Raw genomic sequence first — 115,343 nt, 5'->3', positions numbered from 1 at the left:
GCACAACTTCCAGTAAGCTCATTGCACAGCTGCTCTAGTTCTGAAATAGGGAATTGCGCAAACAAGTCGACAAAATTGAAGTCTCCATCTATGAGTGTTTCTTCTGCATAGGGGAAACCAATAATTTCGTCCATTGTCGGCTTACTATCCAACATGGGCTTATGAGCTTGGTACCAACTAAATCGCTTGCGAGCTTTGTCTGCATCACTTCCCCCATAGCGCATTTTAATTGTTTTGCAGTGATCAAGCATTTCTGTCGCTTCTTGTTGCTCAAGCCCGTGTCTTCGTTTTTCTTTTTCTATAAACCCCTCGATAATATCTAAACATTTTCCCCAAGATTTATCTTCAGAACACTCATTATTTATCCATAGCTTAAAAATGTCATCGACTACATTTTCCCTTTTTTCCTGTCTACGCCTGTGAGAGGCTACAATAACTTCAATGTTTTCCTCTCCATGCTCTGAAAACAGTTCTTCGCCCAAACTTTTTAGCTGTTCTACATTCAACCCACACAACCAATCGTATAAGCTACCGCTGGCCTCTCCTCTTGCTCCCTTAAGACACATTATGGTCAGTGCTTTTTCCAATTCTCCAACATAAAACACCTTTGGAGGAGACATTTTCGCAGTAACAACAATAGGTGAGAGTTTGGACTTAGGGCTAACAACACCACTTTTTTCTGCTTTGATTACAGCGCAATACCCCAACATCTTGACAGCTTTGTTTTCCCCAAATGTATGCCGCTCTTTGTGTATGAAGCTTTCAACAATATCTAAAAAACGCCCCCATGATTTATCTTCCGATATATCATCTTTTATCCAAGATAAAAAAAGTTCCTTAAAAATATCTTTACCGTCACCTCTATCTTTTTGGCATTGAATTAATGCCTCTTGAACCATCAAGTCTCCATTTTCTGGAAATAACTCTTCTCCGAAACTGAACAATTGCTCATCACTTAATATTGTTAACTGAACATACAATCGGTAAGTTGTCGAACTTCTCTCTCTCATTAAACTTAACAAATTGATCTTTTCCGCCAATTTTCCTTGATAACACGAAGCGGGCTTAGCGGCATCAACCTGAGTTCTAACTTCAGCCATGGGCTGTGAACATAGTGCTAAATACTGTTTGACTTGGTTTGCCAGTACGGTATTACGCCCTCTTTCAACGGCTAAAATGAAGTGCGACCAATTTCTTATTGAGATAAATTCATCGTGGGTCAACCATCTTTGAATGTATTTCTCAACTAAATCCTCGACACCAATGTGCCAATGATGTGATCTCATTTTTTTAACTACTTCACCACCTTCATCATCAAATAGTGTCGTCGCAAACGCCTCAATATCCCCTGCTGCAATTTGTTTGAAAACGGGATCATCCATTGGAAGCTGCTCATGCAAAAACTTGATTGTAGATAATGACAATTCCGGCTCTTCGCAATGAGATACCACCTTGGTAGGAGGGCATTGACTCACTCTTTTGAGGAGCCAATCGGTTCGAACGGGTTGAGCTTTTGAAGCCACAGGCTTCGCCTCACGGCAAGAAAAGCTGGGCGTTTTATGGGGCTCATGAAAATGTGATGCACTTGCTGCTGAGTCCTCACACTGAGCAGAGTTGGCATTGGCTTTATATTGAGTATGATTAAACTCACCAAGGCTTCCGTCCCCTTCCGCATCCGTTGATGGAGACTGAGAGTGTGGCGAACGCGCAGCAAAAGAGAATCTCCCACTTTGAAGGTTTTTAAAGAGGTTTTGAATATGCGTTAATGGTTTCGATGCGGCACTCATAAACATATACAGAATGATATTCTAATAATATCTTTATCTCACAAGTTTCCTGAATATAAGCTGAATATGAACTTGATATCGACGCCTTTAGGGATTTAATGATTTAGTGATTGCTCACAATGACGATCGCCAACTATGCCTTTGCGTTTGCCTCTATTCTCTTAACAGCTCCTGAATAAAACTCGCTTTCGAAAACACCATCAATCACTTGGTATTAAACTATGCTTTAGAATTCAACATACTTTAGATCTTTGTGAGGGCAAAATGAAAAAGTGGTTTGTCATCATGTTAATCCTTACCGCCGTCATTTTTGGCAGCGTCATTGGCTTTAATGTTTTCGTACAAGGAAAAATAAAGCAGACCTTAGCTAATATGCCTGAACCAGCAATGCCGATCACCGTTGCCACTGCTAAACCAACAAGCTGGCAGCCAATAATCAAAGCCATCGGCTTTATTGAACCACTGCAAGGGGTAACGGTTTCGAATCAACTTTCAGGCTTGATCACTCACATTAAATTTAACAATGGTAGCCGAGTCAAAAAAGGCCAAGTCCTCATCACCTTAGAAAACAAAATTGAACGGGCAAATTTAAAAAGTAAGCTTGCTCAACTTCCGGCCGCTAAAGCAGACTTTGATAGACAAAATAAATTATACCGAAACAGTTCAGTTTCGAAGCAAGATTTAGATAAAGCGAAAGCGACTTTTCTGGCCATGAAAGCTGATATTCAAGCGTTAAGAGCGACCATTGCTCAAAAAATTATACGTGCACCCTTTGACGGTCTAGTGGGTATCACAGATGTTCATATCGGTCAGTTTATTCAACCTGGTACTGATATTGTAAGGCTTGAAGGCGTGAAAACCATGAAAATCCGTTTCAATATTACCCAGAACCAATTACCTAAGATTGCTGTTGGACAGCAGTTGAATATTAAAGTTGATGCTTTCCCAAAAAGAATTTTTAAAGGACATATTTCGGCTATTGAGCCTGCGGTTTTTTACCAAAGTGGTTTAGTGCAGGTACAAGCTGAAATTCCCAACCATGACGAACAGCTGCGAAGTGGTATGTTCTCCAATGTCGAAATCATTTTACCGCCACTGACCAATCAATGGGTTGTCCCACAAACGGCCATTAACTTCTCTTTATACGGTAATTCCATCTACATAGTGAAAAATCTTAAAGAGCATGGGAAGGAAATTAAGCGTGTGTTCCCTATTACTGTTAACGTCATTGAGCGTCACGGCAATTTGGCCTTGATTGAAGGTGATTTAACCACTGGTACCGATTATGTAACTTCAGGTCAAGTTCGACTCAGTAAAGGCAGCAAAGTCAAAGTGACCCCAGATGTGGCTTTAGACTTACCTAACAAAATGCCTCAACTGTAACGGGAGTTTGCTATGAAATTTACCGATATTTTCATTCGCAGACCCGTATTTTCAGTATGTATCAGCCTGATGTTATTACTGCTAGGTTTCAATGCCTTGAAAGGCATGCAAGTGCGTCAGTACCCTGAAATGACCAATACCGTCATCACAGTCACAACCAGTTATTACGGTGCAGATGCTAACTTGATCCAAGGGTTTATCACTCAACCACTAGAACAAGCAATTGCTCAAGCCGATAATATTGATTATATGAAGTCCTCAAGTACATTAGGAACTTCCACCATCACTGTACAAATGAAACTCAACACCTCTCCTAATGGTGCTTTAGCGGATATTCTCGCCAAAGTGAACTCGGTGCGTTCACAATTACCAAAAGAAGCGGAAGATCCCACTGTCGATATGTCGACGGGCTCCCCAACCTCGGTGATGTACATTGCTTTCTCCAGTGACATTCTCAACTCAAGCCAGATAACCGATTACCTTGAGCGAGTCATAAAACCACAATTGTTTACCATTACAGGTATCTCTAAAGTTAACCTTTATGGCGGTATACCTTATGCCATGAGAATATGGCTTGATCCTGCTCGCATGGCAGCCTTTAAACTGAGTGCCAGTGATATCCGCCAAGTATTACAAGCCAATAATTTCCAATCCGCTGTAGGGCAAACTAACAGCTACTTCACCCTAATGAACGGCTCTGCCGATACTCAAACGGCTTCGATATCTGAATTGAAACAATTGGTGATCCGCAGCGAAAAAGGCAAAGTGATTCGTCTTGGAGACATCGCTAATGTGAGCTTAGATAAAAGCCATGATACTTTCCGTGCTTTGGTGAATGGTAAAGAAGCCGTTGTCATTGGTATTGACGTCACTCCTAAAGCCAACCCAATTGTTGTTGCCAAAGATGTCAGGGCGTTAATGCCAGAAATACAAACTAACTTACCTTCAACCATTAAAATGAAGGTTCAATATGATTCTTCTCAAGCCATCAATGAATCAATACATGAAGTGATCCAAACCATTGCCGAAGCGGCCTTCATTGTCATCATCGTGATCAGCTTATTCTTGGGCTCGCTTAGAGCCGTTGTTATACCTGTTGTCACGATTCCTCTGTCCCTGATTGGCGTGATCCTGCTAATGAGTATGTTTGGCTTCACCATCAACTTGATGACCCTGCTTGCTATGGTATTGGCCATTGGTCTGGTGGTGGATGATGCGATTGTGGTCGTGGAAAATATCGATCGCCATATCAAAATGGGAAAACCACCGTTTAAAGCCGCAATTATAGGTACTCGTGAAATTGCGATGCCAGTGATTACCATGACCATCACCCTTGCAGCGGTTTATTCACCTATTGCCCTCATGGGTGGGATCACAGGCTCTTTATTTAAAGAGTTCGCGCTGACATTAGCAGGGGCAGTATTTATTTCAGGCATCGTAGCGCTAACCTTGTCACCCATGATGTGCAGTAAAATGCTTAAAGCACACATAACGCCTAACCGTTTTGAAAAGGGAGTTGAAAACTTTTTAACTGGGCTCAGCAACAAATATGATTCCGCCCTCAGTGCAGTAATGAAAAAACGCACAGTGATCCTTGTATTTGCAGCACTTGTGATGGCATCACTGCCTTTGATGTTTAAACAAATTCCCACGGAATTGGCTCCCAAAGAAGACAACGGTGTTGTAATGATGATGGCTACAGCCCCATCAAATGCAAACCTTGATTACATACAAGCGAATATGGCGTTGGTTGAGAAAATCATAGGTGCTCAAGACGATACTGAAGAGTCGTTAACTATGGTTGGTGTCCCAAGTTCAAATCAAGCCTTTGGTATTTCTCCTCTCGTCCCATGGAGCCAACGCAATAAGAGCCAAAAGCAAGTGAACCAGCTTTTAACCAAGCAAGTTCAACAAATTCCTGGCGTTGCAGTCACCACTTTCCAAATGCCAGAACTACCCGGTGCAGGAGAAGGCCTCCCCATTCAACTCATTATTACCTCAGCCAACAGTTTCCAAAACCTCTTTTCCATTGGAACATCGATTCTTGAGAAAGTACAAAAAAGCCCACTGTTTGTTTATTCAGATATGAATTTAAAATATGACTCCGCTACGGTGAAAATACACATCAAGCGAGACTTAGCAGGCGCTTATGGCGTTACTATGCAAGACATTGGTTCAACATTGGCTACCTTTATGAGTGATGGCTATATTAACCGAGTCAACCTTACAGGCCGCTCTTACGAAGTCATTCCCCAAGTAAAACGAAAGTTGCGGGATAACCCAGAATCTCTGGCCAATTACTATGTAAAAGCGGCAGACGGACGATCGATACCACTTTCCAGTTTGATCGACGTAAAAGTCGTAACGGCTCCGAAGTCTTTACCGCATTTTAACCAAATGAATTCTATCTCTATCAGCGCGGTTAATGCTCCCGGCATTGCCATTGGCGATGCCGTTAATTACATTGAAAACATTGCCAATACCGATTTACCTAAAGGGTATACACATAGTTATTTGGGCGAAGCTAGGCAGTACATTAACGAAGGCAGTGCGTTATACATGACCTTCTTACTAGCAATCGCTGTCATCTTCTTAGTGCTTGCCAGTCAATTTGAAAGTATTCGCGATCCATTGGTGATCTTGATTTCAGTGCCTCTTGCTATTAGCGGTGCATTGATGGCGTTAGACTGGACGCACATATCAGGTTTAGCTTCCCTTAATATCTACTCTCAAGTCGGAATGATCACTCTAGTCGGTTTGATCACCAAACATGGGATCTTGATGTGCGAAGTGGCGAAGGAAGAGCAAATCGACAGAGGCTTATCACGCATAGATGCCATAAAACATGCCGCCTCGGTTCGTTTACGCCCCATTTTAATGACCACTGCCGCGATGATCGCGGGTTTGATCCCACTACTTAATGCCATCGGTGCTGGCGCAGCGGCTCGCTTTAACATTGGTTTAGTGATTGTTGCTGGGCTTGCCATCGGAACGCTATTTACTTTATTTGTGTTACCCGTGATTTACTCTTATATCGCGCAGCAACATAAGCCACTACCAGATGTTGATGATTAAGGAAAAAACGAATGTTTTGTTAAATATCAACGTTCACCCCAATCTTTTTGATAGAATCAACGCATTCGTTTTTGAGAGAACAAACAGCATGCTAAATCCTAAAAAAATTGAAGATATCGCAAAACAACTGACTGAAACTATGCCTGAGCCCATCAAGCAATTTGCAGGCGAATTTGAGCAAAAAAGCAAGCAGGTATTACAGAATCAATTGATGAAATTGGATTTTGTGTCACGTGAAGAGTTCGAAGTTCAGCAGCATGTATTATTAAAAACCCGTGAAAAATTAGAGCAATTACAAGTTCAAGTTTCTGAACTAGAAAAATTACTGCATGGCACTAAGCAAGATTAATTAATGCGATAAGCAGTCCTGGCTCTCTTTGGTTCAAAGGGCAAGGTGTCAACCCAATTTACAGTATAAGAACTCACTCCACTTGCCCTTTGAGTATTGGCAATAGGTCTCGACTCAGGAGGTACTGGAGTTCTATTTGCAATGGTTACTGGTGTACAAGTTCTGGAGAGTGTAGGGTCCTTAGGTTGTTGTTTCTTTGCGTTTGCCTTTTGATTTTTGGGTCTAGATTCAGGCTTGGGCTGAGTTGAGATTACTTGTCTTGATTTAGTTTTGAAAATAGGCTTACTTTCATCATTCTCACCTGCACATTCACCTATAAGTCCACACACTATCGCAGGGATCACAATCGGCCATGCTACGATTGTGTATAACACACACCCTGTGCATTGGAGACAACCGTCACTGCAATATTCGTCTTCTGGTTGATCGTGAAAGCGCTCAAAAGCTGGGATGTTTGGCTTCTTTGCATAAACAAAATCATTATCAAACACGATAGAAGCGGGTGGCCCATCTCCAATCTGCGGAGAATCAACAGAAAGGTCATTTAGCGATTTTATTGCTGAAGTTAGGATAGGTACTTGATTAGAAGCCATAAAAGTAAAAAGCCTGAAAAATTAGAAATAGTATTCTCTTTATTTCAGGCTTCAACAAGTTAATAAACGTTCATCACTTATGATTTTCGTCTTTATCATCTAAACGATGATCTGGCTTTACCTTATCAGTTTTACGTTCAAAGTCGCCTTCAAAGACATCACCATCTTGTTTAAAGTCACTTTGACCAAACCCTTGTTGATAATGAAAGCCACTTTGTCGATTCACCATTTGTACTTTCATTTTAGATAACATGAAACGAGCAATTGGCTTTCGAGTAAATGGCGTTAAAAATAAAATGCCCACAAAATCGGTAATAAAACCGGGGAGAAATAACATTACTCCAGCAATCGCCAGCATCATACTTTGAATGATTTCTGAACCGGGTAACTCACCATGGTCAAGTTTACTGCGAACGCGCTTTAGGTTCTCAATACCTTGACTGCGTACCAAGGAACCACCAAGTATTGTAGTTAGAATGATCAAAGCCACAGTATTCCACGTACCTAACACAGCACCGACATGGATCATCAAGGCAATTTCTAAAATGGGCAGTAAGATAAAGATCCCAAGTAAAGCAAAAATCATTCGATCTCCAAAAAATAAAATTCATTGAATAATTTATGGGGGTTATTCGGTCTTATTTCAAGTTCAATAACAAAACATAGTGTAACCTATTCGACAATCATCATAACCCTTAGTTCTCTTTATGATACCAACAGATAAACAATTACACTTACTGATCACTAGCGTAGCTGATCTCGATCAAGCCAAAACATTGGCAAAGCTATTGGTTAACAGTAAATTAGCAGCATGTGTGCAATGTTACCCTCAAATTAGCTCAATTTATCTGTGGATGGGAGAAGTTTGTGAAGATCAAGAAGTTATACTGCACATTAAATGTTTGCAAAAACATATACCTAAGCTTGAAAAATTGATAGAAAATCATCACCCTTATGACACACCTGAATTGATCGCTCTACCGATCGATCAAAGTTCAGAACCTTACTTGGACTGGATAAAGACGTCGACTCAGCCATGAAAAAACTCATCAACACATTTTTTGCTCTTTTAATCAGTATCCCATTGGGATATAGCCTTACGGCTCAAGCGGGTATTTTTGATACTCAACCTGAGCTATTGCCTGTCGAAAAAGCCTTTGATTTAGAAGCGAATCAAACAGGCGATCAACTCAAGCTAAACTGGGTCATAGATTCAGATGGCTACTACATGTACAAAGATAAGCTCAAGTTTTCCATCAAAGGCGCCAAGATGGGAGCTGTGCTATTGCCAAAAGGCAAAATGCACCATGATGAGTACTTTGGCAACCAAGAAGTCTATACCGACTTTTTAGAACTGTCCGTGCCACTAAAAAATGTAACACAAGGTGCCACGTTTTCTGTAACCTTTATGGGGTGCGCAGAAGGTCGCTTATGTTACCCGCCCACAACGCGAACGATTGATTTAAAACCCATAACAGCAGTGGCAAGTTCGGAACCTTCGGCAACATCGACAGAGCCAGCAGCAAAAACTGAATCAAAACCAATCGTGAGTGAGCAAGACAGCCTGAGCCAATTACTGTCTAACAATAACCTGTGGCTGACCTTATTGATATTCTTTGGTTTAGGCGTTGGTTTAGCGTTAACGCCATGTGTATTCCCTATGTACCCTATCCTTTCTGGGATCATCGTCGGTCAGGGTAAAAGCTTGTCGTATTCCAAAGGTTTTGCGCTATCCATGGTTTATGTACAAGGCATGGCCATCACCTACTCCATCTTAGGGCTTATTGTTGCATCGGCAGGCTTAAAGTACCAAGCTGCATTACAACAACCCGCGGTATTGATTGGGATCGCACTCCTTTTTGTTGTACTGAGCTTATCCATGTTTGGCTTGTATGACCTGAAACTGCCATCAAAATGGCAAGAAAAGATGAATGCGGCTTCTAACAATCAAAAGGGTGGAAACTTCCTTGGTGTATTCGTCATGGGGGCAATTTCAGGTCTCGTTGCTTCACCATGTACCTCTGCACCCTTGTCTGGAGTGTTAATTTATATTGCTCAAACCGGTGATTTAGTGCTGGGCTTTTTTGCTCTGTACATTCTTAGTATGGGCATGGGACTGCCGCTTCTCATTATGGGAACCTCTGGCGGTAAACTACTACCTCGTGCAGGAGGGTGGATGAACATCATCAAAACCGTATTTGGTTTCTTGCTTATTTCCGTTGCAATCATGATGCTAAGCCGCATTTGGTCTGGTGTAGTGATTGATGTAATTTGGGCTCTATGGGGCGTCGCCCTAGCGGGTTACCTGTTACATGAAAACAAAAAAACCACGCACGACTGGAAGCACAGCACTCGTGCCGTTTTACTGGCCATGTGTTTTATGGGCAGCTTCTCCTACGGTTTCCAATCGGTGATGTTTAAGCTTGGCTTTAGTGTTCCTGTTGCTGAGCAAACCACAAAAGTGGAATCAAAAGGTTTTGTTAAAGTAAAAACCTTAACTGAGTTGCAGCAAGAACTCGCTAAAGCTAAAGCGGAAAATAAAGCCGTGATGGTGGACTTTTACGCCGACTGGTGTGTGGCTTGTAAAGAGTTTGAACACATCACATTTGCCAACACTAAGGTGAAAGAAAGAATGGATAATATGGTACTTATCCAAGCTGACGTAACCCAAAATGACGATGACGATATTGAGCTTTTAGAAAATTATGATGTGTATGGTTTACCAACACTCATCTTCTTCGATACCACAGGTAAAATCCGCGATGAATATCGTGTTACTGGGTTTATGAAGCCAGAGCCTTTTGCTGATCATTTGGATTTATTGTTAAAGTAAATTTGATTGCCTAGCTGTAGTTATTAATGCCGAATGGTTTTCCATTCGGCACCCTTTCTTTAAGTCAATCCATTTGTAGCTCTCGAAAATCTACCAATTTTTATATGGTTTAATAGATATTATCCATGCAACTTTACTCGAGTAGAGTACCCCCCCCAAACCATATCAAACTGAAGAGGATTTTGGTTAGGTGAGAATGCAGAAATCATCGCTTGTCTTGCACTCGTATTATCTTTCGCTGCATTGGCTAATAATGGCACCTTTAACTTAACATATAGATTTTGATATTGTAGTTGCATTCCATCGTTCATTAATGCCATTTTTAACTCACTTTGTACCACTTGCAATTCTGAGTGTGTTAATGCCACAGCACGACCCTCTGAAGGTGCAGGCGTGGTATCTTTTTCTAGCATTTTTGTTTTAAGTTCAGAGAATGCTCGATTGAAAGATTGGTGCATGCTTTCTTGATCTGGCCAGCAACGCCTCAATAGCTGACATCTAACCGCTGGGATACACCGTTCTATAAACCTTTTACAACTTGTAGGGATCAAAGTTCGGTGATGGCAAAGTTCATATAAATCTTGCACAATCAACATAAAATCATCTATGTCTGATGCACCATAAAGCTCTTCAGGTAATGTACAATCTGTTGCTCTATAAGCACGTGCTATTATATCCATCTTCTTTCTCTGAAATTTATCCTCCAGTTGTTCTTTTTTTCCAAGTAGCATGTCATACACAATGAAGCCATTATTAAGCAACATCACTTGCTGCTTTTTAGTCAATGAAGCCCAGTATTTTGTTTCTTTTAACCACAAAAACATCCTGTATCGATGACTAACATCTGGTGCATCTATTTTCATCGGATTAGCTACTTCCTGATCGACCAGAGCCGAAACAAACGCATCACATAACTGGCTATTGCCCACTTCACTCTGTTCCATTGTGACTAATTGCTCTTTTAAAAGCCTGCGAATAGGCTCTAAATACTGACGCCGCCCAGCGTAATCTTGGATTTCACTCCCTGAAGCTGGTTTAAAATACTGGATTAACTGATAAATACAAGTATCAATGACTTTTTCCGATCTGGCTTCTAGATTACCTTTCGCAAAGTCTTCAAGAACTCTCATACCACGCCTAAACGATGCGATCACTTCATTAGGTAGTTGAGTGATACCAGAATCCCCCCTAGCTTCTTCCCTTTGGAGCTCAGGGATAACAGACAGCTCTGCTAACCAGTTTTTAATGCACTGATCTTTTTTTTCTAAGCGTGCAATCCGTTCAGTATGGTCAATTTCAGCAAGTTTCATTAGCATCGCATTTTTTACTTCTCCATCATATTGAGCTTCAAATTGCTCTACGACCTCTTTGTAACATAAGCGTGCCTTCATATCTGTCGCTTCATTGTTCCCCCCTCCTGCATAGGCTTTCAAGAGTCTGACACTTTCTAGCCAAGGTTCAAACCCTGCCTTGATTAATATACTGCTGGTATTGGAAAAGTAATGCTCAGACTCTACCCCAGCGAGCACGGTATGCATGGTGAGCTCCTTCGACATTCGTCTTTCCGGATATTGGCATATAAGTGCCTCAGAGATTTCTAATAGAAAACAAACATAATTCGACTGATCCAATAGAAAATCATTACCATTAACGGTAAATTCTTTAACTGCCAATCCTTGCACCGTAGGAATTAATCGCAAGCAGCTTTCATTTGTTTGTGTTGCTTGAATAGACAAAATAGTTTCAAGTCTTGAACTGTCTTGCCAGAAGCTGTCACTGAATGCTGTGACTATAAATTGTTCCATCAATAGTTCAATCATCTCTATTTGCTGAAAAATCGCTGTAGGTTTTGTTTGAAACAAGTAGATATTGTTTTCATCACAAGTCACAAAAAATGGCTGTTTTATTGTCCCCATTTCAATTAAATCGACAATCTCGATGAGACCAATAAAATCGCAATGCAGATCAGGATATTGGATAACGCAATTTCTTCTGCTCATGAGTTTTGGGTTAATAAAAATAACAGGACGATTTCTTCGTATTGCGAGCAATAAAACATCGACCATTACCGTTTCAGCCCTCATTTCCACGCGACAATTTGCCTTTGCTGCACCTTGAACAATGGATAGATTATTGGGAAGCCTGAAGTTATTCAGAAAGCACTGTGCGGAGCCTGTAGAATAAAGCAACTGATGAGAATGATAAGCAAAATTAGGAACAGTGGAAACAGGACTTGTTAACAAGCCACTTGTTTCATTACCAACAAAACAAGTGGCTAGCACTTGGTCTAAGCTCAATGGTAAAACACGTTTTTCAGTAACTAAGGGTAAAGCTGAAAAATTTATCCCATTGGCTTTTGTTAACTTGTTTAACAATGCTTCTCTTGTACCGAATACATTCTTAAACTCTTGAACACTACTGACACTAGCGCTCACTTTACTTTGATGACTTTTCAGCATAAATTCCATGGTAACTTGGGGGTTACCAACAAAATTTGTTGTTTCATACTCCTTCAAATCCGCCGTTTCCTCGGCTAATTTTGACGCATAAGAAGGTTCTGCCGGTTCTTCTTCTATTGGGCTTAAAATTTCAACTTGCCTTACTGAAGATGCCAAAGAAACAGCCATAACATACCTCCTATTTTGCCTGTATTGAGATAAAGGCTCCTTCTATAATCACTTTTACTGTATCAAAGTTGACTGAAAGAATACTGAACGGAATAAAGGAGATAAGGGGCTGTTTATTTTAACAAATCAGACAAACTGCCACTTTCGTCTTTTATTTGTCTTAATGCATGAGCATTTTTGGCAAGTACCACTTTATTGATATTCTCTCGTAACCGAGTCACCAACTCAGGTTTTCTTCTCAAACATGGCAATAACATCATTGGTTGGCAAAAACTGAATATTTGAACCAAGTGATTGCCGCTGGTATTAGTAAATAAATCCTCCAACATATGAGTATAGGTTTTACCAAATTTATCACTGATGGCCATTTGGCACCACGTATCAACTTGTTTTGCCTGATCCTTCACCGATAATGTAGGCAGCAACGCTACGGTACTCAATAAATATTTCTCTTCTTTGGATGCCGTTAGCTTTTGTTCACTGGCAGCTTCATGCAACTGAAGAAGCTCTATTCGATCTTCACTTGGCTGCTCCAGCAAAATGGCTTTTTTTATCTCACAATCAACTGTAATGGAACGAAAAACCGCTTGCTTTTGAATTTGAGATAACTCCTTCATCACACTGGGGTTTTTTAATAAAAAGCTGACGCTGAAGCGATATAGTAGGTTGGGTAGAATATCTGGCGACAAGTGAGTTAACAGCTTCGTGATTTTTGTGGTAGGTAAATGTATGATAACTTTAGAGATATGATGATAATCACTCGAATACGATAACTTGATAACTTCACCAAGTAATTCGACGGATGATTGCTCAAAATATGGCAGAACTAAAGACGTATGATCACTCCTATCACCTAAAAGCATTGCAACCATTTTGGGAGTTATCTCAGACAGCACCTGCGTAAAATCTTGACCTGATTGCTCACGACAAAATTCCAAATACCCCTGTAACCTATCGCAACTACTTCCTAGGTAAATGAAAAAAGTATCTCTAGGTAACAGTTGCTTTAATTCATGGACTCGCGGCATTGGTAACTTTTCCATAGCCTCTTTAAAATAATACGTTTTATTGTCAGCAAAGAATACGAGAAAGGCTGTTAAATTTTCACGGTTTTTGAGACTTTCACAATTCATTAATGGAATGATTCTTTTGTCATCGACATCTGAGTCTCTACAATAAAACAACTTTAGTTCTGTCGGCAGACTCAAAAAATACGTTAAAAAGCTGTCATATCTTCTCTCTATGAATAATGTTTTCAGTAAAATCACAGATGCTATTTGAGACAATTGATGCTGAAACACCCCATTATCAATGAGCTCACAAACCCTAGGTAACTCACTGACAAACCATTGTTCATGATAATACCACTCATAGGGTTCACTTGGCTCAGCAGAAACACAGCAGTCATGTACGGTACGTCTTTGAGCTTCTGATAACAGCTCCATTTCAATAAAACAGAGATACCCTGAAGATTTGGTAATGAGATGATACTGAGCCAGCATTTGCATCAATGAATGTGTATCTAATAGCTTAATAATTCGATTTTGCTCGACTTTATGTAGCTTCGTCATAAAGTTAGCTAGTGTAGATGGTTGTACTTTTGACAATGTATGTACAACATGTGCGGCTTCGATCAATGCCAAAAACTGTTGTGCAGAGACGGTACTGGTTATTTCTATCATCGTATCTTGCGCAATATGTACTTTTTCTGACTCAGTGCTCTGCACCAACATCGCTTCAAATAAAGGTGCAGTTCTAGACGAAACATATAGCTGATAGTAAGCCTTGGATGGACGTTGAGCATATAAGGCAACAGAAATGAGTTTTATCATCTCAGAAGAATCAGAAATTAACGCAATTTCTTCTGCATTACATCCCGACAAGGCATCCAGCAGACAGCCACGTTCTGTTTTAGCGATAATCGACTGCATAATTTCAATCAAATCCGCTCTGACTGTATTGTCGGGCTCCTTCTTCTCTTCTGGCTCTGCTCTACATAATATTGAAATCATCAAAGCTTTAAGCATTTTACTTTGAAGGTTTTTGGGTGCCGATTTTGCCAAAGATTGTTGTTGATCAGACGATAATGAACAGAAAAATTCAACTCGTACCTGCGGAGAGGCATGCAAAAAAACTTGCTGAAACGAAGCCCTTGAAATACATGGCCATACACGAGAGAGAGAGTGACGATAGATACCCAATAACATTTCGCTAGTTAACATGTCGTCAACGTTGTGACTTCCACCCTGTGAGTTAGTAAGTCCACAGATAAAATAGCAAGACTCTGATTGACTTAACTCTCCCATAAAAACAACTAAGTTATTCATTATGGATTGTCTTGCTTCGCGTTCCTCACCCGCTTGATTTAATCGTTTTTTGGTGTTTCTTATTGCACCATCCAAAAGGATTTCTTTCTTTTTGGTATCACCACATTCTCTTGTTAATTCAAACAGCCGAGTGACATCAAAGTGATTTAAAAAAGCGGCTTGAGCGTCAGGGGAGCTACTTACAAAAAACATAACCTGTTGTAGATTAAGCTCTTTACATGCATGAAAGCTGGCGTTCGGGTTAGAATCTAATAAGTTAATTAACTGCTTAAAAGGAATGGTGAGCGTAGAGGATGTATGGCTATATTGAAGCAATAGCTGATGAATCACTTGCGATTTTCTTTTTTCGCTCATTCTATTCATGGCTTGAGTAGCATTTTCAGGTGTCATGTTAGCAATCACTTTTGCCGCTTCTTGAACAGGGAAAGTCTCTGAAGTTATGATTCTGAAATAGAATAAACAGGATAGGTTATCACGATCAAAATCGACGCTGTAATCACATTGACCAAAACGAACCTTGGTTGTTGGCACCAAACAACGGCAGCCTGTTTTCGTCTCACTATGCCATATACTGAGTTGGTGGTTATTGATATTTTTTGCTTCAACGTACAGCTTTTTATTGCCATCCTTGTATCTAAACGCTCTATCAGTCTGTGTTAGTGGCTTCCTTCCTGGCCGAGAAACAGGTTGAAGTTCAGTTAAATACGCACCTAAAGCGGCAGATGATAATTCAGCAGTCATGATGCTGCTACTCTTACGAATTTAAAAATTCGTTTTAACTTAATAGGTTGGCCTTAAGCCCTCAAGTGAATATTTATTAATCTACAACATCACTTAACCCGTTTTTTAATAGTAATGCAGTTAGGTAAAGGGCAAGTGATTTGACATAAATTACAACCATTACATTTAGACTCAGTAAGAGTTACCTTGACCAAAGCTGAACAAAATAACTTTGGTGTTTGCTTTTTTTTAAAATCATCAATTAAGCAGAATGGTTGATGATAAAATCCCCGTTAGACATAGCTTGTAGAGCTACATCCAAAGGAAAAAAGCATAAATGCATTTTTCTGATTTGAGCAAAGCGAAGGAGTAACTACAATGATCAGTCATAACGAATATTTGTCTATGTCTCAGCAAACGTTTGAAAAAATTTTATGGACACTTGCCATTGCTTCGACGAAAACAGATTTTGAAGAAACCTTTAGAGTTAAAGCCTATTACTTCGAAAGAGATTATCACGTCACTTTTTATATTGGTGTAGCGGTTTCTGCTAGGCGCACTGGTTTTTCTGCTACCGTTGGAAAGATAATTTCCCCTTTGTCTGAACAAGGTCGTACTAGCAGAGCATTAGTCAAATTTGTAAATGACCATATTCCTACTATGGAAAATCGACTAGTAAAAGTAAACGTAAAGTTTTATGTAACAAGCCATACAAGCAGCGATTTAGTTGACTTTCTACACAAGCATTCAGTAATTGAAACGTCACAGACTCAATTAGAGAGGCAAGAAATTCACCAAGTTGATAAAACTAAAGCAAACAAAGCAACAGATCAAAAAGCAAAAAAAATAATACTCATAGTTCGAGATAAAAAAGGCGCAGAGGTATAATCACTGGCATTACTATAATGGAGGAACCTACATCATGAGACTACGATATCAGGTACTCTATAACACTCTTTGCTGGTTAAAATTATTTTGCTTATTAAACATGTAATTAAGCGCATCCGCTAAACCATACAGACTGTATGTATTCGTGGTTTTTTCCGAGTCAGGGTAATTAATATCCACCAGTGGAAACCCTTGATTTAGAAATTTAAGTAAGGTGGATACATAGGAAGATCCAGTTAATTCCCATTGCTTGGTCTTACTGCAATAGAATAAAAAGCCTGCGGTTGCGGATGTATGTGAGTTATAACCTCGTACATTGATATATCGATGTTCTCCGTCGTTTTGGCAATTTTCTCTGAAGAGATAAGTGTAAGAAACAAATCGAGTGCCATTATTTATGCCAATGGCAAAACTTCTCTTACTGTGATTTAAAGGCTTTGAAGTTGTGACGATTTCTGTACCTTTTTGAAAAACCAACCAATCTCCAAAAATTTTAACAGGTTTGTCGGCTAAAGCAGGGGCACTTAATGCGGCTAATAGTAAAAGAATCTTCATAACGACACCTTAAATTTTCAGTACATCACAGATAAAAGCACACAAGCAAACAGACTCTTTTTATAGAATTGACCCTAGCCTTTAAAAGGGTTATTCGGATGCTGTGTCCAATTCATATAAGGCTTACCCGCTTCTCGCTTTTCCATGGTAATGCAGTTAGTTACAGGGCAAGTGATTTGACATAAATTGCAACCTACACACTCAGGTTCAATGATTTCAAATTTACGAGAACCCGTTTCTGTTGTCACCATTGAGATCGCTTGATGAGCGGTATCTTCACAAGCGGAATAACAGCGACCACATTCAATACAGGCATTCTGATCGATATTTGCCACAATTTTGTAATTTAAATCTAGGTATTTCCAATCGGTTAAGTTAGGTACGGCTAAACCACGAAAGGCTTCAGTATTTTTATAACCTTTGCTGTCCATCCAATTGGATAGACCATCACATAATTCATTGATGATTTTAAAACCATAAAGCATGGCAGCCGTGCAGACCTGAACATTTCCAGCTCCTAATGCGATAAATTCAGCCGCATCTTTCCATGTAGTGACACCTCCAATACCCGACATAGGCAAGTGTGAGGTTTCAGAGTTTCGGGCAATCTGCCCCACCATGTTGAGTGCAATGGGTTTTACTGCACTGCCACAGTACCCCCCACTGGTATATTTACCGCCAACAGCAGGTGCGCCAGCCATGGTATCTAAGTCTATTTGGGTGATGGAATTGATGGTATTAATCAATGACACTGCATCGGCCCCACCTTTAAGCGCCGCATTTGCAGATAATAAGATATTGGTAATATTGGGTGTAAGCTTAACAATAACAGGCAGCTGAGTATGCTTTTTACACCAAGCAGTGACCATTTCTACGTAATCAGGGACTTGTCCGACTGCTGCGCCCATACCGCGCTCAGGCATACCATGTGGGCACCCAAAGTTTAACTCAATACCATCACAATTCGTTTCAGCCACACGCTGTAACATCTGTTGCCAATTTTTTTCTTCACATGGCACCATCAGCGACACAATCACAGCTCTATCAGGCCAATCTTTCTTAGTTTGTTTGATTTCATCAAGATTGACTTGCAGTGGTCTGTCACTGACTAACTCAATATTATTGATCCCTAAAATGGCACCAGATTGCAGCTTATGCGCCGAATAGCGAGAGCTGACATTCACTATCTCTGGATCTTCACCTAGAGTTTTCCAAACCACGCCTCCCCAACCCGCTTCGAATGCTCGATAAACGTTATACGCTTTATCTGTAGGAGGTGCAGAGGCCAACCAAAATGGATTTGGCGACTTGATACCAATAAAGTTATTACTAAGATCAGCCATGAGATTATTGCTCTAAATAATGATGAATGGAGTTTGCAGCTTGCTTTCCATGCTCAACCGATTGCACAGTGAGATCTTCTCCATCGTGATGAATACAGTCTCCACCCGCCCACACATTACTCAGTGAGGTTTTATAATCTGTGTCTACTTTAATGCGGTTATTGCTAAAATCAGGCGCTTCGCTACCAGAAAAACACTGACTATCAAACTCTTGGCCTATGGCTTTAAAAACTGAATCAGCGGCTAACTCAAAATGCTCTTGTGTAGACCGGAGTTGCCCAGCGTCATCAAGTTGAGTACGCTCGAATTGTATTGCGGTAAGCTGATGCTTTTTATTTGTTACCAGTGCAACCGGTCTTGCCCATGTAATAATCGCCACATCATTTTGTCGAGCGAACTCTAACTCTTTATCAGTGGCCGACATATTAGCGACCCCACGGCGATACACTAAAGTCACCTGCCCTGCACCTAACCGTTTGGTTTGGCAGGCAATATCTACTGCTGTATTCCCAGCCCCGATTACTACGACTTTATTTCCAACAGGTATATGAGCTAAATCTTGGGCTTGCCGAATGTCAGTAATATACTCAAGGCTATTTTCCAGCCCATGCTGTACTTCTTGTTCTAAGCCCAGCTTTTTACACTTGTTCAATCCTAATGCGAGAAATACCGCATCGTATTCTTGCCGAAGTGTATCTAAATGTAGAGATTGACCGAGTGCGACATCGGGTTTAAGTTCAATCCCACCAAGTTCAAGAATGAACTCCAGCTCTTTTTGAGCGAAATCATCTTGCATTTTGTAATGGGCAATACCGTATTCATTCAACCCTCCCGCTTTCGGCTTTTTATCAAACATCACCACGCTATGCCCTTGCCGAGCTAAATGGTGAGCACAAGCCATTCCGGCTGGTCCGGCCCCAACAATCGCTACTTTTTTCCCGCTACTGGGAAGTCGCTGAAATGGATGCACATCGGGGTTAAAATTATCTAACGCATAACGCTGTAAACGCCCAATTTTTATTGGTGCATATTCAGGTTCTTTATTGCGAACACATACTCCTTCACACAAGATTTCGGTAGGGCAAACTCTGGCACAACTGCCTCCTAGAATATTGGCTTCAAGAATGGTTTTAGCTGCCCCTGTAGTATTGTTATCTGCAATTTTTTGAATGAACGAGGGAATATTGATACGGGTTGGACAGGCAGAAATGCAGGGCGCGTCCTCACAATAAAGACATCGATTTGATTCAATATGTGCCTGATAAGCCGTCAGCGCTGGTTTTACATCTGAAAAATTTTGTTGGTATTCATCATCACTTAAGCGATGACTTTGTATATCAACCTTTCTATCACTAGCCATAGTACTTTTTAAAAAGGAATTTAGTAGTACAGGCTAGTAATTCGTTACGGTATAGACAACGAAAATAAAGGAGTTGGTCAGCTTGAATTCAGCGCTAGAGAGAAAAATAGAGTCAGAATTTGGATAATGTAATTCTAACCCTAGTGTTAACAACTTTAATTCGTGAGCTTAAACTTGTTCACAATGTCAATGAGTCCTTGATTCGCTTTTGACAGACTTTCTGTTTGCTTCACATTTGCCTCACTACTTGAAGATAACTCATTAGCCATTTGACAAATCGCCGACATATTGCAGCTTATTTCATCAGCAACAGAACTCTGCTGAGTCGCTGCTGTGGCTATTTGCGTGTTTAAGTCATTAATTTGTGTCACTGAGTTAACAATCTCATCTAAATCTACAGCGACTTTATCCGTTGCTAACGCCGTTTGCTCGCACGTTACTTTGGTTTCATTCATGGCATTGATAGCCGCACTAGAACCTTGTCGTAACTTAGAAATCGTCTGCTCAATTTCTGCGGTACTGGTTTGTGTTCTCGCGGCTAGCGCTCGAACTTCATCAGCAACGACAGCAAAACCTCTTCCTTGTTCCCCTGCACGCGCCGCTTCAATCGCGGCGTTCAAGGCTAATAAATTAGTTTGATCCGCAATATCACCGATGACTTTCAATACATTGGTAATATCAGTGGTATCCCTATCAATTTCGGTAATATTTTCAGCCGTCATTTCGACTGACTCAACCAATTTAGCAACTGTAGTCGTGGCATGAACAACCTGCTCTTTAGAGTCAACGACTTGATGACTGGTATCTTTTGTAAAAATGGCGGTTTGCGATCCATTTTGGGCAACATCACTCGCCGTCGAGCTCATTTCTTCAATAGCAGCAACCACTTGTTCTGTTTCTTTACTGTGAGAGATTAAAATTTTTCTATTCGCGTCCGACTCTAACTTCAACCTTTCGATACTTTCACCAATATGCTTAGACGTATTAAGAACCTCTAACATCATCTCTTGAAGTTGTTCAATAAACTGATTAATACCAATACTAATTTGCCCCAAATCATCCTGTGAACGAACCTCTAAACGCTGGGTTAAATCACCATTGCCTTTTGAAAGATCGACGACCATAGTTTTAAGGCGATATATAGGTTTGAATAACTGATTTAAAACAATGACAATAAGTAAACAAGCAGCAATTAAGAGCCCTAAAGCGAAAAGTAAATACTTGGTTCTTAACTCATTAATCGATTGATAAGCAATCGACTTATTAACCCCAATAAACAAATACCACTTCTTTCCATTTACCAATGGGATCGCTTTTGTAAAAGCTAATTTATCAATCCCTTTGAGTACATAATTTTGCAATGTTTCATCATTAACCACCATCTTATTAACGACATTACCTAGCCCAAACTCTTTTAGGTATCGTCCTTTTCCTGCGACTTGTGAAGTAGAAGCTAATACTAACCCGTTTTCATCGGTAACGACGGTTACTGCACCTGTATAGTTAATTTCCTTTACCGCTCGGTTTAAGATTTGTGCACTGGCATTTACAGCAATAGCACCATTATTCACAGCCTTATATAAGGTGATTGTATTCTTATCTCTTGCTTGCGTATTGGATAAAGAAGAAATACCTATTCCAGATGTCTGCTTAGCTAATGAAACCCAATCCATTTCAGAAGGCGTGACATTGTCAGATGAAACGGTCAAACCATCATTACGGTTAATGACGACGTTATCGACATTGGTTGCAGCTTTAACGTTTTTTGCTAATGCAAGTAACTGAGTATCTGACAAGCGGGTTGAATATGAAGCGGCAAGACCGTTGAGAGCCACAACTTGACTTGAAAACCAGGTTTCAATTTTATTCGCTTCAGACTTTAATATTAACTTTGACGCATGATTAACCTCGTTGATCGTTTTGTCGCGAATATCCTGATAAAACAACCAATCTGCGATTAACAAAATGACAGAAATTAAAATGAGCATTGAAAGAGTTAATGCTTTTTTAAACCCCAAATTTTTTTCGACCATAATAGTTATTATTTACTCAATTTATTTTTATTAATTAAAACAGGTACATCAGAAAGGAGGCGCAGACTATCAGTCGAACAATATCCATTCAACATATAAACTCTAAATAAATATAAATACACCATAAAAACAAACATAAAAAACACATTTAATTAATAGATTAAACGTACGGTAAACATTAACTATTTATTTAATATCAATAAAACTTTAAAGCCAGATTTTATTTGCATAATATTAATTCGAAAATATAAAATCCCCCTCCCAAAAAAATAACATTTTTTTAATAAGCTATTTTCTAATCAATTCAGAGCTATTTAAAATAAAAATTTAGAGATATTCCATGAAATCAATAATTACTCGCACCGTTATTGCAGCTGCAATGATGACCTCTTATTCTGCTCAAGCGGCTTACAAAATTGATATTGACAAGAAAAGTAGTATTAGCTTTGGTGGCTACATCAAAGTTGATAGCCGCCTAGTAAGCGGTGATGTAGCTTACAAAGATTTTTGGACTGGTAACGCAAAAATTGAAGATACTGATAAAAATCAATTCAAAATCTTTGCCAATGAAACACGATTCAATACGAAATATATTAATGGCGATGTCACTGGTTTTATTGAAATGGACTTTTTGGGCGGTGGCGGCAACCAGATCGTTTCTAACTCATCTCATCCTCGTATTCGTCATGCTTTTATTGCCTACAAAGGATTCACTGTTGGTCAAACATGGACCACATTTATGAACACCAGCGCCATTCCTGAAACGGCTGACTTTGCGGGCGCGACAGTAGGTTTGGCATTCATTCGTCAAGGTCTATTGCGCTATAGCAAAAATGGCTTTCAAATTGCCCTTGAAAACCCAGAAACTTGGGGCGGCGATACTTCGCAAGAAAGTCTGCCTGACTTAATTGCTCGTTATAATATCAAAGGTGATTGGGGTAATATTTCACTTTCAGCTTTAGGCCGAGAATTGGTGTCTGTTTCTGGTATCAAAAATCATGCTTACGGTGGCTCTATCGCAGGTAAAATTAACACTTGGGGTAAAGATGATTTTAAATTTCAGTATCACTATGGTGAACTAGGACGTTACATTGGTGCTGGCGCTACAAAAGATATGATTGGTGAAGAAGTTGAAGAAGTGACTTCTTTATTAGTCGCTTACCGCCACTTTTGGACTGATACACTAAGAAGTAATGTGATCTTCGGGCAGATTGAAACTGACATTACGGATATCAAGCGCAGCCAATGGGGTGTAAACCTGTTTTCAGATATAACCAAATCATTAAGTGTAGGTTTTGAAGTAGGGCAATTTATCATTGACCAAGAAAACAAAGACGATGCCAATTCTGTTTACGCACAGTTTTCAATGCGCTTTGCAATCTAAAGCTATTTGGTAGGCTATGACGATAGCCTACCTCTTCTTTAAGTCTTTATTTATAACGCTTCTTTTACTATCTGCTTCTACTTAAACCAATGCATTGCTTTCTTGGCCTGCGAATATACTGGTGATGCTTATACAGCCATCATTTATGGTCTAAGTGAGTTCCAAAATAACATATTCTAAATTCATCTTGCTGAAATGCTTAACCTCACTAGGATGAAAATAGTTACCACTCTATCCTCAAGTTGCCTTATGTCAGCAAAAACATCACTTTTTCTCGGCAAAGCTAAATTCATCGGCTCCATTATCTGCTTACTATTTTCAAGTGCCGCGTTTTGCGAAGGCCGTATTGTTCATTCGCTTTCAGTTCATCATGACTCTCTCGACACTCCGACCCCGGTGGGATTTATATACACCAGTACAAATGATTCATCGGACAATAAAGTGATTCGATTAACTCGCTACAGCGATGGCTCAGTTGGAAACGAAAGCGTTTTTTCAACGGCTGGAAAAGGTGCAGCTAATCCAAACTCATCCGGTAAAACCTATGGCAACTTTAATTCACAAGGGGCGATAAAAATAATAGGTAACTACTTGCTTGTGGTTAATGCAGGCAACAGTACCATTTCGGTGTTTCAATTAAACAAATCTGATGGAAACTTGTCTTTAATATCTGAAGTGCCATCTGGCGGTTTGCGTCCTGTCAGTATTGCATCGGCAGAAAGTTTGGCCAATGATGATGAACGCTGGGTTTTAGTCGCTAACCAAGAAAGCAATCCAGTGATTGTCGGGGATGATGAAAACCCTCAGATGTATCCAAATAAAGATTATTTTTCTCAAGATCTCACAGCTCCTGATCCGAGCGATAGACAGCGTAATATTTCTGTATTTAAGTTTAATACTAAGACGGGTGCCTTAACGAAACAGCCTGAGCCTCTGCTAACCTTTAATCGTGATAATGGTGGCCCAACGTCTATCAGTTTGGACTATCTGAGACAAACCATTGCCGTTTCTACCAATGGGATTGCCCAGATTATTCCTGATCCACAAAGCTCCGACCTCCAACTTGAACATCCAAGTAATATTATTCTTAAAGGGTTTAATAAGTTAACTGGGGGATTATCAGACTGGCCAAATGGCAGTTGGAAGCTCAGTGGTATATCCGGCATTTCAAGTATCAACTTTTCTAAACATTTTGGAAATGTTGTCTACTTTCCCGTTTCTAACTTAGCAACGTCAAAGCAAGATCATGAAGCTGTCTCTCTATATCAAAATGCTTACCAACTGAAAGTTAACTCTAATATAGCGCTGAATGATGGTCCTAATACTCCCCAAGGGGATGGCTGGTCAGTACTCAGCCCAGATGGAATGACGCTCTACGTTTCTAGCTTTAATCGCAATAGTATTGAGACTGTTCACATTGATAGTACGTTTGGCAAATTCATTGATAGCGATCCCGTAGTCAATAGAGGGGATTATGCACCGACGGGCGACAGTAAAGACTTATATGTGACTCCTGATAACAAGTACATCTATAACCTTGGTGCATTTCGCTCATATTCTCTAAGTGGATTTGCCATTGACAGTGATGATGGCAAGCTTAGTTATTTAGGCCAGTATACTTATCAGTTAACCAAAGACGCTGTAGGCAAACCTGGGGTATACAACTTTATGGGGTTAACGGGTTTTGATATAGAAAAGCCACAAGGGTAAGTCTTTTTCAAATCCCCTGTGGCTGGCTATCTGGGTCTTATAGTAATTAAGAATACCCGATGCTTGCTCTAAATTTTGGTGAAAACAGCTTTAACATCAGCAGTGGAAGAACAGCAAACGAATAAACCATCATCTGTTCAACAGCTGAAAGTGATAGTGCTTGTAATAAGGTTACTAATAAAGCCGATACGCTCATTTGGATCACACCTAACAATGCCGTCGCAACGCCAGCATTAGCTTTAAAAGGCGCGAGTGCTTTACCCACACAGGTTCCTGTTGCTAGAGCAAAACCTGCTGAACATAATATTACTGGTAACATGTAATAAATTACATCGTCATTGTGACTCAACCCTAGCAAGAGAAAACCAGATACAACAACCATTGCCATTCCAACCTTAATGATGCCATTGATTGAGTATTTATCTAACAATTTTGGCATCACAAAACTTACCGCAATAATGGCTATCGCATTAATACTAAACCAAAATGTGAACGTTTCTGGAGGCAGATGATAACGCTCAGCAAACACGTTAGGAGCCGTGCTCACAAAGGCGGTGATTGAAGCCATAGAGAGCATGACAATCGTTGAGTAATAAATAAAACTGGGAGTCAAAAGTACTGGTTTATAATTTGATACTGCAAAAATAGGTTTTTTAGGCTGAAGTGTTAAATTGGATTCGTGAAACCCTTTATAAGCCACAAAACCAATCACCAAAGCAAACATTCCGAGGAAAATAAAAGTACTTTGCCAACCATAAGTCGACATTAAGTAATAGCCTAATATCGGCGCTAAGGCAGGCACACAGAAAAGCACACCATTTAAATAACTGTACACTTTGCTACTTTCAACCGCATTAAATCTATCGGTCACACTAGCAAAGACACCAACCACAATGGCACAAGTGGCTAAACCTTGAAAAAAACGAACCATAAGATGAAGTGGCAGCGTATTCACCTGACTCACGACAAATGCACTCAACATATACAGAGCAATTCCGAACAGCACCACAGGTCGACGCCCTATGCGATCGGAAATAGGCCCTAAAATCAACTGTCCCAACCCTAAGCTAAATATAAATACCGTAATTGACCACTGAACATGAACGGTATCAGCTTTAAAGACACCTGCCATCGTTGGCATTGCGGGTAGAAAAATATCGATGGCCAAAGGACTGAACATCACCAATGGAATTAGAACTGCTATCAAACGAAACTGCTTCACTTCTTGTCGCCTCATATAAAACTCGGCTGGAAGTATAACGACCTCCATTGATGACTCAAAATGATTTATAGTAATGGTAACTATTCCTGATAAGAATGTTATGAATCAAGCCTTCGATTTAAACTTATTGAAAGTACTGGATATTTTACTGGAAGAACAAAGCGTGACTCAAACCGCTAAACGTCTCCATGTAAGTCAATCAGCCGTAAGTAAGCACTTAGCTCGACTACGTGATATGTTTGCTGATCCTTTGCTCATCCGCAGCGGAAAGTCACTTAAACCCACACCTAAGGCACTTACGTTAGCCGTTCAGTTAAAATCGATTTTGCAAGACATTAGCCAGCTTACGGAAGTCGAAGACTTTTCTCCTGAGACTTGTTCACGCCGATTTCGGTTTGACATGATGGAAATCGCCTATACCGCAATTTTACCTGAATTTATGCCTCCACTTCTGTCTTCTGCACCAGAGATCAAACTGGATATTCAAACGTGGAATGAGCAAACCATGAAACGCCTACTCAATTGTGAAATCGATTTTGCTGTGCGTTGTTTAGAACAAGATAAACGTTCACAAAACCACATCAGTACCTTACCCAGCGAACTTGAATATGCAGAGCTTTGTTATGACTACCCCACTTGTATTGTGAGAAATCATCACCCAATTTTGAAACGCAAACGAAGCATGGAGGACTTCCTAGCTCTAAAACACATTCAAGTAACAGGCGGTGGTAACCGTCATTGGCTTTATGATGAAATATTGATCCAACAGGGTATTAATCGAGATACAGTCATTGAAATGCCTGACTTTCATGGTGCCTTTCGCTTATGTGAGCGAACCGATTTGTTGCTTTATGCCCCATATCATCAAATTCAGGACATGATAAAAAGCTACGACGTTACCTTAATTGATATTCCTATTCATATGGAGCCAGGCGTATTCGTGCTTATGTGGAATCAATACTTTAACAATGATATTGCCCACCAATGGATCAGAGAACAAATAACCAAGACAGTTTCAATTTAAACCGTCTATATTCTCAACTTTAATTCCGAATAAAGGAAACCGCTATAAGCTATATTCAAACTCGTAAAAATGTTGACCATTATCAATACGAATGCTCATTTGACCTGAAAGCCCCACTAATTCACCAGTACCAGAGCTTGGAACCACCTCTAAAATTAAACGATCTTTACCACCATTCATGGTACCAAAATGCTGAAGTACAAACGTGCCTTTCTTGCCTTGCAATGACCCCACGACTTGTTCAATGGCCACATAACCCGCTGAGCCTTGGACTGAAGTCATCGCACTGAGCATTTCTCCTTTGCTTTCAGCAGAAAGCTCACCGTGAAACGTTTTATCTAAAGTCATTCGAGCAAGGTTATTGCCATTGATACCTGTGGCGTGAGTATCGACAGGCTTAAGAGATACATCAAATTTTCCTGAAACGTTCATTGTCACTCCTTGAAATTTTTTCGCACCATACCGTAATTGAATAACCTTATAAATTCAATATCTTGCCTAAGGTTATAAGTCATTCTGTAACAAAGTTTGCAGATACTTATTCCTAATTACCACAATCACCACTCAACGGACCTAAGCTGAACAATTGCTGCACAACAAACATTAATTAATATACAAAACAAAGATTTACATTAAAATTCAATATTATTTATTTAAACATCAAATACATGAGTAACGTTGCAGAGCGGGTAGAAAGGGTAGTAGGTTATATTCAAAGACAACAAGATGATAAACCGATAACAACTAAGCTGAACAGCAATGGCATACATTACTCACTACAACAACTGGCCGAAGTAAAAAGAGTATACAGACCTCATCAACGCCTTCGCGTATTTCATCAAAGTTCTCCCTGCTCCAAAGTTAAGGAGCATCAATTTGGAATAAATCATCCAATCAAGGAAAGGCCACTCAGTCCTAAAAAAACCAAGGAGCAAAAAGAACAAGAAAAAAAAGACACGCTTTTTAAGCAAGAAGCCGAACTTCATATTGATAATTATCATACACCTATAGGTAAAACCTGTTTAAACTTACTTCATCAAGCTATTGAACATTCCCTTCCTTATGTATTTGCAAGTCAGCTAACTGCTGATATTTTAGAATCTGACAGATTTGCCATTATTATTCCAAATGTGCCTCTCGCCAATCTGGCTTTCCCTTACTTTAATGGCATAGAAGAAGAAAGCCTTGGTTATTCTCGCGGTTGGAAGAAAGATAAAGATGTATTAGCAAAGTCCACATCGGTAATGTCAAAATCCCCCTTTCCTAGAGTCGCCATGGCTCTTTCTGCCGAGCTGGCTATGCTCCCAAATCTTAAATTTGATAATCCATTTTGCGCTAAAGCTTTGCAAATTTATGTAGAAGCCAGCTGGCGTGATCCTCATTGGATCCCAGTTGCACAGAAGATTTTTGAGCAGTGTGAATCCCCAGACTGTTTAACGACCGCTTTACACTACAAGTTAATGATAGTTGGGCTATCAAAAGGCCATGATTTAACAAAAAATTTTGCCACTGAAATTGCGGATGCGCTCAACAACACTCCAGAAGAACAAATCCATAGTAGAGTCATTGTATTGTTTTTAGAGGTAGTAAAAGCATGCCAAGCGAAAATGAAGCACGATCCTAGGTTTATTCAGAAACTCATGGATGTCTGGGTCAATCTACCTGAAGCCGCAAAAACAGAGCAAACCTGTTCGGCTTTAATTGACGGCTTTGCAGAATCCATCAATTGTCTCAGACAAATCTACCTAAAACTCAAACCTTGCCAACAAGAACAGCAATTTGCCTTACATACCCAGCTAGTAACGGCACTTGTCATAAATAGTGCAGGGATAGTCAAACATTTTTCCTATTCTGAAATTATCAAATCGAATTACATTGCGCTTATCGGAGAAGCGGCGTTTTACTACCCTGAGGCCATTGAAGAAATTGGCGAATCCTTTCGAAAAAATACAAAAGGAAGATTGACACTTAAAGTAGAACGACATTGGGCTACAGCGTTAAGTAAAGCTACAGAAAAAGCCCCAGAGGACTTTCATTTTCGCTTAATTGGTGTGATTGCTCATCTAACCAGAAATGGAGATCACGAAGATTGCATGACCGGGCTCAAAGCCTTGCAATATACTCTACCTGTCTGCCCCGACCTCGCCGCGATAACAAAAGATACGATCATTAATAATAAAAACCCCAATAGTAAATTTTTCAACTTAGCCGTCTCTGTCTACACCAATGCCGATCGACTAGAAGACGCAATATGGGCGATTGATCTCGCAGTACATAAAAAAATCTACCAACGATATCCAGCATTACAAAGTTATGAACCAAACCAAAAGACTCTGCGATTGAGTTTTAGTAGTTTTACTATTTTCACCGACAGAGAAGAACTGCAAATCCCCAGCCGCACAGCACTCGGCATTTTCAACTGGTGGGTGGCAAAGGATCCATTAAACAAAGGAAAACCTGACATCATTGAAATCCAATTTGGACGAGAGGAATACGGTGATACGCTCAGTACATTTTTATCTAAACAGCTAGACGAGCATGAACAAGTGATGAGTGTGGAGTTAACAAAAGACGCTCATAGAAAGCTCATAGTTAGATTAAGGTGGCCTGAGCCTATGGATTAACTTTATTTCACTGTGGAAAATAGCCCAATTTGCTAGTCTGACCAACATGACCTCTTTAGCTTCAAAGGTCGGAAAATGGCTACAGCCACTTCTGGGACTTATTCTCCTTTACAGCTGGATCACACTGGTACTCATGGTGCTTCAGGTAACCAGCGAGAACTCAATCAACGAGAAGTATCCAAACAAACGCTGAGAGTCGAAACCAGCGATCAAATGATGCGTTTTTTACATCTAAAAGGCCACCTAGGTAACTTTGTTGTGCAATTGGCGGACGGTTGGAAAACCACGCCAAGCTATGGCAAAAGTGGTCTACTCATCAACAGTACCCGCGCCCATTATCGAATGACGAATATTGCCGTATATCGAGGAAAAGCCAGCGATCTTACACTAAGCCAAGTCATGGTGGGGCCGAATCATTATTTTGGAAGTTTGATAGACATTCATCTTAAAGCCTACAGCATAGAAATTAATAACGGTTTTCCTATCTTTTCTGAAAGCAGATACGAATCTCAAGACGACCTCAAAAACCTTTCAGATTTAAGGCCACTCCAAGCTTGTGACATACTCGAATTCAATCAAACTGAATGGTCATGGAATAGTGGAAAATGCACCGCTCCAGCAATCGTTCAATTTCTCAGTGATAAAATATTAGACCGACAATCAGCCGCATCCTTAACCGCCGATTTAGGCGTATTAACCTTGCCTAATAGTGTAATTGAAATTCCTCATGTGGACGCCACTCAAGTAGATATATCGGCCTTTGGCGCAATACTTGTCATCAATAACACCCCCTTCACCATAGCCAGAGAGCGTGAAGATACCATGGATGCCGTGAGCTATTGTTTTGGAGAGGGTTATGCGGATTACCAAATCAAACATGGCAACGGCTTATTTTTAGAAACCCATGACTTTACCCAAATCATGACTCCACTTACCCCGAGCAGCAGTGGGTTTATCACTTTAGGAAGACGAGTGGGCATAGCGTCTAACCAAACCCTACAACTCATTGGCGTAAGCGTACCTTTTGGCTATTCAATCATTGTGAAAAGGGGCGCGATGCATGGTGATGCCACGTTTACAGGGCATTATGCGATGGCAATGACGGTACAACACACAACAATGGGAACGGCCGACGTGGTATTTCTTCGAACACCCGATGATCAAAGAGTAAAATTAACTTGTGATTTTCCGAACAAAGACCGAATACCCTCTTATGGTGCAGATGATGAGCGCCTTATGCCACTCACTTTGCCTCAAGGGAGAGGAATTGAACAAGAAATTCGCGAAAACTCCCTTACAAAAATGAAGCAAACACCGAAACCGAGAGGGGTATACACCAAATCGGTATTAAACCCCACTATACTGAGTTTTTGGCAACAGCTTTTTAGTTAACTAGTTGATAATCCCGCTTCAACACTTCAATAATTTCCGCTTTTGGATTTCTCGAAACTTGAAGTGGCTTGCCAATAATCTTTTCAGCCAGCTGCGTATAGGTTTTTGATACTTTCATCATTGCATCTAATGGCAAGGCGTTATCACGGGCCAATGCCTCGCGTTCGCCCATACGATCTTTGTTAAGCAAAATATCAGGTTCGGGGAAATGGTTAAGCAGCATTTGGCGGAAGCTTTCTTTTGAGTTTTCAACAACACGACCTAGCTGGTATTCCTTAGTATCCCAAATCCGTGACGAATCAGGCGTACCAACTTCGTCCATATAAATCAGTTTCGACTGACCTTTATCATCGGTCACATAGCCAAACTCGAATTTGGTATCCACAAAAGTTTGATCGATCTTTTCAAGCTGCTTGCTGATCACCGCAAAACCATCTTTCAATAGTTTTTCATAAAGATCAATATCCTTATCCGATTCAAAACCAAAAGCTTCAACGCTATCTTCGATATTCTTGCGAGAAACATTCACATCGTCTTGCTCAGGGACACCCGGAATGCCTTTTAAGATCCCTTTGGTGGATGGCGTGATCAAAACCTCTGGCAGTTTTTGATCTTTTTGTAAGCCCTCAGGCAAGGTGATCCCACAAAACTCACGCTCGCCTTTTTCATAAGCACGCCACATAGAGCCTGTGATGTATTGGCGACAAATAGCTTCGACTTTTACTGGTCGTGCTTTTTGCACAATCCACACTAATGGATGTGGCACATCTAAAATATGGCTATCAGCCAGCCCTTGCTCGGCAAAACATTTGAACCAATGGTTTGAAATCGCATTAAGCGCCGCCCCTTTACCTGGAATTCCTTTAAGTCCACCCTCACCATGAAAAATACAATCAAAAGCGGAGATGCGATCGCTTATCACCATGATCGCCAACGGAGTTTCTTCGGCAACGGGATAGTTTTTTTGCTTGATCAAGCGGCGACTATCTTCATCCGTCAACCAATACACGCTGCGGACTTTACCACTATGAACAGGTTTATCAGTGCGAATAGGTAAATCATCATTCACCGCAAGAACAGAATCAGCAAGACTCATTGCAGGGTTTCCTTAACTGTAGGGACTGGAATTTTTTTGAGCTATTTTACTGATTCAACAAGGTTAGTGCTATCTAAGCTGAGCAAGAATTTATTTTGTCATCAAGAATCACTATTTTTGTGGTAAGTATAATCTTTCTGAAACAGATCATCTTTTAGAATTATTATTAAAATACCACTTGAATATATGAATATTCATATATATTATTTTTCGCATATTAAATTTACGAGGATCAGATATGGATCCATTGCCACTCTTCAAGGCACTTGCCGACCACACACGCCTAAATACGATTTTACTTATCGAACATCAACAAGAGCTGTGTGTCTGTGAGCTAATGGAAGCGCTAGATGAAAGCCAGCCTAAAGTCTCACGTCATCTCGCTTTACTCAAAAAACAACAATTACTGTTAGATCGCCGCGATGGTCAATGGGTGTTTTATCGACTCAATCCTGCGCTACCTTCTTGGTTCAGAACCATGATTAGCGATCTGATAGAACCGAATACTTCTAGATTAACTGAAGCTTTGACAAGGCTCGATGCAATGGGCGATCGCCCATCACGTCAACGTCAATGCTGTAACTAACTTAGAGAATTTAACCATGACAATTAAAGTAGGAATTAACGGCTTTGGCCGTATGGGACGCTTAGCACTGCGCGCAGCGTGGGACTGGGACAACATCGAATTTGTCCAAATCAATGATCCACAAGGTGATGCGGCTACTTTTGCTCATTTGCTAGAATTTGATTCCGTACATGGCCGCTGGGATCATCAGGTCAGCGAAGATCAAGGTAAGATCTTAATTAACGATCACAGTATCAAATTCACCAGTAACCAAACCATTACTGAAACCGATTGGTCTGGTTGTGATGTCGTAATTGAAGCTTCGGGTGTGATGCGCGATAAAGCCAAACTGCAAGCTTATTTAGATCAAGGCGTGAAGCGAGTGGTGGTCACCGCCCCTGTTAAGCAAGAAGGCGTGTTAAACATTGTAATGGGGGTGAATCACCACTTATATGATGCCGATGAGCATCGTATTGTTACTGCTGCTTCTTGTACCACCAATTGCTTAGCGCCTGTGGTAAAAGTGCTGCATGAAAAAATCGGTATTGCTCATGGCTCAATGACCACAATCCATGACATTACCAATACTCAAACCATTTTAGATGCGCCGCACAAAGATTTACGTCGTGCCCGTGCGTGTGGCATGAGTTTGATCCCAACCACCACAGGTAGTGCTACTGCTATTACGCATATTTTTCCTGAGCTGAAAGGCAAGTTAAACGGTCACGCTGTACGTGTGCCATTAGCCAATGCTTCTATTACCGACTGTGTATTTGAGATGAAGCGTGAAGTGACACCAGAAGAAGTGAATCAATTACTGACTGGTGCTGCTAATAATGAACTTGCTGGCGTACTGGGTGTTGAAACCAAACCATTAGTGTCAATTGATTACAAAACCGATCCTCGCTCAGCCATTGTTGATGCGTTATCCACTATGGTGATCAACGGTACACAGCTTAAGTTATATGTGTGGTATGACAATGAATGGGGTTATGCGAATCGTACCGCAGAGTTAGTACGCCTTGTTGGTGAAATGGATAAATAAGCGTAGTTTTAGTTCAACGACTTAAGTGGGAGTCATGGTGCGATAAGGCAACCGTCCGTGACAGGACGTCACGGTCGTCAGCACATGGATGTGCGCTTCTGTTGACGTTCGCATCATGGCTCCCTTTTTAAATCCCAAGCTGAAATATATAAATGGACACTTAGGCCATGATTTCTCAACTTAAAGCCCTACCCGATGCCATAAAACAATACCTTGTAATAACAGGCAACTATTGGGCATTTACCTTAACCGACGGTGCCTTACGAATGTTGGTGGTGCTACATTTCCACCAGCTTGGCTATTCACCACTCGAAATCGCCATGTTGTTCTTGTTTTATGAGTTCTTCGGTGTGGTAACCAATCTAGTGGGTGGTTATTTGGGGGCGCGTATTGGCCTTAATAACACCATGAACATTGGCTTGGGACTGCAAATCGCTGCACTGCTGATGCTGCTTGTACCAAGCAATGTGCTACCCGCTATTGTTGCTGGTGTACCTTGGGTGATGGCAGCCCAAGCACTTTCTGGCATTGCCAAAGATCTTAATAAAATGAGTGCAAAAAGCGCCATTAAGACTTTGATCCCTAAAGATGCTCAAGGCAAATTGTATCATTGGGTTGCGGTGCTTACAGGCTCCAAAAATGCTCTAAAAGGTGTAGGGTTTTTCTTAGGTGGCTTGCTACTCACAGCTATGGGGTATCAGGGTTCGCTGGCGTTTATGGCGGCCGCCTTAGCTGTTGTTTGGTTGCTGAGTTTGTATCTGCTTAAGCAAGATTTGGGGAAAGCGAAAGCCAAGCCTAAATTTAGCCAAATGTTCTCTAAAAGCCGTGAGATCAATGTACTTTCCGCCGCTCGTTTATGCTTATTTGCCTCCCGTGATGTGTGGTTTGTGGTCGCTCTTCCGGTGTACTTTGCTACCCAATTAAATTGGAGCAGCTGGGAAGTGGGTAGCTTTATGGCAGCTTGGGTCATTGGTTATGGCGTTGTTCAAGCTTACGCGCCTAACTTTACGGGTAAAAAATCGGGTAAAGTTCCAACGGGGCAACAAGCCATAATATGGTTACTGCCGCTGATTTTTCTCCCTGCATTAATCGCTACAGCGTTAATTTATGATATTGATCCTACTCTGGTATTAATCACAGGCTTGTTAGTGTTTGGTGGTATTTTCGCCATCAACTCATCATTACACAGTTACCTTATCGTGAGTTATGCATCGAGTGAAGGCGTATCAATGGATGTCGGCTTTTACTATATGGCCAATGCGGCAGGTCGGTTATTAGGTACGGTATTTTCTGGCTTGGTATATCAAATGTATGGGTTAACAGCTTGCCTTATCGCATCATCGGCCTTATTGGTATTCGCACTGCTGTTTTCTGTGGGATTACCCCAGCACCCCAAGAGTTCAAATAACGCTTAACAAGCGTTTCATCAGTCAGTAAATCTGAGCGTTTAAAAAGGTTTACTGGCTGAAACTTATAATAAAAACATAGGTTTTATTATAAAAAAGTCTTTATATCTTCCTTTAGTAATGCTTATCTTTAGACTGGTTATCTCACTATTAACCTTAAGTCACTCTGTAGCCATAGCTCAGCTTTTTTGCTTTTGGAGGTTGATGATGAAATCAAAAACTCTATATCAAAGGCTTAGTATTTCCCTATTAGCAATTGTTCCAATTATTGCCGCCCCTGCGCCAATCAACGTTAACAGTGCTGTCAGTCCCTCGACTCCAAGAGCAAAACACACCACGCGTAGATTAAGTAACAACTTCTCAATAGCAAGTATGCCTAAAACTGGGGCTGATTATTGTATTCAAGAGCAAAATGTGACTAAAAACTGCTTTCCGTTTCAAAACACTTCTTCCACGGTTTATATCAATATCAGTTTTAGTGATGGGATCCTGCACGGTCTACCGATGCAACGTATGCGCTCTTTTCATTTAACTCAATACACAAAATCCATTAGTGCAGCCATCTTTAATTCAGCCAACAACAACAAAATTTATGACGGACCTGTACAAGATATGGTTGGCTTAACCTGTGATGGTGATCAATGTAGACCTTGGAAGTGACTTTTGAAAAGTATGGCAATACGTTTGTTTTAATCAGAAAACCGCAAGTTATAAGCTTAATTTTCTTAAAGGTGATTAATATGAATCAACTCATTCATAAATTCGTCATTTTATCGCTATGTGTGATGTCGTCTACACTGCCTTTAGCTGCACAGGCCAGCGTACTAAAAGACTCCCATCCTTACCCGATTGTAAAATTATGGCCTAACACCTTATCCAGCAGTTTTTCAGTTTCCTATGTTTCTCAATCAGGTAAAGAGTATTGTGAGCAAGTACTTAAAACTGAAAAAAACTGCTTTCCGTTTCAAAACACCTCTAAAACTTCACAGGTAAATATTCAATTTGATAATGCGGGCATTTTGAATATTGATACGAACTTTATCGATGCCATTTCACTTATGAATTACACACCATCAACTCATGTAATCGCTTCAAATCCCGAAACTCACTCTCTAATCTATACCGGTTTGGTGAATGATATGGTCGGACTGACTTGTGATGGAGCTAAATGTAAGCCGTGGAATTAAGCCACTACAACAGAATTCAGAGACAGATAAATCAGACATTATTTTAAGAGGTATCATTATGATGAAACAAAAGCTACTCAATCAACTTCCTGTTATTATCGGAATAACTGCTTGCTCAGTGTTCTCAGCTATAGCGCAGCCAAATCAGCTGAATGAAACCAGCGGTTTACAAAATTTACCGATTGTTTCATTCAATAAACCCGATAGTAATTTTTCGGCATCCGATGCTCCAGTCACAGGCAAAGAATTTTGTAACCAAGAATCTGGCTGGAGTAAAAACTGCTTTCCTTTTAGAAATACGTCTTCTACTTCACTGATGATGATCAAGTACGAAGAGGGAGGATCTGTACACCTTAACGTCAATGCTTCAGTACGTACTCAAGTGAGAAATTACACCCCAACAACTCATGTCACTGTCATTAACACCACCACTAACACACAAATGTTTGATGGTGAAGTTGCAGATTTGGTGGGGTTAACTTGTGATGGCAAACAATGTAAGCCTTGGAATTAAAAACATATATAAACCGCAAACTTAAATCTAAGGCTTAATATTATGAAAAAGCCCACTATTTGGAAATCTACCGGAATACTCATAGTTTCATTATTTTCGATAGTCACCACACAACTACACGCTGCTGAGAAAAGTAGTACACAATATCACTCGATTCTCGTTAAGCCATTATCGGTAAAATCAGAGAACAACTATTCGACCACTATTTTGTCTGAATCAGGTGATGAGTTTTGTAGAATAAATAACGGTCTCACGAGCAACTGCTTTCCTATTCTCAACACTTCAGCAAATTCATATATTAATGTTTCATTTGATGGCAATTCATTTACAGGGATTGGGCCGAATAATCACTATCAAATTTTTAAATTAACTCCTTATGGAAACCCCGCCCAAGTCATCATCAATAATCCAGCCACAAACGAACAAGTTTATAATGGCCTAATTAGTGATATGGTTGGTTTAATTTGTGATGGTACGCAATGTAAACCTTGGAATTAATTTGAGGATGAGTACATGAAACGCTCAACACCATCTAAATATGTGGGAATATGTCTGTTGGCTTTGTCATCTGTATTCAGCCTATCCTCACAAGCGATAGCAATAAAAAGCTCTGATACAACCCAAAACGTTAAGCCGTTACCCATCAAATCGGGAAGCAATTTTTCATTAAGCCCAAGGTTTATGACAGGAAAAGAATTTTGCCAAACAACGTTAGGCCTTAAAAACAACTGCTTTCCCTTTCAAAATGTGTCTTCAAATTCATATATGAATGTTACCTTTGATGATGGCGCTGTCCTATCTGTTCCTATGTTCCAAAGAAAAGGTTTTAGTCAAAAAACATATACTGTCTACACTCATGTCACCGTCTACAACCCTTATGCAGGCAAAACCATTTATGATGGAAAAATCTACGATATGGTTGGATTATTTTGTGATGCTGACCATTGTACCCCGTGGAATTAGAATTCGATTAATATCCACTTCTATGTATTGTCTTAGAGGAGATTCAAGCTGGCAATACAAAAGGCGCTAACTCTCAACTATGCTTTACCTTTAATTGTCTTCTCCTAAATAAGCCACTATTTCGATTTCAAGGAAGAAACTTATGGAGCCACCAGTTAAAATCACTTCTTCGATGCTGGATAGCTTTGTAGTTGTAAGTGAAGAGCCCGAAAACCAAGCTCAAATTGAACAATTACTAGATGGCTGGGTTGGTGAGCTGATAAATGTTCATGTATCGAGTCAGGAACAAGAAAAAGCAAAAGATCTGTTTCGCTTGACTGCAAACGAAACATTACCGTTTGGAGAGAGGCTTCAACGGTTATATGAACTTCAGGTACTTTTTAGCACTGACGAACAAACAAAATTTATCCAGTTTACTAGTGAACCTGCCTCTAATGATTTTAAGGTAAAATTAGTAACAGCAGAGCCGAATAATGAGTTTACGCTTCTTACTTTCGATGGCCGTAATGATGACCTTTTTAAAGTAAAAAAATTAGCACAAGAAGCCTGCACAGAAAAACCAGAAAAAGTGGACGCTAATTATCAACGTGATTGCCTTGAACGCTCTGATGGACTGATTTTATTTAAAAATAATGAAGAATTGCACTCTGTGGATCAAAACAGTAAACAAACGGTTCGAGAGTCTTTTCTAGCCACAATGCAAGAACATCTTCCTTCTAATATTGAATTAAACAGAATAAAAGCGTTACTCGCTCAAGACTTACTTTTGTTTGTCCCCCCAAAATTAGATCCCAAAATGAACACTCTCGGAAATAAAGACGTAGAACACCGAGTTTCTATTTTTCCTAATTCTGTTGTCATTACGGTCAATTGCAAATATAACGTTATCGGTTTGCCTGAGCAGAAGCAGCGGCTGCAAGAGTGCCGACAACATGGTTGCTATACACAATTTAACCTAACCTTTGAAATTTTAGTACTTGATGAAGACAGTTTTTGTACTCGCTGTACTTGGGATGGCAATCAAAATGCACTACAAAAACGTAGAAGTTGGTTCCGAAAAAATTAACAGACACATACTTAAAAACGAAAGTTATCTAAATCAATCAAAAATCTAACTGGTAACAACCTCTAAAAACCTTCTCGTTTTAAAACGTCTTCATCCCGTAGGAATAGATATTTTTATGAATGCGTTACCCCTTCCCGAATACAATCTAAAAGCGCCAACACCCAGCAGCCGATCAATAGTAAAATTCCAATATTTGCTGTTACTAAAATATCCTTATATACAGATAAATGAATCGCTTTCATAATGACTGTGGGATCTAAGGCAATCTCACCATTCAATATTTGATTGGAAATCCTCTGGGCCACATCAAAGATGGGGTTGATCAACATGATCAAACTGAGCAAAGTAAGGGCAATAAAACCATAGCCTCTGTACTTGTGCCCTTGCAGTAAGTGTCCTGCACCAGGGCACACAAAGGCTGAATATAAGGCGGCTTTAACTGAAGGCTTCATAACTGCTTAGAATATAAAGAAAAGTGTTACTAAAGACTGTAACACTTCTGATTAAACCTTACCAAGTTATCTTCCGTCTTGCGAACGACGTTTTTTAAAGGCAGAATCCTTGGTCCACTTTGGCCAATCATGGTTATTGGCTAACTTCACGATAATCATATTCATCAAAGCCAAATCTTGTTTTACGCCTTCTAAAGTCCACGATGCCTGATACTTGTCCGCTTCTTTATGATAGCGATATTTGACGTAATCGGGATCACCAAGTCCCATAAACAATAAGCTCGGTATTCCTGCTTGAGCTAAAGCAAAGTGATCAGAACGGAAATATAATCCCGTTTGTGGATGAGGATCCACTTGTACTGTTCGCCCTTGAACCTTTGCCGCATCAGCTAAATAGCGATCTAATGAAGACATGCCTTTTCCATAATCAAGCACGGAGTTCATTGCTTTATTGGTGTTCATGCCATCAATATTTACCATAGCAACAAGATCTTTAGTGGGTACAGGCGGATTTTTAGCAAATTGTTTCGCGCCAATTAATCCCGCCTCTTCTCCAGTAAAGTCTGCAAAAATAATATTGCGTTTAAAAGTCATTTTATCGGCTTGCGCTTTTAGATTTCGGGCAAGATCCATCACCGCTGCATCACCAGAGGCATTATCTACCGCACCATGGAACGTATGCACTTTACCTTTATTATCGCTAAATTGACCTAAATGATCCCAATGAGCGTGAACGATTATCGTCTCATCCGTTTTTGTTTTGGCTGACAACTGGGCGATAACATTGTAAGACGTCGATTGCTCGATGTGATTGTTTAATTTAAGTCTGGCTTTGAGCTTTAAATCTATTGGCTTGAAGTGACGAGACACGGCCTTTCGCTTTAATTTATCAAAATCATAGCCCGCTTGAGCAAAAATCTTTTTGGCAGTGTCATGCTGTAACCACCCCATTACCGCAACGGTATCTAGGTTTTGAGCTTGGTCCACCAGCGATAATTGATTACCACCCACTGAATTTTTTACCACATCCCACCCATAGCCCGCAGGTGCGGTTTCATGAACAACAAACACCGCTTTTGCCCCCTGCTTTGCCGCCTCTTCAAACTTGTATGTCCAACGACCATAATAAGTCATGGCATTGCCCGTAAACAGCTTAGGATCTTGAGTTGCAAAACCAGGATCATTGACCAAGACGATCACAGTTTTTCCCTTTACATCCACTCCTTGATAATCATTCCAGTGATATTCAGGCGCATCGATTCCATAACCACAAAACACAACATCACTATTTTTTAGGTTAATTTGCTGACTAAGACGTTCCGTTCTAGCGGTAAATTCAGTGACATTATTAAATGATTCATGCCCGACTTTTAATCTCATGTGTTGATCTGTGGTGATTTTCGCCATGGGAACAGGCTGTAAGAATTGACCTTTATAACCGGGTTCTAGGCCAATACGTTTATATGCGTTAACTAAGTAATCAGTAGTGAGTTTTTCTTGTGGGCTTAATGGCGCCCGTCCTGCGAATTGCGTTGAAGATAAGGTTTTTACATCTTGGCGATATTGTTTTTCGTGGAATTGATAGGTTACAGCTAATGCATTAAAACTCATGCTTTGGATTACGGCGGCTATTGCTAATAAACCTGTTTTTCTCATGATGATACTGCCTTTGTTTCTTTAAATGGAGCTAACATCAAAGCTTGTCACTCATTATTGAGCCTTCAGTCCAATTAAACTTCTGTGCTTACTGGTTCTCTCAGTTTGGGATAGGGTATCTTTTGACGCCTGTATAACTGATGTACAAGTTTTATTGTACTGCCACGCTATCTAAAATGGCTTTAAGGCCATAAGTTTCATCTTTTAAATTAGGTTTTTCGGTGATATAGCCCCATGAAGAAGAAAGTACTAGCTGAGGGTAGAGGACATCAAATGCTCCAAGACTGTTTACAATAGTGTGCTCTGGTTTCGCTTTCCCTTCTTTTACAAAAATAACAGCCACCTTATAACCTCGTATGAGCTGAGTACGTATTTTCGCTAAGTCACACCGACGTACAGGATTACTAAAAATCGGTATAAATGCCTCTGGGCAATGGAAAGGTAACTGCCGATATCCAGCTTTAGCAAAGGCTTTGTATAGAGAGTGAATCGAATACGCTTCTAAGATTTTGATGACGAGCTCAACCAGCCTCAAATCTTTATTTACATCACCGCTTGCTTGATCATTAGTCAAACCAAACAAACTCAACAGTTCGAACTTTTGATCGCTTGTTCCACAGTTTATAACCTCTCCGATGGCTGTAGAGAGTTGTTTTTGAAGCAATAAGCCATTAACTGCTTCAGGGCTAAATGTGGACAGTCGACAAAAAAAGCCGTGATAATAGCACCTTTGCCAAAAGGCATCATAGTCCCAGTAGGTCATCTGGCGGTCAGAACGTCTATCAAAAAATTGATTAAATTTGTCGTTTCTAATTACCAAGGAAAGATCATCTGGTGTCAAGCCACTACTGAGAAAGTTAATTATCTGAAATGCATGAGTTCTCGGTCCATGAACAAGCAATGGCACATCACAGGCATCGTTAAACATGGCGGTTTCAGCAACTCGATTACCGTAATTGGAGTGAATATAACCACGGAATGTAACCAAACTTGCGTGACGCAGTCCATGCTGTTTCAGCTGATTGACGAGGATCTTATCAAGCAATCGGCCTTTGTGGATTGAGGGGCCGCTGAGCCACATATCAAAATCAGGAACCGTCAACATTTGCTGCCTACGAATCGACTCAGGAACATTCACATTGTAAGATGAAGCGTAAGCACAGTGCCTAGAGTCATGGAAACTCACCATGGGACAATCACTGTGTTTTTGTAACAACCTTTGTTTAGGTTCGCCTTCCATTTGATTAACTAACTCAAAGCCCACATTAAAAAACGTTTTAAATATTGCTTCGATTCTTGAGCCTTTTAAAAAATACTTTTGGTAAGCTTTGCTTAGAGGAGATGCCTCTCCATTTTGATGACGAAAACACTCCTTAAGTTGCTCTTCATGAAATGCATCTCTTACCTTATGGAAATCAGGGATCACTTGTGTACCGACACTTTTCAAAATTAATTGCTGTAGCGGAATTTTGGTTAAGTCGTAAATAATCTCATTAGTAAACTCTTTTCTTTCGAATAAATCTTTTGGTGGCTGAGTCATAATCACAGGTTTCATACAATCAGACATTTGCCCTAAGGCATGACCACTTTTACAGTATTCAACAGCATCATTTTTTTGGGGAAAATCGACAGCTGGAGGGGATTGCAATGAAGGTTCAGCGTATAAAGACATCAGTAACATTTCACTGAATTAAGAGTACGAGTGCCTAGATTGTTTCAAAATTCATAACCCCAGTACAATTAACATTCATTAACATAAACACTTACTTCCATTCTGACATCTGAAAACGAAACAGACACTCATCACATCTTTGATATGAAAAAAAGGAGCTTAAGCTCCTTTTAAACTAGGATGAATATGTAGATCACTGACAATTCATCAAACGCGTTAACCCACCGGTTCTTGCTTCAACTGAATTTTCTACATTTGGAGCCAACGTTGGGAAGAAGTTCAGCCCTGAGCGATATTCAATTTCATCAATGGTCACTTCTGTACGACAGTAATCATCTCTACGACCTGCTGTTTGCTCCATGATGAAACCTGACGCATTTATCCAACCATTATTTGAAATGGTGGCAACTACTTTAAAATACCCTGAAGGAACATAATGCTCTTCATCGGCTTCCGGTAATGCAGCAAAGTCATACTCGTACAATGGACCAGTAATAACATAAACTGAATTACCATTTCTCACCGCACCACGAACGGCATTTTCCAATTTCACCCAAGGACCTTGGTTTAACTCGCTGGATTGTGGCGTGATGTTACTTAGGTAATTAGTCATACTCCAATATGGCGTATTACTGAACGAAGCCAAAGGTACTTGATGGCCTCTATCTGTACCTATGGTTGCATGAGCACTCTTATAGTCGCTTGGCTCTAACGTCGCATTTTCTGGCAATTGCGGATCAGCACGCCATGTACGAGAGCGTTTACCACCATCAATTGTTTGTGGTGTAACCTGATACGCCACCCAATCAGCAAACTTAGTTTGAGCATTGTTAGATAGCGTATAGATAGGTCTTTCGATGACTTGGTTAGTGGCAACACCACCTGTTGGACAACCGTATTGACCACAATTATCTGCGTATGCAGAAAAAGAGCCTACGGCCGAAACGGCAACAGCTACCATCATTAAGTTTTTCATTTTTACCCCTTGTTAATCCTAGGTATCACTCTAATGGTGTTTTCTAGGTTTATTGGTTTTCGCCAGAATTGGCGAGAACGTATTTTAAGGAGCAAGATTACAGTTTTGTTACAACGGTGATGTGAGGTAGATTTAATTTTTTATGAATGGTTGTAAATTTGTATAAAGTTATTGACGTAGGTTAAATGGCAGCTTCGTTTTATTCAAAAAACCGAAGAAATATTAGAGCTCCCCCTAAGCTTCTAAAGATTAAAAATAATTAACTAGCCCAGCTCAACATCTCAATTTACATTGGCTCTTTCGACTAAAAGATACAGCGACAAAGCTGTTCTAATCAACTAACAATCCATAAAAGTATTCATTAATTTCAACGGTGAATGATATGAAAAAGAATCAATTATTAATTGGACTCGCTCTTATGGGGCTGTCTTCGAGTTGCTTTGCGAATGTAGTAATCGGAGCTGGTTACTTAAATATTAATAACGCCAAAGCCATCAAAGCGCTAGATAACGATAAAATTACCAGAGGTGGAGGTAATGGTGATGTCAATCTTGGCGCCATTGCATTCAACGTGGGTTACCAATTTAAACTTAACCAAAATTTTTCAGTTACTCCAGAGCTTCAGGCTTCTGTAGGTGTTGGTGATGATAAGTTTTCCTATGTCGATGCTAAAGATGCAACTAAGAAAGGAACTGCAAAAGTAAAAATGGATAGCTATTTTGCATTTAATGTACGAGGTGCATACAACTTTACACCACAATTTAGTGTGTTCATTATGCCAAGTGTCACCCGTGTAAAATTAAAAGCAAAATATTCAGATCCAACAATGAGTGGCAAAGCCTCTGACAGTGAAACTAAGTTTGGTTTAGGCGGTGGCTTACAATACATGTTCACCGATAACCTTGGGGCAAGCTTTGCCTATCAAAAAATCAACTCCATAAAAGCCAATAGTTTCAAGTTTGAAATGCGTTATTATTTTTAAGTATTAATCCGCTCAAGGGGTGGAACGAGAAGCTTCACCCCATCATTCATTTTATTACAAGCACATCACTGTAACTGAAAGCTTATTCTTAGCTATCAATAAGTAATATAGAAGCAATCACTATTTGATCAGTTGCGCTTTTAGCCTTCTTCAACCATGGTTAAAGCAAATACAGATGCAGATTAGGGAATGAATTGTGTCTTTGGTCATACGAAGTGGTGCAAATTTCACAAAAAATTTAACCATTAATCAAAAACAGCTGGAAACCATCAGAAATGCCCAATCACTGGAAGAAGCAACAAAACTCGGCCTAATTGATCGTGTATTGGACAAATTTTTTTCCCGAAATAAAGCGGAAGTTCACAAACAACTTTACTTTCTATTTCAAGAAACCGCTCCCAGTCATGCCGAAGATATTATTAACAAAGCTCAAGCCTTTGATCGTCTTACTCAGCTCGTAGACCCTAAACACCGATCAAACTTAAAAGTGTTAGTGGAGCAAGCTCCGTTAGGAGAGCAATCTCATAAAGTCACATTTCAGTTTCAGTTACAAGATTTTCCACTTTCTTTAGAGTTTTCATTTAACAGTTTACCTGAAAATATTACTCCAGCTTCAATCACACAACAGTGGTTTTTGGCTGAGCAAGGTACACGCTTATTACGTCATACTTCTTGTGAGGGTTGGCAACAGTTAATGGAACAGCTTCAGCTAGAGTCCGAAGAAGTTATAACCCAAATATACCAAACCAGCCCAACTGATGCAGAAACATTAGAAAGTGATGAGATATATCCAGACTCAGTATCAGAAGAAGACCAATCAGCGTTTCAAGATATGTTACGTGCCAATAAAAAAGAACCCGTAACGAGTGAGTTGGCTCCAACCGATGCAGTGGATGACACTCTGAGTTCAGCCACTCCCCAAAAGGGTCAAGCACATGGCTTAACTCCCCAAAAAGCAGTAGGAAAAATTGAGAAAGCCTATCGAAATTTTAAACAAAATAAAGCAGCCGCATTGGAAGGAGCAAGAGAAACAGGCGCAAAACATGCGGTTATGACGAGTAAGGACGGTACGCGCTATTTTGTCGATCCCAATGGCTTATTTCCGATGATGAGAAGGCCAATTTCACGACCATCTGAACAAGTCTCTGGAGCCAGCAGTAAGCTGGATAGAGCTGATGAGCAATATTTGAGGTTTGCCCATGTAGATGAGAGAGAGCTGGACAAAACCTTACTCGACCCGAACGTAGATATAGACCACTATGACCTTAGCAGGTTAGAAAATGATTTTGAAAAGCAAGAATATTTTGTTGAAGCGCTTACCGAATTACAACAAGCATTACCTAATTCTTCATTTAATGGACGTGCGATTCAGCCAGGGATGCTCGGATTTATGGATCCACAAGGTAGAAGACTGGCTGTCAATGGCGGAGAAAATACTGAATTATTTTTACAGCGAACTCGTCGACCTATCCCATTACAAGCATTCAAAATCGCCTGTGAAGACTTGGCTTCAGCCCATCAACATGAAATCTATTTTCGTGATATCAAAAATGCCAATTTGGTTTATCGAGAAGAAAGAACAGGGAAAAATGGGCAAATCGTTCCACTTGATAACCCGCAGGTACACTTTATTGATCTAGAAGAAATGTACACTCCGCAAACAGGTTTTTTGGCTAAAGATTGTGGCACTCCAGTTTTTATGACCACTGAATTAGCTTTCGCTAAATCACAGGGGGATAAAAAGCAAATTGAGGCTGCGGACAATTATGCCATGTTACTTTCAATATTGAGAGCAAGTTCCGTTACTCTTATGAACGAATTACCACTAACTCAAACGCTTGAACATGGTGAAGAAGACATGTTCGAACATGGTGAAGAAGACATGTTCGAACATGGAATACTCCATGAACAAAGTAATTCCGCTGAGCACAGAGCAATGCTGGACCAAGTACTTACACAAATGATTAAACCTGAGTACCTTGAACAGGTTCAACGCTTTCTGCAAGAGCCAACAGAATATCCATTAGAGGAATCACTTGATGAAGTGATCAATTGGCAGGCTTCTTTATCATAAGAAGCCATACCTCAATTTCTTACAAACATTTTAACTATGATTTTTGCTCAGAAGAAGCCGATGCCTCATTATCTTGCGGCAAAATCAAATTCATCAAAATACCCACAACACCACATAAACTGATACCAGTAAGTGAGAATGTAGCCGAACCTACCGACATACCGCCAATGCCTAATACCAGAATGGTCGCCACAATACATAAATTACGTTGCTTGCTTAAATCTACCTGATCTTTCACTAAACTGTGCATACCAACAGCCGCAATAGAACCAAACAGTAGAATCAAAATCCCCCCCATTACTGGTGTTGGAATAGATTGCAGTAATGCCCCTAACTTGCCACAAAACGCAAGTAGAATGGCAATACAAGCCGCCCACGTCATGGTTGCTGGATTAAAGTTTTTAGTTAGCATTACCGCACCCGTGACTTCTGAATATGTGGTATTTGGCGGTGCACCAAAACAAGCCGCGACACTGGTTGCCACACCGTCACCTGATAATGTGCGATGTAACCCCGGCTTTTTCACATAATCTTTGCCCGTTACGTTGCCAATAGCGAGTACATCACCAATATGCTCAATCGCTGGCGCAATGGCCACAGGCAACATAAATAGGATCACTTGCCAGTTAAATTCTGGCGCGACAAAGTTCGGCATTGCAACCCAAGACGCCTCAGCGATCTTACTGCCATCAAGCATGCCTAAAAAGCCTGCGACAATTGAGCCAACCACAACACCGCACAAAATAGGCACTAAACGGAATAACCCCTTAGCTAAAGTCGCTACCGCTAATGTGGTAATTAATGCAGCCATCGAAACAATTAAGGCATCTTGATATGCAAATAATTCAATCGCGCCATCACCGGTTTTACCCATCGCCATTTGTACAGCTACAGGCGCTAGGCTTAATCCGATCACCATGATCACCGGACCAACAACAACGGCTGGTAATACCTTTTTCAACAACTCAGTTCCACGCCATCGCACGAATTGCCCGAGCAGTAAATAAACGATACCAACGGCAATTAACCCTCCCATGGTCGCAGAAATTCCCCAGTTTTGAATACTCAGAGAAATAGGGGCGATAAAAGCAAAAGATGAAGCCAGAAAAACAGGCACTTTACGCTTGGTAACCAGTTGGAATAACAAAGTCCCCAAACCCGCACCAAACATAGCAACACTAGGATCAAGTCCAGTCAGAATTGGCATTAACACCATTGCGCCGAAGGCAACAAAAAGCATTTGTGATCCCGCGAGGGCATTTTGAAGATTAGAAGGGGGAGAGGTTTGTTCCATAATTCCAACTGTTTCAAGTGTGATAGAAAAGTTGGACGGAGATTGTAAGCGAAACTACTTCGAATACAAAACACTATCTGCTAAAAAATCGGTTTTGTATTAAGAACATACAAAGCAATAGTCTACCGTTCAAAAAAGGAGCCGAAGCTCCTTTCATTCTAATTGCTTAATCAATTATGTGGATTTTCTAAATCATATCGACTGGTGCAATAGTGTGATAAGACAACCGTCCGTGACAGGATGTCACGGTCGTCAGCACATGGATGTGCGCTGCTGTTGGTGTTCACACTATTGCTCCTAAGTACCCCACATAACATTGGGATAGATTAAGCTTGCTCTTTTGAGCGACGTGGACGACGCTCACCTTGTGGACGGTTTGAGCGACCACGATCGTTACCGCGACGTTCTCCACCTCGACGATCGCCATTACGACGACGTGGTGGACGGCTGTTGCCACCATCATTGATCACTTGATCACCGGCTTCACGGATATTCAACTGACGACCACATACTCGAACCTTTTTAAGGTGTTGCAGTACATCTTTTGGCATACCTTCAGGAAGATCAACCGTGGTCACTGCATCGTATAAGTGGATTTGACCGATGTAACGGCTATCAATGTTAGCTTCATTCGCAATTGCGCCAACAATGTTACCCACACCAACGTTGTTATCACGACCCACTTCAATTACGTAGCGACACATTTTCACGTCAGGGTTGTCTTTTAAACCTTCTGCTTTACCTGGTGCAATTGGACCACGATCGCGGTTACGACGACCGTCACGATCATTGCGCTCACGCTTGTCACGTACGCGCTCTTGCATAGGCGGTAACTGTAACGGACGCTCTTCTTGTACTTTGTGTAGTAATGCCGCCGCCAATAAATCGGTATCAACTTCAAGTTGATTACACAGCTCAGCCACCGCTTCTTTCATAAAGTTTAAATCGCCAGCTAAGGTCTGAGCCACTTGCTCACCTAAACGTGATAAACGCTTTTCAGCTACGATTTCAGGGCTTGGAATGCTCATTGGAGCAATACGGCTATTGGTTGCACGCTCAATGGTGCGCAGCATACGCATTTCACGATGAGTCACAAACAAAATTGCCATACCAGTACGACCCGCACGACCTGTACGACCAATACGGTGTACATAAGCTTCAGTATCGTAAGGAATATCAAAGTTGATCACGTGACCAATACGCTCAACGTCAAGACCACGCGCTGCAACGTCAGTCGCAATAATGATATCTAACTTGCCGCTTTTTAACTGATCAACTGCACGCTCACGTGCTTGCTGGTTCATATCACCATGCAGAGGCGATGACGCGTAACCACGTGCTTCCAATTTCTCAGCCAACTCAACACAAGAGTTACGAGTGCGAACGAAGATGATGATCCCTTCGGTGTTTTCTACTTCTAACACACGTACTAACGCTTCAAGTTTGTTGTGCTGTGAAATTTGTACAAAACGTTGTTCAATTGACTCAACAGTCGTATGACTTGCCGCGATACTAACAAGAACAGGCTCATTAAGGTGTTTCTTAGCCACACGTTTAATTTGCTCAGGCATGGTTGCAGAGAACAACGCTAACTGACTTTCTTCTGGCTTATGCTCTAAGATCCACTCAATATCATCAATAAAGCCCATTTTTAGCATTTCATCGGCTTCATCCAATACTAATGCTTTTAAGTGCTCAAGTTTAAGCGTACCACGACGCATGTGATCCATTACACGACCCGGTGTACCAACGATCACTTGTGGACCACGCTTTAATTGGTGCAATTGTTGTCCCATGCTTTGACCGCCATAGATTGGCAGTACATGGAAGCCTTTCATGTATTTGGCGTAGCTATTAAACGCTTCAGCCACTTGCACGGCTAGCTCACGAGTCGGAGCAAGCACTAAAATTTGTGGTTGAGACAGCTTGGCATCACAGCTGTTCAATAATGGTAAAGCGAAAGCACCAGTTTTACCTGTACCAGTTTGTGCTTGACCAAGAATGTCTTTGCCAGCCATTAATGGCTCAATACTGGCAGACTGAATTGGGGTAGGTTTTTCGTAACCTAGCTCGTCAAGAGAGCGCAGAAGGGCATCGGACAGACCGAGTTCACGGAAGGTTTTTTCATTGGATGACATTAGGTTGTAGCCTTATGGATGCGCAGGAAGCGCTATTTACTTCTAAAGACAGAAAATCAACCTAGAATCGCCCGTGTCGATTTCCCGCACCGAAGCGAGGGATTATACCAGACTCGCTAAATCTTGGCTATGGGTTGTTAAAATATCCTTTGCGATTGGATTTCGCAGTCAATGATGTTCCATACCAATTTACTGCTTTTTTCTATTATGACGACTTGAATCAGAACTAGGTTTCTTCTGATAATTCCTTATTTTGTTTTTTTATCAAATCTAAATCATCTTCTTCTGAACTAGAAGTCGCTGTAGCACTTGCAGAAGCAGTATCAACAAGAGCATCGGAGTTCTTCCGTCCTGTGGATAATTGTGTTAACCGATCTCCGTCTCTTTCTAAAGTATCTTGTTGTTGCCGCAGAAGCATATCGGTAATAGGATCGCCCACAGGAACATGATCTACACCATCGAATATGAGAGCAGCTTTTAAATCACGAAATAATGCAATTATAGGCCCTGAGTCAATAATGTCTTCTTCAGCCATCGACTTTCGGGTTAACGGATTTATTCCCTTCTCTCTCACCACTCGTAATAATTCCGACTTCTCAAAAACATGCCCCGATGTATCCAAGCAAGGGTTTTCGATTTCAGTTACATCAACAAGCGTTAAGGGACAGATCATTCGATGCTTTAAACTCTGTGTGAATGCTGTAGCAATTAGCATAAAACTATCGGAAGGAACTTTAACTGACTCTTGCAACCAAGTGTAAGGTGTTATTACACATTCCGTTTGGGTCGAACTTCTCTCTGAATTGTCTTTAAGAGTAAAATGAAATTGTTGCTCTCTTTCATAAAAGGTAAAACCCAAATGGCCATGAACTTCAGTAAGATCTCCAGCCATTAGACTGTACTGTTGAAAGGGCCATTTTCCATTTTTTGGCCTAATATCCGCATTTTTTGATAGCTGCCTGAATGGTGTAATAATATTAAACTGAGTATGCTCTGCAAAGCGTAAATTCAAGTTACTCAATAAAGATAAAGAGCCTTGTTGAATTGAGAAAAATACAATATTCATTGTCTTACTGGTTTCATTCGCCAGTAAGACATCAAGTTTTTTAATGAATACAGCCTCGCCCTCACCTAGCAATTTAGGCAATATATACAAATGCCCACTTTCAGGGAACAACACAGTAAGTACAGCTTGGTAATCGTCCCGCGCTGGTAAAACTAATTGTTGGTTTTCAATAAACCTCGGCGATACTTTGCCTTCTTTACTGAGCCTCAATGCTTCTGTTTGTGAACTTGGACGGTCAACTTTTTCTATGTTACCTTGAGGCTGTTTTTGTACTGTGATTTGACGGCCTGATAATGGGATAGTTAAGTTTGCTATTGGTCTTTTACCCAAAAGATATAGATTTAATTCTATTTCATCGAGGTGGCTTGGACCTAACCGCCAACCGCAACTATTGTTTTTTGAAACTCCACTTCTCTGTTTACCGCTAGCCACACGAATAGTCGATCGCTTAAACCTTTCAGGCTTACAGTAGCGCCGTGGCTGTTTATCTTGGGTAAACTCAATTGGAACTAACTCGTAAAATAAACCAAATACTTCAGCTCTAAAAACATCTGGTGATTGGTGTGGTAAAAAAGGAAAAATTGAACGTCTTAAGATGAAGCTCCAGCTGGCAACTTGAGCTAAATATGGCAGAATATGAGCGTTGGAATAAAAATGCTCATGTTCAGATACTGTATCTCCTATCCAATCTCTCATGTCTCCATATGTTGCATTTCGCTTATTACTTATACGTAAAAACTCACTGTATTTATTCTCTACTATCCTTGCAATCAAAGCTTTAAGCGTTCTGCAAATAGTTATATCAAGGCAAATTTCTTTAAAGCTGCCGTCGGTATCACGCTCCAGAATAATTCCCCATTCATCTGATAAAAGGGTTTCAGATGCTTTGGTGTAACAATCTAAATGTTCTTGCTCATTGTAGGTTTTTTCCAATAATTCATTAATATTTTTAATAAGCGCTTGAGGTGTATCAAAATGGCTGCGCATTTTTTTAGGAGGAGTGACTTTGCCAATATCCCCTTGAAGTGGTTTAGCGTTCATGGGGGCAAAGAATGAAGTGGCTGCATCATCTGGACAGAGTTGTGAGCTTTTTGCTTTAAAGCTTACGGCTAATTGCTCACTGCCATCAGACTCAAGAATTTCAAAACCTTGAACCGTATCATCATGTAAAAAATCGACCAAAGCCGCACATACCTTACTCATTTCCCTATTACGATTTGTAACATCTGGCATTGTGACCACCCAGTGCCCATTTGCTCTGTTATACGTTAGAGCAACTGTTTCGGAATGCAATAAAACTCGTTTTTTTGTAATATTAACCTTAACATTCACATCCTTTTTCGAAGCGGCTATAGAAGCCAATTCGCGTAAAGTCACAAATTGGTGACGATTAACCGACCATACTACTTCTATCGCCATTATGATTAACCTCTATCGAACTTCTTCTCGATCTCATTGAAAATATTAGTAATGACATTCTATCGAATAAAATAGGCAAATATGATGAATTATGATTTATCTAGAAGGTTCTCGGTTTGGCTTCGCTCTTAGCCGTAACTAGGCTTTACACCGCACTTGTATAAGATGGCACTTGTTGTTGGCGCTGAATTTGCTGCTTTGTTAATTCAGTATCATCATCACTACTCGAATCAGATGTGTGTTCCTGCTGCTGATGTCTAAGTCGTTGCTTTTCTAGTGCGACTTCATCTTCTTCAGAACTTGAAGTATCCTCAACAACCTTAATGGGGTCGATCTTTCTATTTAATAATTGTTGTACGCGATCTCCATCTCTTCCTAACTGTCTTTGCTTTGCCTCCAACACTTTTTCTGTGAGGGGGTCAGCTTTTGGAATTTCTTCGTTACCACTAAGAATCAGCCGAGCCCGTAGTTGGTGAATCATTGTGATGAAAATCCCAGTTTCAACGATATCTTTTTCTGTCATAGGTTCATTATTGGCAGGATTAGTTTGATGTTTTTGCAACCAAATTAATAACAACTCTTTATCAAAAAAATGACCCTCTTTATCTAAACAGGGGGTATTGACTTCGGTGATACCAGCAAGTGAAATGCAACACGTCATTTGATATAAGAAGCTTTGTAAAAGTTCTAACCCAATTGACATTAAGCTGTCAGAAGGCTTCGTAGCTAATTCTTGTGACCAAGTATAAGGTGCTTTCACACTCTCTGTTTGTACCGCTGCGGCTCTTGAATTGCCGCCAAGCGTGAGAGTAAACTGCTGTCCTTTCTCATAAAAAGTAAAACCAAAATTCCCCATAGCCTCAGTGAGATCTTCCACCATCAAAGTGTAATGTTGAAGTGCCCACTTAGCACTTTTGGGCTTATACTCTTGATTCTTGGTCAACCGTCTAAACGGGGTGATAATGTTGAACTGAGTACGCTCACCGAAGCGAAGACTCAAGTCACTCAATAACGATAAAGAGCCTTGCTTAACAGAGAAAAAAACAACGTTTACCTTTTTGCTCTTTTCTTTAATCAGTAACGCATCAAGTCTTTGATGGAAAATGGCTTCATCTTCATCTATTACTTTCGGTAGTACATATAAATGCCCAGTTTCAGGGAATAATACGGTAAGAACAGCTTGATAGTCATCGCGTGGTGGTAGTACAAGCGGCTTGGACTCTAGCAGCATAGGGTTTACTTTGTGATCAGATGTGAGCCTTAATGAAATTGCTTCTGAACTTGTTCGCTTAACTTTATCTTTACTCCCACCAAGCTTCTTGCTCAACGTTACACGACAGCCTACTAGAGGGATAGTTGCCCCCGTTAACGGTCTTTTTTCTACAAAATGCAGAAAGAGTTCCAACTGATCTAGAGTTGATGGATTAACTTCGCATCTCTTACTTGGCCTATAAGAGTATTCTTGCTGTTCGGTTTTCCATTTATCGCAAGCTTTATTGAAAGTCACTCGGCTATATGGTTTAGCAGGTCCGTATTCACTAAATGAAATACTATAGAACAGTCGAGTGGGAATGAGATCATTAAATAAACCTCTTAACTCGTACCTTAAATCACTAGCCGAGTCATATGGAGAAAGTTGGAATACAACTTGTCTTAAAATTAATGTCCAACTCGATAACAGAGCAGCATACGGGAGTACCTCTTCTGAACTGGCACACCGACTAGAATAAAGGTTACCTTCATCCATCCACTCTTTTTGCTTCCGTTTATCAAGGCCTCCATTTTTCTGGAGTTCTAGAAATTCACTGTATTTATGTTCAACACATTGCACTATCAATTGCTTGACTGCTAATTCTATTTCAGGATCGAGTTTCATCCTTTTGATGCTGCCATCTTTATCTCGTTCCTGCACTGATGCCCACTCATCCGATAACAGTGTTTCGGTCACTTGGATGTAGCAATCAAGGTATGTTCTTTCATCATATTTAGAGTGTAAAAGTTTATGTATACGACTAATAAGCGATTCTGGTGAATCAAAATGGGGACGAGCTGATGGTTCCTTTATTTTTGGTTTTGCTTGCTCGCTCACTGACGATGCAGCGACGTTTAAAGGTGTGGCTGATGCATTTAGCGCTGCTAAAGATAGTCCTTTTGATTGAGTCGTCGCAGCTTTCCATGCTTTGGGGTGTTGCGATAAAACCGGTCGTGAACCAACGTACAAAAAGCCATCAACTTCACTACATGTAAGGTCAGGATATTCGGTTTTGCCATTTAGAAAAACGCGTAATGCATTACAGGCTTTTCTTGACTCTTCATGAGGGTTATGATTTACAGTGACTTCCCACTTTCTTAGTTTTTGGTTGTACTTAATAAAAAGAACATCTTTGCATTTATCACGATGTATACCTGTAATCAGGATTCGCGCCGAAGTCTCTTTTTTTTGAGTTATACAAGGCTTAAGGTTTTCCAAACGATCCAGTTCTTGCTGACTACAGTTCCAAACCAAATCTAACGACATATCAACCACACCAATTTATAGATTCGAGATCAAGCAGTAAATACTCCTATTCTAGAAAAATTATCAGGTACTGATGATGAATTATCGTTTATCTAATGCACTGACAATATAAAGAAAATAATCTCTTAATATCTTGGTATATATGGGAATTGCAATGGTGAAGCTCCATCTAATAAAACTTGCTTTCTTTGAGCTCCCCAAGTCGATGGAATTTGGAAATCACTGCTTCTGAGTAACGTGGCTTTCCCCTTTTTGTCTAACAAAAAATAAGCATGTCTATCGCCATTCTCCTCATGTTTAAATTGAATTCGGCAATCAAAGCAATTTGCCTCAAGGTTCAATAATGCTCTGAAACACTCTGTTTCATTGTCTGACATCAAGATGATTTTGAAATCTTTAACGGCCTCTTCTCGGTTTTCAAAATGACAGTCACAGAATTCGATAAGCTCTTCGATATTAAATGGAGTAGTGAAATCCTCCTCTGGGATCCCAAAGTTTGTTGAAGACGGCCGAGTTTTTATTGCTCCAAGCCTTAAAGTCTCTACATCAGAATACACTTCAATCGCGGCTGAAGTAGTAACTTGGTCTCCCTTAGCACCATCAGTAGACAGTTGCTTTAACTTCAACTGTGGGGCACCAACACGATATCGAACACCGCCAATAGAAGTATAAACTGGGCTACCTGGGTCTGGATGTTTTTTACTTATATTTGTTGCCGCAACCAGCTCTTTTGGGTTACTCAAGGATTGTGGTGAGGCGCATGTTTGAACACTCCCCTGCGCATGTCTAGATGATTGTGATTGTCGCGTTCTTAATAGAGATTGTAATCGATAATAAGCATTGGATGCGATAGCCAAATCATCAGTACGAATAATGGTATAGAGTTGTAGGTATGCTTCATAGGTACGCAGGCCAAAAAAACGATCTACGATACGTTTATGCAGCTGCGACTCTAAAGTATAGACTTGAAAGCTCTCCCACTTTTCCATTGATTTAATCGTTTCAAAGTCAATGTCACGCTCAAATCTCACTCCCAAACGTGATCCTGCAAGCGTAATGTGAGAAGGAACAACTGAACTCAAAAGTATAATCCCATCAATGACGTATTGATGGGATTATACCTAGTCACCATTCTAGGTTCAGTGAACTTTTGTTCATACCTTGTGAGAACGAAGTTATGACAACATAGGTTTTAAAAAACGTGCCGTATGAGATGTCGGATGCTCAGCAACTTGCTCAGGCGTTCCACAGGTTAAAATAATACCGCCACCCGAGCCTCCTTCAGGGCCTAAATCCACAATCCAATCCGCGGTTTTGATCACATCTAAATTGTGCTCAATCACTACTACCGTATTACCGTGGGCTTTTAAGCGATGCAATACATCAAGCAATAATTGGATATCAGCAAAGTGCAAACCGGTCGTTGGCTCATCCAAAATGTATAAGGTTTTGCCTGTATCCCGTTTAGACAGCTCTTTGGCTAACTTAACTCGCTGGGCTTCACCACCTGATAAGGTCGTCGCGCTTTGTCCAAGTCGAATATACGACAAACCCACATCCATTAAAGTTTGTAATTTACGAGCAATGGCTGGAATGGCATCGAAGAAAGTTCTGGCATCTTCAACGGTCATTTGTAGCACTTCGTGAATGTTTTTGCCTTTATAGCGAACTTCTAAGGTTTCGCGGTTATAGCGTTGCCCTTTACACGAATCACAAGGCACATACACATCAGGTAGGAAGTGCATTTCTACTTTAATAAGGCCATCGCCTTGGCAAGCTTCACAACGTCCACCTTTTACATTGAATGAGAATCGCCCAACTTGGTAACCACGACTTCTCGATTCTTGAGTACCCGCAAATAACTCACGGATGGGTGTGAAAATCCCAGTATAAGTGGCAGGGTTTGAGCGTGGCGTACGACCGATCGGACTTTGATCGATATCCACCACTTTATCGCACTTATCCATACCGATGATTTCATCGTAAGGCGCAGGCTCTGTTACCGTCGCTTTATTCAGCATACGGTGAGCGATCTTGTAAAACGTATCATTGATCAAAGTCGATTTACCGGATCCTGACACACCTGTAATACAAGTCATCAAGCCCAGTGGAACAGTTAAATCGACATTCTTAAGATTATTCCCACGAGCACCTTTAAGCTCAATGACTTGCTCAGCATCATAAGGGACACGATCACCTTTGACGTGAATTTGTTTTTCACCAGAAAGATATTGCCCCGTTACCGATTCTGCACAACCCATCACATCTTCAAGCTTACCGCTAGCAATGATGCTACCGCCATGAACACCCGCACCGGGACCAATATCAATCACATGATCAGCCATACGAATCGCATCTTCATCGTGCTCTACTACGATAACCGTATTACCTAAATCACGTAGATGCTTCAGTGTATTCAATAAACGCTCATTATCACGTTGGTGCAAGCCAATAGACGGCTCGTCAAGCACATACATTACGCCTACAAGCCCAGCTCCAATTTGGCTGGCAAGACGAATGCGCTGTGCTTCCCCACCAGATAGAGTTTCCGCAGAGCGAGATAAGTTGAGATAATTCAAACCAACATTGACCAAGAAGCCTAAACGCTCTTGAATTTCTTTAAGCACTTTTTCAGCAATCTGGGCTTTTTGCCCCGTGAACTCTAGCTCATCGAAATAGTCTTTCGCTTCGCCAATCGACCATGTGGTGAGCTCAGGTAAATTCACCTTTTCGATAAATACATTTCGCGCTTCTTCTTTTAAACGAGAACCACCACAGCTTTGACAAGGTTGAGTGTTGATAAACTTAGTGAGTTCTTCTCGTACCGAGTTACTTTCTGTTTCTCGGTAGCGTCTGTCCATATTATTTAAAATGCCTTCAAACGGGTGATTTCGCTGTACGACATCCCCTTTATCATTGACGTATTTAAAGGCGACTTTAGTGCGACCCGATCCGTAAAATACGATCTTTTTGATCTTGTCATCAAGCTGTTCAAACGGTGTTTCAACATCAAAATCGTAGTGTTCACCCAATGATTTGAGCATTTGGAAATAGTAGAAATTACGACGGTCCCAACCACGGATCGCGCCACCAGCTAATGACAACTCACTATTGACGACCACACGCTCAGGATCGAAAAACTGCTGTACGCCCAAACCATCACAGGTACCACAAGCACCAGCTGGATTATTGAACGAGAAAATCCGTGGTTCCAGCTCTGTCATTGAGTAACCACAATGAGGACAGGCGAAGTTAGCCGAAAAGACCAATGACTCTTGCTCATCATCCTCGAGCATTGGCGCAACTAATGCCAAGCCACCAGACAATTCCAATGCGGTTTCGAAAGATTCCGCTAAACGCTGTTTAATGTCTTCACGTACTTTAAAGCGATCCACTACCACTTCGATAGTGTGCTTAACATGTAAATCTAAGGTTGGCGGATCGGATAAATCACACACTTCGCCATCAATACGAGCACGAATGTAGCCCTGAGCTTCAAGACTTTCCAGTAACTTAACATGCTCACCCTTACGACCATTAACGACGGGGGCCAGTAGCATTTGACGACTGCCTTCAGGCAGCTCTAGTACTTTGTCCACCATCTGGCTGACGGTTTGCGCGGTTAAGGGTTGATGATGAGTCGGACAACGAGGCTCGCCCACTCTGGCGTAGAGTAAGCGCAAATAATCGTATATTTCAGTAATGGTTCCCACGGTTGAGCGCGGGTTATGAGACGTCGATTTTTGCTCAATGGAAATCGCAGGGCTTAAGCCCTCAATATGATCCACATCCGGCTTTTCCATTAAACTCAAAAACTGTCGAGCATACGCCGATAGCGACTCAACATATCGACGTTGCCCTTCGGCATACAAGGTATCAAACGCTAATGAGGACTTTCCGGAGCCAGATAAACCAGTGATCACAATTAACTCGTCTCTGGGTATGGTCAAATTAATGTTTTTGAGGTTATGAGTCCGGGCGCCGCGTATTTCGATCTTATCCATCAAGCTCTCTTTTTTTCTCAAAAGTACTGAAAACACTGAAAGGATATACAGTATGCCAGAAGAAATTTTTCAGTGTAACCTCTATATCCTAAAGTCACTTTCTAAAGTATCGCAAAACAGCTCCGAACTCTGGATAAAATCTGGTTTTACTCCATTAATTCTTATTTACAAACTTTTGATGGCAAGGCTCATCGTTTACAATAAAAACACTATTAAAATAAAGTGTTATTTAAACTTTTAAACTCACAGTTTCCGTATGCTATGATGCGCTGCTTTTGGCCATATCTGTCTGAATTGAACACAAGCAACTTTCTGTTACCGGTCAATTTGAATAGGTATCTTACTTTTCATTTCTATCGTTTCAAGGTCTTAACATGAGTAATAACGGCTTATCTGCAGTTGAAAAGAAAGTAGCCGCTTCTTTAGCCAGCGTATTTGGCTTGAGAATGATGGGACTTTTCATGATCATGCCGGTGTTTGCCCTATACGGTCAGCACTTAACAGGGTTTTCTCCCTTCTTAGTGGGCGTTGCCATTGGCGCTTATGGATTGACCCAAGCCTTGTTACAGATACCGATGGGAATTTTATCGGATAAATTCGGACGTAAGCCGGTGATTATTGGTGGTTTGATCTTATTTGCCATCGGTAGTCTAGTTGCCGCCAGTGCTACCAGTATTTATATGGTGATTGTTGGTCGAGCCTTGCAAGGAATGGGCGCTATTGCCGCAGCGGTGCTCGCCTTAGCTGCCGATCTCACACGCGATGAACAGCGTACTAAAGTGATGGCCGTTATCGGTATGTGCATTGGTTTTTCATTCGCATTAGCCTTGTTACTTGGGCCTATTGTGGCTCACGAGTTGGGGTTATCAGGACTCTTTATACTCACCGCCGTTTTTGCTGTTTTAGGTGTAGTCATCGTCCAGTTTTTTGTACCCAATCCTGTGCGTCACGCTCCAAAAGGTGACACGATGGCGGCGCCAAAACGCCTGCTCACCATGCTAAAGAATCCTCAGCTCATTCGACTTGATGCAGGGATCTTCATTCTTCATCTAACCCTTACAGCAGTATTTGTCGCTTTACCTTTTGTTCTAGTGCATGCTGGTTTTGCCAAAGAAAACCACTGGAAACTATATTTCCCTACCTTTATTGGTGCCTTTTTCTTAATGGTGCCTTTGATCATCATTGGTGTAAAAAGGAAAAACACCAAAGCGACGTTTCAAATTTCATTGCTCATCATGCTGGCCGCACTCGCTATATTGGCTCTATTTGAAACTCAATTTTGGCTAATCGCATTGGGGATCTTGCTGTTCTTTACTGCCTTTAATTACCTTGAAGCTTCATTGCCCAGCTTAATTGCTAAATTTTGCCCAGCGGGTGACAAAGGTTCTGCTATGGGGGTTTACTCCACCAGCCAATTTTTAGGGGCATTCAGTGGTGGCCTCTTAGGCGGCAGTATGTATCAATGGGTCGGTGCGAATGGCGTATTTATTGTCGCCTTGGTATTGGTGGGAATTTGGCTATTATTATCTTTAGGCATGGAGAATCCTGTTCTATTAAAAAGCTATACGCTTTCAACTAAGATCCGTGACAATGCACACGCCCAAGAAATTGCAGCTCAGTTGTCAACGCTTCCCGGTGTTGCTGAAGCGATTTTGATCACTGAAGAACAAGCCGCCTATTTGAAGGTTACCGATCAATTTGAGTTAGAAAATGCCAAAGCAATTTTAACGTCCTCTGATTGAATTAACCGTTAAAAAAGCATACCCTAGCCGTTATGCATGTAAGCAAAAAATATTAGACTCGCAGGAGAGAATCATGGCCAGCCGTGGTGTGAACAAAGTAATTTTAGTAGGTAATTTAGGGCGCGATCCTGAAGTACGTTATATGCCAAATGGCAATGCGGTAGCCAACTTTACCATTGCAACAAGTGAAACATGGAAAGACCAACAAGGTCAGCAACAAGAACGTACTGAATGGCATAACATTGTTATGTACCGTCGTTTAGCTGAAATTGCGGGTGAATACCTTAAGAAAGGTGCCAAGGTTTATATTGAAGGTCGCCTACAAACCAGCAAGTGGCAAGATCAACAAACTGGTCAAGATCGTTATAAGACCGAAATCGTTGGTAATGAAATGCAAATGCTAGATAGCCGTCAAGGTGGTAGCATGGGTGGCAACCAAGGCGGTTATGGTGCACAAAACCAGCAAGCTCCTGCACAGCAGCCACAAACGTCTGGTTATGGTGCTCCACAGCAGCAAGCTCAACAAAGCTATCAACCTCAGCAGCCACAACAGAGCTATCAGTCACAGCAACAAGCGCCAGCACAGCAAGCGCCTGCTCAACAAGCTAAGCCTGCTCAATCTGCACCTCAACAACCTGCTCAACAAAGCTATACGCCAAACTTGGATGATGGCTGGGACGACGATATTCCGTTCTGAGGGGATACTAGAGACATATATCATTTTATTAGACCTCGCAATCGCGAGGTCTTTTGTTTTGAAATGAGTCCTATCAAGCAGACAAAGAAGAGTTTGACCAAACTTGCCCAGTAGGCATTCTGATCACTTCAATATTCGTCTCTTTACTGGCGGCTATTTCAGCATCTTCACCTGAACTATTGATATTGATAAAAAAGGGGATAGGTCGATGGGCGTCATGGATCGTAAACAGCTGTTTGGCGCCGAGTAATTTGGTCGCTTCAACCGCTTCTTTTGCCGTCATGACCAATTGATAATAAGACATCAAATGAACACCGTTTACTGGGAGTATCGCGATATCAACAGAGCCATTGTTTTTGTAGTATTCTGCTAATGGCGATAAATCTCTGGCTTCACCTCCAAAGAAAATGGCTGTGGCACCTAGGCGAATGACATAATTATTGACGGTCCACTTGAGCATATTTTGCCCTTCTACAGACTCAATAATTAAGTTAGCCCCAAGGGTTCTTTTTTCTCCCCACTCTAGCACTTCAACCTGACTAAACCCCGCTTCTTTAGCCGTGATGACTTGACTATCCATTGCAACAAATAGAGTAACATCATCCTTATCGTGTGGGTAATCGACTAGACCTTCCATCTGCCAATGATCGGTAACATCATGACATCCAAGGATCGCAGTTAATGGCGGTAAATCTTTAACTTCAATAGCGGCCAACTCCGTTATGCCTATAAAGGAAACATCTAAGAAATAAGGATCAGTTAAAATGTGATGTTCGCCAATGCTGATCAAGACACATGCATTATTGATACGAGTTATTGTGAAAGGAGTTTTTGTCATGTTATGTGTTAATTTTTATTCTTTTCTCACGCTGGGTTATAAACGAATAATGTGCTGCTTTTATATGCAGGATAACACAATAAAAAATATTTAAGAGCAAGCTAAGTGATTCTGTTATTAAATGTGAGGGAATAAAGGCAAGAATGCGACCTTAAACTGTTCCTGCTCACACATAATTCTGTTCGGTTAAAGGGTTGAACGTCTTACCTGCGCAGGCACTGAAGGCTCCCTCAAAAATTCAACGGATTGATTATACAGGGGAGAGAGTAAGCAAAAAGCTGAATGTCCGAGGCATGTAAGCCGAGGCTAAGCGCCCATGGATGGGCCTGTAGCGTTTCAGCATTTGCTTATTACAAGAGCGTTGAGAACGTTCAGTCGTTATGGCGCTAAGGTCATTTCTAAGAACGTACCGTGATGCCGACGATTAATCTCAATGTGCTTAAAATGAGTCGTGAGATCTTTAAAATAGAAAGGCTGAATAAACCAATCATGGGATAGGTCTTCATAATTTACCGAAAAAGTGACTTTATCGGTTGTACTTTTTTTAAGGCTCAATTTTCCATCTGCTTTAAGCTCAATCACCCCAAGCCCTGAACTGACTTGTATCATTGAAGGTATGTGGACACTTTTAAGGTTCAATTTGACCCGTTTGTCACCTTGAATCAACCTAACCTTATTCATAACTTTTGTCGAAAAAGCATTGGCTTCTTTATCAGAAACCACGCCATTTTTATTGCTATCTATGGTGTCAAAGATTTCAGCGCCTTCATCGAAGGAAGGCACGACCCGAATCGTCAGTGCCACTTTATCCAATCCGACGGACAATAACGCTTGCTGCTTCACATTGGTATGAGGGTGAGAATAGGCATTACAACAAAACAACAAACACAATACCAACAGCACTCTAGTCATCTTTTTTGCCTATCTCATTTTGTTTACCGATCCAAGAAACGCCATAATCATTTTTAGGATTACGATACATACTATGAGCGTGCTCGGTTGTGGCATCACCTTCATCGTCTTGGGGGGAATACTCAAGTACCAATGAAGGACCTGTGACTCTAAAGTAAGCAAAACCTAATTTATCCGTCGGTCCCCACCAGCCAAAATAGGTATCGTCCAACTCGGCTAGAACGGTGGCCATAGTGCTGCTGAAATCATCAGGGTTAATAAACCCAAGGCGAGTGGTGATCAATTGCACTAATAAACGTTTTTGCTCTTTAGATAATTCACTGCCCTTGAGCCCCTCAGGCGCGACAACGGTACCGTATTCTCCTGGACCTAAAAGTAAATCAATCGCGTGTTCTCCACGAAGCGCCTTGGCTTTTTGCTCACCGGATAGGCTACTCATTAGTCGTTGTGCTGCTTCGGTTTCATCACGAGTAATAAATACATCTTGATTTTTGTAACGAATATTAAGAGGCTGACCTCCCGTGAGCATTGGGGAAAAACTAGCGTCAGCCCCGTAAATGGTGACATTAATGGCTAAGTGATGCCCACCAAATTGAAACATCCAAGGTTGAGTTTCTGAAGGCGTACCCAAAATAGCGACATAGAAATAATCGGTGCCGTACTTAAGCATTCCACCTGCCTCAAAGGTATCTTCGGCAGCCAATTGATATTCAATGTTCTGCACGCCTTTTTCACTTAACACTTGCGCGAGTACATCGTCTAGCAACTCGCGTTGTTTGCTCGTCATTTCTCCAAGCTTTAAGCCCCCTCTAGGGATCATGCCCTCAGGAAAATTTGACCAGTTAGAACGTTGAGCGTTATCTGAAAGCTCATACAGCAAAGCTTGCTTTTGTTTGGCGTCCAGTGAATCGATAAAACGATGAGTGATGTTTACAATTTCTTTGGTTTTTTGGTCGGTCTTACGTGGCTCAAATGAGCGTTTGAGCGGCATTTCAACAGGGTTGACATTCACCCCGAAGAAGAAGCCTGTCATGCTGCGAAATGAGCACCCCGTAATGATGACGCTTCCAACTAGTCCTACTAGAGCCAACCTTACTATCTGAATTTTTTTAAACTTATCCATGAGTTAAGTTTTATTATTCCTATTTACCTATGTAACATGAAAGTGCCGTGTCTTTGTTGACCACTGTAGTGACAAAACCAGAGCCAGGAGCAGACACACGAGCAAAATACTTTCTTGCTTCAGCTAATGTAATGTTATCTCCTATTACCGTTGCGCCGATGCGTAATTTAGGTAGCATAAGATCTAATACATCATTATACAAATCTTTCCAGCCATCTAAAAACAATAAGTCAATGCCATCTTCTACCGTTTTTAGGGTTTCCAATGCATCACCTTCTAACAATGTTACACTATCAGAAAAACCCGCTTTGGCAATATTTTGATTAGCCACTTGGCATTTATGAGGCTCGATTTCCGATGTATAGACATGGCCATCATTATCTTGTGCCCCAGCCGCTAGATAAATCGTACCGATACCAAAAGAAGTACCAAACTCCACAATATTTTTAGCATTCGTGGCACGAACCATATTGTATAAAAACTCCCCTTGCTCCTTGGAAACGGGCATATAGGAGTCTTTCGCCATTTCTGGAGTGAGTGCCTTCATAAGCCCTTTACCTTTCATTAAGCCCCAAATGATTTGTGGGGCGTATTTCAGCATAGGTTTCCAATCTAACTTGGCTTCATCGTGCAGAACGTCGAGGGTCTGTTGAACTGTTGGGTGATATAAAGCATTCATTCTATTTCTCCAATAGGTAGGCACTGTAACTGCCCTTCCTAACTACAACTAAAAATTAAGACATTATTTACCTATGAAAATGATTATATAATTTGATTGAACATAAAAAAAGACGGGTTAAAATTGAATCATTATTAAGTTGAACTTAACAATAATGCGAAATTATGAGCGAATTCAAAAATGATATTACCTACAATCAGTTGAGTACCTTTAAAACCATTGTTGAAGCGGGAAATATCAGCAAAGCCGCCAAGCTAATTGGCGTGAGTTCAGCTTCAGTCAGTTATTCATTAAAATCATTAGAAAAACAAATTGGTCAAGTGCTATTTAACCGCACCACTCGCGCTATCACCCTAACCGATATCGGTCGCCAACTCTATGACAATACTCAGTTTTCAATAGAAGAATTAAATAAATCTGTAGAAGTGATCTGCAACTTAAATGAAAAGCCTTCTGGCATATTGTCATTGAACATGGCAAACACCATATATCAATGGTTCTTAAAAGACAGGTTAATCGACTTTCAAAAAGCTTTCCCTTTAATACAACTGGATTTAACTTTATCAGACACCTTAGATAATCGAGTCGAAAAACAGTTTGATATTGGCTTTCGCTATGGGAAACGCGTCGATGATACATTGGTTGCTCGTCGACTGTACCCCTCAGGTAAACAAACCAACTCGTTTAAGGCTGCGTTATTCGTTTCATCAAGCTACGCTCAAACAAGAGATATTCCCACTTCTATTTCTGAGCTGACCACCCATCCGATGGTAAAGTTTCGAATGCCAAGCAGCAGAAAGCTCGCACCGCTTCGCTTACATAAAACAAACAAAAGCGAAAGTAAAATCCTCAATATTGAACCTCCTACCGCCATGATAGTTAATGACTTAGGAACATTAGTTGATATGGTTTCTCAAGGGTTTGGCATGGGAATGACCATAGACTTTGTCTTGCAAGATAAATTTGAATCAGGCGAGTTGATCCCATTATTTCAAGAGCATTGGTGTGATATTCCTAATATTTATATGTACTATGCCCGAGAAACGCAGCTATCTGTAAAAGTTAGGTGTTTTCTTGAGTTCGTTCATCATGCTCTGAAGTAAAATCAAACTCACTCACCTAGTCATATCAAGATTTACATCTCTAAGTTTGATTGCATATTTATGCAATTATAGGTTTCAGGTATAACCCTTTTCTAACGGAAGTTCATCCTAAAAGTCGACCTTCCAACCTGCTTTAGATCTACGATTTCCAAATAAAAACACAGTCGATTTGACACTTTATGTAGTATATATATTATAAATATGCTTAATTTATGATCAACTCAAATTATCACAGCTGACAACAAGCTAAGATAATTTTCTGTAAGCGGTTGAATGTTAATAAAATAATAATATCGGAACATAAAATGAAACTAAAAAAGGTTACAACCAAAGTTATAAATAGCGCAATACTACTTTTGTTACCGTTTACTACTCAGACTTTTGCGTCTGAGCAGCCAACTCCCTCAATAAACCAAACGGTACAACAAGCAACGTCTGAAGATAGCATTCGTATCATTCTTTTCACCCCTCAGGATTTCGAACCACCAATGGGCCATAAAGAACAAATGAGACAAATAGCAGACTACACGGAAAACTTTTTTGAAAAGTGGATGAATTATTGGGGGTACCCAACCTCAAATCTGAAGCTGTTTAATCGCGATGCCGATGGCAATCCCGTTCTTCTGTATGTTAAAGGTCAGTATACGAAAGCCAGTGGTGCTTATGAGGTTGTTGGAGATATCAACAACGAAGCCATCCCTAAGGCGGCAGAGCAATATAATATCCCACTAGAATCAGGAAACGTATGGTGGACTATCAGTTATCCTGGCCCTGATGCTCGCGCGTTCCGTGGTGGAGGTAGTGCTCCTTACGGTGGTAAGTCTCACGCTAACTTTATCCCAGCTGACGGTCCAATCTATCTTAACCAAAGCTTAAATGAAGGTCATGCCGTTAAAATTAAGATGAAAGGCTTAATCCATGAATTAACTCATGCATTAGGTATTGGTCATATTGGCCCAAGATTAGAGCAGGACTTGGGTAATAGCTTAATGGGTCCAACCAATAAAGCGTTTGCTAATAAGTATGATCCTTATGAAACGCGTGTTCATCTTTCTAAGCTAACTGCCGCTTTACTATGGAAGCATCCATTCTTTACCAAGCAAACTCAAGATCGCTTAATTGATCCTGCCGTTTCTGTTAGAAATTTCCGTATAACAAAACAAGGTGGGTACTATTATGCAACAGGTAAGTTAGTGTCCGATTATCCAGCTCACACAGCAACATTATTAGAAAGCTCACCTGAAGGTGGTACCAATTACTGGCGCCGTGGTTACACAGGACGTATCGATTCAAATGGTAACTTCACCATCCGCTTAGCGGGAATTACGCCTGCCACTGGACAGTTATTACTAAACTTTGCCTTTAACAATGGCCGGATTAAAGGAAATACTGAGAACGTAGGTATTAATTGGGGTATTGAAATTCCATTTTACAAGACAGGACGAAACAGCATCTATTTTGATACTTCAAATGTCTATTAATTTAGGTTAAATATTATAGAAAGGGCGCCAAAATAGGCGCCCTTTCTATACTCCTTAGAAATCAAATCGAATGCCAAGGCTAGTAATATTGATGTCATCAGAGTGATTGTAGGACGCATCAAACGACCATTGATCGTTAAAGCGATAACCAGCGCCCACTCCAATACCAAATTTCCACGTATCGGAAGAAAGACTAAAATCAGCATCGGCTATCGTCGTTGATGCTGTCACATCTAAACGCATATAAGTCGGTTCGGCAAACAGCACCAGGCCATTATCTAATTCATAAACCCCTTTTACCGCCAGACCATAAGCTGAATCTAATTCCGTTTTAACCACTCGATTTAAAATCACTATATCTTCGGTATCCAATCCAGCCACTAACCGTGCTTGAGGGATAATAGAGAGTCCTTCTCCGGCATCATAGATGTAGTTCAATGAGATTTGTGCGCCTTCATAACTGACATCTGGTCCATCGCCATTATTGATAAAACTGACGTAGTGTAAACCAGCCCCCCAATCGGCCATTGCCGAAGTCGAGCAGCTCGCTAAAATAATTGCTAACAGTGATTTTTTCATCATCCACATCCTTATGTTGATTTTAAAAAATGAACAAATCAGACATCTTACTTGAAAAGGTTCATTGCTCTTGTATAAAGCAAAATACGGTGAGTAAAGTCAGTATAGTTTATGCTAGGGCGTGTTGATCTTTCAGGATTGAATTTTGTGCTCTTTGAGCACTTTTCTGCTCAAGGCGTGAGCAGTAAAGCTTAGTCATCTAAGTGAGCTGATCACAACGCAGAACAGGAAGTGCTCAAAAGCATCGAAGACAGCGTAAATTGGTCACTTCTGCTACGTTATCGTTTGTTTATGTGAGTCAACCACACTTCACAAACTCTGCCTTGCATAAGATAACCAATTTATCGCTGCAAAAATAATCACGAAAGGTCAACACGCCCTAATATTTTTGGATCTTTTGTAGTGCAAAAGCAAAACAGCTTAAGCCAATCGCCATTCCAACCAGTACATCCGATAAAAAGTGAATACTGATAATGATCCGGCTTAAGCCAAGCATGATGCCAAATCCAATGGTAAATAAAGCCAGCATTTTATTTTTCTGATACATGAGCAGCCCGACAGGTATGATCAAACCCGCCGCGAATGTGGCGTGCCCTGACGGCATCGAGTTGTAATCATGCAAGAAGCTGAAACCATGAAATCCATACCAATCATGCTCAATAAACAGCTTGGGGCGGTAACGTCCTAAAAGATACTTCAATAAATGAGTTATCACTAACGCCAAACTATAGCCCCCAAATAGCACTTTAATTTCCGAAATTGTCTCGGTTTTTCCTTTTAGGTAATAAGCCAAAACATAGAGTCCAAGCACAAAGGCGAAAGCGAGCATGACAAGCTTTCCTGTACTAATGCCTAATAATTGAATCACTTCAAATAAAGATGTGCCTTCGAAGGTTTGATAACAATACAAAGCGATTGGCTTGTCCCAAAAAACAAAACTGATAAAGGCAAAAATGGTGAGTAAAGCTGAAATGCTATAAAGAATACGGCTAACGGATGGCATAGTCACTTCACCTATGAACGAATATTGGTCATAGATTGAGCCTAGCCTAGAAAGAAAAAATGTCGACCGAGGTCGACATTTATCTAGAAATTAGTGAGTTGACGCTATAAGCCGGGTTCTGTTCTTACTCTTTTTGAAAAAAGGATAAGCGACAATCATTCGTCTAGGCCTACAATCGCTCGTAGGCTCAAGCAATCTACCCGTTCCCAACGCGAGCCACGCCATGCGGGAACCTATTTGATCTTGCTCCGAGTGGAGTTTACCTTGCAACCAACTGTTACCAGTGGCCCGGTGCGCTCTTACCGCACCCTTTCACCCTTACCAAGCAAGCTTGGCGGTCTTCTCTCTGCTGCACTTGTCGTCGGCTCACGCCGCCCAGACGTTATCTGGCACCCTGCTCTTTGGAGCCCGGACTTTCCTCCCCATCATCCATAAAGATGATGCAGCGATTGTCTCGGTCAACTCGCGGGGAATTATACCTAAACCATGGACTCTACGCTATGGCTTAGGCATGGAATATCACGCCGTTTTAACAGAGCGACGATTATTCCACCAGCTCGATACATTGGCTCCTAATACCAGCAAGCACGGGGTTAAGAATAAAGTCAGCACGGTTGCGAACGCCAATCCTCCCGCAATGGCGCTGGCAAGCTGTGTCCACCACTGAGTAGATGGCGCACCAAATGCCACTTCACGATTCATAAAGTCAATGTTCATCGACAATACCATTGGGATCAAACCTAATACAGTGGTACCTGCTGTCAGTAGTACAGGACGTAAACGCAACTCACCGGTGATCAAGGCAGCGTGATAAGCCGAATGTCCCTCTTTTCGCATCACATTATAAGTATCAATCAATACAATATTGTTGTTCACCACAATGCCCGCTAACGCAATGATACCAAGGCCAACCATGACCACTCCGAAAGCTTGTTGTGCGACGAGCAAACCAAGCAGCACACCTGCGGTTGAGAAAATAATCGCACTGAGTACCAGCAAACTCTGATAGAAGCTATTAAATTGCATTAATAGGATCATCAACATCGCAAATACGGAAATAAAGAAGGCTTGAGATAAAAATATCCCTGTCTCTTTTTGATCTTCCGAGTCGCCTTTTTCGGTGATACGAATATCGGCTGGGAAGGTCTCGTTTTTCAGCTTGGATTGTAAGGCTTGCAAGCGTTCACTGGCTAAGAAGCCTTCTTCAATATCCGCTTGAATGGTAATAACTCGCTTGGCATCGACACGCTTAATGGTACCTGTTTTAGCAACAGGTTTAAGTTCCACGAAGTTAGATAACGGCACAGAGCCAGACTGAGTTTGAATGCTGAAATTCGATAACTGATCCAAGTTACGTTCGTTTTGCGGAAAGCGGATCATAATATCCACTTCTTCTTCGGCATCATCGGGTCTAAAGTCTGTAACCTTATAACCACGAGTCATCATCTGAATCGCACTACCAATCAGATTGATGTCTGCACCATAACGAGCCGCTGCATGGCGATCAACCGTCACCTGCCAATCGATCCCCGGTAGAGGTCGGTTATCTTCAATGTCGATAAGGCCTTTGGTTTTCTCCATTTCAGCGCGGATCATATCCACCGAATGGTAGATATTTTCTTGGCTAATGCCGCTGACTTGAAGTTGGATCGGTTTCCCCGCACTCGGGCCGTCTTCTTGCTTACGAAACTCCAATTTAACGCCTGCAATATCGGCTGTTTTTTGGCGCATTTCTTCAAGGATTTTCGAGGCTGGACGACGCCATTTCCAATCGATAAATTGGAATTGAACTGTACCCACCACATCTTCAGCTAACTGGTTAGGCGCTTGATTATAAGATTGTGCCGATACTGATTTAAGTTCAGGCATGCCAATCAAACGTTCTTCAACTTGGCGAAGCAGCTTGTCTTTTTCATACACAGATAAATCACCACGAGCATGAACCAATACCTTCGCGCTATCTGGCTCAGTATCTGGGAAGAACTCGGTGCCTAAGCCAAAAGTAAAATAGCTCATGTAGCTGATGATGATCGCCATGATGGTCAAACCAAACACTTTGGTTGGATGACGTAAACCCAAAGCTAAGGTTTTAGAGTACCAACCTTTACCATGCGCTTCTGCTTGCTCGGTATCATCAACTACAGAAACAGACCCATTTTGAGCACTATTCGCAGGTTTACGACTGATAGCCGCACCCAATACAGGTAAAAAGATTAACGCCACGAATAGTGAAGCGATCAAACAAATCATCACAGTGATCGGTAAGAACTTCATAAACTCGCCAACCATTCCCGGCCAGCCAACCAATGGGACAAATACCGCTAATGTTGTCGCTGTTGAGGCAATAATCGGCCAGCTCATTCGCTTGGCCGCCATACCAAAGGCTTGCTTAGGCGTTAAGCCATTGTCGGCATAACGGTTCGCCAATTCGGTCACCACAATAGCACCGTCAACAAGCATGCCCACGACTAAAATCAAACTGAATAAGACAACGATATTGAGGGTATAACCAATCATGTAGATGACGAGAATACCCGCTAAGAATGAAGCCGGAATTGCCATGCCCACCAGCAAAGATGAACGGAAACCCAAAGCTCCAATGATCACAATCATCACCATGATCACTGCACTGATGACGTTATTTTGTAAGTCACCAATCATGGTATTAATTTGCTCAGATTGATCTAAGGTGTAATCCAAGTTTAAAGTGCTTGGCCAAAACCCCTCTTTTTCGGCGACAATCTTTTTCACTTTTGAAATGGTGGCGATGATGTTTTCACCGACGCGCTTTTTCACTTCAAGGTTAATCGAGCTTTGTCCATTTACGCGTGCAAAGCCTTGCGCATCTTTGTAGGTACGACGAATAGAAGCGACATCACCAAACGTCACCACCGTATCGTTTACGGTTTTGATTGGCAGTGCCAACATGTCATCAATATCTTCAACAACACCCGGAACTTTCACCACTAAGCGACCATCACCATTATCAATGGCGCCCGCCGCCACTAACTTATTGTTATTGGCGATACTGCGGATCACTTGTATGAAGTCGATGTTATAGGTTTCCAGTACCAGTGGATCAACAATCACGTCCAATACTTCTTCGCGATCGCCACCGATATCCACTTCTAATACTTCGGGCAAGGCTTCAATATCATCTTTTAAATCGCGTGCGAGTCGCAGCATTTGACGCTCAGGAATAGGGCCTGACAAACTCATGGACAATACCGGAAACAAAGCCACGTTCACTTCGTGAACTTCTGGCTCTTCACCACCTGATGGCAATTTAACTTTAGCTAAATCCACCTTTTCACGCACGTCCAGCAAGGCTTGATCAGAATCGAAACCCGCATCAAACTCCAATGAAACCGAAGCATGACCTTCCGAGGCCACCGATTTCATTTCTTTTACGCCTTCAATACTGCGAAGCTCTTTTTCCATCGGACGCACCAGCAATCGCTCGGCATCTGACGACGAAATCCCTTCATGCACCATAGAAACGTAAATGTTTGGAATGGCAACGTCCGGTTGAGATTCACGAGGAATGGCGATATAAGCCACTGCTCCAGCTAAAATCAAACAAAAAAGCAATAACAAAACGGCGCGGCTTCGATCCAACGCCCAATCAATAATTCGCCCCATCCCGTTATTCCTTTTCCGACGTCACATACTGAGGTTCAACGGTTTGCCCATTGGCAACAAAGCCTTGACCGACAGTGATCAAAGTAACGTGATCGGGTAACCCTGTTACGTATACTCCTGAAATATCAGAACGAACCAGATCGACAAAATACGTTTTCACTTTATTGTCCTTATCAACCCCTTTGATCTGTAGACGACCATCGGTAGCTAAATCCAACATCGAGGCTGGGACTTTTTGGGTCTTGATCGAGCTTAAATCCAACTCGATCTTGGCACTTTGACCAAAGGCTGGTAGCGCTTTTAAATTGGTAACTTTAGCTTCAACTCGATAGGTTCGAGTATGAGGATCGGCAGATTGAGAGATATAGCTGACTTCACCATGCAATTTTCGGCCATTGGTCAGTTCAGCACTCACTGGCAACCCCAGTTTGATCTCCGCAATATCTCGCTGAGGCACTTGAGCCACAATCAGTACATAGCTGTTATCAACTAGGGTACCGATAGGATCACCCACACCAACATAACTACCTGGTTCAGCAGTAAGATCATTTAAAATGCCACTGAACGGCGCTTTAATTTGTGTGTGTTGCAGGTTAAGTTGTAACTGCTTAACGTTAGCTTCTGCACTCGCTAATTGTGCTTGTGCTTGCTTATGTTGGTTGGATGATACCAGCTTCTTTTTTAACAAACGTTCACTGGCTTTTAAATCGGCTTGCTTAACCAGCAAATCGGCTTTTGCGGATTCCAAAGACAGCTTTCTGTTGTTCACTTCGAGTTGAACAATCACTTGCCCTTTTTGAGCTTGCTCACCCTTAAGGATGTTCTTTTTGATCACTTTGCCAGAGACTTCGGCTTTTAATGACACCTGCTTTGGTGCTTCAATTTGACCGCGTAACTTAAGGAGGTTGTTCATTTCATTAGCGGTAAAATCGGCGACTTGCACTTTAAATAGTGACTGCTCTTTTTGCTGTTTTTGATGAGACAGAGCTTGCTCACTACTATCTTGACTGGTCGAAATGGTGCCAGTGGCAATCCAAGTAACAGCACCTAATGCCAGTAAAACCGCAATCGTTACGGAGTTTAACTTTGGTTTGATCATATTTTCCAACTTGTATTAATTTCTACCGTGAAAGCACTAGTGGCTTCTTTTTCCTAAGATCCCAGCCACCATAAACTGACTATTGATCTCTATAAATCGCTCTGGTGTTAACCCTTCAAACGCGGCTATTTCACCATCCCAAATCATTCTTAATGTGCCATGAAAACTGGCATGTAACGCAATGACTAACTCCTCAACCGATTGTCTTGGGATCTCGCCGCTTTTCATACCTGCCTCAAGCAAGTCTTCAAAAAAACATTGATCATGCTTTTCCATGTCTTCGAACGCTTTAGCAACCGTTTCAGGTAGACGCTTCCTCACATCTGCACGATGGCAATAATGCGCAACCTTGGCTCCCACAGGATCATCTAAGCTAATTTGAAATGCCAACCTTAAAATCTGCTCAACCGCCGCTAAACGGTTTTCTTCAGGAATTTTTATCGGCCACTGCTCTCTAAATTGTTCAAAATGAGACAGTGCGATACGCGCATAAATCTCTTCTTTACAAGCAAAGTGTTTGTAAACTGTGCCTTTACCAATTTCGGCTTTATTGGCGATCTGTGCCACCGTAACACTTTGCCAATCAGCCCTTTCAAACAAACTCAAGGCTGCCGACAGAATATCTTCCTCTCTGCGTGCAAACTCTCGTTGTTTTCGTGTTGTCTCTATCATTTTTACGTCCACCAAGAACTCACAGTCATTTTGTGACTCGCGGTCACAAATTAAAACATAAAGAGAGTAGAAGGTAAATTGAACACATGGTTTTTTGTGTTATTTGAGAGGGAATTTGGATATAGAAATTGTAAATAGATGTGAATAAGCTTATCCAATTGAATGTTTTTATTGGATAAGCTTAAAACGAAATTATCGAGTTATAAATCCAGTTCTAATCCAGCTTTATAAAGGGCATTCTTTTTTAAGCCGTAGATTTGCGCAACAATAGCCGCCGCTTTTTTTAATGGTAGCTCTTGGCTTAACAAAGTAAGCGTGTTGATAACTTCAGGTGATAACTCACCGTCTTCTTTTGCCTCAGCACCTTTCACCATCAAAACCATCTCACCTTTCTGCTGATTAGGATCGGATTCCACTTTTTGAATCACTTCAGCAATCGAACCTGATAAAAAGGTTTCAAAGGTCTTGGTGAGCTCTCTGGCCATGACCATAGGTCTATCTTCACCAAAGTGCTGCGCCATAGAATGCAAACTTGGCAAAATACGATGAGGAGATTCGTAAAAGATCAGAGTTCGAGTTGCATCCACCAAGGCGGATAAACGATCACCACGCCCCTTTTCCTTCGCAGGCAAAAAACCCTCAAACGAGAAGCGATCGGAAGGTAGCCCTGAGGCACTCAATGCCGTAATCGCCGCGCAAGCGCCCGGTAAGGGAATGACATCAAACCCAGCTTCACGAACTTGAGAGACTAAGTGGTAACCAGGATCGGAAATGAGCGGTGTACCCGCATCTGATATCAAAGCCACCGACTCACCATTCTCGAGTTTATGAATGATACTCGCCGCTCGGTTACGCTCATTGTGATCATGTACCGCCATAGAACGGGTTTCGATGCCAAAGTGGCTGAGTAACTTACCGCTGTGTCTTGTATCTTCGCAAGCAATCATACTCACTTGCTTAAGCACTTCAATAGCACGAGGGGTAATATCGGCAAGGTTTCCGATGGGTGTTGGCACCACATATAACGCCGCGACGTGATCCATAATATCCTCATTCGTCATTTCAGACTTTCGTCATATATAAGAGCAGGTTAAACTATGTTCATAGCGCTACCCTAATGGGTGGGAATATTATCATAATCAGAGAGTAAATCTGTGTTGAAACTGCAAAATATTCGGGGATATTTCGTCGGGTTATTAACAAGCTTAATTCTGCTTGGATGTAGCTCCTCACCCAACCAATCCATAACGGCTTCCGATCTCGCATTAAATGAAGTTAGATTCTCTGCTGCCGAATATTTAGCAAAAGCCAAACAATTGCGTTCAACCGATCTACAATTACGGGCTCAATTACTGGCGGTTCATGCATTTCTAGATAACAACCAAAGCGACCAAGCCTCAAAAGTGATGCAGAAGATTTCCACTCAACTGACATCGACACCTGAAATCCAAGCTGAATATCGATATTTGCAGTCTTTAATCGCTTATCAAAGACAAGAGTATCAATTTGCTTTAGAAACCTTATCTTATCCAAGTGCTTGGGTTTTACCTCGCTGGCAATGGCGAAATTATTACCAACAGCGTGCGCTACTGCTAGGGCTATTACTAAAACCGATTGATAAATTGAAGTCTTACACTTCTCTTACTCAGTATGTTAGCGAAGATGAAGCACAAACGCTTAATAGTCATATTTGGAAGGCATTAAGTCAATTAACGCAAGAACAACTTGTCACTCTAAAACAACAGCCTTTACCTCAGATGTTTTCTGGTTGGGTTCAACTGGCTTACATTGCTAAATTTTATGGTGCTGATCCCATGCAATTGATCAGTAACCTAAGTCGATGGCAGAAAAACAACCCTCAACACCCTGCGGCAATTGAGCTGCCAAGTGATCTTCAAAAGGCCATCAATACCAAACCTTATCAACCTCAACAAATCGCAGTCCTGCTGCCTTTAACTGGTACTGGCTCTAACTTTGCAGAGGCCATTAAAGCTGGGATCATTAATCGCTACTACAGTGACAGTGATCAAGCCACACTCCAGTTTTACGATACAAGCACAGAGGTTCAGCAAGCTTACCAGCAAGCGATCGCTGATGGAGCTGAGTTTATTATCGGCCCGTTGCTTCCCAAAAATGTGGCTAAACTGCATCAATTGCAAGAAGCAGAAGGGCTGATTGTTCCACAACTGTTTTTAAACCAATTAGCCAAACCAAGTAACGTTGATAACAGTTACTTTTTTTCACTATCTCCGCAGCAAGAGGCTGAAGATGCCGCACTGCGCATGCAACGCAGTGGCATCAAAACCCCACTCGTGTTTGCTACCGATAATAGTATCGGCCGCAATATGGCTTCGGCCTTTAATAATGAGTGGCTCAAACTAACGGGTATTGAAGCTGAAACTCACTTTTATGCTGAAGGCAATAAGATGAAACAAACGGTTCAAACAGCCATGGGAGTTTCAGATAGCCTGAGTCGTATTGCCCAAATAAAGTCCCTGATTGACAAAAAAGTGAAAGCTGACTTTCGGTCTCGACGCGATATCGATGCTATATACATGCTGTCGGGTTCCCGTGACTTACCGTTATTAAAGCCTTTTATCGATGTCAGTTTTAGCGTATTTACTAAACCGGTTCCTCTGTATACCAATAGCCGTAGTCGTCCGAATCTTGGCCACTCTAAGAAGAATCAAGAATATAACGGTATTATCATGAGTGAAGCACCGTGGTTAATGCAAAATACCGCTGAGCACCGCACGATCCATCAATTGTGGCCAACTTGGAGCTATAACCAACAACGTCTCTATACCATGGGTCATGATGCGATGGGGTTGATTGGTCAACTGGCTCAGATGCGTGCTTTTCCCGGGTTTCAATTTAAAGGAGAAAGCGGTACCTTATCTGTGGAAGCCAATGGTGTCGTTCGCCGCCAACTTCAATGGGGGCAATATAAACGAGGAGTGTTATACCCATTATGAACCTTGGCCAGCAAGGAGAGCAGCAAGCTAAAGCCTATTTAATAAAGCATGGATTACGTTTTATAAACGCTAATGTTCGTTACTCATTTGGCGAGCTAGACTTGATAATGCGTGATGGTCAACACTGGGTATTTGTTGAGGTCAAACTGAGAACCAACCCAAATTTTGGTGGTGCGATTAGTGCCATTTCCTCTAAAAAAATGCACCGTATACGTAATGCCGCCAATGCTTATATCCAACACAATCGTATACAAGCCCCCTGTCGATTTGATGTCGTTGCCATTGATAACCAACAAGTACAGTGGATCAAAGGGGCGTTTTAAACTCCTCATTTAATTAAACCTAAATTAAACTCACTTTATAGTCATATTGAAAGCACGTTCGGTTTGCTAACATCTACATTTAGACCTCCGATTTTCACATAAAGATAATATGAGTTTTATCTTAAATTGCACCATCGGAAATAATGAAAAATGCATTTTAAGCATTAATTCTCTATTTTTTACTCCACTAGAAGATGACTCGTTCGAGCTAGCCATTTGTTGTGTTGATGAGTTAACGGGTGTGAAAAAAAACCTCTTTTACAATTGCTCTTACGTTAACGCTTCTTGGTGCCTCTCGACTCAATCTACAGAGCAAGCTCTCACAGACGATTGGTTTAAAGAAGCATTGCATGCTCAACTGCCAACTATGACTTTAAAACGCCCAGATGACATTGAGCAGCATGGGTACGCCATAAAAAGATGGGAAATATTAAAACAGGAAGATATTCAAGCACATCAGATTTTAATAGAACCCTTTAATCGTGATTTAATACATCAAGTTGCAAAAGCGCTTTTATCCATAATAGAAGCTCAGCCCGCATTAATGGATGAAGAATTCGCGAGTTTTGTATACGAAAGAATTCGTTCAAAAAGCGATCGATACCCTACTCCCCATGATTTTAAACGAGATGAAGATATTTCATATAGGGAATATTTAATCTATTACCTTCATACTCAAATAGACAGCAGCGAGGTAGACAGTCACATCAAACTGATGTGCCTAATATGGCTGATGCCTTCAACCATGTTATCTAGAACAGATGATGCTAAATCACAAGCGCTATTAGACACTTATCACTGTCAAGTTGTCACTAAAAGGGAGCATATCCATGACGATGCCAAAACAACATCTTCAGGCGGCTTCGGAAATACCCAGATGCACTTTGAGCAACAGCTATTTAAGAATATAAAAGAACATTGCCACTACGCTGATGAATGTCGATACCCTGAGCATCCACAAACGCCTTATGTATGTAAACTCATTGAAGCTGGTTTACCTTATGTTTCTGGTGTATCAGGCATGGCAAATTCATTCAGCGCTATTTTTCCTCTTTTGAATATTAGAATAAATTCAGAGCAAGGAAAAAAACTACAAGAAATCATTAAAGCTTTCATAGTAGGCGGAGCAATGCACTCGATGATTGAAGTTGAACACAGTTTTGCTATTTCAGAGCAATTATTTAATGACTGGTGATAACTCATAAGTTGCCCCTGATAAGCACGGTTATAACGAGGGTAAATAAACCCTAAATTAAACTGGCTTCATTACTCAGCTTTCCGATTGCGCTTTTGTTAGTATTCACTTACCAACTAAATTTTCGTTACCCTATGAATTTTATCGTAAACGCGACTATCAATAATGATGTGCAAACTATCTTCAGCATTAACTCATTATTTTACGTTCCAGAGCCAGAAGAAGCATTTCGCCTTACCGTTTGTTGCACAGATTGCGTAACTCAACAAAAAAGTCTACGTTACTACGCTTGCTCTAAAACAAAAGACGCATGGACAGCAGTGAGCGATTCAGTTAATGAAATACTGACAGATGATTGGTTTCAACCTGCTCTCCTCTCTCAACTCGATACTATGACACACAAAACTTCTGATGATTTATCCATGAGTGAGTATCCTGTTAAACGATGGGAGCGTTTAAAACAAGAAGATGATTGGGCTTATCAAGTACTGACCTCTGAGGAACACCGAGAAACGGTGCTAAAAGTTACGACTGAGCTGTTAAAAGAAATTCAATCCAAACCAGAGCTATATCCTGATGACTGCTTTTCTGAATTATGTGATGCCATTTATTGTAAGCGTGATGCTTATCCAGCTCCTGTAGATTTCAATCATTGTGGGGCCTCCTCCGATAAAGACTACTTGATTGAGTACCTAACGACACAAGTAACAAGTTCTGAAAGAGACAATCACATAAAGCTACTGTGTATTTTATGGAAATTGCCACATGCCCTACTCGAGCATCAACAACCCTTTTTACTTGCACAACTCAATAATGTTTATAAGCAGGACATAGCATTCACAAGAGAGCATTCGGTAAAAAAAACAGTAAAAACAAACCCCGATCTTTTTGGAAATACTCAGGTAAATTATCAACAAAAATTATTCGTGAATACTTCATCTCATCGTCATGATGCCGTCGAATATCAACATTATCCGTCACCTCAAAACCCGTATGTATGCCAGCTTATTGAATCTGGACAGCCTTATGTTTCAGGTGCTTCAGGGATGACTAATTCATTTTCGGCTATTTTTCCCTTGCTAAAAATACCAATGAGCAGCGAACAAGGAAAAGAATTACAACAAATCATGACCGCCTTTATTGTTGGGGCAGCGCAACATTCCGTCATAGAAGTGGAACACAGTTTTGCTTTAAGCGAGTGCTGTTTAGGGTGGTAAATAACGTGTCAACGGACAGAAGCTTCATCATCAAAAATCTTTACTTTTGACCTGATTAAGATTGTGGCAAACTAGCCGCAGTTTCGTATTTTAGGGTATATCCATGCTAGATCGTATTAAAGACAGTTTTACCGAATCCATTCAAACCAAAATTGATGCCGCAGAAGCAATGCCAGAGTCGATAGAGCAAGCCGCACAGATGATGGTGAACTGCCTATTAAACGGCAACAAAATCTTAGCTTGTGGTAATGGTGGCAGCGCTGGAGATGCACAACACTTTTCAGCCGAACTACTCAATCGTTATGAAATCGAGCGCCCACCACTGCCCGCGATTGCTCTAACAACCGACTCTTCTACGTTAACGGCCATCGCTAATGACTATAGCTACGATGAAGTGTTCTCAAAACAAATCTTAGCACTTGGACAACCTGGTGATATCTTGCTGGCAATTTCAACCAGCGGTAATTCTGGTAACGTCATCAAAGCCATGGAAGCTGCATTAAGTCGAGACATGACCATTGTGGCTTTGACAGGCAAAGACGGTGGAGCAATGGCAGGGTTAATGGGACCAAATGACGTAGAAGTTCGCGTTCCATCTAACATTACAGCACGCATTCAAGAAGTTCACTTACTCGTCATCCACTGCTTATGTGACAATATTGATAAAACCCTATTCCCACAGGACGAACAAGCATGAAAAAACTGATTGCCTTATTGTTAACCTGTTTTATGCTCCAAGGTTGTGCCGGTTTAATTATTGCGGGTGCAGCAGGCGGAGCTGTTGCACTCAACGATAAGCGTAGTCTAGGTACTCAGCTTGATGATACTGATGCCGATTTTAAAATCATGGCTGAATTAGCTAAGCAACAAGACATCAAAAATCAAACACACATTCGTGCGATTACCGTTAATCGTAAAGTGTTAGTGATTGGTCAAGCGCCAAATACCATGTTGCGTGATAAGGCTATCAATACCATCAAGGGAATGAATATTGCCGATAAAGTTTATGATCAGATAAGAATAAGCTCACCAACGGGCTTTACGACTCGAACCAGTGACACTTGGATCACGACTAAGGTTAAAGGCAGAATGCTAAACCAGAAAGGGTTAGATATCACTCGTATCAAGGTGATCACCGAAAATGGCGAAGTGTTTCTGATGGGGGTCATCAACTCAAAGCAAGCTGATTTAGCCGTTAACGTTGCCCGCCATACCACAGGTGTGAGAAAAGTGATTAAGGTATTTGATTATACCAAATAGTTGGGATTAAACTCTCTTTCACCTTATCAAGCGTCCACTTTCTTTATTGGGCGCTTTTGTTTTCTCCAGAGGCCGTATATGGTCTCTAAGCTTCTTTCCCTTAATTTTTTCTCATAAATTAACCACGCACAATTTGTATGACATATAAGAATATAAGTTTTTAAGGTAGGGGTTTTCTTGTTACCATACTCGATCTTCTGATGAATACTTATTCTAAATTACAACCAAGGAACAGCTGTAATGTCCATAGAAAGACTTGAAACAAAGCAACGTATGAGCCGTATCGTTAAGCATAATGGCACGATCTATTTATGTGGTCAGGTATGTGCAGACGCCACTAAAGGGATCACCGAACAAACTCAAACTATGCTAGACAAAGTAGATGCGTTGCTAGAGCAAGCTGGCAGCGACCGTGAGCATATCCTTTCTGCCACCATTTATATCAAAGACATGCAATACTTCGCTGATATGAACGCAGTTTGGGATGCATGGGTACCTGAAGGTCATGCTCCCGCAAGAGCTTGTGTGACCGCTAATATGGCACGTGAAGAGCTATTGGTTGAAATTTCAGTGATTGCTGCTGAAAAGTAATTTTTCTCTATTTAAAAGGCTGCAATCGCAGCCTTTTTCATTGTTTATTTAAAGTAGCTGACTTTCTCAGACAACTGATTAGATAGTTGATTTAGCTCCTGTGAGCTTTGTGCTGTGTCTTGTGCAGCCGCGTAATTATTTTGGTTTAAAATCGTCACTTCATTAGCACTAGAAGCAATTTCGGTACTGACTTGAGCCTGCTGCTCAGAGGTCGCTGCAATTTCTTGTGCCATTTGTTCAATATTTGCGATTTGTGTGGCAATACCAGAAAGTGCACCACCAGTTTCTTCAGCTTGCTTATCGACTTCTACACCATAGTCACTACTGAGCTTCATGAGCTTCACCGCAGTTTGGGTACTGTTTTGTAACTGACTAATAATGCCTACCACTTCTTTGACTGACTGTTGAGTTCTTGCAGCAAGGCTTCTTACCTCATCCGCAACAACAGCAAAGCCTCGGCCTTGTTCACCTGCTCTAGCCGCTTCAATCGCAGCATTTAACGCTAGCAGGTTGGTTTGTTCAGCAATTTCATCAATCATTTTGGTAACGCTTTGAATATTATTGCTTTCTACCTCAACAGTTTGAATGGCTTCAGAGGATGATTGAATTTGTTCTGAAAGCGATGCCACTTTCACTTGCATATTCTCAACTACTTTCGTTCCGGCAATCGCATCATCATTCGCTTCTCGTACACTAACGGCTATATGTTCCACCTGCTCGGCCACACTTTGCGCAGACGCAGCCATTTCTTCCGTTGCCGTCGCAATATGTTCAATTTGGGATTGCAGCGATTCAGCAGAGAGTAAGCTCCCCTCAGCATTGCCTTTTGCTTGCCCCGCTTGAGTGGCCAGAGAAGTACTGATGTCTTTGATATCTGTCGTCAACTCATATAAACGGCCAGCCATATTGCCGACAACAGCTGTCAACTGAGACATTTCATTGTTTGATGTTACATCACCACCCTCAACCTCTAAGCTAACTTCACCGTCACCTAAGCGTTTCATGTAACCATGATTTTTCGCCATGGGTGCCAACAGTTTTTTCATGACTAGATACAAAATAACAATCACGGTACCGCAGACAACAACCGCGATACTAAGGATGATTTTAAGTAGGTAATGACTGCCTTGGGTAATTTCTGAAACCTTGGTTCCTCCACCAATCACCCAATTCCAGCCCGGTACAAACGACGTAACTAAGTATTTGCTCTGAATATCCTTAGCCATTTGATCTTTATAAAAGGTTACTTCACCAACATTATCCATCAAGTTTTCAAAGGGGCGAGTACCGTCTGGGCTATAGATTTGCTGAACATTTTTACCAATAAAATTCGTATTCGGATGCAATAAATACATGCCAGAATCTTTGCTGTCGGCACTGATCACAAAACTTTCGCCACCTTTGCCCCACTTCACTTCTACAATGGCGTTAAAAATGGATTCCGTAGCCTTTTGTAACGGGATAGCCGCAAAAGCAAGCGCATAAATCCGCCCATTACTAAGTAGCGGGCGATAATAGGCCAAATAGTTTTGACCAAATAACTTGACCATCGACGAATATGATTGGCCAGCCATGAGTTTGTTGTAACCAGGATGTGACTTCCCTAAATAACTGCCTACAACTCTTTCACCATTGGGGTTCTTTAAAGTGGTGATCACCCGAATGAAATCATCACCATCACGCAAAAATATTGTCGCATCGGCTTCGGTGTCTTTTTTAAAACGATCAATGATCGGCGTCAAATTGGAAAGCGGCTTGCCCTCATGCTCAACACGCTCCAATGTTTTATCATTTAAGTGATCAACTCCAACGGCAGGCTCGAGTCCAAACAAATAACCATTAATCAACGCCCCTTCAAGGTGTTCAGCAGAAAGTAAAAATGCTTGATATTCTTCGCTAAGCGCTTTAGCCAAGGTATCAATTTTACTTTGATGATCATTTAATGTTTGCTCTAAATATAGCGTTTTAGCTTGCCTATATATCAAGGTAGCGGTACTCGCAAATGCTAAGACGATTAATATGGTAATAAGCGATAAAATTTGAAACGAAATGCTTTTATTTCTAAACATACTGACTGCGACCCCAACTAGACTTTTTATTCTATTTTGGGGCGGAATTCTATATGAGTTATTTATTCAAGACTTTGTGCGATATCTCACTTTTTATTAATAAATAGCCTTATTTATTTTTGGCATTTTGAAAATTAATTATCCACTAAAAAATCCCTAAAGCGATGATAATTAGAGCCGATATTATAGTAAATCGATGTAACAAGAGAGTGATGTATGGATATCAGCGGTTCAAATGTTCAGTCAGCAGCAAACCAACAAACCACCAATGTTAAAGTGATGCAAATGGCCAAGCAGCAACAAAAAGCTGAAGGCGAAACAGCCATGCAACTCATTGCCAGCTCAGCACCTAAGGCTGTTGGAAATGCGGGACATATTATTAATACCAAGGCTTAATAAATCTTCAATTTGATTTACCCAAAGAAGCTATCCTGAGTACGTTTCTATTCCAGAATATGGCTCAGGATTCTTTTCTTAAACCTATATTTATCATACAATTCAATCCTATTCATGTTATTGGAATGTATGAATGCGTCATTCTGGTTTTACTCTTATCGAACTAGTGATAACCATTATCATTATTGGATTAATAAGTGTCATCGCCATCCCCAAATTCATCTCTTTTAGTGATGAAGCCAATCTAGCTACTGCTCAGTATACCTTCAAACAATTTGAGCAAAGCGCTAAATTATTTCACTCCAAATGTGTTGCATCGGGCTGGTTAGGTTTGGCTTATCGTGGAGGTAGTGGTGCCAGCAATCGATTTGAAGCAGCCATCAGAGCAGCAGGATTACATAACCGCCCAAGTGGTTCTGGAAGCTGCTATCCTGAATCAACAATTAGAGATGGTAACTTCAGTAATGGGCGAGATTGCGCATATACAATGAGAAGCTTGTTGAATACAGATATGACAATAACTCGTATAGAATCTGATAATGCTAACTCACCTGAAACGACTATTGTTGCTAAAGCTGAAAGCAATCAACATATTTGCACCTTTTATTATCAGAAAGGTTTTAAAGAACGTACCAGATCAAAAATGCCTTTGATGATCTACAATGCCGCCAAAGGCACATTTACCTACGAGAACTTTAATTAGAAAAAATATCGAGTCGCCAACTGCCACTGTCTTTCGATAAGGTGTTTAGGTAAACCAATACTGGTTCGAGCTTGCCGCTCACTGTCAATCCAGTTGAATTCGGTATGGATAAACCAGCCTCTCTGAATACGATAACGATAAGATAGGGTTAGTGAGCGCCCAGACTCATTATTATTATCCACCGCAACTTTGTCATTGTCGGTCACTGAAAAATGCTCAATCCGCCCACTCAACGTATGTTGGTTCCAGCGACGACTTAGTAGCAGATTAGCACTTTGATAGTCGTTATTGACGGCATCAAACCCTTTAGGATCCATCATTAGAGTATCGCCTTTCATATACTGTGCAATCATTTCTATTCGAGCTGGCAATCGCCACTTTACCCCAAGGTGATGAAAACGAGTACGCCAAGCGTATTGACCATTTTTAACTATCTTAGTGTTGGCATTATTATCGTAATAGCCAGCCAGAAGTCGCCCTTTGCCACGCCATGACCACTGCGCTGAAATATGAGTACCCAGACGGTTATCCAACTCTAAAAATGGGTCGGATTGTTTCGCCTGTCCGCTTAACGCTCCCTTAAATTGTGGAAGCTTTGGAACGGGAATCGTTTCATGCCATAGTGTTTGTCGTGAACTTTGTGTCCAGCCATGCCATGCCAGCAAAGCGCCTGTAGTATCGTTATTGGCAAACGCTTCAATATTTAATGAAAAACTATGGGGAGATTGATGAAACTTACCTAAACGAGTAATACCAATTCTCATGCCAGCATGGCGGACTTCCTCAGCAAGCCAAGCATTAATGGCGGAGTAATTTAAGGTGTAAGGCGATGCCCAAGCCGTCGCTAAATTTTCTAAGGTGATATTGGGATACATGATCCCCGCTTGCGCCTCAACACGATAGCCATTTTCACTGGGTAGACCACGATATTTAACAATGGCCTCAGTAATACCGATACCATTATCAACATTATCCCAATAACCATTAGCCACAACTTTAGTCGACCAATGATCATTGAGCTGAAGGTGATGACTAAGACCAACTTGAGATAAGGCTAACTGAGTTCCATTATTGGCTCTAAACTTACCCAAGCCACCTTCAAGATAACTTTGTGTGCTATCCGTATTGGCAACGGAAACATCGATGATCCCAGACCATTTTTGTTCAACAGCTACAGCTGACGTCGACAAACACAATAAGCCAATAACAACTAACTTCATGTTATCCCTTTTTTTTTATTCTTAAACTAAATCTGTACTTGAGGAAGTGCTGTGGTAAAAATACTCGCTTTGTAGTAACCATGACTCCAAAGCTGAACCTGAAATAGGCCTACTTAAGTGATAGCCTTGCGCCATTTCACAACCACGCTCTCTTAACCACTCAAGCGTATCTTGATTTTCCACCCCTTCGGCGACCACAGTAAGGTTTAAGTTATGCGCTAATTCTATGGTTGATTTAACGATGATCTGGTCATCGGCATTTGACATAAGCTGCTGCACAAACGAACGGTCAATTTTAACCTCATCGACAGGTAATAGCTTTAATTGCCCTAGCGACGAATAACCTGTGCCAAAGTCATCAATGGAGAGCTTAAGCCCTTTTGCTCGCCAATAACTTAATTGCATAATCGCACTGTCCAAATCAGACACAACTGCATCTTCGGTAATTTCTAATGTGAACGCAGAAATGGGTACTTGCTGCTGACTGATGGTATTCAACACCCATTGACAAAAACTGCTGTCTTTTAAGTTCTCAGCCGAAATATTAATGGCAATTCCCAGCTCAATGCCTTGTGTTCGCCATTGTTTATATTGTTTGATTGCTGTCTCTAACACCCACCGAGTCAGCGCATTCATTTGCCCTGTTTTTTCAGCAATCGGGATAAACACATCGGGCGGGATCATGCCTTTTTCTGGATGTGCCCAACGCACGAGTGCTTCGACCTTGATCACTGCATTTTTTTGCAAACACAGTTTAGGTTGGTAATACAACACCAACTCATTACTTTCAATGGCGGATTTAAGACCATTAATCAACTCTAATCGCTCTACGGTGTGCTGATCGATTTGTTTATCATAAAGCTGATATTCAAGCTTATTAGATTTAGCATATTGCAGCGCAGTGTTAGCTTGTTGTAATACCGAAAACAGGGACGAAGAGTGATTACGGATCGCAGCGCCCATAGTGAGTTCCAACTCAAGTGACAACCCTTGGTAGCGATAACGGCGCGCCATTTTTTCTCGTAATGAAGCAATCAAAAGACCGATATCATCCACCTGAAAATCATTTAGTACTAAGGCAAACTCATCACCAGAAATTCGGCAGGCGAAGCTCACATTCTTCATGCTTTCAAGACGACGTCCAACCTCTTTAATGACTTCGTCACCGACACCATGCCCAAGAGTCGCATTCACATCTGTCATGCGTCTCACATTCACTAAGCAGATCATAAACTGCTTATTTTGTTCCATCCACGTTGTTACTACCCTATCTAATTCATTTCTATTGGGTAAATTGGTTAGCGGATCATGAAAGGCTTGATAAACAATGCGTTGTTCACGGCTCAAAATGGCACTTTGCATTTCTGAAAACTCATGGGCTAATTGTGCCAGTTCAACCGTAGAGCTTTCTTTCACTTTATGATCGTAATTTCCACGCGCAATAAATTTCGCCTGTTCTATCATCTGATTAATGGGCTTGGTGATGCTTCGTGAAATATAAAAAGCCGCTAGCATGGATAAAGGCAGCATCGAAATGACTATCCATAACTGTTGCCACCATTGCTCTTTTAACGGCGCCAGCACTTGCTCACGTGGCAGGTACATGTAGGCATACAGATCTTTGCCATCAATCGCACCTAGCTTTTGACTCCAGAACAAATAACGCTGATCATTAAACTTACCGATAAGTTGGTAAGCTAAGTTCTTTAGCATATCGCTATCTGTGGTTGACGACTGGCGAAGTTCAGAAATGTTTAACTGTGGATCTAACAGCGCAAAGCCTGTTGTTAATCCCGTCTGCTGCATCAACTCTGTTGCAAGGATTGAATCGATTTTGAACCCAAAGCCTACCCAACCAAGCAAGGTATTGCCGCCTGCCGTAATACGAGAAAACTGCATTTGATAGAGGCTGCCACCCACTTGATACAGTAAGTTTACCGTTGATTGATTCTTGTCCAGCGGTATTGGAAAAGCCTCCCCTTGCTCGGGGCCTAAACGGTAGCGGGTTTGTCCTTTGGTATTTTTTCCACTGATCAATTGAGCAATGATTTGGCCATCTTTGTTCACCGACATGGATAAATTCGCTTTAATGCGGCGTTGGTGATTGCCTAGTGCCGTTAGAAAGCTACCAGTGTCGTCTTCGATAAACACTTCTTTCAAGCTGTAATCTTGAGAAACCACCTCTGAAAAAACGCCAAGATAGAAGCTACGCGTATCAAATTGGTTTTTGAATACTTCAACCGCATTCGAAATTCGACTGCTGATTTGTTGCTGCTCAAGTTGCTTGTGAGATTGATAAGACATCCAAAACGAAAAGCCTTGAATGATGATCAGCAAGACAACAAAAAATAAAAAGATCCGCGCTTGTAGCTTATTCCAAAATCGAGGCATCAGTATGATTCCCAAAATTCGAATTCATCTATCGTTTTTTGCTGAGGAATAGGAAGAATATCCGCCGTCACCTTAATGGTTAACGGATCTTTTTTTGGCAAGGTTACTTGGCTTGTTTGCTGTTGAGCTTCAGCTTGAAGTTGAGGATGCCATACAACCAATTGATATTCACCACTTGGAACACTGTTAAAATGAATGTTCCCATCTTTATCGGTTAGTCCATAAAACGGCGTATCTACGACTTTCAAATAACTGCTCATCCAGTCATGCACATTGCAACCTAGAGCAACCTCGCCCGCTTTAGTCATTTGCAGCACATCACTTTTCGACTGTTTCGGCATTTTGATTGAAAATCGCTTAACACCCGCAGCTGAATAAACATGATGAGAAATGTTATCTTCATTAGTAATGGCGACCTTACTTCCTGCTCGCATTACTAAAATGTAAGGAGAGAATTGTTTGTCCTTTTGTCTAACAATCTGAGGCGTTTCTGGAATAGGGAATGCAGATAAATCGACAGTGATTGATGGCTTCAGGTACACAACCATATTGGCTAAAGGCTTTGAATTGTTATCAATAACAGTGACTTGGCTAGCCCAAGCTACAGGTGCCAACATCAATAACACCAGCCATGCTGATAACCGTTTCACACACTTCATTTTTACGCCCTTAAACTGAGTTGCCACTCTTGTCTTTAATTTATTGTTTTAACTGATTTTAATTTGAGTTTTTATAAAACTTTTTTATGGAATAAACGTATCTTTTTCAAAGACAGATGAACTCGGATAAAACTTTCCCACACATGCAAAAAATATACATTCTAATGTATTACTACTCAAAACTCAGCGTAGAAGTTAACAAAAAGCGGTAATAGATGCACTTAGAATCAGTGTTTTTTTGTTACATTAAGTAAGAAGTCGTATATCTTTTATACAAAAACAAAAAACCCGACATTAGCAGTCGGGCTTTCGATAAATCTGATTGTAATTTATACAATTAAACCGATCTTTTCATACACTTTTTTCAGCGTCACTTCAGCACGGGCTTGCGCTTTTTCTGCACCTTCTTTCATGACCGCATCAAGATACGCTTGATCGGCACGGATTTGACGATAACGCTCTTGTAAAGGCTCAAGCATAGCCACAACGGCTTCGCCAGTCGCTACTTTTAAATGACCGTACATTTTGCCTTCAAACTCGGCTTCAAGTTCAGCAATAGAGCGACCTGTCGTACCAGACATAATACTGAGTAAGTTAGAAACACCTGGCTTGTTTTCAACATCAAAAGCAACTCTTGGTGGCTCTTCGGAGTCAGTCACGGCTTTTTTGATCTTTTTAAGAACTTTTTTCGGATCTTCCAATAACCCAATCACATTATTGTTATTGTCATCCGACTTAGACATCTTCTTGGTTGGATCTTGCAATGACATCACTTTCGCCCCTAAAGGCGGAATGAAAGGCTCAGGAATGGTAAAAGTATCACCGTATGCGTTATTAAAACGAGTCGCGATATCACGGGTGAGTTCAAGGTGCTGCTTTTGGTCTTGCCCCACTGGAATTTCATTGGCTTGATAAAGCAGAATGTCAGCCGCCATCAGCACAGGGTAACCAAACAAGCCGACATTAATGTTATTGGCATGCTTTTGTGATTTATCTTTAAACTGAGTCATACGATTCAGTTCACCCATTTGTGCATAACAATTTAACGCCCAGCTTAGTTGGGTATGTTGCGGTACTTGAGATTGAATAAACACCGTACTCTTTTTAGGATCAACGCCGCAAGCAAGATATAAGGCTAATGTATCTAAGCAGGCTTCACGCAATGCTTTAGGATCTTGCCTTACTGTGATGGCATGTAAATCAACCACACAATACAAGCAGTCGTGACTGTCTTGCATTTGTACCCACTGGCGAAGTGCGCCCATGTAATTTCCTATGGTTAATTCACCAGAAGGCTGTGCGCCACTCAGTACAATGGGTTTGGTCATTGCTTTACTTACTCCTAATTAAGATTGGGCGTTTACCCAGTTTTCAATGTGATGAAAATTATCAAATACGGCATCAGGGCCGCAAAGGCCAATATCTTCCCCGTAGTTATAGCCATAGGTCAAGCCTATTGAGGCAATTGAGGCCGCTTTTGCCGCTAAAATATCATTTTTCGAATCACCAACCATTAATAGCTGATAATTTTCCAGCTGCCACTGCTCAAGAATATGCGTCAAAGGTAACGGATCAGGCTTTTTCTTTGGTAGCGTATCACCACCAAGAATTAAACTAAAGTATGCCTCGATGCCAAAAGCTTTTAATAACGGCTTAATAAACTGCTGAGGTTTATTGGTTACTATCGCCATTTGATAGCCTTGTAGATGCAACTGTGCCAGCGTAGCCTTCACACTCGGATACAAGCGACTGTGTTGATTAAGGTGTAAATCATAATGACGCATAAACACCGCCAAAGCTTCAGCCAACATCGAAGGCTGAGGAGACTCTGCCGTAGACCACTTTAGGGCGCGCTGGACTAATACTTCTGCACCATTTCCCACCCAAGAACGCACTTGATCTTCAGAAGTAAGCTCTAAATTGAGCTCCATCATCATACCATTTACCGCGGCAGCCAGATCTGGCACACTATCGACTAAGGTGCCGTCTAAATCAAAGGCGATGGCTTTGAATCGGCGAGTCATTTGCTGTCAACCTTTGCCAATTCATCACGCATCGTATCAATCACAGTCTTGTAGTCAGGCTGATTAAAAATGGCTGAACCTGCCACGAACATATCGGCACCAGCGGCTGCAATCTCGGCAATGTTATCGACTTTTACGCCACCATCAATTTCTAAACGAATATCACGTCCACTTGCATCAATGCGACGGCGAACTTCACGCAATTTATCAAGAGTATTAGGAATAAAAGACTGTCCACCAAAACCAGGATTTACTGACATCAATAAAATCACGTCGACTTTGTCCATAACATAGTCAAGGTAATGGAGGGGGGTAGCAGGATTAAACACTAAACCCGCTTTGCAGCCAGCATCTTTAATAAGCTGCAAGCTGCGATCAATATGATCTGACGCTTCTGGATGAAAGGTTATAATAGAGGCCCCTGCATCAATAAAGTCTGGAATGATGCGATCGACAGGCTTAACCATAAGGTGAACATCAATATCGGCGGAAATGCCATAATCACGTAATGCCTTACATACCATAGGGCCGATGGTTAAGTTGGGCACATAATGGTTATCCATCACATCAAAGTGAACCACATCAGCTCCAGCACTGATGACGTTTTCAACTTCTTCACCAAGGCGAGCAAAGTCGGCAGATAAAATGGAAGGAGCAATCAGAAAAGGACGCATACAAGACTCTTTTATAAGATAGAGGATAATTTAACCTTATTTTACTCTCGGAATGCCATTCGCTCTAGTCTTGATCTATTAATTATTGAGCCGGATCAGCCCTCTAAAGATATGACTTAAATTAGCTGTTTAAATTACAATCGATAATGGGTTATAATCGCGAGTCGGTATGGTTATCAAAAGGGTTAACATCGTGGCGATATTAGGGAAAATAAACTTGAAGAAACACAAATTCAAGCTTGCCATGGGACTGACAGTGACCTTCTCTGCTATGACGCTTTTGGCGGTTCAATCAACACACTCACAATCCTATTGTGCTAATCATAATTCCGTAGATTATAATCAGATGCTACCTAGCAACCATCCTGTTAACCGCTGTTCCAGCCAAGCGAAACAAGTTAATTGGGGAAGCTGGCTTACTGGTGATAGCGATTCAAATCAATTCCACTTTTTTGATTTATTTGAGTTATTACACAGTGGTCGCGACCATCAGATCCCACAAAACAGTGACAGCATTCCAACCCAGTAATGCTGAAATTATTCTGGCAAGTCCTAACCAGCACCCTCGCCGCTTTCTTTGGAGTACAAAGCGATAAAAATCGGCAGCGAGATTTTCAAATGAGTTCGCCCGTTCCCTTTATCGTGATGGGAATTGTCCTAGCGGCTTTACTGGTATTAACCTTAATTTTGATTGTGCGTTTTGTTATCGACTAGTTTTCAGGTAAGTGATAATGCTCGTCGTATAAAGCAATCAATTCATCGACTTTAGTTCTGCCACTGCCTTTTTGACTGATATTGCGCTGCACTTTAATTTGATCAAACATGGCACCGTGATATAACTCCCGAGTTAACGGAATGTCATGGTTACTGATCACTACTGGAATATTCTTTTCGCGAGCCACTAAGCGGGCACGTCGAGCCAATAATGCTTGATCATCTAAACTAAACCCAGCCCCAACATAAGTGGTAAAGCTCGCCGTCGTCGACAGCGGTGCATAAGGCGGATCGCAATAAATCACATCACCGGCTTTGGCTAAATCAAAGGCTTGTTCATATCCAACACATTTAAATTCAGCTTGCTGGGCTTTCTCGGCAAATGCCAACAGCTCTTTTTCTGGGAAATAAGGTTTCTTATACGAACCAAAAGGAACATTGAATCCTCCTTTGCGGTTATAACGGCATAAACCATTAAAGCCATGACGGTTCATATATAAAAACCACAGAGAACGATCGAATTTATTATTGGTTTGATTAAAAGCTTCTCTGATCTCGTAGTAAGCGTCTTTGCGATTCATCTCAGGTACAAATAGCTTTCGAGATTCTTTAATATATCGCTCAGGAGTACGTTGCAAAATCTGATAAAGATTGATCAGATCTTGGTTTATATCACACAGCAAGTATGAGGAATAGTTGGTATTTAAAAAAACACTACCAGCCCCCACAAAAGGTTCCACCAAGCGTTGCCCTTCAGGTAAGGATTCTTTTAGCTTATCGACAAGCTTAAATTTACCACCAGCCCACTTTAAAAAGGCTCTGTTTTTATTGGTCATTGACTGGCTTTATTCCAAGTGAAGGATTAAGAAAGATCACGATTGTACGATGATTTGTAAAGGATTTCATTAGCGAAAATTATAGCCTTTTAATGCTGACCACCTTCGAAGCCAAGGAGCTGGCAGCTTAGTCTTTGCTTTTAATTTTTTTATCGTTTGCTGCGCGTCGCTACGAGTAGCAAAATCTCCCAATACAACCACCCATTTTCGATTGTACTGAGCCACTCTAACGTCTTGCCAACCATCAAGTTTCTTCAACAACTTATTAAGGGAGTCTTTATGAGTCATGGTCGCCAGCTGTAATGTGTAGCCTTGAGAGTATTTAGGCGTAAAGTGCAAGGGGACGGTTTTATCCACCACTTTGCTTGGGGTTTGAACTGTTTTCGGTGGCTTATCTACAATTGGTTTTGTCTTAGCAACGGCCTGTTGTACCTTCGCAGAGGGTACAACATTTGGGCTTATCTCATCTTGCGTGGTTTCGATCGTAGAAATGACCTTATTTTCTATAATAGGCTCTACTGGCTTAGGGTTTTGGCGTTGCTTATTTTCCACAACCGTTACCGACTTTTGCTCCGGCAATATAAGCTCAGATTGAGTATCAGGTTTTGCCTTTTCAACTACAGAAGTAGCCTGAGGTTCTGGTTTTCCAGAGGTACTGATTTTAGTTGAATCATTATCGGCTGAGCTTGTCTTCAACTTTGCAGGATCACCCACTATTTTCAATTTTGTCGAGTTTATGCTTTGGTTTTCCTCTATGGCACTTGAGCTATACAACTGCCAAAAAGCGAACAAACCCAACAAGCTTAGACAACAAGCAACACACAATTTCATCAATAGAGAAAAAGGTTTTTTAGATTGCGTTTCTTGCTTTCCCATCAATGCATTGACAATATCATTAGGGTAAACCGCTGCATCACCAAAGTCAGGCCTGCTTAATACCTGTTCTCTCCCATGCGATTGCTGTCCCATCAACAACAAATATAAATTGTATTGTTCTTCTTCTGATAATGGTTCAATTTGCAGTGTAGTAAATATTTCATTCTCAGCAGCCAACTCATTCTCTAACATTTCAGCGAATGCCGTCGATACTGCTGCAATGACACCTATCGGCTGCTCCGCAACTTGCATTTGTGACAAGGTCATCAACTCAGCAAGCAATGTGATTGATAAACGATGGGCGTCATCCAATAGAATCAATATTGGTTGCTGAATAAAATGCTGATTGGCAACCAGCGTATCAGATAAGGAAAGTTCATCATCAAAAACGGATTCATCAAGTAATTGAACCCAAATTTTACGACGGATCTCAGCATCATCAGCATACTCAGGGCATGCGACATAAGCGCATAAATGCTCATTAGCTTGCTCTTTAACTGTGCTAAGAATGGTGGTTTTGCCGCTTCCACTCTCACCGCAAAGTAATTGTAATTGCTCGACATAACTGGCGTTATGCCATAAACGCTCAACTAAAGATTGTTGTGAAACTAATAACGCCATGATTTGCAGATGAACTTTACATTGCTAAATAGAAGGTAAGGTACAGAGTCATCTCACTAGACACTGAGTACTTTTGATAACACTGATTGTGGAGCTTGCGAAGTCACCACAGTATTACCGATTGCTTGAGGTAAAATGAGCCGCAGCTGACCATCTTGTACTTTTTTATCTCGTTGCATCAAAGCAAGCATTGTTTCGCCACTAAAATCTTCAGGTTTCGTTGTCGGCAATCCAAACGCTGAAATTAAAGCCGTAACACGATCAACGACTTGCTGGGAAACCCATCCCATTTCTTGAGACGTTTGAAAAGCCATCACCATACCCGCTGCCACAGCTTCTCCATGCAACCAGTTTCCATAGCCTAAACCGGTTTCAATGGCATGACCAAAGGTATGACCTAGGTTTAATAACGCACGGCAACCTCGCTCAGTTTCATCTTGCGCGACGATTTCTGCTTTAATTTCACAGCAGCGTTTAATCGCTTGAATTAACACTTGCGGCTGCTTAGCCTTGAGTGCTTCCTGATTGAGCTCTAACCATTCAAAGAAGCTTTGATCCCATAATAAACCATACTTGATCACCTCAGCCATTCCGGCCGCAAACTCTCTATCTGGTAAAGTATTTAAGAAATCAGTATTAATTAGCACTAATTTTGGCTGATGAAAACTACCAATCATGTTTTTACCCAGCGTATGATTAACGGCTGTTTTACCACCCACCGATGAATCTACTTGTGCCAATAAGGTCGTTGGAATTTGAATAAAATCGACACCACGTTGATAGCACGCAGCAGCAAATCCCGTCATATCACCAATAACACCACCACCTAAGGCCATCAGCATACAATCACGAGCGTATTGCTTTTCAAGCAAAGCATCAAATATGCGATTGAGGTGTGTCATATCCTTAAATTGCTCGCCATCGGGTAAAACGACAACTTCAATATGACTTGCATTACTTTGTTGGCATAAGGTTTTTGTTTGCTCAAGGTATAAAGGCGCGACTGTATCATTGGTTACAATCAATAACTTTTTGTCCTGCGCCAGAGCTTTGAACTCATTGATGATCTGAGTATTGTTCGAGGCGTTTGCAAACACCTGCTGATCAATAAATATCGAATAACTACGGCTATCAAGTTGAACGAGAATACTTTCCATGGTGAATCCTAAGTAATAATAGCTCCCTGCCTACCAAGAGTACGCAGTATAACCTGAGTAGTTAAAGATAATAGAATGAGAATTTCGCGCAGCTAAAATGTATAGAGAATAACATTTGGCTGCGCGGAATAAAGTGTAATTAAAAACCTAATTTTTCAATAATTTGGTTTGCAACTACTTTTGCACTTTGATCGTCAGTTTTAACAACGACGTCTGCAATCTCTTCATAAAGAGGATTACGAGTTTCAGCTAACGTTTCCAATACTTCACGTGGATCATCCACTTGCAGTAAAGGACGACGCTTATCGCGCTGTGTGCGAGCAACTTGCTTGTCGATAGTCGTTTCAAGATATACCACAAAACCACGAGCAGAAAGGTAGTTACGGATATCTTTACTTTCGATTGAACCACCCCCAGTGGCCAATACGATACCTTGCTTTTCAGAAAGATCTGAAATCACTTTAGTTTCGCGAAGACGGAAACCTTCCTCGCCTTCAACATCAAACACCCATGCAATGTCCGCACCTGTACGGTGTTCAATCTCTTGGTCGGAATCATGGAATTCTAAATGTAGCATCTGCGCCAAATGGCGACCGATAGTACTTTTACCTGCGCCCATTGGGCCAATAAGAAAAATATTACGTTTTTCAGCCATTGTTTATACGTCTGAATCTTATGAAATGTTTGCCAATACCGATGGACGTGCCAATCGACCTATTTATTACCTTGCTCTTAAGAGACTTGACTGCGGATTATCTCAGTTTAGCTCTATCCTTGGCAAGTAGTGCGCACGATTAATGAGTGATTATATGAGCACGATTATTACTTTACGGTAATAAAAAAGCCCAAATAAAGCATAGCACACTCTACTTAGGCTTATGTATTAAAACAGATTTATAACTGGTAAGTAACGATTTTAGGCGTGACAAAAATCAGTAATTCGCGTCGTTCATTTTTTTCTTGAGTGTTTCTAAATAAGTACCCAAGATACGGAATATCACCCAAAATTGGCACTTTGCTAACATTGTTAATAAGATTGCGTTGATAAATACCACCTAACACAATCGTGTCACCATTTTTAACTAACGCTTGAGTACCGATACGTTGGGTGTCGATAGAAACAGCATCACCAACTGCTGTTGGAACGGTTTCACCTCGAGAGTCTTGAGTGATTTTTAAATCCAATATGACTCGATTATCAGGTGTAATTTGTGGGACTACCTCTAAAAGAAGGACTGCTGGCTTAAAGGTTACCGACGTAGCCCCGCTTGATGTTGCTTGTACAAACGGAATTTCAATACCCTGTGAAATATAACCCTTTTGCTGATTCGATACCGTTAATCGAGGGCTAGCCACAATTTCAGCCTTATCCTCTTGCTCTAACGCACTTAACTCAAGATCTAATAAGGTACCATCAGCCAGTTTTGCTACATGGAAAGCGATACCGGCAGCATTATCATTTCGAGCGGGTAAGTTTACATTTAATCGATCCGACAAAGATGGGATTCGGCCATTCGCAATGGCATTCGCTCCTTCCAAAGAACCTGAAGTACCATCTCGACCTTGTTGATCACTAAAGCCCCATCGTACCCCAAGATCTTCGGCCACATTGTCTCTTACGGTAACCACACGCGCCTCGATTTCCACTTGGCGAATAGGCACATCAATAATCTTAACTAAGCGGTGAACACTCTCAATGGTGTCCGCAGTGTCTTTCACCAACAAAGTATTCGTACGTTCATCAACGGCTACTGAGCCACGCTTAGTCAGCAAACTCGAATCTTCATTTTTCAGTAAGCTGGCAATATTAATTGCTTTGGCGTAATTAATTTGAATATATTCAGAGAACAGCGGCGCAAGCTTTTCGACTTCTTGCTTATTTTTCAGCTGCTGTGACTCTCGAATAGCGAGCTCTTCCGCTGGCGCAACCATCAAAATATTACCTTCGATGCGCTTACCTAAGCCTTTGGTTTGCAAAATCAGATCTAAGGCTTGATCCCAAGGCACTTGATCTAATCTCAGCGTAATATCGCCTTCTACTGTGTCAGATACAATCAAGTTAAACTGATTCATGTCTGCAATAATTTGTAGCGCAGTTCGAACTGAAATGTTTTGGAAATTTAGAGTAAAGGCTTTGCCTGAATACGTTTTTTCTTTTTTTATGGCTGCTTCGCGAACCACCTTATCCACATTCAGCCTTAACGTATTGCCTTCTTGGTTGTAGCGGTACTCATACTCGCCATCCACATCCACCATAACGCGGGAGATCAAGTCGTCACGAAAAGTCTCAAAACTTTTTATCGGGGTATCAAAATCATTCACATCAACGATATACAGTAAGTCATCATTGATCTCAGTATTAAAAAACTTAACTTCTAACTTGGCACCGACTTGCTCAATATCAACTGCAATAGAACGGTTGTTAAACTCAACGATAAGTTCACTGCCACCAGATTGAGAGCGCTTAAAATCGATATTCTTAATGCTATTAACAAAGGATTGTGTCGTTTGCTGATTTTGATCGCTTTTTTGCACAGCATCATTCACCGTCAATCGATAGCGGTTTCCTATCACTCGGCCTTGATAAGGTAAAACTTGTTCCATAGCTAAAGTCAAATGCAAGCTTGAACCTTGTTGTTCGACTTGTAGGCCATCAACACCGACTTTATCAATTAGGATGGAATCTTTACCAAGATCAGAAACACTGTCGGCGAAATGTAACTCTAGCTTAGCCGGATTGGCTTTCATATCTGAAGTCGGTACCGCAATATCATTTTCAAATAAAAATTCAATTTCTAATTGATGATCCACAACGGCATGATATTGGACATCCAATAAACGATTGGCACTCATGGCTTGAGGGATCATAGCCAACAAGGAAAACAACCCGATCCAGACATTCAGTCTGAAGCTCTTCAGGTTTAAAATACGGTTAATGATTGTAAAATCCATTAGTAATTTGTCCTTTCTTGGCTACTCACTGGTCAACTCCATGGCACTAATACGCTCAGTCCAACATCCTGATCCGTCAGGAATCAACTCAATAATATCAATTCTGTTATCTAATATTCTTACGATTTGCCCATGGTACAAACCTAAAAATTGCCCAGTTCCTGAACGGTAAATACTGCCATCACTGGTTTCTATTAACGCCCATATCCGGCCATCTTGAGTGATCGATCCTCGCATCTTCAAGTTGTCCAATGCATAAGTTTCCAATCGACTTTTTCTTCTTGCCAAGTCAGGTTGCAGACAATTTTTACTCGAGTCGATTACTTCTTCAGTTAATTCTCGAGATGGCGGAGAAAAAGGGCTTCGAAGTAATTCTGCGTGATACGCAAAGTGTTCAAATTTAGGCGCTTCTTTTATCGCTGGGATGTGAGCCACATGCTGAGCTTTAGTTGTGGTCACAAACAACTCAAGATCGGTGCGATCTTTTGAACAACCGGTTAAAGCAAAAAAGGCCGTCAGCAATATCAGTCGCTTCATTTTTTGCTCCCTTTGCTTTTTTCTTGCTCTTTGGCATTTTTAAAGCGGTATGTTTTGGCCAAAATGTCCATTTCTAATTGGCCATCAGGAGCTTGCTTTATGACAAAATCATGTAAGCTCACAATACGGGGAAGCTTAGCGACACTGCTTACCATGGAACCGATTTCATGGTAGTCGCCTTTAACGGATAAATTGATCGGAAACTCTAAATAAAAGTCCTTTGGGATCTCTTGCTCCCAATTGATCCGATTGATTTTTAAACCTGCATCCGTCGCCACAAAGGTTAAATCATCGAGTAATCCAGGCATTTCATTTTGTGACGGCAACATCTTTAACAGTTCAGAGAACTGATCTTCCAACTGAGTTAATTGCTCACGATACAATTTTAAGTTCGAGGCCATTTGATATTTCAGTTTAAATGACTCACGCAGTTCCTGTTCTTTATCTTGCATTCGACTCAGAGAGTTAAGCTCATCCGATACGATAAAGTAATAGCTAAAAACCAGTACAATTACGGACAAAAGTCCACCAAAGACAATTTTGACTTCTTTGGGCCAGATACCAATATTTTCTAAATCGAGGTCATTGAATTGATCTAGGTTCATCTTTTTTCTCCTAGATCAAGTTCCGTTCCATTTACAGGATCTTCTGCAATGATCGCCCTCATATTGAAATACTGGAACTGTCTTGTTTCTACGTCTTTTGTGGTAATTTCTTTGGTACTGGCATCATGCAGCCATTTTGAAATCTCAATTTTGCGCATCATGTTTGATACATGATTATTAGATTCACTGCGACCTTCAATCCACAATAAATCGCCCTTTTTTTCTATGGTAGATAAATAAATACCTGCTGGAGTGACACGAACCATTTCATCTAAAACATGAGTAGGAAGGTTTCTGGCTTGCTGTAAATCCAAAATAATATCGGTACGGCGTTCAATGTCTTGTTTACGAAGGTTGATCCCTTGGATTTCTTTGATCTGGCCTTCAAGTAACTGAATTTCTGACTGCAAGTAGGCATTACGATCTCGTTGCTCAGCCTTTAAATAATCGATATACATCAAACCCAAATACACCACGGCACACGTTGCAATAAAAACCAAACCTAACACGCCCATATAGTCGCGCTTTTTCTTTTCTCTGGCTTCTTCACGCCATGGAAGTAGGTTTATGTTCGCCACGGGGTATAACTCCTCAAAGCTAAACCACACGCAACCATATATTTGCTGATATGATTTTTCAGTACTGGTTCATCCTTTTCGCTGGCAGTAACATTACCTTCTAAAGGATTTGCAATTACCGCGTGAACGCCTAACTCGTTGGTGATCAAATTTGCCATTCCTTCTAATTTGGCAGTGCCCCCTGATAACACAATATAGTCGACGTTATCGATGTTGGTATTTGCACAAAACACTTGAATCGATTTTTTGATTTGCTGTAACAGTTGCGCCTGAAATGGCGAAAGCACCTCATACATATAGTCTCTGGGTAACTCACCTGTGACTTTTGCCTTTTCAGCTTCATCGTAACTCATGCCATAAAACGACTGAATTGACTGAGTAAATTGATCCCCGCCAAACGCCTGTTCACGGGTAAATATGGTCTCCCCTTCTTTGGCTACGGCAAAAGTCATGATATTTGCCCCCATATCAACCATCATTACAGATTTATCAAAGGCATCGTCGGGAAGTTGACCTAATATTAATTCGTGAGCACGCCCCAACGCATATCCTTCTACATCGATCACTTTAGCGTCTAAATCCACGCTATTTAGGGCATCGACTTTGGCATCAATATTTTCGGTGCGACAGGCACTGAGTAACACATTGACTTTACTAGCATCGGTTGGGTTTGTTTGCAGAGTTTCGAAATCAATACTGACTTCATCTAAGGGATAAGGGATCAAACTGTCGGCTTCAATTTCAATCTGAGCTTCCATTTCTTCTTCGCTCAGGTTCGCATCCATAAAAATCACTTTGGTCAATACGGCCGAACCGGAAACAGAAGCAGCGGCTATTTTTACGGTTTTAGGCAAACGACGTTTAACTAACTCCAGCGCATCGATCACTGCAGCCTCATCAAGAATATGATGATCACTTACCGCTCCCTTTTTAACAGGAACGGCAGCATAGCTATTTATTTTGTAACCATCCGTGGTTTTGCTCAACAAAACGGCCTTGATTTCATGAGCACCAATATCAATCCCGACCATTTGTGGAGTTAAACGCTTCCATAAGTTTGAAAACATATTTTTGTTATCACTTCACCGTAAAAGTTATTGTAATTAGTGTGGAAGAGTAAAAATTACCTACATTTTGTACAGTTATTATGCATCTACTGGTAATTTTCTCAATACTTTTATTTATAATACAAATAAAAGCAACAAAAAATTAACCACAAAATAAGATACCGATAAATATATTTTTTCGATACTCCCGATCTGAATAAACGACCATTATTCAACCAATAAAATTACAACAATTTGACACTTTCTAGTGAACTTGACACATTTCTGCCATCCACATTGGCTCTTTTTCTGTTTATACTAACCACATTAAAGACATAACGATGAGTTGGAATACGCTACGTGAAATGGATCAAACGATTAGGGGTACTCTTTATCAGTTCTCTACTTCTTGCTATTGCAGGTATTGGTGGAGCTTATTGGTATGTATCGCCCGATCTTCCAGATGTTGCGACTCTCAAGACTGTCCAGCTTCAAACACCACTTAGGATCTACAGTAAAGACGGTAAATTGATTTCACAATTTGGTGAAAAGCGCCGTATCCCACTCAAGCTAAAAGACATCCCTAAACCCATGATTGATGCATTTCTAGCAACTGAGGATGCACGTTTTTATGATCATGGTGGCATCGATCCTATTGGTGTAGTAAGAGCCGCCTTCGTAATGCTCTCGACTGGGCAAAAAAAGCAAGGTGCTTCAACCATCACCATGCAGGTTGCTCGTAACTTCTTTCTAACTCGTGATAAGACCATTATCCGTAAAGTGAAAGAAATTTTTATTTCTTTTCATATCGAGCAATTACTGACCAAAGATGAAATTTTAGAACTCTACCTTAATCGAATTTATCTTGGGCAACGTGCTTATGGCGTAGGAGCCGCAGCTCAAGTCTATTATGGAAAAGACGTTAAAGACTTAACTTTACCAGAAATGGCCGTCATTGCTGGATTACCTAAAGCTCCTTCGACGCTGAACCCAATCACTTCGGCTAGACGGGCTATCGCCAGACGAAATATCGTCTTGCTGAGAATGAAAGATGTTAATGCCATTACTCAAGCACAATATGATGAAGCCATTCATGCACCGAATACCGCCTCTTATCATGGTGCTGAAATTGACCTGTATGCGCCCTATATTTCTGAGATGGCCAGAAATTATATGGTGGACAAGTACGGCCGAGAGCAAGCGTATACCGGTGGATATAGCGTTTACACCACGATTTCATCTAAGCTGCAATTAGAAGCGCAATCGGCATTAAGAAATAACGTGTTTGCATACGATGAACGGCATGGCTACCGTGGCGCTACAGCAACACTATGGGCACCAACAGCACTTCCTTCAGAAATCCCGTCAAATAACGCTCTTATTACTATTTTAAAAAAGACAGCATCCGTTTTGTCTTTACGCCCAGCAGTGGTCACACAGGTTGATGAAAAGCAAGCTACTGTTTTTACGGCCAATGGTGAAAGCACGGTTATCAACTGGGATGGTCTAAAATGGGCTAGGCCCTTTATCTCAGACAGTAAACAAGGCCCTGCTCCCAAAACGGCTTATGAGATTTTACAGGCTGGGCAACAAATTTGGATAAGAAAAAACGCTGAACATTGGCAACTATCGCAAATCCCTCAGGTAGCGAGTGCGATGGTCAGCTTAAACCCGCATGACGGTGCGATTGAATCATTAGTCGGTGGCTTTTCCTTTGGTAAAAGTCAGTACAACAGAGTGACTCAAGCACAGCGACAATTGGGTTCTAACATTAAGCCTTTTATTTATGCTTCTGCGCTTGAAAAAGGCTATACCTTAGCGACATTAATTAATAACGCCCCGATTAATGAACCCGATATTCGTCAAGGTATTGCATGGCGCCCTAAAAACTCCCCTGATGTATACGGTGGCCCCACTAGATTACGAGTAGGATTAGCGAAATCAATCAACGTAATGGCGGTAAGAGCCTTACGCATGGCAGGACTTACAGCTACTCGAAATCGCCTTATGGATTTTGGTTTTACGCCAGATGAACTACCTAAAAACGAATCCATTGCCTTAGGTTCACCAGCAGTAACCCCGATGCAAGTAGTTCGTGCTTTTAGTGTATTTGCCAATGGCGGATACTTAGTCGAACCCTACTTTATTAGTGAAATAAAGGATTCTGACAATACTGTTATACATCAAGCCCATCCTACACTGGCTTGTGAGCCTATCGAAAAAAATGAAACCGATGCTCAATGGGAAGCAACCTTAGCGGCGCTGTCCGCTGAACAGGGAATTGAATACAAATCAGAATCGGATAGCGTTGGTAAATGCGATACCAGCAAACCACATCGTTATGCTGAAAAAGTGATTAGTGAGCAAACCGCCTTTTTGATCCGTCAAGCCCTTAAAAGCACCATTTGGGGTGGAGGTAACTGGAGTAAAGGCAACGGCTGGAATGGTACAGCTTGGCGTGCCCAAAGAGTCGTTAATCGTCGTGATATCGCTGGGAAAACAGGAACAACCAACGAATCCAAAGATACTTGGTTCAGTGGATTTAATCCTAATTTGGTTACGACCGTTTGGGTCGGTTTTGATGATCATTCAAGAGAATTAGGACGTACTGCTTGGAATGCCAATGCTGGCCAAGGGCAGATCTCTGGCGCTGAATCAGGAGCGAAAACGGCAGGACCGGCATGGAATGCATTTATGCGTGATGCGTTAAAAGGCACACCTGAAGTTACAGATCCTCCTCCTGAAAACATTATTTCCGTTCGAATCGATCTCAAGACAGGTAAATTAACCCATAAAACCGATTATACGACTCGGTTTGAATATTTCATTAAAGGCACTGAACCCACTGAATATGTGAATGGCAATAACGATGACGAGAATATCTTCATCGACGCCAACAGCCAAGAGTCCCTTTTTCAATAACATTAGACAGGTAAGGCATCACGCCTTGCCTGTTGTAACGATTGATAACTTAATACTGACATATTGTGTCAATCTCAGAGAAAAATGCGTATCCTAAGCGCACTACAATTTATCGGTCACAACTACACAACTCATGCTTATTTTTCTTTCTATCGTAGGTGGATTCCTTATCCTCACCTTAGGTGCAGAAGCTCTCGTTCGAGGAGCAAGTGCACTTGCGCTTCGCCTAGGCGTTACCCCTCTTATTATTGGTCTAACTATTGTCGCCTTTGGTACTAGTGCACCTGAATTAGCCGTGAGCTTAAAATCGGCGCTCGCTGGCAGTTCAGGTATCGCACTGGGCAACGTTATTGGATCGAACATTGCCAATATAGGTTTGATTCTAGCCATTACAGCCATCATTAGACCGATAAAAGTGCAATCTCAAATCGTAAAACGCGACATTCCTTTAATGATTGCGGTCACGTTATTATTTGGAGGGTTATTACTGGATGGTGAACTCGATATTGCCGATGGTATAACGCTTACTTTAGTCCTGATTTGCTATTTGGTATATGGCTATTATGATGCTAAAAAGACGGGGGATGTTGAAGAGCTCCCTGACGGTAATTACACGCCAGCCATATCAGCAATCCTGATCATCCTTGGTCTAGTGATGTTAATTGGTGGTGGCATAATATTCGTTGATGGTGCTGTTGATTTAGCTCGCCAATTTGGAATCTCTGAAATCATCATAGGACTCACTGTGGTCGCGATTGGTACCAGTATGCCTGAGTTAGCCACCTCTGTAGTCGCAGCAAGAAAAGGCGAGAGTGATATCGCCCTTGGTGGCGTTGTCGGCTCTAACCTTTTTAACATTTTGGCGGTATTAGGCATTACAGCCATAATCCATCCAATCTCAGCAGATGGTTTAGAAGTGGTTGATTTTAGCACTATGCTAGGCCTATCACTGCTAATGCTACCTTTTGCCTACACTGGAAAAATCATCAGTCGCATGGAAGGCGTGGTGTTACTTATTATTTACCTTGCTTACATGTCTTATATTGTCAGTGAAGCCTTGATTTAAAAGCATCTCTTTTGATGGCTTGTATTATACGAGCCATCAACTAATGACATTTGTCATCTTGTTTTGATGACCTTTGTGCCTGCCCTTTTTTACTCCCATCTTTAATAATTGTTTCCGTACTCGACATTAACCGTAAGGAAACAACTCATGAAAACTTTACTGCTTGCTACGAGCGTACTTTTATCTTCATCAGCATTGGCGTTAGAGTCTGATCATACAATCTCACAAATTGATATTGCGTCAAACAGTAAAAGCAGAGCGGAATTATCTGAGCTTGCTAAAAACTCAACCGGTTACGCCAAAGCTTATGCCCATTATCGTATCGCGATTTTAGCGAATATTTCAGGGCAGCGAAGTATTGCCAAGTCGTCACTAAAAACAGCAGCGCAAACACTAGAGCAATTGAATGAGAGTGAAAGTGATTCAGAAAACTACGCGCTACTTTCAGCAGTTTATGGAATGCAAATTGCCGTTGATCCAATGGAGGGAATGACACTAGGTCGTAAATCAGCGCAAGCAATTAAAACCGCAGAATCACTGGATGCCACAAACCCAAGAGTCTATTTAGTGAAAGCCATCAGTGCTTATAACACACCAGCCATGTTTGGCGGCAGTATGGAAAATACCATCAAATTCGCTGATAAAGCCTTAAGCTTATACAGTGATGACTGTACTGACATTTGTTGGGGTAAAGCCGAAACCTATACATGGCGTGGACTGGCAAAACAACAAGAAAATCAGCAGCGCCAAGCGATTGCCGACTGGAAACAAGCCATCAGCGTAAATCCTAATTACAGTTGGGCTAAATTTCTGTTAAGCCAAAATCAATAATGAGCGGCATTTTCCTCTTCAGTTCATTACAACACGCTTCATCTTGAACATGGATAAGGAGTAATCATGTGAACACCAACAGAAACGCACATCCATGTGCTGACGGCCGTGACTTCCTGTCACGGACGGTTGGTTTATCACACAATTACTCCTATCTGAATTTATTGACCATATCTTTAATTCTTGTATTAGAAATAATAAGGAAAAATAATGGCTTGGATAGTATTAGTATTCGCTGCAATAATGGAGGTGGTTTGGGCAATCTCATTAAAATACTCAGAGGGATTTACCAAACTGTGGCCAAGTGTCAGCTTTTTTGTTTCCGCATGGATAAGCTTTGCTTGCCTTTCTTACGCCTTAAAAACCATCCCCATGGGAAATGCCTATGCAGTGTGGACGGGCTTTGGCGCCGTTGGGATCACAATAGCGGGGATCATCTTATTTAACGAGAGTATTTCGATGACTCGTGTTATCTGTATTTTACTTATCGTCGTTGGCATTATTGGCTTAAAGCTCAGCTCAAACTAAAAATAGCCCTTAGAACGGAACTCGGCATGATAAAAATGAATTTCCTCAACACTGAAAAGACCAAAGACAAATTTGCGTGGCTATATCTGTGTAATCTGGTCTTTTATTTTATTCCGATGTTTATCAATCAAAGAGGACTGTCTGACACTATCATTAGCCTTGCTATTGTCGTTATATTTATATTCGTCTATTTCCAAGCCTACCGATGTAAAGCAGAGCACGTCCATTTTCCGATTTTTGGAATGCTTTCACTCGCTATTCTCGCAACCCCATTTAACTACGGGTCAATGGCCTTATTTTCCTTTGTTGGCTTTTTCTGCGGTTTTCACTATTCAATAAAGCGCTTAGCCATCATCACCCCTATCATGCTTATACTGCTATTCGTGTTAAATGATTGGCTATTTCCCAATTACTACTTTTTTGGCTATTCATCTGCCATCTATTTAGGGCTCACTTTAGTCGGTTATGCTTCAGGTCAAAAAGAACTGGCTAATCGACAAAAGCAGCAATCAGCCGAAGAAATCAAAACCCTCGCCACCATCGTTGAGCGAGAACGGATCGCCAGAGACTTACACGACCTAATTGGTCATAGTCTGTCTTCCATCTCACTTAAAGCTGAATTAGTGCAAGCGCTTATTCAACAAAACCGACTTGAAGAAGCACTGCAGCACCTAAGTGAGTTAGCCGAGATCTCCAGAAATGGACTGAGCGAAATACGTGAAACTGTATCAGATTATAAAAGCAAAGGATTGGCCAAAACCGTTACCGATTTATGTAAACGATTACGAGAAAAATCATTAGTGGTGTCTCTAACGGGTGATATCCCAAGTCAGCTACCTGCTCGCGAAGAAAGCCAGTTAAGCCTGATTTTAACGGAACTAGGCAATAACATTTTGCGCCACAGTCAGGCCGGTGAATGTGAAATTAGCTTTGAACACACACAAACATCACTTATCGTAACTGTTATGGATAATGGACATTGTGAGTCTATTTCAGAAGGCAATGGTATAACTGGAATACGTGAACGTGTTAAAGCTCTGAACGGGGAATTCACTTACCAAACGACGCCAAACTGTATTTTTACAATCAATCTTAAATTAGAAAACTAAATTAGGTTTATAAATATCAATTTCATCCGATGTTTCTGGAGGGCAATAGTGTGATAAGGCAACCGTCCGTGACAGGATGTCACGGTCGTCAGCACATGGACGTGCGTTTCTGTTGACGTTCACACTATTGTCCAACTCCAATTTAGATGATGCATTTTTCTAAGGAAGAACAATGATCCGAATTTTGCTTGCCGAAGATCAATCCATGGTACGAGGCGCACTTGCCGCTCTTCTCTCTATTAAAGGCAATTATGAGATAACCGAAGCTAAGGATGGTGATGAAGCGTTAGCATTTTTGAAAAGCCAAGAGTTCGATTTACTGCTCACCGATATCGAAATGCCTGGTCGAACTGGACTCGAATTAGCTACATGGGTGCAAGAACAACAAAGTAAGATCAAAGTCATCATCCTTACGACTTTTGGGCGCAGCGGCTACATTAAGCGCGCTTTAGAGGCTGGAGTAGATGGCTTTTTATTAAAAGATGCACCAACGGATGAGCTACAACATGCCATAGAACAAATCATGAATGGCCGACGAATTATCGATCCTGAATTGGCGATGATGGCCATCGGTGAGCAAGATCCCCTTAACGATAAAGAGCGTCGAGCTTTACGTTTAGCCGCTGATGGAAAGTCCACCGCAGAAATTGCAAATAGCCTCTTTATTGCCGAAGGCACAGTGAGAAACTATTTATCCGAAGCGATAAACAAACTTAACGCCAGTAACCGCATCGATGCAGCTCGAATTGCTAAGCAGAAAGGTTGGTTGTGAATCATCTTTTGTTTAGGCAGCAGAAAGGAAGTAATAGTATGAACGACAACAGAAGCGCACGTCCATGTGCTGACGACCGTGACATCCTGTCACGGACGGTTGTCTTACCATACTATTACTTCCAACTGTCTTGATTCAGTATTTTATGATTCAAAAATTGAGTTAGTTGTAATAAATAACGACTTTGATAGTATATGTATAAATTCACAGTACTTTAGGTCGCTACCACTTGCTGCAATTGGAACAGGTGCCTATCACCGAATTAAAAGGTGTGGCAAAAAAAGTCGCTGAAAAACTCGAAAAACTGAGCATTCGCACGGTTCAAGATCTGCTGTTCCATCTTCCACTGCGCTATGAAGATCGCACTCGCGTCTATCAAATTGCGGATTTACTGCCTGGACAATACGGCACCATCGTCGGTGAAATCCAATCAACACAGATAATCCACGGTCGTAAACGTATGCTGACTTGCACACTCAGAGACGCAAGCGGCGTGATCACCCTACGCTTTTTTAATTTTTCCGCCGCGCAGCGAAACGGTATGCAAAATGGTCGCTTGATGAAAGCCTATGGTGAAATAAAAGCGGGTAAACATCATGCGGAGATCATTCACCCTGACTATAAAGTAATTGCTCCCGATCAGCCGATCGAAATGGATGCCAGCTTAACACCCATCTACCCAAGTACCGAAGGACTAAAGCAAACCAGTTGGATCAAGCTGACAGAACAAGCCTTAAGCATGTTAAGTCAAGGTGGATTAACAGAGTTACTCCCTGAGCGCTTACGCCCCAATAACCTACCATTGGCTGAAGCGATTCGGGTTCTTCACCGTCCAGATAATACGGTGTCACTTGAAGAGTTAGAATTAGGGCAACACCCTGCTCAGCAACGATTAGTTCAAGAAGAGCTATTGGCTCACAACCTGAGTATGCTGAAACTTCGCCAGCGCAGTAATCAAGATCCCGCTATTGCGTTACCTGCCACAGGACAATTACTGAATCCGTTTTTAAAAGACTTACCCTTTAAGCCAACGGGGGCGCAACAACGTGTAGTCGCTGAGATCGGCAGCGATCTTGAGCAAAAACATCCGATGATGCGCTTAGTTCAGGGAGATGTAGGATCAGGTAAAACCTTAGTTGCCGCGTTGGCAGCACTGCAAGCCATCGAAAACGGCTATCAAGTGGCATTAATGGCGCCCACTGAATTGCTGGCAGAACAGCACGCTGAAAACTTCGGCCAGTGGTTTGCCCCTCTTGGACTCAAAGTGGGTTGGCTCGCAGGGAAATTAAAAGGTAAAGCCAGAGAACAGTCTTTAGCCGATATTGCCAGTGGTGATGCCCACATCGTCATTGGTACTCATGCGATATTTCAAGAACAAGTGGAGTATAAAAACTTAGCCTTAACCATTATTGATGAGCAACATCGTTTCGGGGTTCATCAACGACTTGGACTACGTGAAAAAGGCATTAAACAAGGATTTTACCCACATCAATTGATCATGACCGCCACCCCCATTCCACGCACCTTGGCAATGACAGCTTATGCGGATTTAGATACCTCTATTATTGATGAGCTCCCACCCGGACGCACACCTGTAGCAACAGTGGCCATTTCCGATCAACGTCGCCAAGAAGTAATCGAACGTGTTCGCCATGCTGCAACTGTCGATAAGCGTCAAACCTATTGGGTTTGCACCTTAATAGATGAATCCGAAGTACTTGAATGTCAAGCCGCTGAAGATACCGCCGAAGAGTTAAAGCAATTATTACCCGAGCTGAAAATTGGTTTAGTTCACGGTCGATTGAAAAGCAAAGATAAGCAAGCCATCATGGATCAGTTTTCCAGTGGTGAATTGGATTTATTAGTGGCAACGACCGTTATTGAGGTTGGCGTAAACGTGCCCAATGCCAGCCTAATGATCATCGAAAATCCAGAGCGCTTAGGCTTAGCTCAATTACATCAATTGCGCGGTCGCGTTGGACGTGGCGCTATCGAAAGCCATTGTGTCATGCTCTACAAATCGCCATTAACCTTAACCGCCAAACAACGTCTTGGCGTATTAAGACAAAGCAACGATGGCTTTGTTATTGCACAGAAGGATTTAGAAATACGCGGTCCAGGCGAAGTGCTCGGCACCAAACAAACCGGACTGGTTGAAATGAAGGTTGCGGATTTAATGCGAGATCAACATCTTGTGCCACAAGTCCAAAAACTAGCAGGGCATCTATTACAACAAGCCCCTGAAAATGTTGATGCCATTATTGAACGTTGGCTCGGAAATAAAGACCAATATATTCAAGCTTAAAAATCTATTGTCACGAGACTGTATTTTGTAACATTGTATGATTTTTAGGGAAACGCATTGACATGCGAAGCAATCTTGCGAAGATATAATCTCATTCGTACTCATTAAGTGGGCGAATGCTAAAACAGAAGTACCAGAAGGAAACCTTATGCAAGCGAATCAAGACGATCGAGTTTCTCAAGCTCCTCAACCTAGAAGCAACCGTAGCTTATTGTTAAGTGCCATTGGCTTGGTAGTCTTAATTGGTGCTTCTGTTTATTACTACCTTGGCGATGAGCCGCAGCCACCTCAGGTAGAACAAGAAGTCACTCAACCAGAAGTTAAAGCGCCAGAGCCATTGCCTGAAACGCCGCTACCTACTGAGCCGATTCCTGAGCCACCAGCACCGAAAGTGGAGCCACAGCCAGAGCCGCAACCTGTAGCTAAAAAGCCTGAACCGCCTAAGCCAGCGCCTTTACCAAGCTTGCAGCAAAGTGATGACTTTTTGTATCACCAAACCATGAATGCCTTCAAAGGATTATCATTAGACAAACAGCTTCTACGAACCAACTTAGCCAGACAATTTGTGGTATTTGTAGATAACTTGGCTTATGGTCAACTGGCCCGTAAAGCCAGCCCATTGGTTGCGCCAAAACAAGCATTCTCTGCGCTTGAAGTGAACAACAAGATTTACTTAGATCCGGATAGCTACCACAGATATGATTTTTACGCTGAGCTGCTATCAGCCATGAATACGGATCAACTGATCAAAACATACCGTTATGTTTTACCACTGCTAAACGATGCGTTTGCAGAGCTTGGCTACGAAAATGACACCTTTACTAAGCGTCTACGTCAAGCCATTCGCGAAATGCTCAAAGCGCCGATTATTGAGCAGCCGATTGAACTGACTTCTATCAGCGTAAACTACAAGTTTAAAGACAAGAAGCTAGAATCACTACCCAATGCGCAAAAACTGATGATCCGTATGGGTCCTGAGAATAGCCGTAAAGTTAAAGCGGCATTAAGAAAATTAGCGGCTGAGCTATAGTCTCAGTCCATTCGTTAAATACAAAAACGCCTCGAATTTATCGAGGCGTTTTCTTTTTTGTTATTTACCAACTACATTCCTTCTTCAAGGCTTTCCTTGAGAGTGATCTCCATATTTTCTTGTTCTTCTTCATTTTTAAAGTGTGGACTTAAATCACCCGAAGGCTCAAAATTTATCTCGCCGCCTTCATAAGTCACAAAGTAATTTAACGTGGCATTATTATTGGATTTTGCATCCGATAATCGCACTTCTAAATCGTGCTCCCCCGTTTGCTTCAAGGTCGTGACGTCCTTTTTCATCGCCCCTGAAATCACATAAAAATTCTCATCATCGCGGTACATGATTACACTCATACCCATAACGTTCTCCTTTACCGTTAGGTATACCAACTTACAAACAAGTGTAAGCTGGTGTATGACATCATGAATAAGTGTAGACCAAATATGACCGTTCTATTTCAACAGTGGAGCAAGCTGACGATAAGTAATACTGCGCCATAGCCATTCCATTGGTCCTTGCTTGAAATAGGTTAACCACAACTTAGCGATACCCAGTTGAAGCCCTGCTAAACCAAGCGCAAACAAGACTAACTCCCAGCGCGCTAAGCTGCCAAACCATCCAAAGCCAACACCATAGAATACCGACACACAGATCACTGATTGCAGTAGGTAAAAGCTCAGTGCCATTCGTCCAACTCTGGCTAACGCCATTGACCAAAGTGTCTGCCCTTTATTCAATACCCAATGAAATAGAGCGATATACCCCACGACCATCAAAGGCGAACCCAATGTCACAAACACGTTGCCGTAGCTATAAAAAATACCAACATCATCAAAGTCATGTCCGTAGTTAACCACTAAACCGACTACGGTAATGGCGCCACCAACCAGTAAACCAAAGACGCTCCAAAATCGATATTGCCCAATGCTCGCCTGTCCTGTAACAAAGCCTGCTTTATACAAGAAAATACCAAGTACCATCATGGCATAGGCACGAAAGATAGCAGCCAATGAAAACATAAACTGGGTTATCAAAACTTGAAGTTCTATATCTTGCCCATCCAGTGTAATTTGTTCATAGAACTGATTAATGTCAGCCATACTACCAAGAAAGATGTTATGGAATTGCTGGATTTGTTCAAGCGAAGGATTAAAGCTCTCCTCAATTTGCGCTTTGGCTAATGGTGTAAGTGCTGTAGTGTCAAACCCTGAACCCAATGTCGACATCAATACCACTAAAGCGTAAATAATACCAAATATCACAAATAAGGACTTTTTACCTACACCTATAAAGGGATAAATCAACATCCCACCCACCGCATAGACAAATAGAATATCACCCGCCCAGAGATAAGTTACATGTAAGTATCCAATCACCATTAGTACGAATAGTCTCAAATAAATGGTACCTGTCCCATATTTTACAGTCTGTTGTTGTTTCAATTTTTCATGGAGCAAAACTAATCCAACACCAAACAGCACAGAGAAAATCCCCATAAATTTTTGATCGGCAAAAATCTGTAGAAAGCTGAATATAAAATGATTTAATGGAGAATCAGATAAATGAACATTGGGATTCATATAGGCTGCTACTGGCGTAGCAAAAACCAACAAGTTCATTAAGGGAAGTCCTAACAGCGCGAACCCTCTAAGGGTATCGATAGAGTCAATCCTTGGCATTACAATTTTGTTCCTAGTATATATAACCTCAGCTCTGCATAAGCCAACCTCTACAGCACTGCTACTTATGCGTATTTCTGTGTTAGAACAGCCCGAAATAGACTCGCTATTACGAACTGTTCTGCCTTGAACTTCACATAATTAGCAACACTGTAGATAAAAATTTAAGGTTCATATTTAACTTCAGAACCTAATTGATTTCGTTATACAGAGCTGAGGTTAGTATTAAAAACTAGCCATTATTCTGGAAACAACGCAAAGAAGCAATCGAGCTTTAAAACAGACTTGTAATGAAATGTTTAGATGATTTTATTTGAGACTTAAAAGAGATTGGAGCGACATATCGGGTTCGAACCGATGACCTATACCTTGGCAAGGTATCGCTCTACCAACTGAGCTAATGTCGCATATAGATTTGAATCTATGGTTTGATATTGGAGCGACATATCGGGTTCGAACCGATGACCTATACCTTGGCAAGGTATCGCTCTACCAACTGAGCTAATGTCGCAATATCAATTACTATCAGAAATGTTGGAGCGACATATCGGGTTCGAACCGATGACCTATACCTTGGCAAGGTATCGCTC

The 115,343-nt window shown here is 41.2% G+C and carries 95 protein-coding genes, 3 tRNA genes and 1 other RNA gene (2 of these 99 only partly in view); 45 read left to right on the top strand and 54 right to left on the bottom strand.

Annotation, left to right across the window (positions count from 1 at the left end):
* On the bottom strand, window positions 1-1,787 hold the 5' portion of the coding sequence (locus E2H97_RS02220) for a hypothetical protein (RefSeq protein WP_133405617.1). Its footprint begins 223 nt before the window's first position; only the first 1,787 of its 2,010 coding nucleotides appear in the window; it begins with the start codon at window positions 1,785-1,787; the stop codon falls past the left edge of the window.
* A gap of 264 nt (window positions 1,788-2,051) precedes the next feature.
* Between E2H97_RS02220 and E2H97_RS02215 the strand changes: the two genes are divergently transcribed.
* The 3 genes from E2H97_RS02215 to ubiK all read left to right on the top strand — a co-directional run bounded on the left by E2H97_RS02215 (window position 2,052) and on the right by ubiK (window position 6,594).
* On the top strand, window positions 2,052-3,170 hold the full coding sequence (locus E2H97_RS02215; RefSeq protein WP_133405616.1) for an efflux RND transporter periplasmic adaptor subunit: 1,119 nt from the start codon (window positions 2,052-2,054) through the stop codon (window positions 3,168-3,170).
* A 12-nt stretch (window positions 3,171-3,182) separates the two neighbouring features.
* Window positions 3,183-6,245 (top strand): multidrug efflux RND transporter permease subunit, encoded by a 3,063-nt coding sequence (locus E2H97_RS02210; RefSeq protein ID WP_133405615.1) that lies wholly within the window; start codon window positions 3,183-3,185, stop codon window positions 6,243-6,245.
* Between the two features lie 88 nt (window positions 6,246-6,333).
* The gene (gene ubiK / locus E2H97_RS02205; RefSeq protein WP_133405614.1) at window positions 6,334-6,594 is read left to right on the top strand and encodes a ubiquinone biosynthesis accessory factor UbiK; all 261 of its coding nucleotides are present in this window, start codon (window positions 6,334-6,336) and stop codon (window positions 6,592-6,594) included.
* On the opposite strand, the gene E2H97_RS02200 is transcribed toward ubiK, so the two are convergent.
* Both E2H97_RS02200 and E2H97_RS02195 read right to left on the bottom strand, forming a co-directional pair.
* On the bottom strand, window positions 6,591-7,187 hold the full coding sequence (locus tag E2H97_RS02200; protein ID WP_133405613.1) for a hypothetical protein: 597 nt from the start codon (window positions 7,185-7,187) through the stop codon (window positions 6,591-6,593). The genes ubiK and E2H97_RS02200 overlap by 4 nt on opposite strands.
* 73 nt (window positions 7,188-7,260) lie before the next feature.
* Entirely contained in the window at window positions 7,261-7,773 is a 513-nt protein-coding gene (locus E2H97_RS02195; protein WP_133405612.1) for an FxsA family protein, read from the bottom strand.
* A 121-nt stretch (window positions 7,774-7,894) separates the two neighbouring features.
* Between E2H97_RS02195 and cutA the strand changes: the two genes are divergently transcribed.
* Both cutA and E2H97_RS02185 read left to right on the top strand, forming a co-directional pair.
* Entirely contained in the window at window positions 7,895-8,227 is a 333-nt protein-coding gene (cutA, locus tag E2H97_RS02190) for a divalent-cation tolerance protein CutA (RefSeq protein WP_133405611.1), read from the top strand.
* On the top strand, window positions 8,224-10,020 hold the full coding sequence (locus tag E2H97_RS02185; RefSeq protein WP_133405610.1) for a protein-disulfide reductase DsbD: 1,797 nt from the start codon (window positions 8,224-8,226) through the stop codon (window positions 10,018-10,020). Before cutA ends, E2H97_RS02185 begins: the two co-directional genes overlap by 4 nt.
* 119 nt (window positions 10,021-10,139) lie before the next feature.
* Here E2H97_RS02185 and E2H97_RS02180 read toward each other — a convergent pair whose 3' ends face one another.
* Both E2H97_RS02180 and E2H97_RS02175 read right to left on the bottom strand, forming a co-directional pair.
* On the bottom strand, window positions 10,140-12,647 hold the full coding sequence (locus E2H97_RS02180; protein WP_133405609.1) for a hypothetical protein: 2,508 nt from the start codon (window positions 12,645-12,647) through the stop codon (window positions 10,140-10,142).
* A 113-nt stretch (window positions 12,648-12,760) separates the two neighbouring features.
* Window positions 12,761-15,715, bottom strand: coding sequence for a hypothetical protein (locus E2H97_RS02175; RefSeq protein ID WP_133405608.1), 2,955 nt, complete (start codon window positions 15,713-15,715; stop codon window positions 12,761-12,763).
* Window positions 15,716-16,072: 357 nt separating this feature from the next.
* Between E2H97_RS02175 and E2H97_RS02170 the strand changes: the two genes are divergently transcribed.
* Window positions 16,073-16,582, top strand: coding sequence for a hypothetical protein (locus tag E2H97_RS02170; protein WP_133405607.1), 510 nt, complete (start codon window positions 16,073-16,075; stop codon window positions 16,580-16,582).
* Between the two features lie 57 nt (window positions 16,583-16,639).
* On the opposite strand, the gene E2H97_RS02165 is transcribed toward E2H97_RS02170, so the two are convergent.
* From E2H97_RS02165 to E2H97_RS02150, 4 genes are all read right to left on the bottom strand, one after another.
* On the bottom strand, window positions 16,640-17,137 hold the full coding sequence (locus tag E2H97_RS02165) for a hypothetical protein (RefSeq protein ID WP_133405606.1): 498 nt from the start codon (window positions 17,135-17,137) through the stop codon (window positions 16,640-16,642).
* A 74-nt stretch (window positions 17,138-17,211) separates the two neighbouring features.
* Entirely contained in the window at window positions 17,212-18,480 is a 1,269-nt protein-coding gene (gene preA, locus E2H97_RS02160; protein WP_133405605.1) for an NAD-dependent dihydropyrimidine dehydrogenase subunit PreA, read from the bottom strand.
* Window positions 18,481-18,484: 4 nt separating this feature from the next.
* Window positions 18,485-19,840, bottom strand: a complete 1,356-nt coding sequence (locus tag E2H97_RS02155) for an NAD(P)-dependent oxidoreductase (RefSeq protein ID WP_133405604.1) — start codon at window positions 19,838-19,840, stop codon at window positions 18,485-18,487.
* 155 nt (window positions 19,841-19,995) lie between these two features.
* Complete coding sequence (locus E2H97_RS02150) at window positions 19,996-21,873, bottom strand: methyl-accepting chemotaxis protein (protein ID WP_133405603.1); 1,878 nt, start codon at window positions 21,871-21,873, stop codon at window positions 19,996-19,998.
* Window positions 21,874-22,213: 340 nt separating this feature from the next.
* Here E2H97_RS02150 and E2H97_RS02145 point away from each other — a divergent pair, with 340 nt between their 5' ends.
* The gene (locus tag E2H97_RS02145; protein ID WP_133405602.1) at window positions 22,214-23,257 is read left to right on the top strand and encodes a DcaP family trimeric outer membrane transporter; all 1,044 of its coding nucleotides are present in this window, start codon (window positions 22,214-22,216) and stop codon (window positions 23,255-23,257) included.
* A gap of 249 nt (window positions 23,258-23,506) precedes the next feature.
* Complete coding sequence (locus E2H97_RS02140) at window positions 23,507-24,967, top strand: beta-propeller fold lactonase family protein (protein ID WP_170308222.1); 1,461 nt, start codon at window positions 23,507-23,509, stop codon at window positions 24,965-24,967.
* Window positions 24,968-25,013: 46 nt separating this feature from the next.
* On the opposite strand, the gene E2H97_RS02135 is transcribed toward E2H97_RS02140, so the two are convergent.
* On the bottom strand, window positions 25,014-26,189 hold the full coding sequence (locus tag E2H97_RS02135; protein WP_170308221.1) for a multidrug effflux MFS transporter: 1,176 nt from the start codon (window positions 26,187-26,189) through the stop codon (window positions 25,014-25,016).
* A gap of 100 nt (window positions 26,190-26,289) precedes the next feature.
* On the opposite strand from E2H97_RS02135, the gene E2H97_RS02130 reads away from it, so the two are divergent.
* A complete protein-coding gene (locus E2H97_RS02130; protein ID WP_170308220.1) occupies window positions 26,290-27,213 on the top strand; it encodes a LysR family transcriptional regulator in 924 nt (307 codons plus the stop codon).
* A gap of 42 nt (window positions 27,214-27,255) precedes the next feature.
* Here E2H97_RS02130 and E2H97_RS02125 read toward each other — a convergent pair whose 3' ends face one another.
* Window positions 27,256-27,645 carry a DUF3224 domain-containing protein gene (locus E2H97_RS02125; RefSeq protein WP_133405598.1) on the bottom strand — a complete coding sequence of 130 codons (390 nt, stop codon included), beginning with the start codon at window positions 27,643-27,645 and terminating at the stop codon, window positions 27,256-27,258.
* Between the two features lie 236 nt (window positions 27,646-27,881).
* Here E2H97_RS02125 and E2H97_RS02120 point away from each other — a divergent pair, with 236 nt between their 5' ends.
* Both E2H97_RS02120 and E2H97_RS02115 read left to right on the top strand, forming a co-directional pair.
* Window positions 27,882-29,837, top strand: a complete 1,956-nt coding sequence (locus E2H97_RS02120; protein WP_133405597.1) for a hypothetical protein — start codon at window positions 27,882-27,884, stop codon at window positions 29,835-29,837.
* A 75-nt stretch (window positions 29,838-29,912) separates the two neighbouring features.
* The gene (locus E2H97_RS02115; RefSeq protein ID WP_133405596.1) at window positions 29,913-31,229 is read left to right on the top strand and encodes a hypothetical protein; all 1,317 of its coding nucleotides are present in this window, start codon (window positions 29,913-29,915) and stop codon (window positions 31,227-31,229) included.
* On the opposite strand, the gene E2H97_RS02110 is transcribed toward E2H97_RS02115, so the two are convergent.
* The gene (locus E2H97_RS02110; protein ID WP_133405595.1) at window positions 31,222-32,325 is read right to left on the bottom strand and encodes a phosphoribosylaminoimidazolesuccinocarboxamide synthase; all 1,104 of its coding nucleotides are present in this window, start codon (window positions 32,323-32,325) and stop codon (window positions 31,222-31,224) included. The two genes, E2H97_RS02115 and E2H97_RS02110, sit on opposite strands and share 8 nt — an antisense overlap.
* 238 nt (window positions 32,326-32,563) lie before the next feature.
* Here E2H97_RS02110 and E2H97_RS02105 point away from each other — a divergent pair, with 238 nt between their 5' ends.
* The 9 genes from E2H97_RS02105 to E2H97_RS02065 all read left to right on the top strand — a co-directional run bounded on the left by E2H97_RS02105 (window position 32,564) and on the right by E2H97_RS02065 (window position 39,071).
* Window positions 32,564-32,911 (top strand): metalloregulator ArsR/SmtB family transcription factor, encoded by a 348-nt coding sequence (locus E2H97_RS02105; RefSeq protein WP_133405594.1) that lies wholly within the window; start codon window positions 32,564-32,566, stop codon window positions 32,909-32,911.
* A gap of 16 nt (window positions 32,912-32,927) precedes the next feature.
* Entirely contained in the window at window positions 32,928-33,935 is a 1,008-nt protein-coding gene (locus E2H97_RS02100) for an ArsJ-associated glyceraldehyde-3-phosphate dehydrogenase (protein ID WP_133405593.1), read from the top strand.
* Window positions 33,936-34,102: 167 nt separating this feature from the next.
* Entirely contained in the window at window positions 34,103-35,350 is a 1,248-nt protein-coding gene (arsJ, locus tag E2H97_RS02095) for an organoarsenical effux MFS transporter ArsJ (protein ID WP_133405592.1), read from the top strand.
* A gap of 195 nt (window positions 35,351-35,545) precedes the next feature.
* Window positions 35,546-36,001 carry a hypothetical protein gene (locus E2H97_RS02090; protein ID WP_133405591.1) on the top strand — a complete coding sequence of 152 codons (456 nt, stop codon included), beginning with the start codon at window positions 35,546-35,548 and terminating at the stop codon, window positions 35,999-36,001.
* 80 nt (window positions 36,002-36,081) lie between these two features.
* Complete coding sequence (locus E2H97_RS02085) at window positions 36,082-36,528, top strand: hypothetical protein (protein ID WP_133405590.1); 447 nt, start codon at window positions 36,082-36,084, stop codon at window positions 36,526-36,528.
* 58 nt (window positions 36,529-36,586) lie between these two features.
* On the top strand, window positions 36,587-37,042 hold the full coding sequence (locus E2H97_RS02080) for a hypothetical protein (RefSeq protein WP_133405589.1): 456 nt from the start codon (window positions 36,587-36,589) through the stop codon (window positions 37,040-37,042).
* 42 nt (window positions 37,043-37,084) lie between these two features.
* Window positions 37,085-37,540, top strand: a complete 456-nt coding sequence (locus E2H97_RS02075; RefSeq protein ID WP_133405588.1) for a hypothetical protein — start codon at window positions 37,085-37,087, stop codon at window positions 37,538-37,540.
* Between the two features lie 15 nt (window positions 37,541-37,555).
* Complete coding sequence (locus E2H97_RS02070) at window positions 37,556-38,005, top strand: hypothetical protein (protein ID WP_133405587.1); 450 nt, start codon at window positions 37,556-37,558, stop codon at window positions 38,003-38,005.
* 142 nt (window positions 38,006-38,147) lie between these two features.
* A complete protein-coding gene (locus E2H97_RS02065; RefSeq protein WP_133405586.1) occupies window positions 38,148-39,071 on the top strand; it encodes a hypothetical protein in 924 nt (307 codons plus the stop codon).
* A gap of 113 nt (window positions 39,072-39,184) precedes the next feature.
* Here the strand turns inward: E2H97_RS02065 and E2H97_RS02060 are convergent, their stop codons facing one another.
* From E2H97_RS02060 to E2H97_RS02045, 4 genes are all read right to left on the bottom strand, one after another.
* Entirely contained in the window at window positions 39,185-39,523 is a 339-nt protein-coding gene (locus E2H97_RS02060) for a hypothetical protein (protein ID WP_133405585.1), read from the bottom strand.
* A 66-nt stretch (window positions 39,524-39,589) separates the two neighbouring features.
* Window positions 39,590-41,179 (bottom strand): M28 family metallopeptidase, encoded by a 1,590-nt coding sequence (locus E2H97_RS02055; protein WP_133405584.1) that lies wholly within the window; start codon window positions 41,177-41,179, stop codon window positions 39,590-39,592.
* Between the two features lie 151 nt (window positions 41,180-41,330).
* Window positions 41,331-42,851, bottom strand: a complete 1,521-nt coding sequence (locus tag E2H97_RS02050) for a hypothetical protein (RefSeq protein WP_133405583.1) — start codon at window positions 42,849-42,851, stop codon at window positions 41,331-41,333.
* A 193-nt stretch (window positions 42,852-43,044) separates the two neighbouring features.
* Entirely contained in the window at window positions 43,045-43,827 is a 783-nt protein-coding gene (locus E2H97_RS02045) for a DNA/RNA non-specific endonuclease (protein ID WP_133405582.1), read from the bottom strand.
* A gap of 382 nt (window positions 43,828-44,209) precedes the next feature.
* Between E2H97_RS02045 and E2H97_RS02040 the strand changes: the two genes are divergently transcribed.
* Both E2H97_RS02040 and E2H97_RS02035 read left to right on the top strand, forming a co-directional pair.
* Window positions 44,210-44,809: an outer membrane protein gene (locus E2H97_RS02040; RefSeq protein WP_133405581.1), complete on the top strand. Its 600-nt coding sequence runs from the start codon at window positions 44,210-44,212 to the stop codon at window positions 44,807-44,809.
* Between the two features lie 196 nt (window positions 44,810-45,005).
* Window positions 45,006-46,883, top strand: a complete 1,878-nt coding sequence (locus tag E2H97_RS02035) for a hypothetical protein (protein WP_133405580.1) — start codon at window positions 45,006-45,008, stop codon at window positions 46,881-46,883.
* Between the two features lie 34 nt (window positions 46,884-46,917).
* Here the strand turns inward: E2H97_RS02035 and E2H97_RS02030 are convergent, their stop codons facing one another.
* From E2H97_RS02030 to uvrA, 6 genes are all read right to left on the bottom strand, one after another.
* The gene (locus E2H97_RS02030; RefSeq protein WP_133405579.1) at window positions 46,918-48,177 is read right to left on the bottom strand and encodes a uracil-xanthine permease family protein; all 1,260 of its coding nucleotides are present in this window, start codon (window positions 48,175-48,177) and stop codon (window positions 46,918-46,920) included.
* A 326-nt stretch (window positions 48,178-48,503) separates the two neighbouring features.
* On the bottom strand, window positions 48,504-50,315 hold the full coding sequence (locus E2H97_RS02025) for a DEAD/DEAH box helicase (protein ID WP_133405578.1): 1,812 nt from the start codon (window positions 50,313-50,315) through the stop codon (window positions 48,504-48,506).
* Between the two features lie 226 nt (window positions 50,316-50,541).
* Window positions 50,542-52,800, bottom strand: a complete 2,259-nt coding sequence (locus E2H97_RS02020) for an RING finger protein (protein ID WP_133405577.1) — start codon at window positions 52,798-52,800, stop codon at window positions 50,542-50,544.
* A gap of 145 nt (window positions 52,801-52,945) precedes the next feature.
* Window positions 52,946-55,318, bottom strand: a complete 2,373-nt coding sequence (locus E2H97_RS02015) for an RING finger protein (RefSeq protein WP_133405576.1) — start codon at window positions 55,316-55,318, stop codon at window positions 52,946-52,948.
* A gap of 125 nt (window positions 55,319-55,443) precedes the next feature.
* Window positions 55,444-56,400, bottom strand: a complete 957-nt coding sequence (locus E2H97_RS02010; protein WP_133405575.1) for a hypothetical protein — start codon at window positions 56,398-56,400, stop codon at window positions 55,444-55,446.
* A 93-nt stretch (window positions 56,401-56,493) separates the two neighbouring features.
* Complete coding sequence (gene uvrA / locus E2H97_RS02005; protein ID WP_133405574.1) at window positions 56,494-59,322, bottom strand: excinuclease ABC subunit UvrA; 2,829 nt, start codon at window positions 59,320-59,322, stop codon at window positions 56,494-56,496.
* A gap of 374 nt (window positions 59,323-59,696) precedes the next feature.
* Between uvrA and E2H97_RS02000 the strand changes: the two genes are divergently transcribed.
* Together E2H97_RS02000 and ssb are read left to right on the top strand one after the other, a co-directional pair.
* Window positions 59,697-61,064 (top strand): MFS transporter, encoded by a 1,368-nt coding sequence (locus E2H97_RS02000; protein WP_133405573.1) that lies wholly within the window; start codon window positions 59,697-59,699, stop codon window positions 61,062-61,064.
* Between the two features lie 73 nt (window positions 61,065-61,137).
* A complete protein-coding gene (ssb, locus tag E2H97_RS01995; RefSeq protein ID WP_133405572.1) occupies window positions 61,138-61,761 on the top strand; it encodes a single-stranded DNA-binding protein in 624 nt (207 codons plus the stop codon).
* A gap of 73 nt (window positions 61,762-61,834) precedes the next feature.
* On the opposite strand, the gene E2H97_RS01990 is transcribed toward ssb, so the two are convergent.
* The 4 genes from E2H97_RS01990 to E2H97_RS01975 all read right to left on the bottom strand — a co-directional run bounded on the left by E2H97_RS01990 (window position 61,835) and on the right by E2H97_RS01975 (window position 65,313).
* Entirely contained in the window at window positions 61,835-62,599 is a 765-nt protein-coding gene (locus tag E2H97_RS01990; protein WP_133405571.1) for an MBL fold metallo-hydrolase, read from the bottom strand.
* A gap of 378 nt (window positions 62,600-62,977) precedes the next feature.
* A complete protein-coding gene (locus tag E2H97_RS01985; RefSeq protein WP_133405570.1) occupies window positions 62,978-63,511 on the bottom strand; it encodes a DUF1007 family protein in 534 nt (177 codons plus the stop codon).
* Window positions 63,504-64,634, bottom strand: coding sequence for a DUF3500 domain-containing protein (locus E2H97_RS01980; RefSeq protein ID WP_133405569.1), 1,131 nt, complete (start codon window positions 64,632-64,634; stop codon window positions 63,504-63,506). Before E2H97_RS01980 ends, E2H97_RS01985 begins: the two co-directional genes overlap by 8 nt.
* Before the next feature lie 19 nt (window positions 64,635-64,653).
* Window positions 64,654-65,313, bottom strand: coding sequence for an O-methyltransferase (locus E2H97_RS01975; RefSeq protein WP_133405568.1), 660 nt, complete (start codon window positions 65,311-65,313; stop codon window positions 64,654-64,656).
* 164 nt (window positions 65,314-65,477) lie between these two features.
* Here E2H97_RS01975 and E2H97_RS01970 point away from each other — a divergent pair, with 164 nt between their 5' ends.
* Both E2H97_RS01970 and E2H97_RS01965 read left to right on the top strand, forming a co-directional pair.
* Window positions 65,478-66,416 carry a LysR family transcriptional regulator gene (locus tag E2H97_RS01970; protein ID WP_133405567.1) on the top strand — a complete coding sequence of 313 codons (939 nt, stop codon included), beginning with the start codon at window positions 65,478-65,480 and terminating at the stop codon, window positions 66,414-66,416.
* Window positions 66,417-66,721: 305 nt separating this feature from the next.
* A complete protein-coding gene (locus E2H97_RS01965) occupies window positions 66,722-67,897 on the top strand; it encodes a hypothetical protein (RefSeq protein WP_133405566.1) in 1,176 nt (391 codons plus the stop codon).
* A gap of 54 nt (window positions 67,898-67,951) precedes the next feature.
* On the opposite strand, the gene E2H97_RS01960 is transcribed toward E2H97_RS01965, so the two are convergent.
* From E2H97_RS01960 to rsmI, 7 genes are all read right to left on the bottom strand, one after another.
* Window positions 67,952-68,479 carry an outer membrane beta-barrel protein gene (locus E2H97_RS01960; RefSeq protein WP_170308219.1) on the bottom strand — a complete coding sequence of 176 codons (528 nt, stop codon included), beginning with the start codon at window positions 68,477-68,479 and terminating at the stop codon, window positions 67,952-67,954.
* Between the two features lie 376 nt (window positions 68,480-68,855).
* Entirely contained in the window at window positions 68,856-69,479 is a 624-nt protein-coding gene (locus E2H97_RS01955) for a phosphatase PAP2 family protein (RefSeq protein ID WP_133405564.1), read from the bottom strand.
* Between the two features lie 91 nt (window positions 69,480-69,570).
* Window positions 69,571-69,944: RNase P RNA component class A (rnpB, locus tag E2H97_RS01950), an RNA gene on the bottom strand.
* Between the two features lie 54 nt (window positions 69,945-69,998).
* On the bottom strand, window positions 69,999-73,121 hold the full coding sequence (locus E2H97_RS01945; protein WP_133405563.1) for an efflux RND transporter permease subunit: 3,123 nt from the start codon (window positions 73,119-73,121) through the stop codon (window positions 69,999-70,001).
* 4 nt (window positions 73,122-73,125) lie between these two features.
* Window positions 73,126-74,220 (bottom strand): efflux RND transporter periplasmic adaptor subunit, encoded by a 1,095-nt coding sequence (locus E2H97_RS01940; RefSeq protein WP_133405562.1) that lies wholly within the window; start codon window positions 74,218-74,220, stop codon window positions 73,126-73,128.
* A gap of 36 nt (window positions 74,221-74,256) precedes the next feature.
* Window positions 74,257-74,892 carry a TetR/AcrR family transcriptional regulator gene (locus E2H97_RS01935; RefSeq protein WP_133405561.1) on the bottom strand — a complete coding sequence of 212 codons (636 nt, stop codon included), beginning with the start codon at window positions 74,890-74,892 and terminating at the stop codon, window positions 74,257-74,259.
* A 200-nt stretch (window positions 74,893-75,092) separates the two neighbouring features.
* On the bottom strand, window positions 75,093-75,935 hold the full coding sequence (gene rsmI, locus E2H97_RS01930; RefSeq protein WP_133405560.1) for a 16S rRNA (cytidine(1402)-2'-O)-methyltransferase: 843 nt from the start codon (window positions 75,933-75,935) through the stop codon (window positions 75,093-75,095).
* Window positions 75,936-76,046: 111 nt separating this feature from the next.
* Here rsmI and E2H97_RS01925 point away from each other — a divergent pair, with 111 nt between their 5' ends.
* From E2H97_RS01925 to E2H97_RS01895, 7 genes are all read left to right on the top strand, one after another.
* Entirely contained in the window at window positions 76,047-77,867 is a 1,821-nt protein-coding gene (locus tag E2H97_RS01925; protein WP_133405559.1) for a penicillin-binding protein activator, read from the top strand.
* Window positions 77,864-78,190: a YraN family protein gene (locus tag E2H97_RS01920; protein ID WP_133405558.1), complete on the top strand. Its 327-nt coding sequence runs from the start codon at window positions 77,864-77,866 to the stop codon at window positions 78,188-78,190. Before E2H97_RS01925 ends, E2H97_RS01920 begins: the two co-directional genes overlap by 4 nt.
* 109 nt (window positions 78,191-78,299) lie before the next feature.
* Window positions 78,300-79,385, top strand: coding sequence for a hypothetical protein (locus tag E2H97_RS01915; RefSeq protein ID WP_133405557.1), 1,086 nt, complete (start codon window positions 78,300-78,302; stop codon window positions 79,383-79,385).
* A 134-nt stretch (window positions 79,386-79,519) separates the two neighbouring features.
* A complete protein-coding gene (locus tag E2H97_RS01910; protein ID WP_133405556.1) occupies window positions 79,520-80,602 on the top strand; it encodes a hypothetical protein in 1,083 nt (360 codons plus the stop codon).
* A 103-nt stretch (window positions 80,603-80,705) separates the two neighbouring features.
* On the top strand, window positions 80,706-81,299 hold the full coding sequence (locus E2H97_RS01905; protein ID WP_133405555.1) for a phosphoheptose isomerase: 594 nt from the start codon (window positions 80,706-80,708) through the stop codon (window positions 81,297-81,299).
* A complete protein-coding gene (dolP, locus tag E2H97_RS01900) occupies window positions 81,296-81,862 on the top strand; it encodes a division/outer membrane stress-associated lipid-binding lipoprotein (RefSeq protein WP_133405554.1) in 567 nt (188 codons plus the stop codon). Before E2H97_RS01905 ends, dolP begins: the two co-directional genes overlap by 4 nt.
* A 240-nt stretch (window positions 81,863-82,102) precedes the next feature.
* Window positions 82,103-82,453 (top strand): RidA family protein, encoded by a 351-nt coding sequence (locus E2H97_RS01895; RefSeq protein ID WP_133405553.1) that lies wholly within the window; start codon window positions 82,103-82,105, stop codon window positions 82,451-82,453.
* A gap of 44 nt (window positions 82,454-82,497) precedes the next feature.
* Here the strand turns inward: E2H97_RS01895 and E2H97_RS01890 are convergent, their stop codons facing one another.
* A complete protein-coding gene (locus E2H97_RS01890) occupies window positions 82,498-84,522 on the bottom strand; it encodes a methyl-accepting chemotaxis protein (protein WP_133405552.1) in 2,025 nt (674 codons plus the stop codon).
* 216 nt (window positions 84,523-84,738) lie between these two features.
* Here E2H97_RS01890 and E2H97_RS01885 point away from each other — a divergent pair, with 216 nt between their 5' ends.
* Together E2H97_RS01885 and E2H97_RS01880 are read left to right on the top strand one after the other, a co-directional pair.
* Complete coding sequence (locus tag E2H97_RS01885) at window positions 84,739-84,918, top strand: cytoplasmic protein (RefSeq protein WP_133405551.1); 180 nt, start codon at window positions 84,739-84,741, stop codon at window positions 84,916-84,918.
* 133 nt (window positions 84,919-85,051) lie between these two features.
* Window positions 85,052-85,621 (top strand): prepilin-type N-terminal cleavage/methylation domain-containing protein, encoded by a 570-nt coding sequence (locus E2H97_RS01880; protein ID WP_133405550.1) that lies wholly within the window; start codon window positions 85,052-85,054, stop codon window positions 85,619-85,621.
* On the opposite strand, the gene E2H97_RS01875 is transcribed toward E2H97_RS01880, so the two are convergent.
* From E2H97_RS01875 to rpe, 6 genes are all read right to left on the bottom strand, one after another.
* Window positions 85,618-86,841 carry a hypothetical protein gene (locus tag E2H97_RS01875; protein ID WP_133405549.1) on the bottom strand — a complete coding sequence of 408 codons (1,224 nt, stop codon included), beginning with the start codon at window positions 86,839-86,841 and terminating at the stop codon, window positions 85,618-85,620. The two genes, E2H97_RS01880 and E2H97_RS01875, sit on opposite strands and share 4 nt — an antisense overlap.
* A gap of 21 nt (window positions 86,842-86,862) precedes the next feature.
* The gene (locus tag E2H97_RS01870) at window positions 86,863-89,232 is read right to left on the bottom strand and encodes an EAL domain-containing protein (RefSeq protein ID WP_133405548.1); all 2,370 of its coding nucleotides are present in this window, start codon (window positions 89,230-89,232) and stop codon (window positions 86,863-86,865) included.
* A complete protein-coding gene (locus E2H97_RS01865) occupies window positions 89,232-89,891 on the bottom strand; it encodes a carboxypeptidase regulatory-like domain-containing protein (RefSeq protein ID WP_133405547.1) in 660 nt (219 codons plus the stop codon). Before E2H97_RS01865 ends, E2H97_RS01870 begins: the two co-directional genes overlap by 1 nt.
* A gap of 329 nt (window positions 89,892-90,220) precedes the next feature.
* Entirely contained in the window at window positions 90,221-91,219 is a 999-nt protein-coding gene (trpS, locus tag E2H97_RS01860) for a tryptophan--tRNA ligase (RefSeq protein WP_133405546.1), read from the bottom strand.
* Between the two features lie 18 nt (window positions 91,220-91,237).
* Complete coding sequence (locus E2H97_RS01855) at window positions 91,238-91,915, bottom strand: phosphoglycolate phosphatase (protein WP_133405545.1); 678 nt, start codon at window positions 91,913-91,915, stop codon at window positions 91,238-91,240.
* The gene (rpe, locus tag E2H97_RS01850; protein ID WP_133405544.1) at window positions 91,912-92,589 is read right to left on the bottom strand and encodes a ribulose-phosphate 3-epimerase; all 678 of its coding nucleotides are present in this window, start codon (window positions 92,587-92,589) and stop codon (window positions 91,912-91,914) included. Before rpe ends, E2H97_RS01855 begins: the two co-directional genes overlap by 4 nt.
* Before the next feature lie 217 nt (window positions 92,590-92,806).
* Between rpe and E2H97_RS01845 the strand changes: the two genes are divergently transcribed.
* Window positions 92,807-93,118 (top strand): hypothetical protein, encoded by a 312-nt coding sequence (locus E2H97_RS01845; RefSeq protein WP_246029041.1) that lies wholly within the window; start codon window positions 92,807-92,809, stop codon window positions 93,116-93,118.
* Window positions 93,118-93,303: a DUF2970 domain-containing protein gene (locus tag E2H97_RS01840; RefSeq protein ID WP_133405543.1), complete on the top strand. Its 186-nt coding sequence runs from the start codon at window positions 93,118-93,120 to the stop codon at window positions 93,301-93,303. Before E2H97_RS01845 ends, E2H97_RS01840 begins: the two co-directional genes overlap by 1 nt.
* Here E2H97_RS01840 and E2H97_RS01835 read toward each other — a convergent pair.
* The 9 genes from E2H97_RS01835 to E2H97_RS01795 all read right to left on the bottom strand — a co-directional run bounded on the left by E2H97_RS01835 (window position 93,300) and on the right by E2H97_RS01795 (window position 102,532).
* Complete coding sequence (locus tag E2H97_RS01835) at window positions 93,300-94,139, bottom strand: Dam family site-specific DNA-(adenine-N6)-methyltransferase (RefSeq protein ID WP_133405542.1); 840 nt, start codon at window positions 94,137-94,139, stop codon at window positions 93,300-93,302. The genes E2H97_RS01840 and E2H97_RS01835 overlap by 4 nt on opposite strands.
* Before the next feature lie 69 nt (window positions 94,140-94,208).
* Window positions 94,209-95,636 carry an SPOR domain-containing protein gene (locus E2H97_RS01830; RefSeq protein ID WP_133405541.1) on the bottom strand — a complete coding sequence of 476 codons (1,428 nt, stop codon included), beginning with the start codon at window positions 95,634-95,636 and terminating at the stop codon, window positions 94,209-94,211.
* 56 nt (window positions 95,637-95,692) lie between these two features.
* A complete protein-coding gene (gene aroB / locus E2H97_RS01825; protein ID WP_133405540.1) occupies window positions 95,693-96,793 on the bottom strand; it encodes a 3-dehydroquinate synthase in 1,101 nt (366 codons plus the stop codon).
* Window positions 96,794-96,932: 139 nt separating this feature from the next.
* Window positions 96,933-97,448, bottom strand: coding sequence for a shikimate kinase AroK (gene aroK / locus E2H97_RS01820; protein ID WP_121839319.1), 516 nt, complete (start codon window positions 97,446-97,448; stop codon window positions 96,933-96,935).
* A gap of 239 nt (window positions 97,449-97,687) precedes the next feature.
* Window positions 97,688-99,745 carry a type IV pilus secretin PilQ gene (locus E2H97_RS01815; protein WP_133405539.1) on the bottom strand — a complete coding sequence of 686 codons (2,058 nt, stop codon included), beginning with the start codon at window positions 99,743-99,745 and terminating at the stop codon, window positions 97,688-97,690.
* Between the two features lie 21 nt (window positions 99,746-99,766).
* Entirely contained in the window at window positions 99,767-100,282 is a 516-nt protein-coding gene (locus E2H97_RS01810) for a pilus assembly protein PilP (RefSeq protein WP_133405538.1), read from the bottom strand.
* Window positions 100,279-100,887, bottom strand: coding sequence for a type IV pilus inner membrane component PilO (locus E2H97_RS01805; protein ID WP_133405537.1), 609 nt, complete (start codon window positions 100,885-100,887; stop codon window positions 100,279-100,281). The genes E2H97_RS01810 and E2H97_RS01805 overlap by 4 nt, the downstream gene beginning before the upstream one ends.
* Window positions 100,884-101,465, bottom strand: coding sequence for a PilN domain-containing protein (locus E2H97_RS01800; protein WP_133405536.1), 582 nt, complete (start codon window positions 101,463-101,465; stop codon window positions 100,884-100,886). The genes E2H97_RS01805 and E2H97_RS01800 overlap by 4 nt, the downstream gene beginning before the upstream one ends.
* Entirely contained in the window at window positions 101,453-102,532 is a 1,080-nt protein-coding gene (locus E2H97_RS01795) for a pilus assembly protein PilM (protein ID WP_133405535.1), read from the bottom strand. The genes E2H97_RS01800 and E2H97_RS01795 overlap by 13 nt, the downstream gene beginning before the upstream one ends.
* Window positions 102,533-102,871: 339 nt before the next feature.
* On the opposite strand from E2H97_RS01795, the gene E2H97_RS01790 reads away from it, so the two are divergent.
* From E2H97_RS01790 to E2H97_RS19045, 8 genes are all read left to right on the top strand, one after another.
* A complete protein-coding gene (locus E2H97_RS01790) occupies window positions 102,872-105,433 on the top strand; it encodes a penicillin-binding protein 1A (protein WP_133405534.1) in 2,562 nt (853 codons plus the stop codon).
* 133 nt (window positions 105,434-105,566) lie between these two features.
* The gene (locus E2H97_RS01785; protein WP_133405533.1) at window positions 105,567-106,499 is read left to right on the top strand and encodes a calcium/sodium antiporter; all 933 of its coding nucleotides are present in this window, start codon (window positions 105,567-105,569) and stop codon (window positions 106,497-106,499) included.
* 147 nt (window positions 106,500-106,646) lie between these two features.
* Window positions 106,647-107,330, top strand: a complete 684-nt coding sequence (locus E2H97_RS01780) for a tetratricopeptide repeat protein (RefSeq protein WP_133405532.1) — start codon at window positions 106,647-106,649, stop codon at window positions 107,328-107,330.
* A 210-nt stretch (window positions 107,331-107,540) separates the two neighbouring features.
* Entirely contained in the window at window positions 107,541-107,858 is a 318-nt protein-coding gene (locus E2H97_RS01775) for a DMT family transporter (protein ID WP_133405531.1), read from the top strand.
* A 26-nt stretch (window positions 107,859-107,884) separates the two neighbouring features.
* Window positions 107,885-108,967: a sensor histidine kinase gene (locus tag E2H97_RS01770; protein WP_246029040.1), complete on the top strand. Its 1,083-nt coding sequence runs from the start codon at window positions 107,885-107,887 to the stop codon at window positions 108,965-108,967.
* A 175-nt stretch (window positions 108,968-109,142) separates the two neighbouring features.
* The gene (locus E2H97_RS01765; RefSeq protein ID WP_133408544.1) at window positions 109,143-109,739 is read left to right on the top strand and encodes a response regulator transcription factor; all 597 of its coding nucleotides are present in this window, start codon (window positions 109,143-109,145) and stop codon (window positions 109,737-109,739) included.
* Between the two features lie 229 nt (window positions 109,740-109,968).
* Window positions 109,969-112,044: an ATP-dependent DNA helicase RecG gene (gene recG, locus E2H97_RS01760; protein WP_133405530.1), complete on the top strand. Its 2,076-nt coding sequence runs from the start codon at window positions 109,969-109,971 to the stop codon at window positions 112,042-112,044.
* A 148-nt stretch (window positions 112,045-112,192) separates the two neighbouring features.
* The gene (locus tag E2H97_RS19045) at window positions 112,193-113,074 is read left to right on the top strand and encodes a DUF3014 domain-containing protein (protein WP_133405529.1); all 882 of its coding nucleotides are present in this window, start codon (window positions 112,193-112,195) and stop codon (window positions 113,072-113,074) included.
* Window positions 113,075-113,145: 71 nt separating this feature from the next.
* Here E2H97_RS19045 and E2H97_RS01750 read toward each other — a convergent pair whose 3' ends face one another.
* The 5 genes from E2H97_RS01750 to E2H97_RS01730 all read right to left on the bottom strand — a co-directional run.
* Window positions 113,146-113,433: a hypothetical protein gene (locus tag E2H97_RS01750; RefSeq protein ID WP_133405528.1), complete on the bottom strand. Its 288-nt coding sequence runs from the start codon at window positions 113,431-113,433 to the stop codon at window positions 113,146-113,148.
* A gap of 93 nt (window positions 113,434-113,526) precedes the next feature.
* Complete coding sequence (locus E2H97_RS01745) at window positions 113,527-114,753, bottom strand: DUF418 domain-containing protein (RefSeq protein WP_133405527.1); 1,227 nt, start codon at window positions 114,751-114,753, stop codon at window positions 113,527-113,529.
* 331 nt (window positions 114,754-115,084) lie between these two features.
* A tRNA-Gly gene (locus E2H97_RS01740) sits at window positions 115,085-115,160 on the bottom strand.
* Between the two features lie 28 nt (window positions 115,161-115,188).
* Window positions 115,189-115,264: transfer RNA gene (locus E2H97_RS01735), tRNA-Gly, on the bottom strand.
* A gap of 24 nt (window positions 115,265-115,288) precedes the next feature.
* Window positions 115,289-115,343, bottom strand: a tRNA-Gly gene (locus E2H97_RS01730); it runs 21 nt beyond the window's last position.

The sequence above is a fragment of the Parashewanella tropica genome, assembly GCF_004358445.1.
In the GTDB taxonomy this organism is placed as follows: domain Bacteria; phylum Pseudomonadota; class Gammaproteobacteria; order Enterobacterales; family Shewanellaceae; genus Parashewanella; species Parashewanella tropica.
This window is presented reverse-complemented; position numbering and strand designations above follow the sequence as displayed.

Bases quoted from the DNA above. Each gene is read 5' to 3' on its own strand.
- E2H97_RS02110 (WP_133405595.1), bottom strand. From the start codon at position 32,325: ATGAGTCTTGCTGATTCTGTTCTTGCGGTGAATGATGATTTACCTATT.
- E2H97_RS01795 (WP_133405535.1), bottom strand. From the start codon at position 102,532: ATGTTTTCAAACTTATGGAAGCGTTTAACTCCACAAATGGTCGGGATT.
- E2H97_RS01745 (WP_133405527.1), bottom strand. From the start codon at position 114,753: ATGCCAAGGATTGACTCTATCGATACCCTTAGAGGGTTCGCGCTGTTA.
- E2H97_RS01960 (WP_170308219.1), bottom strand. From the start codon at position 68,479: ATGATGAAAAAATCACTGTTAGCAATTATTTTAGCGAGCTGCTCGACT.
- E2H97_RS01940 (WP_133405562.1), bottom strand. From the start codon at position 74,220: ATGATCAAACCAAAGTTAAACTCCGTAACGATTGCGGTTTTACTGGCA.
- E2H97_RS02025 (WP_133405578.1), bottom strand. From the start codon at position 50,315: ATGTCATCCAATGAAAAAACCTTCCGTGAACTCGGTCTGTCCGATGCC.
- E2H97_RS02020 (WP_133405577.1), bottom strand. From the start codon at position 52,800: ATGGCGATAGAAGTAGTATGGTCGGTTAATCGTCACCAATTTGTGACT.
- E2H97_RS19045 (WP_133405529.1), top strand. From the start codon at position 112,193: ATGCAAGCGAATCAAGACGATCGAGTTTCTCAAGCTCCTCAACCTAGA.
- E2H97_RS02030 (WP_133405579.1), bottom strand. From the start codon at position 48,177: ATGGAACAAACCTCTCCCCCTTCTAATCTTCAAAATGCCCTCGCGGGA.
- E2H97_RS01775 (WP_133405531.1), top strand. From the start codon at position 107,541: ATGGCTTGGATAGTATTAGTATTCGCTGCAATAATGGAGGTGGTTTGG.
- E2H97_RS01865 (WP_133405547.1), bottom strand. From the start codon at position 89,891: ATGAAGTGTGTGAAACGGTTATCAGCATGGCTGGTGTTATTGATGTTG.
- E2H97_RS01970 (WP_133405567.1), top strand. From the start codon at position 65,478: ATGAGCGAATTCAAAAATGATATTACCTACAATCAGTTGAGTACCTTT.
- ubiK (WP_133405614.1), top strand. From the start codon at position 6,334: ATGCTAAATCCTAAAAAAATTGAAGATATCGCAAAACAACTGACTGAA.
- E2H97_RS01810 (WP_133405538.1), bottom strand. From the start codon at position 100,282: ATGAAGCGACTGATATTGCTGACGGCCTTTTTTGCTTTAACCGGTTGT.
- E2H97_RS02130 (WP_170308220.1), top strand. From the start codon at position 26,290: ATGAATCAAGCCTTCGATTTAAACTTATTGAAAGTACTGGATATTTTA.
- E2H97_RS02200 (WP_133405613.1), bottom strand. From the start codon at position 7,187: ATGGCTTCTAATCAAGTACCTATCCTAACTTCAGCAATAAAATCGCTA.
- E2H97_RS02155 (WP_133405604.1), bottom strand. From the start codon at position 19,840: ATGGCTAGTGATAGAAAGGTTGATATACAAAGTCATCGCTTAAGTGAT.
- preA (WP_133405605.1), bottom strand. From the start codon at position 18,480: ATGGCTGATCTTAGTAATAACTTTATTGGTATCAAGTCGCCAAATCCA.
- E2H97_RS01910 (WP_133405556.1), top strand. From the start codon at position 79,520: ATGAATTTTATCGTAAACGCGACTATCAATAATGATGTGCAAACTATC.
- E2H97_RS02045 (WP_133405582.1), bottom strand. From the start codon at position 43,827: ATGAAAAACTTAATGATGGTAGCTGTTGCCGTTTCGGCCGTAGGCTCT.
- uvrA (WP_133405574.1), bottom strand. From the start codon at position 59,322: ATGGATAAGATCGAAATACGCGGCGCCCGGACTCATAACCTCAAAAAC.
- E2H97_RS01920 (WP_133405558.1), top strand. From the start codon at position 77,864: ATGAACCTTGGCCAGCAAGGAGAGCAGCAAGCTAAAGCCTATTTAATA.
- E2H97_RS01965 (WP_133405566.1), top strand. From the start codon at position 66,722: ATGAAACTAAAAAAGGTTACAACCAAAGTTATAAATAGCGCAATACTA.
- E2H97_RS02070 (WP_133405587.1), top strand. From the start codon at position 37,556: ATGAAACGCTCAACACCATCTAAATATGTGGGAATATGTCTGTTGGCT.
- E2H97_RS02140 (WP_170308222.1), top strand. From the start codon at position 23,507: ATGTCAGCAAAAACATCACTTTTTCTCGGCAAAGCTAAATTCATCGGC.
- E2H97_RS02120 (WP_133405597.1), top strand. From the start codon at position 27,882: ATGAGTAACGTTGCAGAGCGGGTAGAAAGGGTAGTAGGTTATATTCAA.
- E2H97_RS02195 (WP_133405612.1), bottom strand. From the start codon at position 7,773: ATGATTTTTGCTTTACTTGGGATCTTTATCTTACTGCCCATTTTAGAA.
- E2H97_RS02210 (WP_133405615.1), top strand. From the start codon at position 3,183: ATGAAATTTACCGATATTTTCATTCGCAGACCCGTATTTTCAGTATGT.
- E2H97_RS01955 (WP_133405564.1), bottom strand. From the start codon at position 69,479: ATGCCATCCGTTAGCCGTATTCTTTATAGCATTTCAGCTTTACTCACC.
- E2H97_RS01855 (WP_133405545.1), bottom strand. From the start codon at position 91,915: ATGACTCGCCGATTCAAAGCCATCGCCTTTGATTTAGACGGCACCTTA.
- E2H97_RS02065 (WP_133405586.1), top strand. From the start codon at position 38,148: ATGGAGCCACCAGTTAAAATCACTTCTTCGATGCTGGATAGCTTTGTA.
- E2H97_RS02060 (WP_133405585.1), bottom strand. From the start codon at position 39,523: ATGAAGCCTTCAGTTAAAGCCGCCTTATATTCAGCCTTTGTGTGCCCT.
- rsmI (WP_133405560.1), bottom strand. From the start codon at position 75,935: ATGGATCACGTCGCGGCGTTATATGTGGTGCCAACACCCATCGGAAAC.
- E2H97_RS01895 (WP_133405553.1), top strand. From the start codon at position 82,103: ATGTCCATAGAAAGACTTGAAACAAAGCAACGTATGAGCCGTATCGTT.
- E2H97_RS01780 (WP_133405532.1), top strand. From the start codon at position 106,647: ATGAAAACTTTACTGCTTGCTACGAGCGTACTTTTATCTTCATCAGCA.
- E2H97_RS01880 (WP_133405550.1), top strand. From the start codon at position 85,052: ATGCGTCATTCTGGTTTTACTCTTATCGAACTAGTGATAACCATTATC.
- E2H97_RS02215 (WP_133405616.1), top strand. From the start codon at position 2,052: ATGAAAAAGTGGTTTGTCATCATGTTAATCCTTACCGCCGTCATTTTT.
- E2H97_RS02175 (WP_133405608.1), bottom strand. From the start codon at position 15,715: ATGACTGCTGAATTATCATCTGCCGCTTTAGGTGCGTATTTAACTGAA.
- E2H97_RS02125 (WP_133405598.1), bottom strand. From the start codon at position 27,645: ATGAACGTTTCAGGAAAATTTGATGTATCTCTTAAGCCTGTCGATACT.
- E2H97_RS01885 (WP_133405551.1), top strand. From the start codon at position 84,739: ATGGATATCAGCGGTTCAAATGTTCAGTCAGCAGCAAACCAACAAACC.
- E2H97_RS02080 (WP_133405589.1), top strand. From the start codon at position 36,587: ATGATGAAACAAAAGCTACTCAATCAACTTCCTGTTATTATCGGAATA.
- E2H97_RS01870 (WP_133405548.1), bottom strand. From the start codon at position 89,232: ATGCCTCGATTTTGGAATAAGCTACAAGCGCGGATCTTTTTATTTTTT.
- E2H97_RS01975 (WP_133405568.1), bottom strand. From the start codon at position 65,313: ATGAATGCTTTATATCACCCAACAGTTCAACAGACCCTCGACGTTCTG.
- E2H97_RS01750 (WP_133405528.1), bottom strand. From the start codon at position 113,433: ATGGGTATGAGTGTAATCATGTACCGCGATGATGAGAATTTTTATGTG.
- E2H97_RS01785 (WP_133405533.1), top strand. From the start codon at position 105,567: ATGCTTATTTTTCTTTCTATCGTAGGTGGATTCCTTATCCTCACCTTA.
- dolP (WP_133405554.1), top strand. From the start codon at position 81,296: ATGAAAAAACTGATTGCCTTATTGTTAACCTGTTTTATGCTCCAAGGT.
- E2H97_RS01815 (WP_133405539.1), bottom strand. From the start codon at position 99,745: ATGGATTTTACAATCATTAACCGTATTTTAAACCTGAAGAGCTTCAGA.
- E2H97_RS02105 (WP_133405594.1), top strand. From the start codon at position 32,564: ATGGATCCATTGCCACTCTTCAAGGCACTTGCCGACCACACACGCCTA.
- E2H97_RS02180 (WP_133405609.1), bottom strand. From the start codon at position 12,647: ATGGCTGTTTCTTTGGCATCTTCAGTAAGGCAAGTTGAAATTTTAAGC.
- E2H97_RS01835 (WP_133405542.1), bottom strand. From the start codon at position 94,139: ATGACCAATAAAAACAGAGCCTTTTTAAAGTGGGCTGGTGGTAAATTT.
- E2H97_RS01830 (WP_133405541.1), bottom strand. From the start codon at position 95,636: ATGGCGTTATTAGTTTCACAACAATCTTTAGTTGAGCGTTTATGGCAT.
- E2H97_RS01935 (WP_133405561.1), bottom strand. From the start codon at position 74,892: ATGATAGAGACAACACGAAAACAACGAGAGTTTGCACGCAGAGAGGAA.
- E2H97_RS01890 (WP_133405552.1), bottom strand. From the start codon at position 84,522: ATGTTTAGAAATAAAAGCATTTCGTTTCAAATTTTATCGCTTATTACC.
- rpe (WP_133405544.1), bottom strand. From the start codon at position 92,589: ATGCGTCCTTTTCTGATTGCTCCTTCCATTTTATCTGCCGACTTTGCT.
- trpS (WP_133405546.1), bottom strand. From the start codon at position 91,219: ATGACCAAACCCATTGTACTGAGTGGCGCACAGCCTTCTGGTGAATTA.
- E2H97_RS01805 (WP_133405537.1), bottom strand. From the start codon at position 100,887: ATGAACCTAGATCAATTCAATGACCTCGATTTAGAAAATATTGGTATC.
- E2H97_RS01875 (WP_133405549.1), bottom strand. From the start codon at position 86,841: ATGAAGTTAGTTGTTATTGGCTTATTGTGTTTGTCGACGTCAGCTGTA.
- E2H97_RS02040 (WP_133405581.1), top strand. From the start codon at position 44,210: ATGAAAAAGAATCAATTATTAATTGGACTCGCTCTTATGGGGCTGTCT.
- E2H97_RS02100 (WP_133405593.1), top strand. From the start codon at position 32,928: ATGACAATTAAAGTAGGAATTAACGGCTTTGGCCGTATGGGACGCTTA.
- aroB (WP_133405540.1), bottom strand. From the start codon at position 96,793: ATGGAAAGTATTCTCGTTCAACTTGATAGCCGTAGTTATTCGATATTT.
- E2H97_RS02150 (WP_133405603.1), bottom strand. From the start codon at position 21,873: ATGGTCGAAAAAAATTTGGGGTTTAAAAAAGCATTAACTCTTTCAATG.
- ssb (WP_133405572.1), top strand. From the start codon at position 61,138: ATGGCCAGCCGTGGTGTGAACAAAGTAATTTTAGTAGGTAATTTAGGG.
- E2H97_RS02165 (WP_133405606.1), bottom strand. From the start codon at position 17,137: ATGAAGATTCTTTTACTATTAGCCGCATTAAGTGCCCCTGCTTTAGCC.
- E2H97_RS02015 (WP_133405576.1), bottom strand. From the start codon at position 55,318: ATGTCGTTAGATTTGGTTTGGAACTGTAGTCAGCAAGAACTGGATCGT.
- E2H97_RS02170 (WP_133405607.1), top strand. From the start codon at position 16,073: ATGATCAGTCATAACGAATATTTGTCTATGTCTCAGCAAACGTTTGAA.
- E2H97_RS01985 (WP_133405570.1), bottom strand. From the start codon at position 63,511: ATGACTAGAGTGCTGTTGGTATTGTGTTTGTTGTTTTGTTGTAATGCC.
- E2H97_RS02085 (WP_133405590.1), top strand. From the start codon at position 36,082: ATGAATCAACTCATTCATAAATTCGTCATTTTATCGCTATGTGTGATG.
- E2H97_RS01945 (WP_133405563.1), bottom strand. From the start codon at position 73,121: ATGGGGCGAATTATTGATTGGGCGTTGGATCGAAGCCGCGCCGTTTTG.
- E2H97_RS02145 (WP_133405602.1), top strand. From the start codon at position 22,214: ATGAAATCAATAATTACTCGCACCGTTATTGCAGCTGCAATGATGACC.
- E2H97_RS01915 (WP_133405557.1), top strand. From the start codon at position 78,300: ATGAGTTTTATCTTAAATTGCACCATCGGAAATAATGAAAAATGCATT.
- E2H97_RS02000 (WP_133405573.1), top strand. From the start codon at position 59,697: ATGAGTAATAACGGCTTATCTGCAGTTGAAAAGAAAGTAGCCGCTTCT.
- E2H97_RS02055 (WP_133405584.1), bottom strand. From the start codon at position 41,179: ATGAGAAAAACAGGTTTATTAGCAATAGCCGCCGTAATCCAAAGCATG.
- E2H97_RS02050 (WP_133405583.1), bottom strand. From the start codon at position 42,851: ATGTCTTTATACGCTGAACCTTCATTGCAATCCCCTCCAGCTGTCGAT.
- E2H97_RS02090 (WP_133405591.1), top strand. From the start codon at position 35,546: ATGATGAAATCAAAAACTCTATATCAAAGGCTTAGTATTTCCCTATTA.
- E2H97_RS02185 (WP_133405610.1), top strand. From the start codon at position 8,224: ATGAAAAAACTCATCAACACATTTTTTGCTCTTTTAATCAGTATCCCA.
- E2H97_RS02075 (WP_133405588.1), top strand. From the start codon at position 37,085: ATGAAAAAGCCCACTATTTGGAAATCTACCGGAATACTCATAGTTTCA.
- arsJ (WP_133405592.1), top strand. From the start codon at position 34,103: ATGATTTCTCAACTTAAAGCCCTACCCGATGCCATAAAACAATACCTT.
- E2H97_RS01840 (WP_133405543.1), top strand. From the start codon at position 93,118: ATGCTGAAATTATTCTGGCAAGTCCTAACCAGCACCCTCGCCGCTTTC.
- E2H97_RS01905 (WP_133405555.1), top strand. From the start codon at position 80,706: ATGCTAGATCGTATTAAAGACAGTTTTACCGAATCCATTCAAACCAAA.
- aroK (WP_121839319.1), bottom strand. From the start codon at position 97,448: ATGGCTGAAAAACGTAATATTTTTCTTATTGGCCCAATGGGCGCAGGT.
- E2H97_RS01990 (WP_133405571.1), bottom strand. From the start codon at position 62,599: ATGACAAAAACTCCTTTCACAATAACTCGTATCAATAATGCATGTGTC.
- E2H97_RS02115 (WP_133405596.1), top strand. From the start codon at position 29,913: ATGGCTACAGCCACTTCTGGGACTTATTCTCCTTTACAGCTGGATCAC.
- E2H97_RS01980 (WP_133405569.1), bottom strand. From the start codon at position 64,634: ATGGATAAGTTTAAAAAAATTCAGATAGTAAGGTTGGCTCTAGTAGGA.
- E2H97_RS01770 (WP_246029040.1), top strand. From the start codon at position 107,885: ATGATAAAAATGAATTTCCTCAACACTGAAAAGACCAAAGACAAATTT.
- cutA (WP_133405611.1), top strand. From the start codon at position 7,895: ATGATACCAACAGATAAACAATTACACTTACTGATCACTAGCGTAGCT.